Raw genomic sequence first — 115,343 nt, 5'->3', positions numbered from 1 at the left:
CGGTATGCGAAAGCCTTGTTTGAAGTGGCAGAGCAAGAGCAAACCATTATGGAGACCGAGCAAGAGCTGCGTGCCTTTGTAGAAGCTGTCTCCGGGAATGCTGAAATCCGTAAGTTCATCGATTCTCCTAACATTACGGAAGCAGTCAAGCTTCAGGTTCTGGCTAACAGTTTTGAGGGTAAGCTGTCTGCCACGCTGATCAACACAATTAAGCTGTTGATCCTGCGCAGCAGAGCGGATTTGTTCGAATCTCTCCTCGCTGGATACCTCGATATTCAGGAGTATAAGCTAGGACTTGCCCATGCGAAGGTGTATTCCACTTATGCGCTCAGTGAGCAAGAGAAAATAGCGGTAGCCGAGCAATTCGGAGCCCGTGAACATAAAACAATCCGTGTGGAGAACATAGTAGACCCGAGTCTGCTGGGCGGATTGAAAGTGGTTATCGGCGATACGCTGTACGACGGTAGTCTGGCCGGCAAGTTGGATCGTCTTGAGAAATCCTTTAACAGACGAGTATAGAAGATAGGGGTGAACACACTTGAGTATCAAACCTGAAGAAATCAGTTCATTGATTAAAAGTCAGATTGAACAATATAAAAATGATATCGAGGTCGTTGAAGTCGGCACTGTTGTTGAAGTCGGCGATGGTATTGCCCGCGTCTACGGACTGGAAAAAGTCATGTCCGGTGAATTGGTTGAATTCGAAAACGGCGTTTTGGGCTTGGCGCTCAACGTGGAAGAAAGCAATGTCGGTGTTGTTATTCTCGGCCAATTCTCCGATATCCGCGAAGGCGGTCAAGTGAAACGTACAGGTCAGATCATGCAGGTTCCTGTAGGGGAAGCATTGATCGGACGTGTCGTTAATCCGCTGGGACAACCAGTTGACGGTAAAGGTCCGATTGCTACAACGGAATTCCGTCCGGTAGAAAGCCAGGCTCCAGGCGTTATGGCCCGTAAATCGGTACATGAGCCAATGCAGACGGGAATTAAAGCTATTGATGCGATGGTTCCGATTGGCCGCGGTCAACGTGAGCTGATCATCGGTGACCGTCAAACAGGTAAAACCTCTATTGCGATTGACGCAATTTTGAATCAAAAAGGCAGCGGCATGAAATGTATCTATGTTGCCATCGGCCAAAAGCAATCTACGGTAGCTCAAGTCGTTGAAACCTTGCGTCGTCATGGTGCTTTGGAATATACGATTGTCGTTACAGCGGCAGCTTCCGAGCCATCACCATTGCTCTATATCGCACCTTACTCTGGCTGCGCTATGGGCGAGTACTTTATGTATAAAGGCGAGCACGTATTGGTTGTATACGATGACTTGACCAAACAAGCGTCAGCTTACCGGGAACTTTCCCTGTTGCTGCGTCGTCCACCGGGCCGTGAGGCATACCCAGGTGACGTTTTCTATCTGCATTCCCGCTTGCTGGAACGTGCAGCGAAGCTGAATGACGAGTTAGGCGGCGGATCGCTAACTGCGTTGCCATTTATCGAAACACAGGCTTCCGACGTATCTGCCTATATTCCAACGAACGTTATTTCCATTACAGACGGACAAATCTTCCTCGAAGCTGACTTGTTCTATGCAGGACAACGTCCAGCGATTAACGTGGGTATTTCCGTATCCCGTGTAGGTGGTTCGGCTCAGATCAAAGCGATGAAAAAGGTTGCAGGTTCCCTGCGTCTAGATCTCGCCCAATATCGTGAGCTTCAAGCGTTCTCCCAATTCGGTTCTGATTTGGATAAGTCCACCAAAGCTCGTTTGGATCGCGGCGCGCGTATGATGGAGATTTTGAAGCAGGGTGTTAACCAGCCTCTGGCTGTAGAGCAACAGGTTGTGAGCTTGTACACTGCGGTAAAAGGCTTCCTAGATGATATTCCTGTAGCAGACGTGAAACGTTTTGAGAAAGACTTCCTTTCTTATATAGAGTCTGATCATCAAGACATTCTTCAATCTATTCGTGATACAAAAGACTTGGTACCTGATAACGATGCAGCTCTCAAAGCAGCTATCGAGAAATTCAAAAAATCATTTGCCACGTCGGTTTAAACCATTGGAATTTGCCAGTTTATGACGAGAAGTGTCCTAAGGAAGCGTGCCCTCCGGGCTGTGGCTTCCTTGGCATGTTTTATCCTCAAGAACAGGCCCTTTATGATAAGTCCGGCTGGACTTGAATGCTTACGAAGTAGCTTTGGCTTTGCCGAAGCTTGAAGGTGGTGAAATCATGGCAAAAGGTATGCGCGAGATTAAACGTCAGATCAAAAGTGTGCAGAGTACGAAGCAGATTACGAAAGCGATGGAGATGGTAGCTGCATCCAAACTGAGAAAAGCTCAGGAGAAGGCTGAAGCGGCTCGTCCTTATTCGGAAAAGCTTAGGGAAGTTGTGACCAGTATTGCTGCGGGGTCAAACAACGTTAAGCACCCGATGCTGGAATCACGTCCGGTCAAAAAGACGGCATATCTCATCATTACATCTGATCGTGGTCTGGCTGGTGGTTATAATGCCAACATTTTGCGGCAGGTTACTCAAACAATTGCGGAACGTCACCGTTCACAGGATGAATTTACAATTTTCATTATTGGACGAAAAGGACGGGACTATTTCAGACGTCGCGAGTTTCCTATAGCCGAGTCGGTAACAGACCTGTCGGATACACCTGCTTTTGCAGATATCAAGACGATTGCCAACAAAGCTGTGCGGGGGTTTGAGCTCAAAGAATTTGATGAGTTGTATCTATGCTATAACCGCTTTGTTAATGCATTGACTCAGATTCCAACCGTTGACCGTCTGTTGCCTATGGCGACGCCGGATTCGGCTGCTGCTGCATCCTCGATTAACTATGAGTATGAGCCGTCACCGGAAGGGGTGCTGGAAGCGCTGTTGCCGCGATACGCGGAAACACTCATCTATGGTGCTTTGCTGAACGGTAAGGCGAGTGAGTTGGGAGCGAAAATGACAGCAATGGGATCTGCCACTAAAAATGCTACGAAGCTGATTGGTGAGCTGTCGCTGACCTATAACCGTGCTCGTCAAGCGGCTATTACCCAGGAAATTACGGAAATCGTGGCAGGGGCAAGCGCCCAGTCTTAATGGGCTTTTTTTGCGGACTGCTGTATAGCTGGTCCTATACTAATATGATAATTTGCGGGCGCAAAACAAATCGTGTAGTTCGGATTTGCGGCTGTGCAAGCTTGTAGGAGGGAAACCAAAAGATGAACAAAGGACGCGTAGTGAGCATCATGGGTCCGGTTGTCGACGTTGAGTTTGAACGCGGACAACTTCCGGAAATCCTGAATGCCATTCATATTGGGACTGTGCTGGAGAACGGAGTCAAAGTTGATCTGACGCTCGAAGCATCGAAACACCTTGGTGACAACCGTGTGCGTTGTATTGCCATGTCTTCCACAGATGGTCTGGTTCGTGGAGTTGAAGCAATCGATCAAGGAGCACCTATTTCGGTACCTGTCGGTGAAGCAACTCTGGGACGCGTATTTAACGTACTTGGAACGCCAATTGATAATGGTGCAGATTTGAGTGAAGCAGCTAGAAACCCGATTCACCGTCAGGCTCCTTCTTTCGATGAACTGACAACTCAAGCAGAAATGCTTGAAACGGGTATTAAAGTTATTGACCTGCTGGCTCCTTATGCCAAAGGCGGTAAAGTCGGATTGTTTGGTGGTGCCGGTGTAGGTAAGACCGTAACCATTCAGGAATTGATTAACAATATCGCTCAGGAACATGGTGGTATTTCTGTATTTGCGGGTGTTGGTGAACGCACACGTGAAGGAAATGACTTGTACCATGAAATGAGAGATTCCGGCGTTATCAACAAAACAGCGATGGTGTTCGGACAAATGAACGAGCCTCCAGGCGCGCGTTTGCGTGTTGCCCTTACGGGTCTGACGATGGCGGAGTATTTCCGTGATCAAGAAGGCCGTGACGTGTTGCTCTTTATTGATAACATTTTCCGCTTTACCCAAGCTGGTTCTGAGGTTTCCGCGCTGTTGGGACGTATGCCTTCGGCAGTAGGTTACCAGCCTACGCTGGCAACTGAGATGGGTCAATTGCAAGAACGGATTACTTCTACTAAAAAAGGGTCTGTTACTTCCATTCAGGCGATCTATGTGCCTGCGGATGACTACACTGACCCGGCTCCTGCTACAACGTTTGCCCACTTGGATGCAACAACGAACCTGGAGCGTAAAATTTCCGAAATGGGTATTTACCCGGCGGTTGATCCACTCGCGTCAAGCTCCCGGATTTTGGCTCCGGAAGTTGTGGGTGAAGAGCATTATAATGTAGCACAAGGTGTAAAACAAATTTTGGCACGTTATAACGAACTTCAGGATATCATTGCTATCTTGGGTATGGACGAGCTGAGTGAAGAAGATAAAATGCTGGTAGCCCGTGCGCGCAAAATCCAGCGTTTCCTGTCCCAACCTTTCCACGTTGCCGAAACGTTCAACGGCTTCCCGGGTAAATATGTTCCGGTTAAAGAAACTGTACGAAGCTTCAAAGAAATTCTGGAAGGCAAGTATGATCATCTTCCAGAAGCGGCTTTCCTTTTTGTAGGAGCCATCGAAGAAGCGGTAGAAAAGGCCAAAACGCTGTAAGCATATAGGCGAAGAATAGCCGAGCCTTACGAAGTAAGCTGTCTGCGGGCAGCTTTCAGGAGGGATTCAAGTGAGCACGTATTTGTTGGAGATTGTGACGCCGGAGCGCCTGGTCTTTGCAGAACAGGTAAACAGCATCAGTGTTCGCGGCTCGGAAGGCGATCTCGGGATTTTACCCGGACACCTTCCCTTGGTTACTCCCTTGAAGATTGCGCCGGTACGTATTAAAACTGGCGGTCAGACAGAAGTGATTGCGGTCAATGGGGGCTTTGTTGAAGTCCGCAAGGATAAAGTGGTCATTTTGGCTGAAAGTGCGGAGCGTTCCGAGGATATTGACGTGGAGCGTGCCCGTGCGGCAAGGGAGCGGGCAGAGCTGCGGCTCCAGAGCAAGCAGGGGGAAGTAGATCACCATCGGGCGGAGGTAGCCCTGCAACGGGCACTTAACCGTCTGAATGCAACGAGCATCAGAACCAATAAGAATTAATATCAGGTTTTAACTGGATTGTAAAAGGGTTCGGCATGGTATACGGATGGAATGACAGGGAGACCGCTTCATAATTTCTGCCAAATGATGTTCCGGCAGAAGAAGAGGAGGGTAGCCTTTTCCTTCCTTCGATCACTGTGATCGAGCCCTTTTTTAGATATGATTCCCAAAAATACAGTCCTATTTCATGCTTAATAGCTAGGTACATAGTACCTTTTAAATTCACGAAACAGAAGAAAATGTTCGTATTTTGCCGAAAAAATTGTCCTGAAAATAGAATTAGCACTGGCATATTAGGCGTTCGCCGAGTATTATAGAGAAGGCTGTGACGCAGATGGGAGGGATTACGGATGAACGGGAAGCAGCAATTGGCTGAACAGTTAAGCCAATCGGCGAGCATGACCGCGCTGGTCTCCATGATCGTGTCGCTCATTTGTATAGCGCTAGCTTGGTGGGCTTTACAGAGCTTAAAGCTGGATTTGTTCATCAGGTATCCTAAGGGACCACAGGGCAGATTGCTGCACTTGTTTCTTGCTATTATTTTGGGACAGCTGGTGTCCGGGTTTCTGTTAAGCTATATCTCATGGAGCCAGATGCTTTAGAATGTGTTTTAACATGAAGTGGTCGGGTTATATGACTTTATGGCCGCGCATCTGCGGGAATTGTCGAATAACATCTTGCCATATTGTCAACAATGGTAAACAAAAGAACTGTACTTGTATAACTGGCCGTACAGGCCGGAAACGCAATAGTCGTCATGTGTAAAAAACGCTTGTATACTTGATTTAATCAGTGTTATGATGGCAGTTAGGGTATTAGTAAAATCTTGTTTTTTTATGTAATGAAAAAGCAAGGCATGAAAATAGCGGAATATGTTCTTTTTTTCCATGATGAAAAAAGGAAATGACGCGCGGAGGGAACCATAGATGAGCAAATTTATCGTCCGCGGTGGCAACAGATTGACCGGGAGTGTCAAAGTCAGCGGAGCCAAAAACTCAGTTCTGCCGATTATCGCCGCTTCTCTTTTAGGAGAAGAAGGAGAAAGTGTTATTATTGATGCACCTCCTCTAGACGATGTGATGACCATTAACAAAGTGCTGGAGTCCTTAGGAGCAGGCGTTACATACCAAGACGAGGTCATTCGTGTTGACGCGCGGAAGATAATTTCCTGTGAAGCCCCTTACGAGTGGGTTAGGAAAATGCGTGCATCGTTTTTGGTTATGGGGCCGTTGCTTACTCGTTTGGGACACACAAGAATTTCGCTTCCGGGCGGATGTGCAATTGGTACGCGACCGATTGATCAGCATTTGAAGGGTTTTGAAGCATTGGGTGCAGAGATTAGTTTGGGCCAAGGATTTATTGAAGCTAAAAGTAACGGGCGTCTGCGTGGAGCCAAAGTTTATTTGGATGTAGCCAGCGTAGGTGCGACCGAAAATATTATGATGGCCGCTACTCTTGCGGAAGGCATAACAACCATTGAAAATGCCGCCAAGGAGCCTGAGATCGTCGATCTTGCGAATTTCCTGAACGGTATGGGTGCCAAGGTACGCGGGGCAGGTACGGGCGTTATTCGCATCGAAGGCGTGGAAAAGCTTCATGGTGTAAAGCATACGGTCATTCCCGACCGGGTAGAAGCAGGTACTTATATGGTTGCTGCTGCGATCACAGGCGGGAACGTATATGTAGAAGGCGCGATATCGGACCATTTGGGACCGGTTATCTCCAAGATGGAAGAAATGGGTGTAACCATTCAACCGGATGAAAATGGGATTCGCGTGATTTCGGATAAACCGTTAAAGGTCGTTGATGTTAAAACGTTGCCTTATCCTGGTTTCCCTACGGATATGCAGTCTCAGATGATGGCACTTCAACTTGCTGCTGAAGGCACCAGCATTATCACGGAAACCGTATTTGAAAATCGTTTTATGCATGTGGATGAATTTCATCTGATGAATGCGGAGATTAAAGTTGAAGGCCGTTCCGCGATTGTAACCGGCAATGCTAAATTGACAGGTGCAAAAGTGACCTCGACAGATCTGCGTGCAGGTGCTGCCTTGATTCTGACTGGACTGATTGCGGAAGGTACAACGGAGGTATCCGGCGTACACCACATCGACCGTGGTTATGTTCATCTGGCTGAGAAGCTGACCGGATTAGGCGCGGACATTTACAGAGTAACAGTAGAAGAGCCCAAGCTGGATGCTTCCAGTGCAGAGCGCGCCATACCAGAAGCGACATCAGGGAACCTGTTTAAGATTCAGCCTTCCCTGGCCTAAGCTTTAGCGTATATAGCCTCATGCGGCTACATGTTGTAGCATTTACGAACAAGTGAGAAACCAAGTCCATAAGGACTTGGTTTTTTTATGTTTTCATCCTGTCTTTTCATTCTTTCAGTTCTCTTAAAAGGGTTCTATCAAAGTGTACGACCTCATATGATTGAAAATATCTGCTGGAGCATATCGCTGCTTCCAGCCGGACTCTAGCCCTTTGATGGAGGTTTCAGCTTATGAAAGATTCACAGGTTCGCATTCGTATACCGATTCATCATTCCAAGGAACATCGCCGGTTTTCACCTGCGGAAGACAGCCGCGGCTCTATAGCTGTTGCACAGGCAGGGCGTCTGGTGCAACAGAAGATCGTTCCGTCGGGCGCGTCAGCTCCTGACAGAGTGAATCTCACCGCCCGGCGTGCGGCGGCGGTCACTCCCGCGCAGCGTCCTATCCCCGCATCGTCGCCCGCCCCTGGGGCAGCTACGACCCGCGCCGTCCGCAGCAGCCTACCGCCCGCACTGCTGCCGCATCTGCGGCCTGCAGCCGGGCGTGTCCCACGCTGGGGTAGCCGCCGCCCATGGCTGCCCGCCGCAGCTATGGCGGGCCTGCTGGCGCTAGCGCTGGCGTTGCCCGCACTGCTGGCGTGGCCACGCCACACGGAGCAACCGTTGCCGCCTAGCACCCGTACGGGTACGCCTGCGGTTGCGAAGGGCGTGGCGCCTGTTACACGCCTGCCAGGCGTCCCGGCCGTCCCTGCGGTGCCCGCCGCGCCAGCGCGCAGTATACCAGTGGTAGCAGAGCCGGACGTGCGCGTGTACGTCACGTCCAGCGGCCGCACGGAGACGCTGCCGCTGGAGCAATACATTGTCGGCGTAGTAGCCGCCGAAATGCCGCCCAGCTTCGAGGGCGAGGCGCTGAAGGCGCAGGCCATTGCCGCGCGTACCTTCATTGCTCGGCGTTTGCTGGCTGATGACACCAGCGGCGCTCCGGCGGGAGCGGATGTGACCGATACAGTTAAGCACCAAGCCTACATTTCCAAAGCCAAACTTAATAGAGAGTGGGGGCATTCTGGGAAATCCGCAGAACTGGCCAAAATCCAGCAGGCTGTACGCGACACCAAAGATACAATCATGGTATATGAGGGCAAACCCATTACCGCTTCCTTTTTTTCTACCAGTAACGGTTATACTGAAAATTCAGAGGATGTATGGGCCAAGGCTGTGCCCTATTTACGAAGTGTGTCAAGTCCATGGGACAAGCAGTTGGCACCCCGTTATGCAGAAACCGTCACGCTGAGCCGTCAGAATGTGTTTGATAGATTAGGATTGAGCCGTACGGCGATAGCCGCTTCTACTGGAGGAGGAAATATGCCGGAAATTCGGGTACTTTCCAAGACAAAGGGGCATCGGATCAAGCAGATCGAAGTAGGAGGCACTGTTTTTGCAGGACCGGAAATCCGAAACAAGCTGGGGCTGCGTTCTGCTGAATTTATGTGGAAAGCCGAAGGGGATCGGATCGCCATTACAACCTACGGCTACGGACACGGTGTCGGTATGAGTCAATGGGGAGCTAACGGAATGGCCAAGGAGGGTCATTCCGCCACTCAAATTCTCCTTCACTATTATACGGGCGTTTCCTTTGCTCAAGCCTCTCGTATTCTAAGTTAGTAAATTTTTCGAAACTTTGAAGTATAAAAGAGTTGCACCCGGTAACACTGGTTACTGAGGTGATGAGCAAATGAGTGAACAAAATAAAAACCAGGACCAAAAACATGAAGAAACACCCAAAACCTTTCAGGGTGGAAGGGCTTCACGGCCGTCTTCGTGGAAGAAGCTGTTGTCCAAAAGGTGGGCATACCCGGCAGCCTACATTGCCGCAGCAGCCATTATACTAACTTTAGTGTGGGTCTATCAGGATGCCAGCCAGAAGTCTTTCAAACCTGACCCAGCTAATTCATCGGTACAGAATACAACAACGATCAATACCGATGTCACCGGACAACAGCCTGAAAGTATGGAAGTCGTTGCCCAGTCGGAAAATCTCGCATGGCCGGTAGCGGATGCTGCCGCAGTACAGGTCGTAAAGCCATTCTTTGACGAAAACGCGTCAGCCGACGAACAGGCGGCTGCTATGGTAGAGTACGATAAAACCTTCACCGCCAACACCGGGATTGATCTTTCTCGCGCCGATGATCAAACGTTCGAAGTGAGAGCCGCCCTCAGTGGTAAAGTGAGCCGTGTGGAACAACACCCGCTGGTAGGCAACGTTGTGGAAATTACGCATGATAACAATCTCAGAACTGTGTACCAAAGCTTGAACGGTCTGAAAGTAAAAGAAGGTGATCAAGTTAAACAGAACGATATCATCGCTTCGGCGGGTCGTAACGAACTTGAAAAGGATTTGAAAACACATCTGCATTTTGAAGTGTATCAGGATGACAAGCCAGTGAATCCAACCGGCCTGCTTCCTAAAAAATAAATTCAGCAATAGATTTTCGTGCAAAGCGGGGGTTCATCATCCCTCGCTTTTTTTTTTGTGCTTTTGTATCTCATTGAGTAAACATAAGTTGCTTTTGCCAAATAAATAGGCCTTCCGAAGCATGTCTTCCCACCAAACCGCGAATATATAGGCACACTCCTCATATAATGTACCAAACTATCCACAGTAGGGAGGCGGGAGCGTGCACGATTACATCAAGGAACGGACCATCAAAATCGGTCGCTGTATCGTGGAAACAAGGAATACGGTCCGTACGATTGCCAAGGAATTTGGTGTCTCCAAGAGCACGGTGCATAAAGATCTGACCGAACGGCTGCCTGAAATCAACCCGGACCTTGCAGATCAGGTGAAGCACATTCTCGAATACCATAAATCCATCCGCCATCTGCGGGGAGGGGAAGCGACGAAAATCAAGTATAAAAAAACGAGCGGCAAAAGAAGGGAGATCCTCGTTTCAGGCAAGCCCTAAAAATATATAGTGAATTGGCTGGCAAAGCCATTGAATCAACCCCCTGAAGTATGATATGTTAAAAGATGGTACAAGATCGAAAAATGACATGTAATCGTAGGTTTATACATATATTTGCCGCTTCTTGTCGAATCTCAGCTTTTTAAAATATCACTTTGGGGGCCTTTTTAATATGTTCAGTAATGATATCGGTATCGACCTCGGTACGGCCAACGTGCTCATCCACGTCAAAGGGAAGGGGGTTGTTCTTAACGAACCTTCCGTTGTTGCCATAGAAATCGATACAAAAAGAGTTCTGGCTGTTGGGGAGGAAGCGCGTCGTATGGTCGGACGTACTCCCGGTAACATCGTGGCCATACGTCCACTGCGTGACGGTGTCATAGCCGACTTTGAGGTGACGGAAGCGATGCTGAAATACTTTATCAATCGGGTGGGTGGAAAAAGCTGGTACAGCCATCCCCGTATTCTGATTTGCGCGCCGACGAACATTACCTCAGTGGAGCAAAAAGCAATTCGTGAAGCGGCGGAGCGTAGCGGGGCCAGAGAAGTATTTTTGGAGGAAGAGCCGAAAGCGGCTGCCATCGGAGCAGGAATGGATATTTTCCAGCCTAGCGGGAATATGATTGTGGATATAGGTGGCGGAACTACAGACGTTGCAGTCCTGTCCATGGGGGATGTGGTGACAGCTTCCTCCATTAAAATGGCAGGAGACAAGTTTGATTCCGCCATCATGAAATATGTGAAAACAAAGTACAAGCTTTTGATCGGGGAACGTACGGCGGAAGATATTAAAATCGCCATCGGCACCGTGCATCTGAGCGGACGACAGGCAGAGATGGACATCCGGGGACGGGATATGGTATCCGGATTGCCCAAAACATTAAGCATTTCTGCGGCTGAAGTGCAGGATGCGCTCAGAGATCCTGTATCAGCGATTGTTGCTGCGGCCAAGTTTGTATTAGAGCAGACCCCACCGGAACTGTCAGCCGACATTATTGACCGCGGTGTTATTTTGACCGGCGGCGGCGCGTTGCTGAGTGGATTGGACGAGCTGCTTGCCGAGGAACTGCGTGTTCCGGTGCTGGTTGCTGAAGATCCGATGCATTGTGTCGTCAAGGGCACAGGAATTATGCTGGATAATTTGGATCATGTCGTTAAGAAAAGGTTCTAATCTGCCGATAGTGATTATAAGAAACTCGTGTGCGGTCAGGCAGGCTATCTAGGTTTTGGCTTCCATGCCTCCGTACGAGCAGGTGTTTGATCAGGAGAGTTCAAGATTGGGGTGCACGATACATGTTGAGAGGTTTATATACTGCGGCCGCCGGAATGACAACGCAACAACGACGCCATGACACCGTGACGCAAAATATTGCCAATATGAACACGCCGGGATACAAGCAGGAGAACAGTATTCAGCGTTCTTTTCCCGAAATGCTTATTTCGATGACTGGGGGCAATCCGGATAACCCGAACCGTACGGTCGGCAAGCTCAATACTGGCGTTTTTGCTGAGGAAAGCCTCTCCCCTTACATTCAGGGGGCATTGAAGGACAGCGGACAAGCTACGGATTTCGCGATACAGTCCAATATTAACGTGAACGACCCGGCAACCGGTAAGCCTATGGCTTTTGATGAGACGGGGAAATTCATCAATGCTAACGGTGAAGTCACTTATCGTCCGGAAGCGTTTTTTACGGTTCGGGACAGCAACGGTAATGTACGCTATACACGTGATGGACATTTTCAGGTAAATGGAACGGGAGCGTTGCTCTCGTCGACTGGTTCAGCAGTGCTGGATACGAATGGAAACCCGATTCAATTGACGGGGGCTGTTTCAGCGCTTAAAGTAAATGAGCGAGGCGAATTGGTGGACAAAGACTCCAATCAGACGTTGGGAACGACGCTCGGAATCAGTGTCGTTGACCGTCCATACCAGCTTGTTCGTGAAGGTAACGGGAATTTTCGTCTGAATGATACGGACGGTGCTACGGCCAGAACGATGACTGCGAATGATGTGGTATCTGTTCGTCAAGGCTATCTGGAAGTATCCAATGTGGACGCTTCGCAGTCGATGGTGGACATGATGGCTGCGTTAAGAGCGTATGAAGCGAATCAGAAGGTCATTCAATTTTATGATAAAAGCTTGGACAAGGCCGTTAATGAAGTAGGCCGTGTATAACAGGGGGTAAGTGATGAACAACTCCATGATCGGCGCAATGGTATCTATGGCCAGTGTGCAGCAGCGCTTGGATTTGATTGCCGATAATATCGCCAATGTCAATACGGTTGGTTATAAGAGTAAACAGAGTTCTTTTGAAGATGTGCTGGCTAATGTGCAGCAGCAGCCTTCAACGTATCTCCAAAATGGACGGGCTATGCCGCTCGGCTATAACTTGGGCTACGGTGTGAAAGTAGCCTCGGCTATGAAGAATATGGAGCAGGGACCGCTTAAAGAGACGGGGCTTCCTACCGATCTGGCCATCCAGGGCAATGCTATGTTCGAAGTTCAGGGGAATGGACAGAAGGCTTGGACGCGTGACGGAAGCTTTCATTTTGTCCCAGATCCGAATGACGGCGCAACGATGATGCTGACAACTTCCAAAGGCTATCAAGTGCTCGATAACAATGATGTTCCTGTGACCGCTCCGGCTGATTCCAAGGTAGCGATTAACCCGGACGGTGAATTGCTTATTCGACGAAATGGAACGGGAGGCCCGATAGTTGGTCAGCGGATCAAGCTGATGGATGTGCAGCGTCCAGAAGGATTGGAACAGCGGGACGATAACTTGTTCGTGTTAGCGAATGGGGTAACAGAAGCGAATGTATTTGGCGCAGCAGGTGTAGCGGGTACTGTTCCAGCGGACGTGTCTGTACGTTCTGGCTATTTGGAAGAGTCTAATGTGGATTTAGCGGGTGAAATGACGGACATGATGCAAGTTCAGCGGATGTATCAATTGGCGGCACGGGCGCTAACCTCTAGCGACACGATGATGAACCTGGCCAACAATCTGAGGGCATAGGGATTTGGTGATGAAAGAAGAACAACCCAGTTCCCGTCCGGTGCCTGAAAAGGCGAAGTCCCGCTGGCGTACCGCCCGTTATTTCGTAATCCCGTTGCTGCTATTATTCTCGCTATTGGGTGGTTTGATTGCAGGATATGTGATCGTAGGCAAGCAAGGGCTGGCAGGCGTATTTGAATGGAAAACCTGGCAGCATGTCATTGATCTTATATTTGCGCCTTAGTTTGCTTTAAAAGAGTGGGGGCGGGTAGAAGGTCGCTCTGCGAATGATTTGATCTTACGATCGCTGTTGCAACGGGATTTTCTTATTTTATAAGTTATTCAGATGTAAAAATCCCGTTGCAAAGGCGAACGCTCACGCTTCTCCAGATTCAAATCCTTCGCTCCGCTGCTACCCGCCATCGAGCCCACTCTTGTTAAGGTAAATCAACCCACAATTTGTGTGGGTAGTATATAAAAACAACAAAACCCTGTGCCAAGCGGCGCAGGGTTTTGTTATGCCTTTAACGACAGAAGCCTTCAGCGTAGCGTGTATGGATTGCAACCATTGAAGACCATCGCAGAGGCCTTCGGTGTTGTTCCGCCCTTCACGCCAAGCGTGCATTGATTGAGCGATGCTTTCTTTTTGAGGCGATGGTAACTCGGCGGAGGGGATGGAATCGTTCTGAAGAAGCGTCAGCGTCCGCCTTTAACAGCGATCGGAAGAATGATCCATCCACGTAGCCCCTCCCCCTTCGACTCAAAATGAACCCCCGCTTCACCCTTATAATGCGAGTAGCCAATATGGTACTTCCGCGTAATTTTCTTTTTACATCTGATAACTGTATAATGATGGGGAAGTTTAGACACTGCGGGGTAAGACTAAGCACGGGCAAAAGGGCCTCTTCGCGCCTCTGGTTGCATAACCGGCGGAAAAAGCCCCTTATCTCAACCTTCACTTCTGCAGTAGGTGAAGGATATCTAAAATTGTTACCGCTTTGAGCTGTTTTTATGCAGCGCAGGCGGGGTAATATTATGCTTGCAGCAACTCAGGACTGATAAAGAACCGAACCTGCAAGCGGGAGGAGTTATTAAGGTAAATGGACAAATTGCAATTGAATGTTAATCAAATTCAGGAGATTATTCCGCATCGACCGCCATTTTTGTTGGTGGACCGCATTATTGAGCTGGAGGAAGGGAAAAGAGCAGTAGGCATTAAAAATGTAACGATGACTGAGCCTCATTTCATCGGACATTTTCCGGGGTATCCGGTTATGCCTGGTGTGCTGATCACCGAAGCACTGGCTCAGGTAGGGGCATTTGCACTGTTGCATCTGGAAAGTAATCGCGGCAAAATTGGTTTCTTGGCAGGACTGGATGGCTTCCGTTTTCGCGGACAGGTGGTTCCTGGCGATACACTGACGCTTGAAGTGGAAATAACCCGTTCCAAAGGAGCATTCGGCAAAGGGAAGGCTACGGCTAAGGTAGGCGATACGTTAGTAGCTGAGGGCGAGATTATGTTTGCATTGTCCGATCCTCCCCAATAAGCAAGCTCTGCTGACATAAGCACGACGTCTGAACCGAGTGCATGTGTACATAGAGATCCTGTTTTGACCAACCCAAAATGGAGAGGGGAAATTGGTATGACGCAGTTGAGTAAAAAAGCATTGGAAAGCATTGAGAGCTGGCTGCATGACCCTTATATTGATGAAGCAACTAAACAGGAGTTGCGCGCATTGGAAGGCAACGAGCAGGAGTTGGAGGATCGCTTTTACAAAGAGCTGGAATTCGGCACAGGCGGCCTGCGTGGAGTGATCGGGGCGGGTAGCAACCGGATGAATCGTTACGTCATTGGACGTGCGACTCAGGGACTGGCCCGTTATATTTTGGAGCAGCATGCGGGAAAAGAAGGAAAGCCTTCGGTTGTAATCGCGCATGACTCGCGTCATTTCTCGCCAGAGTTTGCTTTGGATGCGGCTTTGGTGCTGGCAGGCAACGGCATCGTTGCTAAGCTGTTCCCTTCCTTGCGTCCAACGCCACAGCTTTCTTTTAGCGTGCGTCATTTGGGAGCCAGTGGTGGGATTGTTGTAACAGCAAGCCATAACCCTCCTGAATATAATGGATACAAGGTATACAACGATGAAGGCGGTCAGCTTGTTCCTGATCAGGCCGAGCAGGTGATTGGTTATATCCATGAGGTTCCTTCTTTTGCTGATATTCACCGTCTGACGCGTGAAGAAGCAGAGGCACAGGGCCTGCTGGTTTGGCTCGGAGAGCAAGAAGATGAAGCGTTTGTGGATACGGTAGCCAGTGTGAGTGTTAATCGTGAGCTGATTGCAGCCGGACCGGGCAAAAACTTCAAAGTTGTGTTTACACCTCTTCATGGCTCAGGCAACGTACCGATTCGTCGCGTGTTGGAGAAAATCGGTTTTGAGCAGGTACATATTGTGCCTGAGCAAGAACAGCCAGATGCTGAATTTTCCACTGTCAAGTCACCCAACCCGGAAGAACGCGATGCCTTCAAACTGGCGATTGCGCTGGGTGAAAAGGTTGGTGCAGACCTGTTGATCGGCACAGACCCGGATGCGGATCGCATGGGAGCGGTTGTGAAGAACCGTGACGGCGAGTATGTGGTACTGTCCGGTAATCAGTCTGGCGCGATCATGGTCTACTACTTGTTGAACCAGCTAAAAGAAACGGGTAAGCTTCCCAATAATGGGGCGGTCATTAAAACCATCGTAACGAGTGAAATGGGCGCAGTGATTGCTGAGCATTTTGGAGCAACTGTATTTAACACGCTTACGGGCTTCAAGTACATTGGTGAGAAAATGAATCAGTTCGACCAAACGGGCGATTATACCTACCTGTTTGGCTATGAGGAGAGCTACGGCTATTTGGCAGGCAGTTATGCCCGTGACAAGGATGCGGTCTTGGCGGCTATGCTGATCGCTGAAGCTGCTGCTTATTACAGTACCCAAGGCAAGACGCTGTATGATGTTTTACAGGAGCTGTACGAGCAGTTTGGTTACTTCCTGGAGAAGCTGGAGTCCCGCACGCTCAAGGGCAAGGATGGAGTGGCGCAGATTCAGGGAAAAATGACGGATTGGCGCACTACTCCGCCTCTGGAAATTGCAGGTGTGAAGGTGGAAAAAGTGTTGGATTACTCACAAGGTTTGGACGGACTTCCGCAAGAGAATGTGCTTAAGTTCTTACTGGAGGACGGTTCGTGGTTCTGCTTGCGCCCTTCCGGTACCGAGCCGAAAATTAAAGTGTACTTTGCGGTACGCGGTTCCTCACTGGCAGATGCTGAGCAAAGAATCAGCCGTCTGGTGGAAGCTGTTATGGCACGCGTAGACGCTTAAGAAAAATCCATTTATAATAGAATAGGGTTAAGGTAATCGGATACGAGTTAAGAAATCGGTGACCTCTCACGGCAAGGGCAGTACGCCGTGGAGGTCATTTCTGTGTTGCAGAATAATCTGGAAGAGGCTTTGGGAAAATAAGCTTATTCCGGCAGCGGAGGATTTCGCAAAATCTAATGAGTAGCCTACCAAGGACTGAGTAAGGGCAAGGTGGGCAGCATTGAATTTTGGGAAATCCCGAATATTAAGGAGGTTCTTTTGGTGTATCAGAAATGGCAGTATTGGAATACGGCTTCTCGAAAATGGTTATGGATTCTGGTTGCACTTGGCTTGCTGGCTTCCATTCCTGTAATTGCCGATCGTGTGAAGACAGAATCATCAAGTAAAAAAGTAGAAATCGTATTCGACTATCGGGATTTGACGGAGGCAGCTTCGTATCAGGCTCACCCACAAGATTACCTGAACGAGCAGCTTGACCGCTTAAAGCAGGCCGGTGTGAACAGTATGGCAATGTATGAAAGCACGCTGGATGATTTCCGTAAAGCAGGCCATGTGGTAACCTATACGACTCAGAACATTGCTGATATGGAAAAACGGGTATCACCCGCAAACGAGAATTTTACGTACGTTGTTTTCACTGATCAGGAAAACGCTGCGGCTTTGAAGCCCTTGATTGAACGTACTTTTACCAGTCTAGGCATTAACGTCAAACCATGGACTTATCAGGGCCATGAAGGGCTCGTTATAGAAACTTCTCCCGAGGATGCATATCTCAAGCCCATGCAGCCTGATCCAATTGCTATGAAACAGCTTCGGAATAAAGGGTTTTTTATTGTTCCGCGGATGAGCGACAGCCTTCCTTACAATCAGGAATTGACGGAAGAGATGTTGGCCTCCTTTCAGGAGAATGGCGTAAAACGCATTTTGTTTGAAGGAGATTCTGTCAAAGGGTTTACAGATAATGAGAAAAAGCATAGCTTGGCAGCATTTGCTGAATTGCTGAACAAATACAATATTGGCCTGGCCGCTATTGAAAATTTGAAAAAACCGCAGGCAGGCTTCAACAAGCTGGCTTACGATATAAAATATAACGTTGTGCGCTTGTACTCACTGAGCGACAAAGATTCAACGCTTGATGTGGAGACGTTGGCTGATCGTTTTGCATTGGCGACCAAGGACCGCAACATTCGCATGTTGTATCTTAATACTGCTCCAACCCGCAGTGTGGCTGAGGCCAAAGTAGAGGATTCTGTAGACAACTTGATTCACAGTTTGGACAACCCGGGCAATGCTGTTCAACGGATGGAGAAAAAGGGATTTGAGCTTGGACAGGCTGAACCATTTCAAGTGGTTGATTCATCCTACCAACGTTACCTGAAATTGGTGGTTGTACTGGGTGCACTGGCTTTCTTCTCTATTATGGTGTCGTATTTTGTCCCAGCGTTGACCTTGTTAGCGTTTGGATTGGGATTGGTTAGCTCAGCAGGTCTTTACGTTCTGAACCCCAGCTTGATGGAGCAAGGTTTGGCACTGCTCGCAGCGATTAGTGGACCCACGGTTGCAATGGTCATGGCTGTGCGTACGATTAGAATCAAACGTGAACAGGAGCCTGAGCTTTCAATAGGCCGTCGTCTCGTTCAAGCACTTGTATTGTACGTTCAGACAGCAGTTTTGTCGCTGTCCGCTGTCCCGTTTGTTATTGCACTGTTGAACAGTATCGCGTACAGTTTAGTGCTGAACCAATTTAGAGGCGTAAGCTTGCTTCACATTCTGCCGATTTTTTTGGCGGCGATATATATTTTCTTTTATCGGGGCGTTTCTATACGCGAAGAAATTCCAAAACTGTTGCGCACGCCGATTACTGTATTATGGGTCATCGCACTGGCTGTGATCGGAGCGGCTGGAATGTACTATTTGAGCCGTACCGGGAATGCAGGTACTGTGTCTAACACAGAGCTGGTTTTCCGAAATTTCCTTGAGAATGCATTTGGTGTACGTCCACGTAATAAGGAATTCTTGATGGCACACCCACTTTTTATTGCAGGTGCGTTCCTGGCGTTGAAATATCGCAAAGCGATCTATGTGCTGATTATAGCTGCTATTGGTCAAGCCTCTATGGTCGATACCTTTGCTCACATTCATTCTCCAGCGGCACTCTCGCTTAGTCGTGGGCTGTTAGGATTGGGATTGGGTCTGATTCTGGGAATTATCGCAATTGTCGTGTGGCAAGTGCTGGAAGGATGTTGGAAGAAATGGTCACCACAGCTCAAACGATAATAATCTCGGGTTATTACGGCTTTCGCAATAGTGGAGACGAGGCAGTGCTCAAGTCGATTTTGACAGCATTAGAAGAGGAAAGCCGTCAGGCAAGTATTACGGTTAAGCCTGTTGTGCTGTCTTCGGACCCCGATTGGACACAGAAGATGTACGGAGTAGAAGCCGTACCACGTATGAGTCTGGGAGAAGTTCGGAGAGCGATTAAAAACAGTGACGGGTTAATCAGCGGCGGCGGAAGTTTGCTTCAGGACGCAACAAGTCCCAAAAGCATTCCTTATTATCTGGCGATTCTCAAACTGGCTCAGTGGGCCGGAAAGCCGACGTTTGTGTATGCTCAAGGCATTGGTCCGGTGCAACGGAAGATATTTTATCCTATGATCCGGTCTGTGTTTCAGCACTGCGAATATGTATCTGTAAGAGATGAACAGTCTGCGGCGCTACTGGGCACCATGAAATTAAAACGCCCTGTTGTTGAGGTCGTTCCCGATCCCGTGATGGGGCTTCCATTGCCCTCCAATTCCGAAGGTTTGAACAGAGCGGCTGCTGAAGGGGAGGATGAACTTCCGATCGTTGGTGTGTCCGTACGTTATTGGGACAAGGAGCGTCGTGAATTAACGGCGATTGCGGATGGTTTGAAGAAATTAGCTGCTGAACGCCGTGTGCACTTGCGCTTTTTCCCTTTTCATCTGCCGGATGATGAGCAGGCTTCAAGGATGGTAATGGATTTGTTGGGGGATATTAGGGAAACGGGCAGCCGTGTCAGCATGTGTGAGCAGGTTACCGATCCTCAACAGATGCTGCTGGAAGTCAGCCGTTGCAGTTTGATGATCGGGATGAGATTACACAGCCTGATTTATGCAGCGTCCCATCAAGTGCCCCCGTTGGGGATATCCTATGACCCTAAAATTGACCATTTTCTCGGCCGCGTCGGTAGCCAGCCTGTAGGCACCACAGAAGCGCTGAATGGTCAAAAGCTCGCTGCTGAGGCTGTACGACTGCTGGATCAGCGAAGTCAATGGATCGAGAGCCAGGGAGCGGCAATTGCTTTGTTAAAAAGCGAGGCTCGCTTACCGGCACAGCATATCGTTAATTACTTGTGTCGCAAAGGATGATGGATACAGTGACAGTTGATAAGGTTACGAATGTGCCTACCGTCCCGATTTTCGGTGTTCCGGTATCAAGGCTTAATATGAAAGATACATTAAATGTATTAATTCAAGCGGTGGAGTCTCGCCGACCCCATCAAGTGATCACTGCTAATCCGATTATGGTTATGGCAGCGTTGGAAGACCCTATGTACATGTCAGTGATGAAGCAGGCGGAGCTCATCGTCCCGGATGGGACTGGCGTGGTTTGGGCAGCAAATTATGTAGGGCATCCAGTACCAGAACGTGTGGCGGGTTTTGACTTGTTACATGAATTACTTGGAGCTGGAGAAAACTATCATTGGAAAGTATATTTGCTCGGATCGACATCTGAGGTGATTCAAGCGACTGCACAACGGGTACATGAGCTTTATCCCGGAATTACGGTTTGCGGCAAGCGTGACGGATTTTTTGGACCGGAAGAGGATGAAGCGGTGATTGCAGCTATTCGTGAAGCAAATCCTGACTTGCTGTTTGTAGCACGTGGAGCTGACACGCAGGAGCCCTGGATTGGTAAATTTAAAGAACAATTGGGTGTTCCTGTGATGATGGGGGTGGGCGGCAGCTTCGATATTATATCCGGTAAAGCCAAACGCGCTCCTAAATTGTTCCAAAAGCTCAGAGCTGAGTGGTTGTATAGGCTATTGAAAGAGCCAAGTCGCTACAAAAGAATGCTTGCGCTGCCGAAATTTGCCGTGAAAGTGATGCGTGAAAAAGAAAACGTCACAAAAGTGTGATAAATAGCTTGAATCTGCCTTCAAAACCCGCTAATTTGCCAGAATATGAAGCTTGGTATTTATTTTCGATCAGAGTATAATTCAATGCGGTTACATCTGAAAAGGGATTGCTTTAAAATTGGGGGTCGAATGATCAAATGTTATTGATCTATATTATTGGTTTCATCATGGCACTGGGACTTGCGCTGTTATTGACACCGCTCGTCAAGAAATTTGCTGTGAAGGTTGGAGCCGTTGATGTGCCGAATGCCCGAAAGGTACATACCCGAATTATGCCGCGTCTTGGCGGTCTGGGGATTTTCCTGGCATTTCTTTTGTCCTTATTGGCGATTTTACCTTTTGTGCCTGAAGGAATGCTGTCCTCACGGGATATTAATTTTATCGCAGCCTTTCTGATTGGCGGAACGCTGATTACACTGATTGGTGCTCTCGATGATCGTTTTGATCTTAATGCAAAATTGAAATTTTTGGCTCAAATTGCCGTTGCGTGTATGGTTGTATTTGCTTTTGATATTCGTGTTGATTTTGTGAATGTGCCTTTTCAGGATGCATACTCTTCTTTGGAAAGCTGGATCTCCATCCCGCTTACGATTTTCTGGATTGTAGGTGTAACGAATGCCATCAATTTGATTGACGGTCTGGATGGACTGGCTGCTGGTGTTTCGGGAATCGCAATCGGAACGATTTTTGTAATGTCTCTTCTGATGGGCAACTATATGGTTGCTATGCTTTGCCTGGTGCTGCTGGGTAGCATTATCGGATTTCTGTTTTTTAACTTTCATCCTGCAAAAATATTTATGGGTGATACAGGATCTCTATTTTTGGGCTTCTGTCTGGCGATGCTGTCGATGCTCGGATTCAAACAGATAGCCATTGTATCGTTTATTACCCCATTGATCATTATCGGCGTGCCTTTGTCAGATACATTTTTTGCAATCATTCGTCGCAAGTTGCAGAAAAAACCGATTTTCTCGCCAGACAAAGGTCATTTACATCACTGCCTGCGCGAATTGGGCTTTAGTCATAGACAGACTGTATTGATTATTTACAGCATAGCCGCATTCTTTGGCATATTAGCTGTTATCCAATCGTCTGCTGCGCTTAATGAAGCGAACTGGGTTACCTTTGTCGTGATATGTATTATGATGTTCTTCTTACAGATCGGTGCTGAGGTTATTGGTCTTGTCGGTAAAACCAAACGCCCGGTGATTAACACCTTGATTCGGTTGCTGGCTAAGCCAGATTCTCAGACTCGTTCGAAATTATAATTTTTTATTTTAAAAGTAAGCCTTCAAGCTTGGCGGTATACCGCGGGTTTGAGGGCTTTTTTGTTCTTCGCTATGTTCCCCCCCCTCTTTTTTTGCGTATTTACTAATTTTTTGTATGTTCGCTACCGATAAAAAAAGTATTGAATGATTACGTGCCCCAAGGTGCGACAGAATCAAAGGAGGACAATGATTTGAAACGATTGCTATCTATGTTGCTGACGGTTGGTCTCATCATTGGCTTGGTGCCGGCAGCCCTGGTAGGTACGGCTCATGCTGCGACGGGAACTTATTTTATTTTTCCAAATGAAAAATATGACGCGGATTCAGCCAGAGTGGTGAACACTGACCGTGTTACAGTTAATGGTACGATTAATGGGGTGAACGGAAGCACCATTTCGTACAGTGTATTCCAGATATCCAAAAATGGAACAAAACTTACTGAGGTTAATAAAAATGAGAGCCAAAAGGGCGGAATTACGGTCACTGGCTCCACACTTCAAGTTACAGACATTAAGCTGTTTCCTGGTTTGAATCGAATTACGTTCCAAAGCAGTCAAAATTCGGCTGATATGAAGGATTCTATTTATATTGAGTATCAGGACGGGCCCAAGCTCTACGATTTGTCTGCTATGTTAAATGGTCAAACAGAGCAATTGGTAGAGAACCAAACAGCTGTATTGACTGATGCGAACAATAGCGGTACGGATGACGTCAAAGTAGTTATTCAAGGTACAGCGCCCAATGCTGACAATGTAACGCTGACGTCTGCAAAAAGTAGTAACACTTATACTGTTAATAGCTACACAGGCTATAAATTAACAGGTAGTGTCGTACTCAGCCCTGGTAAAAACGTAGTGACTATCAAAGTAGGTAATGGCACTCAGGCCCTTACGGTTACACGCGAAATTACAATTTATACAGGAAAACCTGAATTTTCTGATTTGAATTTGAATAAGGATGGCAATGTGTCTACGGATCTGACCACTTCACCAGACTTTACAGTGGCAGACACCAGTGGAATTGTTTTAAAAGGTAAAGTGTTAGTCCCAGGGGGGGCTTCCGATCCGAAGGTGGCTACCATTAATGCACGGTTTATTGATGTAAGCAACAACGGTAAAGCTGTTGGTAGTACCAGCGGTGTAGATGCTACGATTGATACGGCTAATGTGACAACTTCAAATGGCTATAGAGTGTATCCATTTCAGGTGAATGTACCTACAAGTGCTGTCATTGATCATGTAACTGGAGCGTTTCTGGGGTTAACTTTTGATAATAGTAGTACACCTCCAGCAGCATATCCTGTGCAATTTACATTGCGCAGCAGCACACAACCTTACATTGATGATGTTAATTACCTTTCCGATTTTAATGTTCAATTGTTGAACAGAATCAATGGGTCTGGATCAGACCAAACGGCAGCTACAACAGAAGCCCAAAAATTGTCCGGTAATTCTATGAAAAATAAAACCACAGATGCGCCGTCTGTTCCTGTAGGTTTAGAATTTATCGTGGTTAACGGGGCTCCAACTTCGATTAGTGAGCTTTCTGGCGTAACTGTACACACGGTAGGTTCTCAAGATGTGGTTAGAACGATTAATGGTAAGTCAACACAGGTAAAGAAAATTGTTGCTTACATTGACTCCCTGCCTAAAGAGGGCACAAACGTACTGAATTTTTACCTGAATGGAGACTCGACCAAATTGATCAAAGCGACAGTGAATCTGTTGCAGGGTCCATTCATGAAATACGATACGATTTATGACGGACAACAAATTCCGTTGAATACATCTAGCGCAAACTTGAATACCTATAAATTGACCCAATTGGGCTACTTTAAAGGTAAATTGCTCAACGTAAGTAATGCATCAGATATTCATTACACAGGCAGTAACCGAAATGTATTCCTGTATGTAAACAATGTATTAGTTGATCTGGATGGCACAGGAGTGGACTTTAAGCTCGCTTTATCCTCCGAGAATGCGGCAGCTAATGCACTGGCGAATGGGAATAATGAAATCAAGTTTGTATACAAACCGGGTATTGAGTACGCCAATACAGTAAAAGTAAACTTTACACAAACGAATATACCGGTAATTCCTGTTGCAAACACGCAAGGTATTATTCCGTTTACTCCAGTTAGTGGACTGAGCAGTGCACCAAATTATAGTGAAATTGCCCCAAAAACCAAAGATGCTAATTTTACAAAAGTGAATGACACGAATTACACTACACCCCTGAAAAATATCAATGTATTTGGTACCTTTAGCATTGCCGATTTGGGAAATACAAGCCAGGTACCGAGTGCGTTAAGTGACATCACCAATAAAGACCAATATATTCTGGAGATTAAAGGATCTGACGGCAGTGAGGTCAACTGGACTCTGAATAATCAGTTCTACTCAGCCGAAGATGCCAAGACAGTGTACAATTCTGGTTCTACTACGGATAAATTCAACAGCAAAGATTTAAAGGATCTGCTGGTTTATTATCATCCGGACAAGAAGTATTTCAGCTTTGTGCTGAAAAACCAAACGATTCCGCAAGATGGAACAGCGGTAGCTTATAACATTACCTTGTACAACAGTGGTAAAAGCGGACCATCTGCAACGTTCCGTCTGCAAGTATCCGGCCAATCCACATCTTTTGATATTTTGCGTCCACTCCCTGAAAAGAGAATCGTGAATCAAAACTTTGTGCAAGTTGTCGTGAACGCAGGTAATGCAGATAGTGTTATGGTAGGTAAGGAAACAGCGGTTCAAGAGGGATTTGACTCTGACTATGATGGCACCATTGATTATCCTTCAACGTACAAAGCCATCGTTACAGGTCTGAAAGCTAATAAAGACAATAAAATTGATGTAGTGGTTACGAAAGGTAAAGATAAACTGAAGCAAACCATTACTGTAAAATATGTGCCTACGAACATCCCTGGCGAGCAGTACATGGAAGCCATGAAGACATCGCACAAAGTGTTTGATGGTGATCTTACACTTGCTTTTGCTAAGGGAACGAGTCTGATTCGTCGAGATTATGATCAGGCGCAGCAGTTCAAAAACCAGGTCTTCTCCGGACATACTTTGTATTTTGCGATAGCGAACAGCGAAGATGGTGTAGTGGACCGTCATGAGTTTGAAACTGAAAAAGCATTATCGGATATGAAGAGCTTGATCGCAGATGGAAGGAAATATTTTAATAGAGATTTTCCAGATCGTTATGCCAAGTCAAGCCCAGTATTTTGGATTGACCCAGGTGTAGCAGATGATATCAAAACAGATGCGTATGATCCTGTAACTTACGGTGCCGATCCGTACCAACTGGCCAATAAGTCACAAAACGACAGTAGTAAGATCAAAAACTTCTACTGGCGCGATCCATCTAATGAATTGGTGCCTTCCAAGCGTGCTACATTAACGCTGACGTATGATAGCAGTATCGCTCAGGATGCAGGGAAACAAATGACGGTGTTCTATTTTGACCCTGATCTCAAAGACTGGCAGAACATTGGCGGTGTGGTAGATCCGAAGAAACATACCATTAAAGTACCGTTTGATCGTTTCGGCTACTATGTAGTTGCTAAGGTTGGAGAAACGTATACTGATGTCATTAAACACAAATACGCTAGAGACTATATCGAGGCTATTTTAGCTAAGGGCGTCATGAATCCAATGGATCCAATTAACAGTTTTGGACCTGATAGCTACATTAAAAGAGGCGAATTTACTACGATGATGGTCAAAGGCTTGCAAATTCCGCTTAACTACAGTGGTGCGAAGCATTTTGACGACGTGTCAGTTTCAAATACGATATCAGCAGATGCTCTCTATGATTATCGTTATATTGAAACGGCTGCACGCGCCGGTATTGTAAAAGGTTCGCAACCGAGAATCTTTATGCCGGAAGATGTAATCACACGCCAAGATGTAGCAGTCATTATCGCCAAGGCATTAAATTTGAAGCTGGAAACAGATCACGACAAAATTATGAAGAATCTGTCTAAAACCTTTAAAGATGCAGACAAGATTGATTACTACGCACAAGCATCTGTGCTGGCTATTGCCAACAAGGGCTTCATCACAGGTTCACCTATTGATGCTAGTGATCTGAAAAAAGGCTATATGTTTAACCCTACATCTCTGACCTTGCGTGGAGATGCAGCCATTATTATAGCTAAAGTTATGGCTGATAAAAAACTGCTTCCTAAAATCTAATCCTTAAAAAAGCTGAATTTATCGAACATCCCTCCATGTGGAATTGGCAATTTCCTTTCATATACATGAGAGGGATGTTTTTTGTAAATTTGTTATTTGACTGGGATTAAGTGCCTATGCAATAATAGTAAGAGGCAGATCACTAATGGTAAAGTTTATAACTTCTTGAATTATCACGAATACTTTAAAATTGATTACTTTCTTTAAGTATTTATCTCAAAATGCGTTTATTATCTGCTTATATGTTTTTTTGTGCATTTATCTGAAACTTTACGTCTGTTTCATCGTAGTAGAAGATTAATGTGCTTAAATATTACATAGAGAAATGAGTGGGGAGTGATGAGATGTCTCAGTTTTCAATACGCCGTCCTGTAACTGTATTTATGTTAATTATTGCTTTGCTAATCGGGGGCAGTATTTTTGCGTTAAGGCTTCCTGTCGAGCTGTTGCCAGACATGAAGTACCCGATCATCATGGTGAGTACCAACGCTCCGAATTCAACCCCAAAAGAAGTGGAGGAATTGGTTACCAAACCTCTTGAGAAAGGTTTATCTACTCTTCAGGACGTGGATTCGATTGTTTCTACGTCCTCGGCAGGAACGTCTCAGATAATAATTTGGTTTAACTGGGGAGTGGATCTGAATCAGGCATCACTCGACATACGGGATAAGCTTGATGACGTTAGGGGGACACTTCCCAAATCGGTGGAATCACCACGTGTTATGAAATATGATCCCAATTCAAGTCCGGTTATTACCCTTTCATTCATCGGTGATCGGGATGTTAACAAGCTGAAGCCTATTGCAAAAGATATCATTGAGCCACGGCTTAAAAGAATTGCAGGTGTCGCCTCGGTTAATTTGTCGGGGGGACAAGATCGGCTTGTTCGGATTACCGTGGATCAGTCCAAGCTCCAAAGCTATGGAATTACGCTGGATCAGATCAGTGAGGCTTTGGCAAGTAACAACCAATCAGGCTCTGGCGGTTCTGTTGATCGTGGTAATACGGAAATTCAAATCCGTGTTCAGGGTGAATATCAGGCTGTTTCGGAAATGGGGGAAACACCGATCCCTGCAGGCAAGGGGAGTGTGAAATTAAAGGACATTGCAACCATTCAAGATACTTTGAAAGATATCACGTCCATTTCCACATACAATGGTAAGCCTAGTATTAATATTGCAATTACGAAAGCTACAGGAGGTAATACCCTTTCGGTTGGCAATTCCGTTAAGAAAAGTCTAGATTCAATTCGGAAGGATCTGCCTTCGGGAACCCAACTCGAGCTCGTTAATGACTTTTCCGAGCCTGTTAGCGACTCTGTGAACTCGGTGCTGGAGCATGCTGTTATAGGGCTCGTGATTGCGGCCATTGTCTTGCTACTGTTTTTAAACAGTATGCGTTCTACGATCATTGCAGCCATCGTTATTCCCGTTTCTTTCGTAGCGACATTTATGATGTTGTATTTCAGCGGACAAACGATTAACGTTATTTCATTGAGCGGTCTGCTGCTTGGACTGGGTTCCTTTGTAGACTTTGCCGTCGTTATTATCGAAAACATTTTCAGACAACGGCATGAAGGGAAAAGCATGCTGCAAGGGGCTATTGACGGCTCCAAGCAGGTGGGCAACGCGGTTATGGCATCTGCTCTTGCGCAGATTGTGGTATTTTTGCCTGTCGTGTTTGTTAACGGACTCGCGGGCGTAATATTTAAACCGTTGGCGCTGACCGTTATCTTTTCCCATATTGCAGCTTTGTTGGTATCACTTTTGATCGTACCGATGCTTAGTTCGCGCTGGTTGCCTACAGTTCCTGATGAATCGGTATATTCTTCGGGGACCTACAAAGGCATTAATCCTATTATCTGGTTTAATATCGGCTTTGACAAGTTCAAGGGTGGCTACCGCCGTGTGCTGAAATGGGGGATCAATCACAGAAAATCCGTTCTGCTGATTACTTTGCTCATGTTTGTGGCCGCATTGCCTTTGATTAATAGCGTTAAGTCTGCTATGTTTCCGGCTGAGGATCAAGGATCGTTTAATGTTGTAGTGAAGTTGCCTGACGGAACGTTGCTGGAAGAAACCCAGAAGGTCGTTCAGGGTGTCGAAAAAGAAATTTTGAAAGTTCCTGAGCTTGATGAAATGACGGTAGACATCTCTGGCGGTTCGGCAGGGCTTAATGTAAAACTAAAGCGTGGACACACCCGCGCAACTGATGATGTGATCGCTGAGCTTCGGAAGAAGTTTGACAGCATTCCTGATGTTGAAATTACTATGGGCTCTGATCAAAGTGTATCAGCTGGCGCAGCTGTGCAGATTAGATTGAAAGGTGACGATATGGATGTATTGAGAGAACTCTCAGACCAACTCGTTGCAGAAGTGAAGAACATACCAGGGACCGTCAATGTTAAAAGTGACCTGAATCAAGTCCGCGAGGAATTTGAAATTTCCATTAATCGTGAGCTTGCCAGCAAATACGGCTTGTCAGCGTCTCAAGTTCTGTATGCTGTAAACACCTCCTTTAACGGATCGGTGGCTACAAGCTATCGTACCGGAGAAGATCAGATTGATGTGAAAATATCACTGCCTGATCAGTATCGTCATGATTTGTCCTATTTAAAAACCTTGCGAATTACAACCCAGCAGGGCATTGATGTACCGTTGTCTTCGGTAGCCAGCATTGATAAATACGAGGTTCCTGGAACGATTAAACGTGAGAACCAAGTGCGTCAAGTGACGATTACAGCTGGTATTGATGGAGGAGGAGATACTACTAGCGCCAATCGAAGCGTAGGCAATCTTCTGAAAAACACCCACTTTCCAGAGGGCTATAGCGCAGATACAGGTGGTGGATCGGAAGAGAAAATGAGGGAGTCTTTTTTGTATTTGGGAATTGCCTTATTGGTATCTATTATTTTAATTTATATGGTGATGGCAGGCCAGTTTGAGTCGCTGCTTACACCGTTTGTTATTATGTTTTCGATCCCCCCTACTTTAATCGGGGTACTTATCGGTTTGGTCGTAACGGGAACTACTCTTAATTTAATGTCTCTGATTGGTTATATTATGCTCGCCGGTCTGGTAGTTAACAACGCGATTGTTATGATTGATTTCATTATTCAGCTTCGAAAAGCAGGACAGGATCGGGATGAGGCTATTATCTTTGGAGCTTCCGAACGTCTCCGTCCAATTTTGATGACAACGCTGGCAACTGTAATGGCATTGCTTCCTATGGCATTTGCTACGGGAGACGGTACTCAGTTACAGGCGCCGATGGCAGTCGTTGTCGTGTTTGGTTTGTCCTTCGCGGCTCTTGTTACATTGATTCTCATTCCGGTGGTTTATGTTATTTTCGATAACATTATACAGAAGCGTAAGGATCGCAAATTAAAAAGACAAATGAAAAAAGAAGCAAAGCTGCAACGAAAGAGTGTTCATATATAAGGTGAGGTGGAGAGAAATAATGAATAAAAAAAGTGCTTTGATGGCTACGACATTGCTTTTGTCGGTTGCATTGGCAGGCTGTGGGGGGGGGGAGGCTCCCGCTGACGCCCCGACTACGCAGCAGAAGGCGATCCCTGTACAAGTGGCACAGGTGGCCAAAGGCAGTATTAGTGATTCAACCGGTATTGTAGGAAGCTTCGCTCCCAAAGAGACGGCTCAGGTATCTCCAAAAATTAGTGGTAAGATTCAAAGTATTAATCTTACAATGGGGCAAAAAGTAAGCAAAGGCGACACATTGTTTACTATAGATCAAAAGGATTTGCTGGACACGATTAAGCAATCCCAGGAATCTTATCAAGTTACACTGGCTAATTTGAAGCAAGCTGAAAGTGGGGCATTGCAATCTGTACAGCAGGCGAAGTCTGCTGTGGATCAAGCCCAAAGTGCGCTTGTTCAGCAAGACAGTATCATTACCCAAGCACAGGCCGATCTGGTAGATGCTCAGAGTTCTGTGCGTGATGCTCAAAATACGCTCAATCGCAACCAACAGTTGTTTAGTGCGGGTGCTCTTTCTCAATCCGATTTAGAGCAGTCTCTAATAGCGCATAGAAAGGCTCAAACTACGCTGGAGAATGCACAGCTCAAACTTCATAATGCTCAAACGTCCAAGGAGAGTGCTCAAACAACATATAGCAATGCTCAGAAATCATTGCGCCTTGCGCAACAGAAAACGGGTATTGACGTAGCAAGAGCTTCTGTTAATCAGGCTAAGTCCAGTTTAGACACGGCACGTAGTCAGCTAGTGAATACTGTAGTCAAAGCTCCGATCTCAGGCACAATATCGGTAATAACAGGAACACAGGGTCAAATGGTTAGTGCACAGTCTACGGTTGCTACGATTGCGAATACCAATCCTATTATTGCAAAAGTCAACGTTTCTGAAGCAGAGCTTCTTAAGTTTCAGGTGGGCTCCTCTGTAACTGTAGGTGTGGACTCATTAAATAAGCGTATTGAAGCCAAAGTGACGGCCATCAATCCGGTTATGGACAACGACCTCAAGGCATATCCTGTCGAGATTTCAGTTCCTAACGGTTCCGGTGAATTGAAATCAGGTATGGTAGTGAGTGTATATATGAAGTCACAAGCTTCTAAAAACATTTTGGTATCGCAGGATGCCATTACAGATCAGGCGGGGAAGAAGTATGCCTATGTAGTTGAGGGAACTGTTGCAAAGCAAGTGGAAGTACAAACGGGTCAGGAAAGTGCTAAGCAGGTTGAAGTAACCAAGGGGCTTTCTGAGGGGCAAACGGTCGTCGTTAAGGGGGCAAGTCTACTTACGGACGGTGCAAAGGTTAATATAGTGAAGTAATTTGTTTCATTATGTATGATAAATTGCTGCTACTCCGTCATTGGCCTACTACTTATAATAGGTTAGAGGACTAGAACTTAATAAGTGTATCTAATATCTATGGGCTTTATGTACTCTTTATAGTCTATGGCTAATTCTTGACGAATATACTCCATTAAAGGCAGCCTTAAATGAACGAGGATAACCTTGTGCATTTAAGGCTGAACAGGTGAAAGTTGTAGAATTACAGAGGAAAAGGTAAAAGTTGCATGATGACGTAGGAAGAGGTTCAATAGTATAATTATGACTGTACGGAAGCGGAATATAAAATTTTTATTTTTATTTTTTTTTTAAACGGACGCAACTTTTTGAACCCATACTACGTCTAATTGGGTGAGTATAAAACAAGGAGATACAAAAGCGTAAAGACAAAAATCGCTAAAAAAAATCTTTACTGCATTGTTATCACATTGTATAATACTGGAGTACGTCGTGAATGGACGCTTTCTTTTAACTAGATTCCAAGCTTCTGTGATATTGTCACAGATATCATTTTACAGAGTTCTCATAAAGCTCGGAAAGGAGGTGTAACGACTGATGAGTGACAAGATCCGACAAAAAGACAAAAATAATATTTCTGGTTATATTCAAGGAGGAGAAAAAAAGGTTATGACAAAGTTTAATAAAAAAATGATCAACGTGCTGGCAACAGCAACATTGGTTGCTGGTGTTGCAGCTCCAATCGCAGCACTGACTGCACCAACTGCAGTTCATGCAGCTTCTAGCAATACAATTCTAAATACTGCTAGCATTACTTCTAATGCACAATCTAATGCTACATTGGGTAGAGCAAAAATTAGCGTTAGCCAAGCTTCCATCGCAGCTGGTGCTTCTTTTACAGTAACATTGCCAAAAGGCTTTGAATTTTCTGGCGCTTTAAACGGTGTTGGTCGCGTAAGCACTGCTACTGATTCTACTTATGGTTTGGGCGTATATCTTGATGCAAAAGATAACTCTCTCGATAAGAACGTTGGAGCTACTGGTTATAATGATGCCAATGCAGTTGAAGTTACTAAGCTGACTAACAATTCTGCAATAGTAAAATTGAATTTCAGTAACTCTAAAGATGCTGCTGATCTTTACCTGAATTTTGGTAAAGTCAATGTTACTGGACCTAGCAGTGGGCCTGTAAAAGTTTCTATTGATGCTGCTTCCGCAAGTGGTTTTACTAGCGGTGAATTGACAATTGCTAACGTGGTTTCTTCCGGTCAAGTTTCTTTGTCCGCAGCTGATACTGTTTCCAGTGAAGACAACTTCAGTGCAACTTTGAAAATTAAAGAAGAGACTCCTGGTTCTTTGGGTAATAACAACATTAAGTTGAAATTGCCTAGCGGTTTCAAATGGAATTCTGCTCCTAAATCTGCAGCTACTATCCTGTTTGGTAATGACATCAAACCAGGAAATGTAAGATATTCTGCTGACGGCGATACTTTAACTTTGTCTTTGGATAAAGTGAGTACAGACCAAGCATCTTTGCAATTACCTGTAGGATTCTATGTTAATGATGAAAGTAGCGCTAAACAAGGCGACGTTACAGTTAGTATCTCTGGTAATGCAACAACTAATGTTAGCTCCCTCGTAGTTGGTAGCTATGGTAAAATCGGTGGTGGCGTTTCCGTTGCTGCTCCAACAACAATTCTTGCTGGTCATGACGAGCAAAAAATTGGTGATATTACAATTAAAGAAACTGTTGCTAAATCCTTTGTAAAAGGACGTACTGTAACATTGCGTCTGCCTGAAGGTGCTCGTTGGCAGTCTACTTTTGATAGCAACAACCCTGGAAGCAACTTCGCTGGTTCTATGGAGAACTCAAACGGCTTGGGTGGAGCAGAAGTATCTTACACTGACTCCGACAAACGTACTTTGAAACTGACTTTCAGCAATCCTAACAGCACAACTGACGCTGGTACTTTGAAACTGAAAAACGTTGAAGTTGCTACGCAACCAGGTTTCTCTGGCGATTTGAACCTTGAAGTTGCTGGTAGCCAAGGTCTGACTGGTAATGTTAAGGTTGCAACTGTGAAGCAAGCCGTTACTTTGGCTGTTGCATCCAAACCAAACCTGACAATCGGTCTGGGCGACCAACAAATTGGCGATATCACAATTACTGAAGCAGCTAAAGAAGCTTTCGTTAAGAAAGATGGCAGCCGTGAAGTAATCTTGGAATTGCCAACAGGCGTACGCTTTGCTTCTACTCCAGAAGTTAAAGTCACAGCTGGCGACGTTAAAGTGAAGACTGTATCTACTGATACTTACGGCGACAGCAACAAAGGTCGTCTGAGCTTCTACATCGATAGCGAAAGTGCTACTCCAAGTACAATCACAATCTCGGCTCCTAAGCTGTCTATTGACCGTACTGTAGCTCAAGGCGATATCGTTGCTAAACTGAAAGGTAGCGCAATTTCTTACACTGCATACAAAGGCGCATCTGACAGCACTCAAAACTGGAAAAGCAACAACACTTCAGCTGCTGAAGTAGCAATCGCAACTGTTGGAACTCCAGCTCCAGGTGCTACTAAAACTAAAGCTGTCTTCACACTGGGAAGCTCTGCTTACACTGTGAACGGCGAAAGCAAAACAGCTGATGTAGCTGCTTATGCTCAAAATGGACGCACTTACTTGCCAGTACGTTATGCAGCTGAAGCTCTGGGTGTATCCCAACAAAACATCCTGTTTGACAAAGCAACTTCCACAGTTACCTTGATTAAAGGTGACCGCGTTGCTCAGATCAAATTGAACACTAACCTGTTGACTATTAACGGTTCTGTGGTTCGTATGGACGTTAAAGCTGTAACTAACAAAAACCGTACTGTACTGCCTATCTTCTGGGTAAGCAGAGCGCTGGATGCATCCATCAATTATGATGCAACTGCGAAAACAGTAACTGTTGAAAACAACAACTAATTTAAGAGCAACTCTTTTGAGTTAACTGAATTAGATGAGAAGAGGGTTCCTTTTGGAGCCCTTTTCTTTTATTAGCCTTATTGACAAAGGAGAGAAATTATGAAACGTTTTGGAGTAGCAGTACTTTCCACATTGGTTCTTTCTTCTGCATTTGCCAATCTTGCGGGAGCTCAAGTAGGTAATATAAAAGTTATTATTAACGGTGTAACCCAGCAATATACGCAAGCTCCTGTTGTTAGTCAAAATACAACCTTGGTACCTCTTCGTGGAGTTTTCGAAAGCTTGGGAGCGCAAGTGGATTGGAATAGTAAAGCTAAAAAAGTAACAGCATCTAAAAATGAGGATACGTTGACCTTGAATGTGGGTTCTAAGCTTGCTTATAAAAATAGTGCTCCTGTACAACTGGATGTAGCTACTCAAATCCAAAAGGGTCAAGTGTTCGTTCCTTTACGCTTTGTGAGCCAATCATTAGGCGCCAAAGTAAATTGGGATCAGGCTACACGGACAGTTACTATTTCAAATCAAGCAGTTGGAAGTACAAATGGTAAAGCTAATAGCCTGTCCAGTAAGCCTCTGGCGGATTCTGTGACTAAAGTAACTTATGATACCTATTATAATGACACTTTGGGTTATGATGATGCCGTTAAGCTGGCAATCGCTGATAGCACTTCGATCAAAACAGTAGAAAATAGTATTGATCAAGCTGGTAAAATTATGAAAGAAGCGGGTAAGGATATCAATTTTGTTCCTGCCGAGGCAGGTGTTGAAGCTTCTGATAGAGCTTTTAAGGGTTATGCTCAAACCAACCTTAATTATGAGGCTGCAAAGAAGAATTTGGACATGACTAAGGAAAAGATTCAATACAACGTGAAGGACCTTTATAATAAGCTTCTTCAAAAGAAAAATGCGGTTAAGTTGGCTGCTTTAAATATTGAAGATGCAAAGCTTAAGCTTAAAGTTGCACAAATTAAGAGAGATAACCAAATGTCGAGTGACTATGAGGTTACACAGGCAACCAATCTGGTGACTCAAAACCAAGCGTCCTTAGACAAGGCTAAAAAAGATTTGGATAGTGCTTTTGTGGCTTTGAACCAATTGATTGGTTACAAACCTGAGCAGCGTTATGAATTAAAGGATAAGCCTGTTTATTCTGAATTTAAAAGCAATGTAGAGACTACAATAAGCCAAGTACTTACTAGTAGTACTGCTATTTGGTTAAGTGAGCAAAAGGTGGATTTAGCAGAATTGAACTTGAAGCTTTACAATTTTAGTACTCCTGGAAATACACCTTATGAAGCTGAGCAGCTCAATGTAGAGAAAGCTCAACTTGCTACAGAAGGAACAAAGAGACAACTTGAAGAAGCTGTAAGAACTGCTTATAATACTATTAAAGGTTTAGAGAGTCAGTACTCTCAACTTCAAGCTGGTTTGGTTAGTGCGCGCAGCGCAGCAGATATGACAAAAAAACAATTTGATGTGGGGTTGGCTACAGAGCTTCAAGTGTTTGATGCAAATCTGAAGGTAACGAGTACAGAACAGCAAGCCGCAGATTTAGTTATAAGTATTGATACATTGAAGATGGCTTATGATAAACCTTGGGTTTTACAAAGTGCTGCTTCTGGAGTGAGCGAATAATACTAATATATAATTATTTTTACAGATGCATTTACATGCTGTAGGAGGATTTCATGAAATCACGCTACAAAGTATTGCTGGCCGCTGTTTTGCTTGGAGGAGGGATTGTTGCAGGCTCCTTAATGAACAATTCAGTTAAGGGAGCCTCCAGCTCTGGACAACCGGGAACAGCTGACGATCCAGTTGTAACCAAAAGCTATGTTGATCAAAAGATTGCTCAGGCTCTTAAAGGTGAAACGATAACTGGTAGTAAGACGACTAACTCGTCAACTCCTTCCACCACTAATTCTACACCTAATTCAACGACACCGGGAGCCTCTAGCTCAGGAAAAGCCTCCACAGCGGAACAAACAGAGGATTTGAAGGTTGTTGATGTAAAGCCCGGTCAAAAGCTGATTGCCAAGGCTGGATCGGAATTTATTTTGCGTAACGGGAATGCTGTTGTTTATAGCATGGATGCCAGTGGAGCTATTGATATCACTTCCGGCACGGAAATTGTTTATAATCAGGCGGTTGAGAAAAATCATTTACTATCCTTTCCTAAAGAAGGAAGAGGTATTCAGGTAAAAGAAGGCCAGAAGTTTGGCTTGGTCGTCATGGTACGTGGCGGTTATACTCTCCAATAGACGGTATGTTGGAATGTTCGTTTGCGTAAATACTGTTTGGGATAGCAAATTGTTCTTGGCTAAGCTGGCTCCAAACGCTGCACACTAACCTCATGATAGAAAATACAATTGATGGGGTGTGTACGATGGCGTCAAGAGGTCGATTGATTCCCGAAAGCCGTGCCAGATTACATGATTTGAAGTATGAAATTGCTGCTGAGTTTGGGCTTCCAGTTTATAATCCCCAATATGCGCATGTAAATCCTAGTGCAGACAGTGAGTTTGCTGCAGAGTTGGGCGAGTTTAAAGGAAGTGCAAATGTGGAGTGGCGTGACTTGACTTCAAGACAGAATGGCTCTGTGGGCGGCGAAATTACCAAGCGATTGGTACAATCTGCCGAACGAAGCTTGTCTGAATTTGGTACTTTGTAAGCTGCAATAATTTTACTGATTTTGAGGTGCAGTTGTTTGTTTTTAAAATAGGGCTATTCTCGTCTAGATCAAAAATTAGTTCTTGTCCATTTGCCTTGGCTTCGCTTTTTGTAATTGGGCGATTTGAATTGACACCTCGTTTTAAATAGGATATCATGGCATTTGAGGCTTGTACGCAACCTTTTCCTACCGGAAAAGGTTCATTTTTTGTTAATCAGGCATAGAAGTCATTTTCCGTCACATGTTGACGTATGAGTGTCTGCATAATGCCATTGCCATGTCAGGATTTTATATAAATCCTCATGTATTTTAATTGTGGGAGGTTGAAATTCATGTCTGTAAAAGGCCGTCATTTGTTTACGTCTGAGTCTGTAACAGAAGGTCATCCGGATAAAATCTGTGATCAGATTTCTGACGCCGTATTGGACGCCTTTTTGGCTAATGACCCTAATGCAAGGGTAGCGTGTGAAGTATCGGTAGCTACTGGTCTTGTTCTCGTCATTGGTGAAATCAGCTCCAAATCGGAATACGTGGATATTCCATCCATTGTACGCAATACGATTAAGGAAATTGGCTATACACGTGCGAAATATGGTTTTGATTATAATACTTGCGCTGTATTGACTTCTTTGAATGAACAATCGCCGGACATCGCTCAAGGGGTTAACGCTGCCCTGGAAAGCCGTGATCCTTCTGAAGTAGATAAAGAAACGGAAAACATTGGTGCAGGCGATCAAGGGTTGATGTTCGGTTTTGCTACGAACGAAACACCTGAGTTGATGCCATTACCTATCGCCATGTCTCACCGTATTGCACGCCGTTTGGCCGAAGTGCGCAAGGATGGAACATTAAAGTACCTTCGCCCAGATGGTAAAACGCAAGTAACAGTAGAGTATGAAAATGGAAAACCAATTCGTATTGATGCTATTGTAGTTTCTACGCAGCATGCAGAGGATACTACATTAGAGCAAATTCAGGCAGACATCAAGGAAAAGGTTATTTTGCCAGTTGTTCCTGCGGAATTGCTGGACGAGCAAACCAAGTATTACATTAATCCTACAGGACGCTTTGTTATTGGCGGACCTCAAGGGGATGCGGGTCTGACAGGCCGCAAAATTATTGTAGATACGTATGGCGGTTATGCACGTCATGGCGGGGGAGCATTCTCCGGTAAGGATCCGACCAAAGTGGACCGTTCCGCTGCTTACGCTGCCCGTTATGTAGCGAAAAACCTCGTTGCAGCCAGATTGGCAGATAAAGTAGAAATTCAGCTTGCCTATGCTATTGGTGTAGCTACGCCGGTTTCGATTAGCGTTGATACATACGGTACGGGTAAAGTAAGCGACGAGAAAATCGTTGAACTGATTCGTAACAATTTTGATCTTCGCCCAACAGGTATCATTCGAATGCTGAACCTGCGTCGTCCAATCTACAAGCAAACGGCTGCTTACGGTCACTTTGGCCGTACAGATCTGGATGTGCCATGGGAGAACGTAGACAAAGCTGAAGCTCTGAGATCGCAAGCGGGTCTGTAATTTCTCATATGTTATCCAATGCAGCTAATAACCCAAAAAAGACTGTCTCATGATTTACATGAGCAGTCTTTTTTTGTGATGTATTTTACAAGTTGAGTTGAAAATTTCTGTATTGCTAAGCTTTTACTCCGTTGGGGGGGCAAGATTCAACAGCTTTTTAAGCAAATGACAAACTTTTTGCAACTCCTTACACTGCTCCAAATATGAAAACAGAGCTTTTAAAAGACCCATTTGGGGATTTGCCTTCAAAGCTTCTTCCTTTAATAGAGCTGCAATTTGCTGGTACTCCTGCTTCTTCTTCGAACTCCATGAAGACAGCAGAATACTGTCCTCCAGAGAGTGGAGAAGGCCGTTAATCTGGCGTCCTTGATCAAAGGGATTGCTTAGAGTACTTTCAGGTAACCAGCCCTGCTTGTTCCAGAACAAATGAGGGGCGGATTCACCACTATTCAGGTTGGCTACGAAGGAATGGGATAAAAAGATGATGAATTGCGTAAGCTGCTCAATCGTTTCATCATTCATCCGATCCGCAAAGAAGCGAATGTATTCAAATACAACACTCTTGAGCACAAAGGTCATATCCCATGCATGATCTTCAATCTCCGGTCCAAAAACATCAATCAGGCAGTCACGTACCCAATTGTACAGTTTGTATTCATGTTTCTCGAAGGCACCATTGAGTTGCTCATTCTGAAAAATTAGCATGGACGGCTCAGGAAGATCCATCATAAGATACACTTTGTTTTCAACGAGGTTTTTCAAATAGAGTACAGTAAAATCGTGCAGTTTATCTTCTTTAGTAAGGTCAGGCTTGCTGTAAAGTGCCCGGATGTCTTGTTCAATATTATTCTCCAGAATGATACACATTTCCAGAGGAAGCTCTTCTTTCCCTTGAAAATATTTATAAAAGGATGCCTTCGCCATCCTGCTTTCTTTGGCGATCTCTTCAACAGATGTTGAATAGTAGCCTTTTCTGGAGAACAGCCGAATGGCTGCCTGTAAAATATCATTTTTTTTGCTTTCCATTCATACTTCCCCCTAGGGTTCAATCCGACAGTGTGTACTTCACTGCATGTAACTACAAAGGTTGATCGTGTGTGATAACCGTGTGCTGCTGTTTTTTGAGTTGACGGCGCATTTTGTACTTGGCCATGATCATATACAATGACGGCACTACAAACAGGGTTAACAACGTCGAGAATAACAATCCGAAAATGACGGTAAACGCCAGTGGTTTAAAGAGCAGACTACCCAGTAGGGCTAACGGAATCATACCTACAATTGCAGCCAGAGAAGTCAATAAAATGGGTCTGAAACGGGCAGCGGCTGCTTGTATCACAGCTTCTTTCAGCTCCATTCCCTCATGCCGGGCATCCTCGATGAACTCTATTAACACAATTCCGTTCCGCACTACAATTCCCGACAGCGCAATAATTCCCATGATGCTCATAAAACCGATAGGCATACCTGTCAGAAAAATACCGATAATTCCGCCGGCTGCTGCTAGGTATACGGTCGTCATAATGATTATAGGAATGGACAGCGAATAAAACTGCATGGTGATCAAGAGTAAAATGAGCAGGACTACAACGATCGCCAGCTTCCCTAAATCCGCGAATATGGTGGACTGATCAGAGGTTTCTCCGCCCACCTCCCATTTATAGCCGTCAGGGAACTTCATTTGTGCCAATTTGCTTTCTACATCCACCATCGCTTCGCTTGCAGTTCGCCCGTTCAAGTCGGCTTCCACCGTAATCGTTCGCTCCATATTGTAATGCTTGATTTGCTGAATAGCAAATGTTGGCTTAATTTGTACGATCTGGTTTAATGGAATCTGTACGCCAGCTGAATTAACTACGCTTAATTGCTGGAAAAGCGTGCTGGGCTCCTCGTTGCTATGATTCAAATACAATTTAATATCTACCAGATCGTTTCCTGTATCAAATTGGCTAACTTTAGCCCCCTCTTTTAATAGAAGCAGGGTACGGGTCAGATCTGTATAGCTTACCAGGTATTGATCCATGGCTTGCTTGTTGACCTCAAGTTCCAGCGCATATCGCTCAATCCCTATATCATCCACGATACCCGTTGTGCCATCAACTGTGGCGATTTGTTCCTTTGCTTTTTGGGCAAGGGTTTGCAGCTCATTCAGGTCCTGACCTGAAATACGAATAGAGACGGGCTTACCAACAGGAATTCCCAGACCGGGAACATGCATCGTAACTGTAACTCCAGGGTAGGCTTTTTTAACATGTTGTTCCCAGGCAGCGACTGTCGTATTGAGATCAAATACATTCTTTTTGCCCACAACAGCGATCTGACCGACAACCTCGTTGTCGCTACTATCACCGCCGCCGCTGTTAATGTCACTAAATAATTGCGGAGCTGTTCCTCCAGCACCGTAGGTTACGTTAGAGGTTTCGGGTTGTTTTCTTACCCAACCTGCAATGTCTTTAACTACCCGGTCTGTTTCCGCGATTGAAGTGCCCACAGGCATTTTTATATTTAATGCGACATGAGGATCTTCCGATTCTGGAAACAATTCAACCCTTGTGAAAGCGACCAGTCCATAAGCAGCCGTCCCGAGCATAAGTCCAACCATTGCGGTCAGCAAAGGACGCTGAATTACTTTGGGCATTAACTTTTGTGAATAGAGCTTATTTAAAGATTGAATCTGATGACCTAACAAGCCAGGTGGTTTAGGTTTTCCCTGAGAGTGACGAGCCTGTCTGCGTTTCTCATACCATTCTCTAAAAATAGGAATAATAGTAAGCGACATGATCATGGAGACAAGCATGGTCAGGGAAACAATGGCTGGAATCGGTTTAATAAATGCACCTACATTCCCTGGAAGAAATAACAGTGGAGCGAAGGCTGAGATGGTAGCCATCGTGGCAACTAAAATGGAAAGCATCACCTCTTTGGTGCCTTTTACCGCCGCAACGGAGGGAGATTCACCTAATTCCGTAAGTCTGCGTTCGATATTGTCATTTACGACTACGGCGTCATCGACGAGTATACCAAGCACGATAATCAGGCCGACAACGGAAATTTGATTGAGTGTAATGCCGAGCATGGGCAAAAAGATAATGGCAATCGAAACCGAAATAGGAATCGCCAGCGCGACAAAAGCAGAGGTGAGCAGATTCAAGCCCAGCATACAAACGAGAATAACAGCCGCAATAGCAAGAATCGTTTCACGTTTTAAATCGTCGAAGATATGAGTTACCTGATCTTTTTGTGCAAAAATAGCTTCAAAGTGAACGCCTGCGGGGAGTGTCTTCTCCAGCTCTTTCAGCTTGGTATTGACTTTCTCGCTCATAGACGGGATATCGGTGCCTGTTTCTGCTCCAATGCTTAGTGTAATGGCTGGTTTACCATTTATGTAAGCAAAGTAGCCTGCTTTGGAATGTGCCAGCTCAGTCGTACCCACATCTCGTAGGTAAACAGGGTTCCCTTCCTTGGTGCGTGCCAGAATGACCTGACCTAACTCGTTGGCTTTTTCTGTTTCCCGAACAATGAGCTGATAGCTGCGCCCGTTGTATTCAATATCCCCGGTAGGGACCCGGTCAATCTGAGACTGGATCGCCTGCGCAACTTGCCCCCAGGACAGTTGGTATTGCTGAAGCTTCTGATTGTCGATATAGACTCGTACCTCTTGATCAGGAAGACCTCTGAATTTGACACTGGATACGCCAGATATGGTATTGAGCTGGTCTTTCCAGGTTGTCGTCATATCATTTAGTTGATACAGCGGTGCGACAGAGTCAGCGATCAAGGCATAGGAGCCGATAAACGAGCTTGTCAGCTTATCATTCACAACAGGTGTTTCAGCGCCATCAGGGAGATCGGCTTGTGCATCCTGCACCTTTTTACGCATATTATCCCAAACTGTTTGGGGATCAACTCCATTTTTGGATTCGATTAAAATAGAGGAGAATCCGTTACCAGAAGTCGAATTAATCGTTTTAACGCCTTCCACTTCCTTGATGCGTTTCTCCAATTCTTTGGTTACGGTTTGTTCTACTTTTTGTGGTGAAGCACCAGGGTAGACTGTTGTTACCATAGCATTCTGTATTGTGACATCCGGCATCTCCTGCTGCGGTAACTGGAAAAAGCTGAAGGTTCCGACTAAAATCAGCATGACAAAAAACAGCAACGTAATTTTTCGTTTTTTTACGATATACTCAATCATGGGCGTCCGCCTTCCACCGACTGAATCGCATTTCCATTAAACAGAGTTTCCGCCCCTTTAATGACAATACGTTCGCCTTCACGAAGGCCGGATACGATTTGAAGCTGATTTTCTAAGACCTGATTGCCAAGCTCCACTGGAGTTTTAACAGCTTTTCCATGGACATCTTTGAAAATAAAAGGCTTGCTTCCCGTGTTAATGACCGCTTCGGCCGGAATGAGAATGCCGTTCTTGTCTGTTACCTGATGAGCAGCTTTAATGACCTGACCAGGTAACCAGTCTCTTTGCGGATTAGAAATGACAATCTCTACATTAACCCTACCTGTATTGGTACTCGTTGACGGATAAACGTTGGATACTGTGCCTTGGCGGGTTTCCTCGTACAACATGACACTGACCTGTTGCCCCTTCTTCCAATCCCTGATTTCACTGTCCGGTACCGGAAGCAGAACCTTGAGTCGATCAATGGAGCCTATGCGATAGACTGCTTGGCCTGAAGCGACTAAATCACCTGTATTCACGATCTTATCTAAAATGACGCCGTTAACAGGGGAGGTTAAACGGGTACGGGAGAGGGCGAGCTCAGCCTGACCCTTGGCGATAAGCGCCTTTTCGTAATTGGCACTGGCCTGTTTTTTTGAGGCCTCAGCCTGTTCACTGGCTGCAAGGGCTTTGGATCTTCCAGCAAGCGCATCCTGCAAGGAAGCCTGAGCGGATTGGTGGTCTTCTGTGGTTGCTCCTTCCAGCAGGAGGGAAAGGGAGTCTTTGGCTTGTTCCAGATCTTTCAGAGCAGCGGTAGCATTCAGACGGGAACTTTCGTTGTCTGACGCAGTGGCTGCACCTGCTTCAAATAGCTTTTGTGTGCGCTCGCTATCTGTCTTGGCCTTGGTATAGGCGCTTTGGGCCTTATCTACGGTCGCTTGAGCTTGCTGTTTCTCTTGGGCTCGCGCCCCCTTGTTGACCTTGCTGACATTCGCGTCCGCGCTGGCAATACCTGCATCGGCGGATTGGATCGCGGATGCAGCAGCCTGCTGGTTAGCCTGTGCGTTATCTATACCAGCCTGAGCTTCTTGAATTGATGCTGTGGCCTGCTCAACCTGAAGCCTGTAGTCTGCATCATCCAGACGAGCAACGATCGCGCCTTTCTGTACAGGGGTACCGGTAGCTATCTCTGCGCTGGCTACAGTACCTCCATTTTGAAAAGCCAATGTGCGTTCCTCATAAGCCTGAAGCGTGCCTGACAAGTTATAGGCGGTATGAAGCGGTGAGGACTTGACGATTGCGGTACGCACAGCGACTGGCTGTGCAGCAGAGCTTAGAGCGGGATCTTCCTTCCCGGCAGAACATCCAGCAATCGCGATGCTCAGGGATAGGATAAGTATGGTGATTGTTCGTTGTTTATTCATGATTATCAATCCTCTCGGTGGGTGCATAACACTAGATTTGAACTAATTAGTATTATTTGAACTTGTAAGTTCATGTGTATTATAGTGTGCTAATTATGCATTCGTCAATTTATAGTTTGTGTTTTATGAAATAGTTGACGGGATTTTCGTAACTTTTACCTTTATAATAAGTCTATTAACATAAGAAGCTTTTTTTGTTTATTTGATAGAGTTTAAAGTACATGATCGGAAAAGTCCGTTTGAATACAATGAAGATGGGAGAGCTATCATCCATATGTTTTTAGGTAATAGGAAACAAGGCAATGAGAAAGTAGATGGCAGAGGGATCGTTAAAAGATGGGCTGTTTTGACACTGGCGGGAGTATTGTGGGTTGGACCCGTTGCCGGAACAGGCGCTCTAATTCCGTTAAACGGCTGGATATCTGCGCCGATTGCGAGTGCAGCTTCCGGTTCAACTGTAAAGTTGGGGGAAGAAATTATTACTTCCGGTGCAACATTGATGAAATATCGTTTTACAGGCTCCAAAGGAACAGCGTTAGCTGATATCATCCGGGTGGACTTACAAAATCCATACGTCAAGCTGGATGTTATGACCGGGAAAAATGGGCAGTTTACAACCCGTCAAAGCACAGGCGGTATGGCAAAAGAAACTGGAGCAGTCGCAGGTGTGAACGGAGATTATTTTAATACCTCCAGCGAGGGTGCCCCGATTGGTGGACAAGTATCGAAGGGAGTATTGATGTCTACTCCGTCCGATTTAACGGGGATGTATGCTTTTGCAGTAACCAAGGATGGTTCCCCAATGGTGGAGCAGTTCACCTTTGAAGGCACAGTAAAAGCCGGAGATGGATCAACTTTCCCTTTAGCGGGGATGAATAAGGCTTCGTATTCGCCTGAAACGAGCGGAAGCGGCTACAGCCATTCCAATGCTATGTACATTTATACATCTGCCTGGAAAGCAATTGAGCGGCCGAAAAACAGCTCAACAACGCCTACCGAGGTGTTAGTGCAAAATGGTGTGGTTACGCAAATTTCCAACAATGCTACATTGAATATGACTGTGCCGCAGGACGGCTATATTTTACGTACTCACGGCAAAGCGGCTGAATATGTCAAAGCCCATCTGACAGTGGGACAAACGGTAGAAACCAGCTATCATCTTCGTGTCAAATCGACAGGGAGTGAGGTGGACCCTTCCAATCTCCAAATGATGATTGGCGGACACACCATATTGGTGAATGACGGTCAGAAAACTCCGTTTTCCCGCAGTACAACGAGCATAGACGGGACGCGGGCGCGCACGGCCTTGGGATATTCCCGTGACAAGCGTTATGCTTATGTGATTGCCGTTGAGAAGAACGGGAATAGCGTTGGTGTATCCCTGAGCGAATTGCAAACGCTGATGAAAGATATTGGTGTCTGGAAGGGTATGAACCTGGATGGTGGCGGCTCCACCACGATGGTAACTCGTGATTTGGGAGATACGACAGCAGGGCTTACGTTCAATACGGAATACGGTACGGAGCAACGGAGCGTCGTAAACGGTGTGGGTGTATACACCAGTGCGCCTAAAGGGACGCTCAGAGGCTTCACGATTAAAGGCAATAAAACGCTGCTTATCGGTCAGACTGGAAGCTATTCTTTTAAAGGCTATGACACCTACTACAATCCGTTCGATACCTCAAATGTACAAGTGACGTGGAAATCAAGCAGCCCGTCCGTGGTGTCGGTGAGTGGCGGAGTTGTGAAGGGATCGAAACCAGGAACAGCTACGTTGACGGCATCCAGTGGCTCAGCTAGTGCTACGACCAAGGTTACTGTGCTGGGAGCAGATGAAATTTCATCACTTACCGCAGGCAGTGGGACAGGATCGCTTACCGCAGGAGCTAAAATTGCGGTACCAGTAACTGCAAGGACGAAAGACGGCCAGAGCGTCAGCATTTCGTCAGATGAGCTCAAATGGGAATACATCGGCTTTAAGGGAAGTGTTAAGGACAATCAACTTACGGTAAATACGGTGGATGCAGGTGTGAAAACAGGCTATGCTATCGGTCGCTATGATGGTTTCAGCGCAGTCGTTTTCTTGTCTGCTGGCGAGGCTAGCACAAACAACTGGGAGAACTTCGAAAATGTTTCGTATCCGGTTGATTTTACTTCGAACGTGGAAGGCGTTACCGGCACAGCGGCTATTGTACAAGGAGATGGCGACCATGCCAATTCCAAAGTGCTTGAGTTGAATTATGACATGACGAACGGTAGTGGTAAAATGTATGCTTACGCCCAGCTGAACGGTACAACCGGCAAAACGCTTGAACAAGCGGCTACATCCATCTCGATTGATGTTAGAGGAGATAAAAGCTTGAACTGGTTACGTGCGGAGCTGGAAGATGCCCAAGGAAAAACGGCATATATAGACCTGGCCAAAGTAATCGACTGGAACGGCTGGAAAACAATTAACGCAGACATGAGTGGTTTGAATATTTCATATCCGGTGAAGCTCAAGCGCCTGTATGTAGTCAATGTGGCCGAAGGTCAGGATGAGCGCGCTAAAACGGGCAATGTCGCTTTTGATAATATTTCTTTTAATACACCGGGAACGGTCGGAACCGAAGGGCTCAAAAAAGGAACGGCTCAAATGTCAATCGGACAAAAGTTAATGACCGTGGACGGGACGCCAACAACAATTGATGCGGCTCCGATGACTCGCAACGGCTCAACGTATGTGCCGATCAAGTACGTGCTGGACGCTTTTGGCGGGCAAGCCAAGTGGAATGCAGGCGATCAGCGGATTACGATTATGCGTGGCGGTGTGCTAATGGATTTGACGGTGGGTAAAAAGGAAGTCGTCCTGAATGGTAAGCGTCAAAGCACGGATGTAGCACCCATTGTGCTAGGTGGTAGGACTTTAGTCCCGTTAAGACTCGTGTCAGAGCAGCTAGGAATGACTGTGAAATGGGAACAAGAAACGAAGACCATCACCCTCCAGTCATGATATGGTATGATATATACTTGAAATGCTAGGATTGGAGTAGAACATTTGTGGACTTTCAAGCCGATATCATAGACCGAGTCATTAAGAATGCCCTCCAGGTGATGGAGAACAGCAAATATCAGATGTTCGAAATTTTGGACACGTCCCAGACCGAGCTGGTCACGTTAAATCAGGAACTCCAGAGCGTCCTGAAGGAAACGGCGGAAACGATTGAAAAGGTGGACCAGTTGGAAATGAACTATCGGCGGTCCCGTATTCGGCTGACTGAGGTCAGCCGTGACTTTGTCCGCTATTCGGAAGAGGATATCAAGCAGGCTTACGAGAGAGCAACACAGCTTCAACTCGATGTGATGATCTTCCGCGAGAAGGAAATGTATCTCAAGGCCAGAAGAGATGATCTTCAAAAGCGGGCTAAAAGTGTCGAGGATTCAGTAGAGCGGGCCGAAACCATCGGTTCGCAGATGGGCGTCGTGCTGGAATACTTGTCGGGTGAGTTGGGACAAGTGACGCGGATCATCGAATCGGCCAAAAACCGACAGTTTATTGGTCTGAAAATTATTTTAGCCCAGGAAGAGGAGCGCAAGCGGATATCCCGTGAAATTCACGACGGACCTGCACAGCTTCTAGCGCATCTAGTGCTTAGGACGGAAATTGTGGAAAGAATGATCGCCAAGCAGGAGTTTAAGATGGTTCAGGACGAAATAGTAGACTTGAAGAAACAGGTTCGCTCCAGTCTTGAGGAAATGAGAAAGGTCATTTTCAATCTTCGTCCTATGGCTCTGGATGACCTGGGGCTTGTTCCGACGCTACGGAAATATGTACAGGATTTTGAGGAAAAAACGAAGATTAGATCGCTTTTTGAAACAAGGGGCAAGGAACACCGTCTCTCTTCCGCGATGGAAGCAGCCATTTACCGTTTGATCCAAGAAGCTTTGACCAATGTTGCCAAGCATGCTTATCCTACCTATGTGCTTGTTGAGATTACCTATCAGGCGCAGCTTGTGAAAATCGTGGTTCAGGATAATGGTTTGGGCTTTAAGCCGGAGCTTTTTCAGCGAAAGAGCAAAGATCATGGGCATTTTGGTCTGATTGGGATGCGGGAAAGGGTTGAACTGCTCGAGGGGAGAATGGAGATCGAATCAGCTGAGAATCAAGGCACCAAGATAGTGATTCATATCCCAACCAACGTGGAAAAGGGAAAGGAGTAACAACATGGAAAATCAAGAAAATAGTAACGCACCCATTAAAGTTCTCTTGGCGGACGATCATCAGTTGTTCCGTGAAGGGCTTAAACGTATTTTGAATATGGAAGACGACATTGAGGTCATTGGAGAATGTGGTGACGGTATTCAGGTGTTGGAATTCTGTAATGTAGAGAAGCCGGATATCGTCCTGATGGACATTAATATGCCTATTGAAAACGGTGTGGAGGCAACTGAAAAACTGCGTGAGATGTTCCCGGATGTCAAGGTTATCATTCTGTCCATTCATGATGATGAAAGCTATGTATTCGAGACGTTGCGCAAGGGAGCTAATGGCTACCTGTTAAAAGATATGGAGGCCGAGTCCCTCATCAACGCGATTCGCTCCGTGCATGAAGGGTATGCGTTTATTCATCCGAAGGTAACGGGTAAACTCATTCAGCAGCTCCGTCGCATGACGTACCTGAATGAAACCGGGGCTATGGCTGAAGGTCATACCAAGGAAGCTGGCGTGAAGTTCGTCGCAGGCGAAAATAACCCGCTGACCCGTCGTGAGGCTGAAGTGCTGCGCTTAATGGCTGAAGGCAAGAGCAACAAGATGATCGGTGAATATTTATTCATTAGTGAAAAAACGGTCAAAAACCATGTCAGCAGTATTTTGCAAAAAATGGAGGTTGATGATCGGACACAAGCGGTTATTAACTCTATCAAATACGGATGGGTTACGCTGTAAAGTGTAGTCTTTGAAACCCAGTACATAACCGTGACACCTCTTCCTGTTATACGGCATATATTGTCGCTATAGGAGGAGGTGGAACCTTCGTGATGGCTCATTTGGTTTGCATATTGCTTATATATGGTCTGGGAGCCGCAGTTGTACATCTTATGTATATACGGCAGGCGGTTCAAGCCTATCGCAATGGCGACGATGTGCGTGCGTTATCTTCGGATCAACGGCTGACCCGTTATATTGTCATTACTTCTAATGACGGAGAACGTGTGGAGTGGGTGATGCGTTCATTGAGCATACTTGCCTGGTTACGTCGGAGGCCGCTGCATGTGATGGTACTGGATGATGAATCTGTGGACGATACGCTGCCGATTCTTACACGGATGGTGCGTTACAGCCATATGGATGTTTCGGTCGTTTCATATCGTTTTTCACCGGGAAACCCGGTTTTACCGAAGTCAGGCGGTGAAAAGCAGGTTGTTATTGACCTCAGAACAGCCAACCCGTTGGTGGATGCTCCACTTGTTCGTTAATGGAAAAGTATTGTGTACATTACGGTCGAAATCGGATATAAATGTTTATAAGGAATTGCATATGCAAGATAAAAGGGATTTTGCTGAAATCCGAATGATGTGAAGCACACTTCAGGCTATGGGCCATGGAAGTGTGCTTTTTTGCTTTTTTTGTTAGAAAGAGGAAAAATAAGCATATGAGAAGTGGAAGGGTGCCAAATGAAAATTGCGGTATATGTGGTCAGGTATAGGGGGAAATGGGATATTCGCTTATCCGTAGATATTCGAGTAGATATGGCATGGTGGTTGACAGGGAACGAGGAACAGGAGAATGCTGTCGGAAAATGGGTGATATTGGGGCGAGAGCTTCCGTTACCTTGGGGCGTAAAGCTGTGTGAAGTGTTCAAGGGATCAACAGACATGAAGCGATGGACAAGGGAGCAATGGTGGCAATACGTTCTTGCACAACTAAAGGATGAGCTGAATTCAGAGCCTTTTGACGCAGAGCAGAATTTGACTGGAGGAATCAATGCTATATGCATTAGGGATGGGCAGATGTTCCATCCAAACACCAGCACGATGCATGGGGGAGAGAGTGAGGAACGGGAGAGGGCAGGAGTACCGTACCTCAGGCAAACAAGGCATTCCAACAGCGGAATTGAAAAACTGGATATGAAGTGTGTGGCAAGACAAGCGGATGTGCTGGCTGATTTGCTGTCGGGACGCCAATTGCTCGTTCCGGAAGCTGAAGCGCTGCTGGCTGAGGCCGTGCCAGGTTTGGAGCGAGCTTGGCGCTCAGCTGCGCAGCTCACGTACCTGCAAGGCCGGCTCAGCTTTGCTGCTGGCCTTGCGTCACATACGCGCCGGTCCACCGCGCGTGATCTCCGCTGCAACCGTTGCGGCAGCGGGGCGATGTACCGCACGGGCTGCGCATCGTGCGGACGCAAGGCGTGCGCCTACTGCGAGACGTGTCTCGCGCTGGGGCGCAGCCGTGAGTGCTCGCTGCTGCTGCGCGGTGCAGCGAAACCCGCCGTGCCGCGCACGGTGGACACAGCCCCGGCTGCGGAGTTCGACCGCTGGGGGCTGAGCCCTGCGCAACGCGCCGCCGCTGAAGCGGCGCTGCGTTTTTTGGCCGCACCGCCCGGTGGGGTGCGGGGGCTCGCCCGCCCGGAAAGCCTTTGGCTCCGGGCGGGCGAGCTGCTGCGGCGTGGCATGGCTACACGCTGGGGAACAAGCCCTGCTGCTGCGTCGCAGGGCAGTGTCCTTGCCCGCAACAGCAACAGCGGGCATCCTTCGCCAACAACTGCCGATGCCGTGGCAGAGCAGTTTTTGATTTGGGCCGTGACTGGCGCAGGCAAGACGGAAATGATCTTTCCACTCCTGCAACATGTGCTGGAGCATGGAGGGACAGCGCTTGTAGCGACACCACGCCGGGATGTGGTACTGGAATTGGTGCCCCGTTTGGCAAGCGCCTTTCCTCATGTGAGCATGGTAACGCTCTATGGAGGCAGCGATGAACGCTGGCAAAGGGGGCAACTGACACTCGCAACGACTCATCAGCTTCTGCGTTATCGTCAGGCCTTTGATCTGGTTGTCATTGACGAAATTGACGCGTTTCCTTATCACAATGATCCAATGCTCGCCTTTGCCGCACAGGCTGTATGTAAGCCGGAGGGGAAATTCATTTATTTGTCTGCTACTCCACCGCTACTATTGCAAAAAGAGGCTGCACGCGGCCTATTACCGCATGCCAAGGTTCCCGTTCGTTTTCATCGCCATCCACTGCCTGTCCCATTCCGTCTGGAGACTGCCTCAGTGAAGCACTGGCTGCAAAAGGGACGGCTTCCTGCATGCCTGATTCAACGCTTGGTCGCATCCATACATCGCGGCGCTCAGGTCTTCCTGTTTGTGACACGAATCTCACATATTCAATCTCTAGTACAATTGTTGATCAAACGCCTGCCTGATATCCCAATTGCGGGCACTTCATCCCAGGATGAAGAACGAAGCGCTAAGGTACGTTCCTTTCGTGCAACTGAAATACGTGTACTGGTCACAACCACTATTTTGGAGCGTGGTGTGACGGTTCCACGGAGTGATGTGTATGTACTGGACGCGGATAGTAGTCTTTTTGATGAAGCCTCTCTGGTACAAATGGCTGGTCGAGCAGGAAGGTCGAAGGATGACCCGTGTGGAAGTGTCGTTTTCACATCTCCCCAATGGACTCGCGGCCAAAAGAGGGCGATTAAACAAATTAAGCGCATGAATACACTAGCGCGAAAAAAGGGCTATCTACAGGAGGTGAAACATTAAATGCACAAAATAAAAAAAATTTTTTTTGGAAATGTGAAACCTGATACAATGTTGACACGTAAACTACCAAGAAAGGTGCATTCCGTATGAAAATGATGCGCAGAACCCAACTTTTTTTGAATTGGCTACTTCAGCGTCAGTCAGAAACATGTATCGCTTGTGGAACTCATACGGGGAGTTTTTCCAAGTTCGCCGGGATATGTACTTCTTGTTCGGCTCAAATTCCTTGGATTCACAACATTCGGTGTGTTCATTGTGGACGCCCGACATTTTGTCCTGATTGTGTAAGGTCTGACCGGGCAGCGCGCTACTATGTGTGTAATCGGAGTGCGACTAGCTATACGCCTATTATGAGAGAATGGATTGGGCAGTTTAAGTATCGCGGAAATGAAAAGTACGGTCCACCGCTCGGCGAGATGATGTATCGGGCTTATCAGGCGATGAGGCATGAATTTGCTGGTCCGGAATATTTTCGCTTCAATCGGTCTCTGCGGAGCGTGAATTTGGTGACATGTGTTCCGGTAAGCGAGACACGATTGACAGATCGAGGTTTCAATCAGGCTCAAATTTTGGCTGAGGAGCTTGCCAGGCGGAATAAGCTGCCCTTTTTACCTTTACTTGCTCGTCCACAAGATACGGGTAAACAAAGCTTTAAAACAAAAAAAGAACGCACAGACACGATGTATAATGCGTTCTCTGTTGTACCAGGTATGACGGAGTTAATTAAGTATTTTATTTTAAACGCTGAGTCTCAATGTAAAATGGGAAATCAGAAATGTGTTACTGTTTGGCTGGTGGACGATATTTATACAACCGGCAGTACTTTACAAGCGTGTGCGCGTGTCTTAGGTGAAAAGGCATCCGAAGAGGGAATACATATGACCATTTTTTGTCTGACTTTGGCAAGGTCATAAGCCTGAATTTCATGTCCCCATTACGAGAGGTTTGGTTTTGGAACTAAGGAAACAAGGTTCATATCGTTGCGAGAAAAGCCAAAATGCTAGAGCAGAGAAGCCTTTTAAACTGCACAATAAGCAATATTTGACAACGAGATAGAGAGAGGTATATAATAAAAATATAGAGGCGCACAAAAAGTAAGACAGTGAGGAATGAAAACAGAACATTTTAATTTAGAGGTTGATCTTTTTGGAAAAGTGGAGTACAATTTCTAACTGTTGATAGCTAACATGGTTTGGTAATAAATGATTAGCTAACGACAACAGAGCGGACATTGGGAGTGTCTCGCTCAGTAGTAAAGCAGTTAATTAAAATTCAACTTAAAAAGAGGAGAGAAAAATACCATGAAAAACGTAATGAAAAAAGTAGCAGTATCTAGCATGTTGGCAGTTAGTTTAGGTGCAGTATCTTTGGTAGGACCTTTGGCTACAAGTAGCGTATTCGCACAGTCTGGTTCTGATTATGAAAAGCAACAAGCAGAAGACCAACTTGTAAGAGAACAACAAGAAGCAGCACAAAAAGCATTTGAAGATAGAGTTTTTGGAACTAAAACAACTGAAAATGCTACAACAACACCAGCTCAACCAGCTACTGAGAACAAGAATCAAGCAACAACTACAGCACCAACAAATACAACTGTAGCACCAGCTACTGTAAATACAACTACAGTAAGCGTTCAAGTCGGCGACACACTGGCTTCCATTGCTAAAAAATACGGTGTAACTGTTGAAGAACTGGTTAAAATCAACAACTTGATTAAAGTAGGCCAAGAACTGAAAGTTCCGCAAGCCAACACTAATAAATAATTCATTATAAATTCATAATAAAATAATTTTATTAAACCAATTGTTTGACTACAGTATACGGGAACGCCCCTATTAAAACAATGCTTTTCTGAACAATTATTTGTGAAATAGTTTGTTTTTTTGGGCTGCAAATTTCCAATGGTGCGTCTATCCTATCTTCAGATAGATTTTAAGCTGGGATGATGTTATTCGTATTGTTATAGTGAATACCCACACTCCATGTGCGGAGCATTCGTATGGGCGCCGCTCCCCCGGATTTGTAGCAGTTACTTGGCAGTATTCGGGGCACAGGTGAACATGAATTCTTCTGAGGATTGTTTCGCCAGGTTTTTTCCTCATTTTGTTGAATTATTTACGTCCAATTATAACCATATATGGATATTTTAATTATAGAAAAGCGCTATTCCCATAATAACCGGAATGGCGCTTATTTTAATCTAAAAACCTGAGCGCTGTATGACGATAAATATACACATGCAAAAGATTGATGTGGGAGGATCATTTTCCTCTTTAGGTTACATACAATTTGCATATCATTATATAGATGTAAGGAAAGATTTGATGTTAGGTTATGGCCTCGTTAGCTGGTGTGGAATTTTTAAACGTTTGGACTTTTCTTGCACTTCCTAATACAGAGTACGTTAAGCATTTTGTACCCTTATTATGATATCGTACCAAATGTGCAATTGTGTAAAATCTATAAATATTTTTGAAATATTCGCTAGACGAGAGGCTCTCAGGTATAAGATCATGTAAGGATACACTAATACGAGACCGGAAACAGGAAAGGGGCGCTGTAGAGGATGAACTTGGATAACTGTTCTCGCTGTGGAAAGCTGTTTATTATGAATGTCAGGGGAATCTGTCAGAACTGTATTAAAGAAATTGAGATTGAATACGAGTGCTGTGTCAAACACATACGTGAAAATAAGGGAATTCATATGCATGAGCTTTCCGAGGCTACTGGGGTTTCCGTTAGGCAAATCACTACGTTTATACGTGAGGGACGTATTTCCATTGCCAATGCGCCCAATATGACGTATCCTTGCGAGGTATGCGGAATACCGATTCGTGAGGGTCATATGTGCGATTCTTGTCGAACAAGACTGACCAAAGACCTGCATCAGGCCGTCCGAGAAAGTAGTAATCAGGATCGAAGTAATAATGTGGGCTCAGGTACCTACAGTGCGATTGATAAACTTCGGAGAAAGTAGTACAGGGGAATTAAAAACGCATTCAGCTATTCAAAAAGTTTTAAATACCGCCGATAATCTTTATAGAGCTTATCGGTTTTTTTATTTTTAGCAACCATGCACAAAATAAAGAAGTAAGGCATAATACGAACCATGTTCGACGCTATGTCGTCTGATATATTCTGCCCATATCAAATAACTAAGGAAGGTGGAAGTTATGAAAATTAACGAGACCAACCGCATTGGAGCCATTAATCCATACCAGCGAAATATTGAAACAGGGCGCCATGAGGAGCAAAAGAAATCCCGTCGCAAGGACGAGGTTTCCATTTCTCCGGAAGCAATGGAAATGCTGAACCGCAGCAGTGATGCAGACCGCGTTAAAAAGATTCAGGAGCTTAAGCAGCAAGTGGCTTCGGGAACTTACCGTGTGGAAGCAGCCAAAATTGCAGAGAAGCTGTTACCTTACTTCAAGCATTCTTCCGAAAGCTAGGTGAAGGAATATGCCTTTAGAGCGCCTGATTGATGTGCTAGTGCAGCTTGAACAACAACATCTTATCTTGTTGGAACTGGCGCATAGTAAAAAAAAGATTGTCATGGGAAATGATATGGACAGCCTGGTTCAGCATTTGAGCCAAGAGTCCAGACTCCTTAAACAGGTTGAGCAGCTGGAAGAGGCTCGTATGGAGGTTTCATATGAGCTTCTTCGTGAACGTGGAATTAAGTCTCAACTTAATTTGACTATAACCGAGCTGGCACGCCTTGTCTTTGATCCTGAAGATAAGAAGAAACTCCTCAGTGTCCAGAGCCGCTTATCCCAAACTCTTGCAGAATTAAAGGAAATTAATGAAATCAATCAAAAGCTCATCGAGCAATCGTTGGTGTTTATTGATTACTCGTTAGATCTACTTGTAGGTCGCCCTAACCAGGAAATGACTTATATGCACCCGGATCAGAAAAGTAATCAAGTGGCACGACCCGGGTTGTTCGACACGAAGGCTTAAGCCAAGGGGGAAAATAGAGTGGTATCTACATTTCATTCCATAGAAACAGCGAAAAGGAGCCTTTTCACACAAACGGCAGCCTTAAATACAACCGGTCATAATATTGCTAATGCCAACACAGAAGGCTATACACGACAAACGGTTAAAATGAGGGCTTCTATACCGATGGAGGCTTACGGTATTAACCGTTCCAACGTCCCTGGTCAATTGGGAACAGGTGTCGAATTTGATGCTATTGAACGTATACGTGAGAAGTTTTTGGACAGCCAGTATCGTGGAGAAAATACAGAGTTAGGCAGTTGGACCATCCGAAGCAATACGCTTGATAAATTACAACAGATTGTTAATGAGCCATCAGATACGGGTATCCGAAAAGTTTTGGATAACTTTTATAAATCCTGGTCTGATTTGAGCAAAGACCCGGAAAGTGTATCCGCACGTACTATCGTTAAAGAAAATGCACTTGCTTTGACCGATGCAATGAATCATATGAGTAAGCAACTAAGTAATTTATCTGCGGATTTAACCTTAAATGTGGAAGCTAAGTCTAGTGAGCTGCAAAGCTATGTAAACTCCGTAGCGGACCTAAACCAATCAATTACTAAAATTGAAGGCCTGGGGGATAACGCCAACGACCTTCGGGACCAACGTGATTTGATCGTTGATAAAATTTCGAAAATCGTGAATGTGACGGTGACTGATACAGATCAGGGCTACAATGTAAATATGGGAGGCCAAGCTTTAGTTGCTGGGTTTACGCCCACTACTGGAATTAACGGTGCATTTTTGCAAGCGGCTTTTGCCTCCAACGATTTGCAAGGTGGAGAAGTGCATGGCATGATCATTTCCAGAGATCGGTTTGTAGCAGATTATACCGCTCAGCTGAATAATCTGGCGAATACATTAGCCAATGGGGACGTTTCTGTCACACTCCCTAAAGGCTCAGTGCTACCAGAGGGAACGGTACTAAACGGAGTAACTTATACAGGTACCAATCGAACGCTTCAATCGGATTTGACAGTTACCGTTAAAGGGCTTAATGGCTTGCATCAGCTTGGCTACACTCAGGAGAGCAAGGATGCTAATGGTAATATGGCTGCAGGAAAACCTTTTTTTGTGGCATCCGGAACTGGCGGAACGATTACAGCAGGAAACATTACGTTGAATACCGCCATAGCGGATAATCCTAACGCTATTGCAGCATCCCTTCGCGTAAAAGGTACTGCTCCTACCGAGGAATTGGTTAAAGGTAATAATACCTTGGCTTCCCTGATGTCCAATCTGAAATTAAATAATTTCACTTCTGTTTCTACAGGGAATACCGCTACTATTGATAGCTTTTTCAGTTCTATGGTTGGTCAGTTGGGTATAGAGGCTCAAGAGGCATCAAGACAGACGCAAAACTCTACAGCTCTCGTATCTCAGGTAGAAACTATGCGCCAGTCTGTGAGCGGTGTTTCACTGGATGAAGAAATGTCTAATATGATCAAGTTTCAGCATGCCTACAGCGCCGCTGCTCGGTTTATGACCACATTCGATCAATTATTGGATAAATTAATTAATTCCACAGGTGTAGTGGGAAGATAAGAAGGCCATTAAATATCTTGTGCTTTTATATAAAGTGAATATTTAATTACGGGGGGATATAATTATGCGAGTGACTAACAATATGCTAAGCTCACAGCTTTTACTGAATTTAAATCGAAATTCTGAGCGTATGAATAATACGCAGAATCAGCTGGCGACCGGGCGTAAGCTGAACAAGCCCTCTGATGATCCTGTAGGTATTACGTACTCCTTGAGGTACCGGTCTGAATTGTCTTCAAATGAACAATACCAACGGAATGTAGACAGCGCGGTGTCGTGGCTTGATTTCAATGATACGGTGATGGATCAGGCGGGCCAAATTATGCAGAGAGTACGTGAACTAACGGTGCAGGCTTCCACGGGAACCAACCCACAGTCTGCTTTGGATAGCATTAACAAGGAAATTGGTCAGCTTAAGGAACAGATGATTGATGTTGTGAACAGCCAATTAAACGGTAAATATATATTTAATGGTCAAACCTATGACAAGAAACCGTACGATCTTCCTTTGAATGCTGATAATACGCATGATACGTCTGGAGCAGCATCAATTGTTACCGATACAGGGAATGTAAATTTTATCGTGGGTGAAAATGTTGCTTTGCCTATTAATGCTACCGGTAATGAAATCGTAGGAACAAGTACGGATGTCGATAATTTATTTACTATTTTTAATCAGCTATCTGCAGCCTTGGCAAGTGGCGATATTAAAGTGAGTGGGGATCAATTAGCTAATATTGATTCACGTGTGGATAAAATGCTGACGGTCCGGTCGGAAATGGGGGCTAAATCCAATCGGGTGGAGCTAATGCAAAGCCGTTTAAGCGATCTGAAAGTGAACCTAACGGATTTGCAGTCTAAAACGGAAGATGCGGATTACTCCGAGCTTTTAATGAATTCCAAAATTCAAGAGAATATATATAATGCTTCCTTGTCAGCGGGAGCGAAAATAGTATCTCCATCATTAATGGATTTCTTAAGATAGGCTAAGGAGGGGGATGGATGGCTATCATTCCGACGCTTCAGATCCGGCAAACTCCGGCTATCCTGCATATTGACGCAGACCCCGGGCAATATTCGATTCGACAGCCTTCAGCTGATGTGGAATTAACGACACGACGTGCTCAACTGGAAATTCACCAGTACAAGCCACAGCTTACAATAGATCAAAGTGCCGCCTATTCTGCATATAACGGAGGCAACTATCCGGAGATGAATAATCGAATTTATTCAGGGTTGCCGCAAATTTTTTTACAAGCCATTGCCCATAAGGTGGAGCAAGGCAACCGGATGGCGGCGATTCACATTCCAGGGAATACTATAGCCAATGTCTTTGGAACGGATACAGAAACTCATGTTCTTCCTGAATTCAGGGGGGCTGCATCCATGGATAATGTGGATATTCATGTCGAAACGCATGCACCTGATATTACATATACACCTGCAGTATCGGAAATGCATGTGACCGTTAATCGTCCCGAGATTGAGTATACTCCAGGGAAACTGGAGATTTATATGCAGCAGTATCCATCTGTTGCCTATATTCCGCCTGAAATTGATGTTACGATGTGAAATAAGTTAAGGTTATAGAGGATTTGTTCAAGCCGTCTATAGCCTTTTTTTTATAATAAAATGTATATATCTGATTAAATATTGGGGGAATATCTGTGATTATCTCCACATCTATTTGGGGTGACATCGAAGTTGATGAAAAAGAAATATATCGTTTTGAAAAAGGAATTCCTGGGTTTGAAGAGACGACCGAATTTGTGTTGCTTGATCAAGACGAGGCACCCTTGTACTATCTCCAGTCCGTACAGCAGAAAGAACTCACTTTTGTCTTAGTGGACCCTTTTATTTTTTATCCTGAATATGAATTTGAGCTCCCTCATAGTGAAACGGAAGAACTGGAGATTGAATCTAATTTAGTCGTTCGCAGCATACTAACGTTACATGAGCAGATTGAGAACTCAACGATCAATCTATTGGCACCACTGGTGTTCAACCCTGATAATAGACAGGCCAAGCAAGTTGTTTTACATCAGTCGCCGTATCAGACCAAGCATTCACTGCAGCCCATGAAGGAAGACGCAACCATCCGTTCAAAGGAAGGTGAATAATCATGCTGGTACTTTCGCGTAAGAAAGGCGAGTCCATTATCATTCAGGATCACATTGAGGTCACGGTGCTCGGAGTAGAGGGTGACACAGTCCGTATAGGGATTTCAGCGCCCAAACAGATGGACATCTTTCGCAAGGAGATCTATTTATCCATTCAAGAATCCAACCGTGAATCTGCTGCCCATACGCAGTCAAATTTGGATGCTTTGCGCAAGATGATAAATAAAAATAACGAAAAATAAAAAAAATCCTAAAATGCTATTAAAAGATCGACAAGAATGTCGATATATATAGTACAAGCTATTGCGGAGGGGCGGCCGACTTCAACGGATAGCTGTAACAACAATAAACCACATGGATGTGGGACATTTACTTTCAGGGAGGAAATTTAAAATGATTATCAATCACAATATCGCTGCAATGAACACTGCTCGTCAATTGAATGCAAACACTGCTAACACAAACAAAGCCATTGAAAAACTGTCTTCCGGTCTTCGTATTAACCGTGCTGGCGACGATGCTGCTGGTTTGGCAATTTCCGAAAAAATGCGTAATCAAATCCGCGGTTTGGATATGGCTACCAAAAACGCTCAAGATGGTATCTCCTTGATCCAAACAGCTGAGGGTGCAATGAACGAAACACACAGCATTCTGCAACGTGTTCGTGAATTGGCTGTACAATCTGCGAATGATACGAATACTAATGCTGACCGTGCTGAGCTTCAAAAAGAAGTAGTTGAATTGAGAAAAGAAGTAACTCGTATTTCTACAGATACTGAGTTCAATACTAAGAAATTGCTGGATGGTGCTGGAGTCAGTAACGCAGTGTTCCACATTGGTGCTAACCAAGGCCAAGCAATTACATTGTCAATTAGTAACATGGGTGCTACATCATTAGCAATTAGTACAGTTGATATTTCTACTCAAACAGGTGCGAATGCTGCAATTGCGTCTTTGGATACAGCTATTTCCTCAGTATCTTCCGAGCGTTCTAAACTGGGTGCTTACCAAAACCGTTTGGAGCATACAATTAATAACTTGGGAACGACTTCCGAGAACTTGTCTGCTGCTGAATCCCGTGTTCGTGACGTAGACATGGCAAAAGAAATGATGAACCAAACAAAGAACAACATCCTTGCTCAAGCTTCCCAAGCAATGTTGGCTCAAGCTAACCAACAACCGCAAGCTGTACTTCAATTGCTTCGCTAAGATTAATATATTCCTTAAAGTATTAAAAGCCCTCGTCTAAATAGACGAGGGCTTTTTCTTTGTACGCCTCTAGGGTGAAAGTCCTGAACGAGGGCTGGCGAGCGCCTACCATTAGCCAAGAGCAAGGGTGTCCGCCGTGAGGCGGAATCTGAAGGAAGCTGGCGGCAAAATTCCGACCTGAGGAACAGGAACCGCATCAGGCATCCAAAGTGGGATAAGCCTGCAAAGCAAGGCGAAATCCAATAAACTGTCCAGACACTAGGATGTAAATGAGGCGGGTACATGGGATGAAAGTTGCGCGTCTTAACGTGGGAGGTCTCATGGACGTGAAGAGATGGACTTCAAATCGCGGTTGAAACCAGATTCATCATGAGAAGTCAGCAGACGCCATAGTACCTTGGTTTAAGAAAAAAACTGAGGGAAGGGCTGAACCTAAAGAGGTGTAGGTCCATGAAAGTTACCAAAACAGGAGCAAAGGGCAGCCAACTTCCAAAGGAAGGCTTCACGCAGAAAGATAGTGCGGAACACAAAGGATATGCGGGAGTGCACATAAAGATTCTACCGTACATCGAAAAGAAGCTGTTCTTGAAAGTGAATCAAGAGAAAACAGTGGTGGATGATGTGAAGAGGGTTTCATTCCTGGGCTTCGCCTTTTATCAGCAACAAGGGGAAACGAGAATTGAATCCCCGCCAAATCGGTAGCCAAGATGAGAACTCGAATAAAAAAACTCACGGCGAGAAGCAATTGGAATGAGGAATGGGCAAGCAGGCTTCGAAGATACATCAAGGGATGGATAAACTACTTCAAGATCACGGATATGAAGAAGCTGCTGCAAAGACGGATGAGTGGATGAGAAGGCGAATACGCATGATTTACTGGAAACAGTGGAAACGAGTGAGGAGAAGGTATGCGATGTTGCAAAGACTTGGAATCCGAGCCCAACAAGCATGGGAATATGCCAACACAAGAAAAGGCTACTGGAGAATATCCAATAGCCCCATCCTCTCGAAATCCCTCAGAAACAGTAACCTTAAAGACCACGGATGCTTATCCTTTTGGGATTATTACTGACAAGTCAAAACGTAAACTTAGGAACCGCCGTATACCGAACGGTACGTACGGTGGTGTGGGAGGTCGGCTACTCGACTAATGGGTAGCCTCCTACCCGATTTGCCAAATTCCTTATAATTCCTTTTAATTCCTTATAATTCTTCCTTTTAACACTAACTACTCTCTAATATATAACCGATATAAAGAGTAATAGAATTTATTTAGTGGTGAAAGGAAAACCTAAACTTATGGCTAAAACGATAGCATTATGTATGATAGTGAAAAATGAAGAACAATTCTTAAGACGATGCTTGGACAGTGTCAAGAACAAAGTAAACCAAATTATTATCGTAGATACGGGCTCAACTGATAATACTTTAAGTATTGCTAAAGAATATACTAATGATGTGTACAGTTTCAAATGGATTGATGACTTTTCAGCTGCCAGAAATGAATCTATTAAATATGCTACCACTGATTATATTTTGGTAATGGATGCGGATGAGTATTTGGAAGATGATTCGAACCTGCAAGATGATATCTCTACAGAAAAGGATTGGTATTTTTTAAAAATTCATAATATTTTATCACAGGGACGAAAAATAACTCATATTGCTGTACGGCTTTTTGCTAATAATAAAGGGTTATTTTTTCAAAATCGTCTCCACGAGCATTTAAATATATTAGTTGAGGATAAAGTTTTTACAAATGACTTTGGTAGTTCAGCATTGCAACATACGGGTTATACCGATGATATGATGGAAGATCGAGACAAGAAGAAAAGAAATCTTCCCCTTATGTTGCGGGAAGTGCAGGAAAACCCGAATGCTTATAATTTATTTAACATGGGTAGAACTTACAAATGGGTCGAAGAGTATGAAAAGGCTATTCATTACTTTCAAAGTGCATATCCTTTGAGTAAAAATCTAACTATTATGCCTGATCTTTTGATGAATTTAAGTAATTGTTTAGTTAGTTTAAAGCGTGAACATGAAGCTCTAAAGATAATTAATGATGCAGCTATTTTGTTTCCAAATGAAACTGATTTACGGCATACTCAAGCTCTTCTTTTTTTGGAGCTCGGCTATTTCAGAGATGCCATCAAAACTTTTGAAACTTGTCTTAGTCTCGGAGATCAAGGAATAACCATTACTGAAGGTAATGGTGGTTATATGTCACATTTTAGGCTAGCTGAGGTATATGAGAAGAGCTACCGTATATCAGAAAGTTACGAACATATTATAGATGCTGTACGTGATAGTAAAAGCTTTGCCGTAGGAATATCAAAGTACTTTCAAATTGTTACAATGGCCAACATTCCACTTGAGGATGTCTACCAAAATTTTAGTCAGATATATAAAATGTCAAAAGTCGAAGAACTTCAACTTTTAATTGAAATACTTTATATTATGAGACATCCTATCTTAAACAGGTATTTAAATGAATATGAAATTAAGGTTGAAGCAAAAATAAGCGCAGTGGCTACCCAATACGATAAACAATATGAAAAAGCAAAATTATTGTGGATTAAAATGGTAGAAATTACTGATGAAAATGGCGAAGATATCTTGTTACTTGCGTTTATTTTGAAAGACTTAGAGCTATTTGAATTATCACTCTCTTATCTAAACTTAAGCATGAGAGAGACAAAAATGCTCCGAACTATAATTCTAAATGAAGAATTAAAAAAATTGAAATTTTCGAGTCGTATAGAGAATATTTTGGTGAAGATAATTGAGCATTTACTTGTATTAAAAGAATATGAAGTTTTTCAGTGTGTTCTCAATTATGCCGAGCTAGGTTCTATAAATTTTAACTGTAGCGTAATAGAGAAGATAATTAAATACGGTTTTTATGAAGTGGCTATTGACCTACTAATTAAAATATTCAAAACTAACGCTAATAATATAAAGGTAATACAATTGCTGGGGGATATGTGTTATAAGTTGAACTATTTAGAGGATGCACAGCTTTTTTATAGTAAACTATTGGAGCTTTGCCCTGAGTATAGTTCATATGAAAGGTGCTATAGGCTATTTGAGAAATTGGACGATAAAGAAAATCAGTACATTATAAAGGAGAGTATAAAAGAGAGTTTTCCTCTCTGTTTGTGGGTTTTAGAATGAGCTTTAAGAGATTCACTTTTCATGCGACAACGTATTGTAATATGAAGTTCGACACCTTCTGGGAATGAATAACTTCCTAACAGATCTACATGGAACGTCGTACATCTTATGTACCTCTGGGGAAGAGGAACGAAGGAGTTTGCCGCAGACATCGATGAAAAGCTTCATCAAACCTGCTTTCAAATTACGTATAATATGATTTCCTACAAGCGCTTTCTGTACTGGTATCGAAAGTTATTGAGAAGTTTAATATATGGTTGGAATGTTCCCTGGAAGGTAAAATTGAGCAAGCTGATGTTTAGCTTGGCGGGATCATAAGTTGATACTAAACGAGGATGTGAGAAAGATGAAAGTTGTTATTTTAGCTGGGGGCAGGGGAACGCGAATTAGTGAAGAATCGCATTTAAGGCCTAAACCTATGATTGAAATCGGTGATGCACCAATACTGTGGCATATTATGAAAACCTATTCTTACTATGGTTATCATGAGTTTATCATCTGCTTGGGCTACAAAGGTTATATTATTAAAGAGTATTTTGCTAATTATTATCGACACATGTCAGAAGCAATTACCTACGACTTCGCCTCTGGCTCTGGCAACACTGTAGAAGTCCATCAAAATTCAGTGGAGCCATGGAAAGTCACTTTGGTCGAGACTGGACTAAATACAATGACTGGAAGCCGCATAAAGAGAATTGAGCCTTATGTAGGGAACAATCCATTTATGCTCACTTATGGTGATGGTTTAGCGGATATCAATATTGGGAAACTGGTGAAGTGTCACAAAGAAAGTGGCAAATTGGCTACGATTACCGGCGTACAACCAGATGGGAGATTTGGTCGACTTGAATTAGAGGGTGAATCCGTTACAGGGTTTGCTGAAAAAGTAAAAGGGGATGGGGGATGGATTAATGGTGGATTTATGGTTTGCCAGCCTGAAGTTTTCAATTATATTCAAGACACAGAGAAGACAATTTTGGAGCAGGAACCATTGCAGAACTTGGCACTTGATGGAGAACTGAATGTGTACAGACACCACAGCTTCTGGCAGCCTATGGATACGATACGTGAAAGGATTATTCTTGATGAGCTTTGGGAAGAGCAGAAGGCTCCCTGGAAAGTATGGTCAGATTTATAAAACATGTTCTATGGAGAGGAGCAGTATGTTTAAATTAACTTTAACGACGGATGATCTGCAGAATTATGTTCTTCATCAGTTGAATAATTTTTATCCTGACAATGACTTATTGTGTAAAGATATATTATTCAAACATTCGTTTAGTCATGCGCTTGAACGTACTGAGTATTGTTTTCAGCATGTAGCCTTACAAGCGTATCATCATAAAGGGACTACATTTTTCTCTCATCTGCATTCAGATCAATACACGTTATTTTTATGGTTTTTGTCTAACTCGGTATGGAAGAGATTTGAAGATACTGAGCTGTCATCCAAGCTATTTTTTTTAAATAAGGCTTTAAATGGGGTAGTATGCATGTACGATGCAAATATGCCTAACATTTTTCTCATTCTACACGGTGGTGTTGTATTGGGCAAAGCATCCTACAGTGATTTTTTTGTGTGTTATCAAGGATGTACTGTAGGTGCTATTAATGGAATCTATCCCAAGCTGGGAAAAGGAGTTATTTTAGCTCCTCAGTCATCGATTATCGGAAATTGCACTGTGGGGGACCTAGTTACAATTGGAAATCAGGCCTTGCTTAGAAATAGGAACCTGGACAGCAGGTCGCTGTATTATCGCGATATTGATACAGGGCAGCATGCTATTCAAAAGGCTAAAACACCTTGGGCCCAGTCGTTTTTCAATGTCTCAATCATACCGGATGGAGATGATCTCTAAAAGTGAAGACAGTCTTAATCAGCGGTGCAAGTGGTTATATAGGCCTTCACATAGCCCAGTTACTGAGATCCAATAATTATAAAGTTATCACAGCCACACGGGACTCGGATGGGGATATTATGATGGATTTCTCGGTCCCATCGAAGGTATCTCTCTTAAATTGCCCTGGTATTGATACGATGATACACACGGTTTCACCAAATGAAGATCTTTACAGACATGATCCTTATCGTGCCTTATCAGAAAATGCAGCTGGAATACATGCTGCAATCGATTTTTGTAAAAATAATAACATTCGTAATTTTATATATATCTCCAGTTTTCATGTTTTTGGAAAACAAGGTGGACTATTAAGGGAGGATTCTTACGTCACACCTAGTAATGACTACGGACTTGCGCATTATACAGCTGAACAAACAGCTAGAATGTTTGATCGTAACAAACAGATCAATGCCTGGATAATCCGTCCATCTAATCTTTTTGGAGTCCCGGCAAATATAGAAAGGTTCAAGAGATGGAGTTTGATACCTTTTCTATTTTGCAAGGAAGCAGTAGAGCAGCAGAGAATAACTCTTTTAACTTCAGGGAGCCAGCTTCGTAATTTTGTGGGCATTTCTGATGTGTGTAAAAAAATACAATGGATATTGGAGAAACGGCCGGTTAATCGTGTTTTACATGCTTATGGAAAAGAAACTATAAGCGTTTTGCATTACGCACACCTTGTCCAAAAAGTTGCGTTGGACAACTTCAATCTTCCTGTGCAGATCATTCGCCCAGAAGGAGAAGAACAGGTCGTTCAATTTCAGTTTACAAGTTTATATGATAATCCAGAACTTTTACCAATAGATAATATGAAGACGTTTGTGGATGAAATGCTTAAAGTTCTTCTTGCACGTTAATAGAAAGGAAATAGCCAAATATGATATGTTGCATTTGTGGGCAGACATGTACATTTGAAGAGAAATTTAGCCGAGCTCCTCACAGTTTGATGAGCGAGTACAACTCAGGCCAACTTCAACTATGTGATCTCGAGATTTATCATTGTACTTCATGTGGGCACACTCAAATTCCAGCATATATTAATGAAGAGTATTACGAGGATTACTCCATGGGGTCTTTTTGGGGTACGAGTTTTAAACGTGTGCGAGAAAAACAAATTGAGCGTTTAGCAATGCTTGCACCAACACATAAAAGATTCCTCGATATTGGTTGTGGTGTGGGACATTATCTTGATTTGGCACACAAGTATTTTCAAGAACTTTACGGTGTAGAGCCTTCAAAATCCAGTGTTGTGATTGCTCGTCAGAAAGGATTCTCGGTAATTCATGATTTTTTTCACGAAGGAATGAGTTTTAATTCAGGTTTTGATGTAATAACCATAATTGAAGTGTTGGAACACCTTGAAAAACCTTTGGATATGCTTACTAAAGCTGCGCAGCATTTAAACGAAAACGGTATTATTCTGGTAGAGGTTCCTAATGGACAGCGTATTGTTGAAAATAAATTATATTACAATCTTTGTACGGATCATATCCAATACTTTTCCGTAACCAGTCTATCTGCAATGGCTTGTCGAGCTGGTCTGAGCGTTATTTGTGTTCAAGAATCAACAGACCCTAACCTGCTTGAACTCTATATGAGGAAAACTCCAAAGTCCCCCGATAATTTTAGCACTAGGCGGCAAAAATCTCTTGATAAACTTGTTTCACAACTCTCACCGAATGCTAAGATCGCAGCGTGGGGAGCAGGAGCGGAATCAGCATGTTTTCTTGCCATGTTGGAGGAGAAGGTTCAAGTTCATTGCCTGTTTGATAGCGACGAGGCCAAGCATGGTCATTATCTCTCATGTATTCCTATAAAAAAACCGACACCTAACGAAGTTTGTTCATTCGATACTATTATTCTTTTTGCCAATGCACATAAGCTTCAAATACAAGAACAACTTATACAAATTAATTTCACTGGAAAGCTGTTAGCCTTTGAATAAAATGTTGCTAGAATAGCTCACGACAGATTATAAGGAGGATATTAATGATAATTTATCCTACACCGTTGAACAAGGCAGCGGTAATTGAGTTAGAACCTATTAGGGACAGCCGGGGTCATTTTGTTAGAAGTTTCTGCAAAAAAACGATGGATACTCATGGGATTCCATTTGAAATGACCCAATCTAACGTGGCATTTAACCTAAAATCGGGAACTCTTAGAGGTATGCACTTCCAATTGCCTCCTTATTGTGAAGATAAAATTGTTACTTGCTTTAATGGTGCAATCTATGATGTTATTATTGACCTCAATCGTGAAAGCTCTACGTTTGGGAAATGGTACGGTTTAATGCTATCTGATGAAAATTGCTTATCTTTGTATGTACCGAAAGGTTTTGCACATGGCTATCTAACTATAACAGATAATGCAAGCATCCATTATATGGTTAGTGAAAATTATACCCCCTCCCATGAGTCCGGGGTTCGTTGGAATGATCAGGCATTTGGGATAAAGTGGCCTGAGGTCGAGCATTTAATTATTTCAAAGAAGGATGAAAGTTGGGAAGAATTCGATATGATTACCGATGGAGTTTCGTTACAAAAGGGAGAGTAAGATGGATAATTATACAGCTGCGCAACTACTTCAGTCTTTGCAAGTTGGACATGAAGGAATCAGGCATTTGGAAAATTGTATTCAAAGTGGTGAATTAAATATCTCGGATCTTGCAATACTGGATGATCTGTCAGATTTACTGAGTGCGGTGGAGAGTTTCACTGCTACAGTATCTACACCTAACCGTGTGAAGGAAATTAACGCCAATATTATGTTTTATATCAATGAGCTTAAACAAAATGCAATCCATGAAAATGTGGAACTATTTTTGTATGATTTTCGCTTTCATTTTAGTTCATTGTATAGAATATTGCTGTTTGAGATTGCCTATATTGCAGAGAATGTGGTTAGCAAACGAGATTATCCGCGGTTCTATCCGGAAATAGGAGACGTGGATCATGGTGATATTTCTGCAAAAGGTGCGAATTCACTCTGTAAAGTCAGTATTGTTTTATTAGCATACAATAATCTCAGCTATACGCGAGATTGTGTGGAGAGTATCTTAATGAATACTGGTGATGTAGATTATGAGTTGATTCTAGTAGATAACGGATCTACAGATGGTACTAAGGAGTATTTTGATTCAATTCCAGGTGCGAAAGTTATTCATTTAAAATATAATATACACCTTGTTAAGGGGTTCAACATGGGGTTGATGGCAGCAGAAGGGAAATATTCTGCTGCAGTATGTAACGATTTTATTTTCACTCCAAATTGGTTGGAAAACTTAATTATTTGCATTGAATCAGATGATCAAATCGGTTTTGTCTCCCCAGGAGCGACCTCTATTTCTAATTTGCAACAGATTTCTATACCGTTTATATCTAAAGAGGATTTTCAAGAAAAATCCAAAGAGTACAATGTAAGCGATCCTTCTAAATGGGAAGAACGCGTGGTATTACTACCTAACGTTTTATGTTGTCCAACAGCACTTCTAAATAGGATCGGATATTATGATACTCGCTTTTTCCGCGGTGAATTTTTGGATGACGATATAAGTTTTAGAATTAGACGTGCCGGATACAAACTCATATATTGTGGAGATACAGTAACGCACCATTACGGTAGTCTGACCACGGTAACTGACCATCAGACCAACTCTCTTGAAGAAGGTCGGGAAACATTCAAAGGAAAATATGGACTTGACGCTTGGATGGACGCGCGTATGAGTTCGACATATCTGGATATAGAAACACCTCTTCTGTCTGAGGTAAATTCAATTCTAGGGATTGATGTAAAATGCGGAGCTACTTTATTGCAAATAAAAAATCGTATTTGGTCATTACATGGAAATAAACCAAAGTTATCTGTTTGTACAACAGAGCGAAAGTATGACGTGGATGTTTGTAGTATCGCAGAACAAGTATTTCCACTCGACAGTTTAAATCAGCTACCAGAAGTTCTGGAAAAAAAATTTGACTTAGTATACATTGAAAAACCACTGGATTGTTATTCGGATAATCTGGAAACTATCTTTAATGGCCTTTCTCACACAATGAATGCTAATGGTAAGTTGGTCTTCACAGTTAATAATATTATTAGTATTGAGTCATTATATGAAATTTTGAATTCGTCAAATTCAGTTCATAATCGTAAAATCTACATTCGAGATATGGTATGCGCACAGGCAAGAATTAATGGTTTTGAACTTTATTCAATTGTGAATTATGCCCCACAACGTAATCCTGAGAGTGACCAAATGGTTGAGAACATAGCTCAGTTTTTGGGTAATGAAAGGGAAAACGAAGTGAATTACCTGAAGTCCCTATTAAATAGTACGTATCAAATATATCAAATGAGCTATATTGGAAATAATTTATATGAAAGTTGAGAAGCTTGTATGGGGAAATCAGGTATTGTAAATCGTAACTTTTGGTTCGGAAAACGTATATTCCTTACTGGACATACAGGATTCAAAGGAAGTTGGCTTAGCCTTTGGCTTCATAGTATGGGTGCGCATATTACGGGTTATTCTGTGGATATTCCCTCAACCCCATCTTTGTTTAATTTGGGAAATGTAGGGGATTTTTTGGTTGAGTCTGTTATAGATGGTAATGTGACAGACTTTGAAAAACTTAAACAATCCATGCAGAAGGCGAATCCGGAGGTCATTATTCATATGGCAGCACAACCTCTGGTTAGAAAATCATATGAGAGTCCGGTCGAAACATACGCCACAAACGTAATGGGTACCGTTAATGTAATGGAGGCTGCGCGTTGTTGTCCTTCGATACGTGTTATATTAAATGTAACAACGGACAAATGTTATGAGAATCAGGAATGGCAGTGGGGATACCGGGAGATTGATACCCTGGGTGGATATGATCCATATTCTAGTAGCAAAGCTTGTTCAGAGCTGGTTACCTCAGCATATCGTCGATCCTTTTTTCAATCATCCGAGATAAGAGTGGCAACGGCAAGAGCCGGCAATGTGATCGGCGGAGGTGACTGGGCAGAAGATCGACTAATTCCTGATTTGGTTAAGTCATTGAGGAGTGGAAAGCAGATTCAAATACGAAATCCTGAGGCTATCCGCCCTTGGCAACATGTGCTTGAGCCATTATCGGGATATTTACTGCTTTGCCAAAACTTATACTTAGAAGGCGACGATTTTGCTCAAGCCTGGAATTTTGGGCCGCGAGACGGCGATGCTAAGTCAGTTGAATGGATAGTCGAACAGATGCTCAGCAGATGGCCTTATGAGCACCCTGGGTTTCAGGTAATAAGACAGAATCATATGCATGAAGCAAATATGCTCAAGCTGGACTGCTCCAAGGCGTTGAAAGAGCTTAATTGGGCTCCAAGGTGGCAGTTGGATAGAGCATTGGATGCTACTATTCAATGGGTTGTTGGTTATTTGCAAGGCAGAGATATAAAGGAACTGTGTGAGCAGCAGATTGCTGAATATGAAGCAGATTGTTTGGATAGATAAGAGTATTAGTTTTCATACGAAATAAAGGTGAAACCCTCAAGCGGACAGTGTTGAGGGTGTTACCTTTATTTTATATATGTTAGAAATGTAAGATTGCAATTTCAATGGCCCACATGTATAGAGGTCATCAATTTTAACCATTCTATTCAAACTCATGCATTGCGAACCGATAAATATAATAAATAATCCCATCGGAGGTTGTACGATGAACTTGTAGTTCTCTTTTTTGACGAATGCGGTGAGTGGCAGAACAGGCGGTATAAGCCAACATAACGACGCTATAGCCAATCAGGACAGCCAATTAATGCAAGCCGTAAGAAATGGATCAGAATTAAGTAGGCTTGAAAGGCAGGGACTCCCCATTCCTTTGGGAGATGAACAGCTTATTAAAGCGATAGATCGGGCCGTTAAGGCTCTTCAAGGTCCTACTACAACCTTGGAAATGAGTGTGCACGAAAAGACCCATCAGATCTTGGTTAAGGTTTTGAACAAAGATACAGGTGCACTGATTCGAGAAATCCCACCTGAAAAGACTTTGGATTTAGTTGCAAAGATGATGGGAATTACAGGAATTCTCATAGATGGAAAAATATAAGGGGGTATTACAATGCGTATAAACGGCTTCTCAGGAATGGATATAGATAGTATGGTCACATCAATGATGACTGCCAAAAGAGCACCGCTAAACAAGCTGAATCAGCAGAAACAGACATTGGAGTGGACGCGTGATAGCTATCGTGAATTAAACACTAAAATTGTACAATTTAGCCAAAAAATGAAGGATATGAACCAGTCAGTTGCTATGAACACTCAAAAATCAGCAGTAACTGGTAATTTAACGGCTATTAAAGCAGACGCGAATGCTGATGCTAACCCCACACCTATGTCTGTAGTCGTTAACAAGTTAGCAACAAAGTCCAATATGCAAACCTCTACAGGCTTACGTACTGCTGGAAGTAGTGCAGCAGATGCTACTAAAAATACAACATTGGAGCAAATTGCAGGTGGTAGTGCGTCAGATACTTATGAGTTAAATATAAATGACAAAACAATCACTTTTCTTAAAACCGATACAATATCTGCAGTGATTGGCCGTATCAATTCGGAAGGGGCGAACGTAACAGCGACCTTCGATGAAATCAGTGGCAAATTCTCTATTACAGCTAATGACTATGGGGATAGCAATAATATTAAATTAACAGGTGCGGATAAGCAGGTTAAGAGCAGTACACTTATGGATTTATTCCAAATTAGTTCTACAGACGTAAAGATGGCTGAAAAAGGAGAAGTTATAGTAACGAATACTGCGGATTCAAGTTCTAAAACTTATAATCCTGATAAGAGTACTCTCATTGTAAATGGAGTAAAGCTCACTCTGCTAGAGACTACGGGGGCCACGGGACCGGCTAAAATAACAACCCAATCCGATCCTACAAAAGCTGTGGAGACCATTAAATCTTTTGTAGATATTTATAATGACTTATTAAGTACATTTAATAAAAAAGTAAACGAACAAAAGTACCGCGGTTTTCCGCCATTGACAGCAGATCAGAGGAAAGAGATGAAGGAAGATGAAATTAAGCAGTGGGAAGAAAAGGCCAAAAGCGGCCTTCTCAAAAATGATTCCATTTTGAGTTCTGCTGTGTCTTCTATGCGAACGGTTATTTCCAGTAAATTAGGAGATCTGAGTTCGGTTGGTATTACTACAGGCCAATACTATGAGAATGGTAAACTGAAAATTGACGAAGAAAAACTGAAGGCCGCTTTGACGACCAATCCGGATAAGGTTTTGAATATATTCACTGGGTCTTCTGCTGATATAAATAGCAAGCCGGTCTATAGCGAACTAAGAAGTAAGCTTGATACTACGCTAGACATGTTAGTAAAAAAAGTAGGTACGTCAAAATTTGACTCCGATGCAAGTTTGACCTTAAAAGCTGATAGTATAATGGGAAAGCAACTTAAAAGCTTCAACAGCAGTATTACAGAATTGACCAAAAACCTTGCTGATACTGAAAACCGTTATTACAAGCAATTTTCGGCAATGGAAAAAGCTATGAGTAAGTACCAATCGCAGTCGTCCAATTTGGCAAACCTTTTAAAATAGTAAAGAAAAGGGTGATCCGTTTTGATTTCATCTCCTTATGAAAAATATAAACAATCTTCGGTGCAGACATCTACTCCGGTGCAGCTCATCATTATGTTATATGATGGTGCCATTCGCTTTGTAAAGGCCGGTCTTGAGGGAATATCATCAGATAATATTGCTAAAGCCAACATGAACCTGGGCAAGGCACAAACCATCATTAGTGAGCTAATGTCCACGTTAAATCATTCGTATGACATATCCAAAAATTTATACGCTTTATATGAGTATATGAACTATTTATTGATCCAAACCAATATTAAAAAGAAGATTGAGTCAGGTGAAGAAGTTTTGGGTTACCTGCAAGAGTTGCGTGAAACTTGGATTGCAGTGAACAAGCTGACAGCAGGTATGTCATTGTCTTCGGAACAGTGAGCTATGATTAATGAGGCTTTATCCCATTTGGAGGAACTAACCCAACAATTTATACTTCGATTGAATGAGACAAATTACGAGGAAGTTGATATTTTTGTCGAAGTTCGTCAAATGAAGGTAGATCAATTGCTGAGTGCCTTGGAGAATACTCCCATGACAGCGGAGCAAAAACAGAAATTAGAGTATATTCTAAGCCATGATGCAATAATTGATCAGTATATGCAATCGCTAAAGCTGGAAGCCCAAAATTGGCTTGTCCAGCGAAATAAGGCTAAATCGCAACGCAGTGTTTACGAATCTAACTACACGCCCGATAGCTTTCTAATGGATCGTAGGAAATAAGTTAAAAAGCTCTCTCCCAAGCACGCTTTGTGTGGGAGAGAGCTTTTTAAGATTTGTATAGTTCTATTGAATTTAAATGAAAGAAGAAGCGCACAAAAAAATCTATCAATTCCTCGTTTCAGGCACTAAGAAGTAGTTTAATATATAATTAGATAAGTGTTCTTTAGTTTAATTTCTATTAGACCTAGGAATAAAGTTATTGACTATTTATCCATTGTGTTATATATGGAATAACTATACATGAAAACATTATCAATTCCAATTGACAATGGATAACTTTGGGTGGTATAGTCGGAAATGTGGGCGAGAGCTTCACTTCATTTGATGACGAAGGGAATGTTAGTGCATGCAAGGTAAAGTAAAATGGTTTAACGCAGAAAAAGGTTATGGTTTCATTGAAACTGCTGATGGTGGCGACGTATTCGTTCATTTTTCCGCAATTCAAACAGAAGGCTTCAAAACACTTGAAGAAGGACAAGACGTGGAGTTCGACATTGTCGAAGGCGCACGTGGACCACAAGCCGCTAACGTAACCAAACTATAATCATCCCCGGCATAGCCGACCTACATAATTGATAAGATGGTTAGCAATGGATAACGCGCTAGCAACTGCCCTGGAATATATTCCAGGGCTTTTTTATGTTTTCTAGATGAGCAGGTGTACATAAAAACATAAAAAAGCTCCTTACACGATGGTAAGGAGCTAGGTGATACACAGCACGGTGAAAAGTTACTCTACAGAACCGTCGAAGTCAGCCATCTCCACGAAAATGGTGTTGGAGGAGGCAGACTGCTTCTCTACGCGTCCGTTTGGATAGCGGAATTGATAGCGCAGGATGACTTGAGCGATTAGATAAGCACGAAGTGCGGATTCAATGTCCAAGGAAAAGACGATGACGGCCTTATGGTCTGGGTCAAGACGGCCCAACGGGATACCTTGGAGCAATTTAGGATATGGAAGTGGCACAGAGTTCACAGTGACCGTTCGCAGTAAAAGGAAATCTTCGGCTGCGAATGGTGCAGTGAGTACTAGCTCCTCCAGCGGAGTGTTACCGATGTTTTCCACGTTGACGGTAAAGGACAAGGTATCTTCTTGCCCGACACGTAGAGCGCTGGAGCTAAGTGTGAGTTTAGGAATAGCTGCGATGACGGTCACGCCGACGGTGTTGGATTGAGCAGTCTCTTGAACAGTTTCACCTCCGCTACGACGTGAGGTATACGCGACGGTGGCTTGGTTGCTGAAGGTTCCATCCACGGGTGCTTCGCGGATTTGGGCTTGTAGTGTAAGGGTGACAGTCTCACCTGGAGCAATATCCGGGAGATTGGTTCCTGTGCCCGGATTAGCGCCTGACTGAGCTTCCCTCTGGATCGTCAGGCTGTTAGGTACGTAAATCAGTCCTTGCGGCAACGGGTCTGTGAACAATGGATATAGCGCCGGGATACCGCCTTTGTTCGTGATTTGTACGGTAAATGTGAGCGTATCGCCTACGGAGGCATCGGCGGTATTCACATTTTTGACTAATTCAAGCAGTGGATATACGACTGGAGTGTTGATGGCATTTGTGGCCAGAGAGCCTGATACGGATCTTCCTCCAGGTAGTGTGAACGAATAGGTAAGCGTAGCCTGATTGACGATGTAGCCGGATGGAGTTGTTTCGGCCACGGTCACTTGATAAGTCAGCGTTAAGGACTGTCCGGGTTCCGCAGATCCGAGACCAACACCAACAGCAGGATTGGTCCCCAACAAGGATTGACCGTTCAACTGAATGGTGCCAGGCACGAACAGAGTTCCAGCAGGAATAAAGTTTTGCAGGGTAACTTCGGTAGTTACGTTGCCAAAGTTGTTAAGCTGCACTGTGTAGGTAAGGGGTTCTCCTGCTACGGCCTCAGCATTTTCCGTGGAGATACTTACATCAAGCTGCGGGTCAAAGACGGTTACAGTCACGATGTTGCTGGTGACCTCGCTCGTACCGTTGCTATCAGCATACCGGAGCTGCACGCTATTGTTTAGACGGCCTCCGGCAGGCAGTGACTGAACGTTCACGGTGTAGGATACATTCACTTTTTGCCCCGGTTGAAGGCTGCCGATGAATAATGGTTCACCTGGTTTGATCAAGGCAGGTGAATCATTAACTCTTAAGCTGTCTGGATTAATGACGGTTCCAGCAGGTACATAATCGGTTAACACCACATCGGTACTAACCGAGGCCTCGTCGTTCGCAAGAGCTAACTGGTAAGGTACTGTATCACCCAATACGACAGCTGATACGGTTGTGCTTAACACGGCTGATAAGTCTCCTTCTACAGATCGGGTTGCCTTCACTGTGACGGGGGAAGAGACGGTTTCCAAATGTAAACTGCGTCCATCCGGCAATTGGTAGGAGTAGGCCAATGAAGCTTCATTCACGAGTGTGCCTGATTCGGAGACCCGGAGTACGAGAGCAGAGAAGACGACAGTAGCCTTTTCTCCCGGTGCGATTGTACCGAGGGCGATGCTTTGCCCCGGACTGACACCATACTGCGCAACTCCGTTCACTGAGACGGAATCAGGTACAAAAGAGAGCTCCGGCGGCAGTGAGTCACTCAGCAATCCGAAGGCACCGATGTTTCCAGTGTTTTCTGCGGTGATGGTATAAATGATACTCTGTCCTGGCAGCACACTGTCTGTATCGGCAGATTTGGTGAGCTTCAGAACAGGCTGGAGTACGGCAATGGTTACAGCATTGGACAGGATCGCACTCGCTTCTTCTCCCTCCGTAAGCAGCAAGCGGGCCTGATTCGTACGTGGTCCCGGTTTGCCTGTTGCCGCGATATGGGCTTCAAAGGAAACCACTGTCGTCGTTTTCGGCTCTAGCGGCGGCAAAGAAATACCATTCTCGGGATTGCTTCCTGCGACTGTTGTCCCGTTGATTTTAACGGAACTTGTAACAAATTCGATGTCTTCTGGTAAAGCGTCCAGCAAACGAGCGTTCTGCACAGTGTCCCCGTCCTCGTTAAGGATAACGAGCTCATAAGTCAAGGTATCTTCAGCAGTGGCGAAAGGTGAGCTTACGCTTTTACTTAATGTGATGTTCAGCGGTGAAACGGCAACCTGGACGATGTTGGATAAATGGAAGCCTCCCGCCTCCCGTCCGTCTGGAGCACTAAAGCGATAGTCTACCTCGGCCTGATCCACCAGCAGTACAGTTACAGGGATGGAAGATACCAGTACTTGGAAAGTGATGGTCGCCGATTGGCCTGAAAATATGGCTGGAGTCGGGATGCCAGAAACCGGACTTGCGCCGGGAGCGGCAATGCCGTTAATCGACACGGTGTTTGGCAGGAAAACGGAGCCGTCCGGAATATTGTCGGTTACAGTGGTCGAGGCTGCGATGTTCCCGGTGTTGGTTACAACGATGGTATAGGTAATGACGTCTCCTATCGTAGCATTGTTGGTACTACTTGTTTTGGCTGCTGTCAGGATCGGTTGGAACACTGGAATGGTCACGATATTGGATGTAGAGCTGCCAGTGAAAACGCCGCTTGTAAAGCTGACTGAAGCCTGGTTGGATAGTTGTGTCGGCGTGGGCAAGGAATTAACTTGAACCTGGAACGTGACGGTCGTAACGGCCCCAGGAGCGAGTGAACCGATAGCAATACCAAATCCCGGATTTCCACTAGGGAAGGAGGTTCCGCCTACGGTCACACTGCCATTTACAAAGGAGCTTCCTGCTGCAATCATATCTGAAACGACAACGTTATTGGCTGTGCTAATCCCATTATTGGAGACAGCTAGTGTATAGGTGATGATGTCTCCGACAATGGCATTTGTAGCCGCTGTACCTTTGACGATGCTGACATCTGGTGAGGATACGGAGATGCTGAGTGAGTCGGAGACGGCTGATCCAGATATGGTTCTGCCATCCGGCGGCTGAAACGTGAACGATCCAGATGCCTGGTCGATCAACACCTGTGGGTTAGGCAGCGAGTTGATAATGGTTTGGAAAGTCACGGATACAGTTCCGCCTGGCAATATGGAGGCAATTGGAACGCCTGTTTCAATGGATAATCCGGGCTGCGGAATGCCTGCAATACTGACACTGTTGGCAAGAAAAGATGATCCGGCAGGAATGTTATCGCTGATCGTAAGGGCTGCTGCAATGTTTCCGTTATTCACGGCTGTAATCATGTAGGTTAGTGTGTCACCGACGGATGCGCTAAGGGTGCTGGATGTTTTGGTAAGTGCAATCAACGGCTGGAACACAGGCACGATGAGCGGGACGGAAAAGGCAGTTCCGGTGAACGTTCCACTGGTAAACGTGACAGCCGCGATATCTGTAAGTAGGGGTGGCTGCGGCAAGGTTTGGACGGAAGTCTGGAAACTTACGATAGATGTATTTCCAGGCGCGACGTTTCCAATGGCAATTCCTGCAACTGGCGAAGCATTTGGGAAGGCTACTCCGTCGATAAGAACACTACCCGGAACAAAGGAGGTACCAGACGGAATCGTATCGGTTACCACGGTATCTGTGACTGTATCCACACCGCTGTTGTTGATGCTCAGTGTATACCTGATCGTATCTCCGACTACAGCGGCTGTGAGACTGGACGTTTTGGCTACCTGAATATTAGGAGCGGATACAGTGACATTGACCGTATTGGATGTGACGGAACCACTTAGAACTCTGCCATCAGGCGGTGAGTAAGTAAAGTTCGCTTGCCCTTGATCGGTCAGTACCGGCGGGTTAGGTAGGGACGAAACGACAGTTTGGAAGCTCACCACGATACTGCCCGAAGGAGCAAGGGAACCAAGTGTGATTCCTGCAACTGGTGAGGCTCCTGGTACAAGGACGCCATTAACGACGACACTGTTAGGAAGCAGCTCTGAGCCTGCGGGAATGTTATCCGACAGTACAGGAATAACAGCGATATTTCCCGTATTGGCAAGCGTCAGCGTGTAGACCAGCGTCGATCCGATTTGCGTGTTGACTGTATTAACGGTCTTGGTCAGGCTGATGATCGGCTGATAAACTGGCAAGGTAACAGGATCGGACTGCGAAGACGAGGTCAGAGCGCCTGAAGTGAAGCTGACGGTCGCCTGATTGGTAATTTGCGGCGGCTGAGGCAGACTGACGACAGAAACCTGGAAAGTGACTGCTGCTGAGCCGCCTACCGCAATGGTGCCTACAGGGATACCTGAGCTTGGTGAGGCAGCAGGCACAGGTGCTCCATTCACGATTACGCTACCAGAGACAAAGCTGGTCCCGGGCGGCAGTGGATCAGATACGACGGCATTGACGACTGTGCTGATCCCGTTATTTGTAGCAATCACGGTATACGTAATCGTATCCCCCACCACGGCATCTGTAGCGGAGGCCGTTTTGACCACATCCACATCTGGCGAAGAGACGGAGACAGTCACAGATGGAGATGCCGCACTTCCGCTCAGCACACGACCATCCGGTGGTTGGTAGCTGAAAGCAGCGGTTGCCTGATTGACTAATGTACCTGATGCGGGTAGCGAGGTAATGACTACCTGAAATGTCAGGGTAACGGTTGTGTTCCCTCCTATAATACCCAGTGCAACTCCGACCGTTGGGTCAGAGCCAGGGGCTGCTGTGCCATTGATAACCACGCTGTTGGGAATAAAGGCTGATCCGGCTGGAATCGGATCACTAAGCACGGTATCTACACCGATATTTCCACCGTTAGTAACTGAAAGCGTGTAGGTTATGGTATCCCCAACCGTCGCTTTTCCCTTTTCTGCGCTTTTGGCTACCGTGACGATCGGTTGATACACAGGGATAGTAACGGGACTAGATACGGAAAATCCATTAAAGACACCTGAGGTGAAGCTGACGGTTGCTTCATTGGTAATGACAGCAGGTGTCGGCAAAGACTGTACATTCAGCAAAAAGCGAATGGTAGCGCCTCCGCTAGGACCGAGGGTCCCTACAGGAATGCCGTTTTGCGGATTTGCGGAAACAACAGGTACACCATTGATTGTAATGCTGCCAGGCACAAACGCAGTTCCGACAGGGATTGTATCGGTAGCGATGACGCTAGTAACGGGATCAAGCCCATTATTGAAGACAGTAATGACGTAAGGAACCGAATCACCCACGACAGCGTCGGCAACATTAGCCGCCTTGGTGACGGTAACGTTAGGTGACGAGATCGGAATGGACACGGGTAAGGCCGAGCTGCTTCCGGTCAACGTTCGTCCATCCGGCAATTGGAATGTATAGTTCACACTTGCCTGATTGGTCAGTATAGAACCGGGCGGTACAGATATAACCACGGCGCTAAACGAGACCGTTACCGTAGCGCCAGGTCCAACGCTCCCGATATTCACCCCCGTAATCGGGTCTGCTCCGGGGAGGGGCGAGCCGTTAACCAATACGCTGTTTTGATTCAGGCTGAGCGAGTTGGACAACAGATCCAGCACAACCGTTTGTGCAGGGGCGTTTCCCGTGTTGGTTACAGTAATGACAAAAGCCAGTGTATTCCCAACGGTTGCACGGTCCGCGCTAATGGTATTGGTCACGTTCAAAATCGGCTGCAAGACAGGCAAATTGACCTGATTAGAGACAGATTGCCCTGCGAATGCCCCGGAGTTGAAGGAGACGATCGCCTGATCTGTTGACACGCCTGAGGCAGGCAGTGACGTTACGGTAGACTGGAAGGTGACGGTTACAGAGCTGGATGCAGGGATCGAGCCTACAGAGACTCCTGAAGCGATGTTGGCCCCCGGTATCGTTACACCGCCTACCTGTACGGAGTTAGGTATAAAAGTAGTGCCGTCGGCAATCGGGTCGATAAAAACGGTCCCTGTCACGGGTGTAATGTCGTTGTTCGTTGCGGTAATCGTATACGTAATAGTATCGCCGAAAGCGACGGAGGTTTGGTTGGCCGTTTTGGTCACGGCGACATTCGGATTGGATACCGGAATAAACACCGCATTCGATTGAACACTTCCGTTTAGTGTCCGACCGTCAGGCGGTTGGAAGGTAAATGTAGCCGAGCCTTGATTTAACAAGCCTAAGCTGCCAGGAACAGAGTTAATGACAACCTGGAAAGTAAGGGAGACAGATGCACCCGCAGCAATGCTTCCGACCGCTACACCCGCTTGGGGCGCAGCTCCGGCAACGGGCAGACCGTTTACAGTGACGCTGTTGGGTACAAATGAGGAGCCTGACGGTATGACGTCGGTGAAGGTGGCAGTTGCCGCTAAATTGCCTGTATTTTGCGCAGTCAAAGTATAAACCACCGTATCGCCCACAGTCGCTTGACTCGTACCAGAGGTTTTAACAAGGCTGATAATCGGTTGATAAACGGGAACGGTGACTGTGTTGGAGAGTGATGTGAAATTCAGTGTGCCGCTGGTAAAAGAAGCGGAAGCCTGATCGCTCAGTTGCGGCGGTTGAGGCAGACTGTTGACAGATACGGAAAAGGTGACAGTCGTAGATACTCCGGCAGCCAGTGAACCGATCGGAATTCCTGTTAGGGGACTGGCTGAAGCTAGTGTCGTTCCATTGACGGTTACGGAGCCAGAAATAAAAGTAGAGCCTGCTGAGATCGTATCTGTTACGCGAACATCAGTGACCGTTTCAATTCCGCTATTCGTAGCTGTAATGGAGTAGGTTATCGTATCACCGGGAACAGCATCAGCCGCCGAGGTGCTTTTGGTAACCTGTACATTCGGCGACGATACGGGAATCGTGACAATATTGGACGAAACGTTGCCGTTGATAATCCGGCCATCCGGCGGTTGAAAGGAGAAGCTGATATTCGCCTGGTCGGTGAGTTGGGGAGGCAAAGGCACGGAAGTAATCACCACCTGAAAAGTTGTTTGAACCACGGCTCCGGGTGCGATGGAGCCAATAGATAGACCTGTTGCGGGACTGGCACCCGGAACAGGAGCACCATTGACGACTACGCTGTTCGGTACCAGTGTTGAGCCTGCGGGAATATTGTCTGTCAAAGTGGCAGCAGCAGCAATATTACCGCTGTTTTCTACTGCCACGGAATACGTTACGATATCACCAACCGTTGCCCGTACAGGCCCGGCGGTTTTGCTCACGGTTAGCACTGGAGCATTTGCGGTCACCGTCACCGCATTGGACACAGATACACCTGAAAAAGCACCGCTGGTGTAGCTGACACGCGCTTGATTGGTGAGCTGCGGTGGACTCGGCAATGGAGAGGATACCACCACTCTGAAGGTGATCGTAGCGCCTCCTCCTGGGGCAATGCTGCCGATTGCAATGCCCAGAGATGGATCACCAGCGGTTATCGGTGAACCATTGAGCGTTACACTGCCTGCTGTAAACGAAGAGCCCACAGGGATGGGATCGGAAACTACTATATTGTTCACTGCCTCGATTCCGTTGTTGAGTACGGTCAGGGTGTACAGCACCGAATCACCCGGAATGGCAGTGGAACGGTTTGCAGTCTTTGATATGGATACATTTGGCGCAGACACAGGGATGGATAACACGTTGGACGATGCACTATCTGTTCGTACCCGGCCGTCGGGCAAAGTGAAAGAAATAGCGGCGGTCGCCTGATTTGTTAGCTGGGACGGTGACGGAAGAGAGGTGACCACCGTTTGAAATGTCAGTGTGATAGGACTTTGCGGCGACACGGTTCCGATGAAAATACCAGCTGCCGGACTGGCTCCAGGATGGCTGACGCCATTGATAACCACACTGTTTTCCATAAATGTCGAATCGGCGGGAATAGCATCTGTCAGCGTCACCGAAGCGTTATAGTTGCCGCTGTTCGTGACTAATAGCGTATAGAGAATCGTATCGCCTATCGTAGCGGCCGTTGTGTTTGCGGACTTGACCACACTGATGCGGGGCTGATAGACCGGCACAGAGACGGTATTCGTCTGGGATGTTCCAATAAAAGCGCCGCTCGTAAAGCTGACCCTGGCTGTATTTTGCAGCGGCTGTACAGCCGGGACGGCATTGACCAGCACAGCGTAGGCTACCTGAACAGATGCACCTGCCCCAATCGTGCCGACTGGAATGCCATTTCTGGGGTCAGCAGCACTCACAGGCGAGCCGCTAACCGTCACGCTGCCGGGGACAAAGGACACGCTGCCGGGAAGTGGATCGGTAATCACGGTGCTGGTGATCGGGTCAATTCCGTTGTTTGTAGCGGTCACGCTGTAGGTCAGCGTTTCACCTACACTAACGGATGTGAATCCGGAAGATTTTGTCACCGCTACGCTGGGCAAGGAGATGGATACGGAGACGATATTGGATAGCAGCGAGCCGGACAAGGTTCTTCCGTCTTGCAACTGATACGTGTATTGGAGCAGCCCCTGATCGTTCAATCCCCCTCCGGATGGTATGGAGTCAACAGTAGTACGGAACGAGACGGTGATTTGTGCACCGGGATTTACAGTACCCACCGAAATTCCCGTATTGGGATTGGCCCCCGGCACTGAGGACCCTCCGACAATGACACTTCCCGGAATAAAGGTAGAGCCTGCTGGAACAGTTTCCGTCAAGGTTGTGGTTAATACAGCAGTCCCTGTATTGGCAATCAGAAATGAGTAAGTGATTGTGCCGCCTACGCTGGCACGGTTGGAGCTTGCGCTTTTGGTAATCGTCGGAGCTGCAATAACGACAGGAATGGTCACCAGATTAGACAGGGATGATCCTGTAAAGGCACCGGAAGTGAAACTGACGATTGCACGGTTGTTGATCTGTGCAGGAGACGGTAATGAGTTAATAGCTGCCCGAAACACTACGGTAACCGATGCACCCGGAGCCAAAGTGCCAATCGGAATGCCGCTGACGGGCGTAGCAGACGCCGATGCTGTACTGTTCACGGTGACGCTGCCAGTTACGAAGGCAACTCCGGTAGGTAACGGATCAGTAACCACTACATTGGTCACATTAGCTTTTCCGTTGTTCGTAGCGGTTATCGTAAACTGAACGGTTTCACCGACTGCGGCAGCCGCCAGTAAAGAAGCTTTTGTCACAGTTACATTCGGTGAGGATACGGGTATGATGAGGGTGTTGGATGTACCGCTTCCGTTCAATACACGCCCGTCAGGCGGTGTAAAGGTATACGTGTACGTTGCCTGATCAGTCAAGCTTCCGGAGGCGGGAACGGAATTGACGAGGGTCTGGAAGGTGACCGGTATAGTAGCACTCGTATTGATCGTTCCTACCGAGAAGCCTGTGGCGGGATTGGCGGCAGGTACGGAAGAACCGCCAATGGTCACGCTGCCAGGTATGAAGGATGATCCGGCGGGAATGCTCTCCAAAAAGCTGAGATTTGCAGCAATGCTGCCCGTGTTGGAGACTTGGAATGTATACGTAATCGTATCTCCAACCGTAGCGGCCGTTGTATTGGCACTTTTAACAATCCCGATAACAGGCTGGTAGATCGATGTGCTCGCTGTGTTGGACGGGACGCTACCGGAAATGACAGGCCCGCCAGGCACGGTCTGGAAGGAGAAGGCTGCCGATGCCTGATTGCCCAGTTGAGTGTTTGCTGGCAATGAAGTGACCGTTGCTCGGAACGTAATGGTCACGGTCGAAGCAGGAGCCACCGTACCTACGGTAATCCCTGTTGCGGGATTGGCTGTCGGCTGGGCCGTACCTGCGACGACAACGCTGCCGGCTACGAAGGTAGCCCCGACCGGGATGGTATCGGTGAGCACTGTGCTGGAGGCGCTAACCAGGCCAGTATTCGATATGTTGATTGTATACGTAAGTGTATCGCCGATAACCGAGCCTGTAGCGCTGGCTGTTTTGGTCAGGGTTACCAGCGGGGCGTTGATATCAATCTGAATTGCATTGGCATTCACTGTGTAAATATCGCCATTTGTTGTCAGTTGGAGGACACCGCTGGTTTGGCTGTTAAGCAGTGTGGAGGAAATATCTACGTTAGTAATGTCCCAACCCTGCCGTCCACCCGTGACCTGCGTTCCGGGTGCCCCATTCAGGGCATTGGTTGTACCGAATGTCCCCGTCGTGACCAATGTGCCGTCATCCCCGTTAATTTGGGAAGCGAAAAAGTTAGTTGAAAAATTGTTGGGCCCCGACAGCGCCGTCAAACTGGCTGTGGTAGGTCCAAACAGCGCACGGTCTCCAGTGATGTCTACATCACCCTCTTGGGCGCTAATCAGTGCCCTGCCGCGCAAGGTCCCCTGTACAGGCGTGGCAAAGCCGCTCACCACAACGTTAACGGCGCCTGTGGCGCTACTCACCCCTTCACCACCTACGCGCAGCGACAGGTTGCGGAAGGGCAGAGACGGGTTATTGTACACCACAGCCAGCGTCCAGCCCGCATGGTTCGTGTTGGTCGAATCTGGAACCGTGATGGTGCCTGTTACATTTCCGACCGTATATGCCCCTGCGCCGCCTTGAATGACCAGATTGGTCACATTCGCCGTTCTCACATAGGTGCTGAGGCTGGTTACATTGACTGAGGTTGCAGATTCAGGGCTGACGGTAGTGGACAAGGCGGGGGTTTGAAATGTGACCGGATTGCTGGCGCTGGACAACACATTGGTGCTGCCGTTGGCATAACTTCCTCCCCAAATAAGCTCAGCATACAGCACCATACTGCCCGCAGGAAGCACAAGAAATGCTGTCGATGAGTTACTTGTAATTGCAGAGGTTGTGCCCAATGGATACGTGCCAAAGCGAGAGGCTGTATTGGTTGTGATGAAAGCGCCAATGCTGGTTACAGTTCCCGGTACTCCTACCGAAGTGGAACGGGCCAATCCGAGCGTATTCCCTATAAAGGTAACAGCCCCCGTCTGGTTCGTTTCATAACGCTGAATAAAAGCCATGGATAGCTTCCTACTTTCTATCTGTACAATATTTAGCTTTTTTTAGGATCGTCGTTTAGGAAGAGCCAGCTAGGCTGAACGTAATAATCCTTTCATATAAAATCGTCACGCAGGGTAACTAAGTCGTGCAAGCACCACAGGCTTGCACCGGATTCAGTGTGAAAAGGCCTCCCTCCTTTTTCGTTAAAGTAGCTGAGCGTAAAGCTGGGAATACATAAAATGTCACGATGCAGCAGATCAACTATGTTTATATGCGTTCATTACTCACATGTGTATGCAGGTCTCTTTGAAACATGATCTTTTTCAAAAGATGAGATTTCTGAAGGCGCTTTATCGAAAAAAGCAGATTTTTGTAAAATACCTCCGAAATGTTGGTTGTTTTTTTACTTGGCGTTAACATATGTGTTATACTGAAGGGGCAAAGGAGGCGTGCCCTATGAACTTAACAGTACGAGGTCAACAGATCGAGGTTACCGACGCTTTGAAGGACTACGTTGATAAGAAATTCAGCAGACTTGTGAAGTATTTCGATGCCCCCCCGACGTCTGACGGAAGTGTAACGTTAAGCACAACCAGAGATTTGCACACTGTAGAAGTAACCATTCCTTTGCCGGGGCTTGTACTCCGTGCCGAAGACGAAAGCGACGACATGTATGCATCCATTGATGCCGTGGTGGACAAGCTTGAGCGGCAGATTCGCAAGCATAAAACCAAGCTGAACCGTAAATTCCGTCAGGAAGGCAGTTTGAAAACCCTTTTTGTAGAAGAGACGGCAGGTGGCGTGGCTGTTGCTGAAGACGCGGAATTGGATGAGCTGGAAGTCGTCCGCACCAAGCGTTTCTTATTGAAACCGATGGATGTGGAAGAGGCCATTCTTCAAATGAACATGGTTGGACATAATTTTTTCGTATTTGCCAATATTGATAACGAAGAAGTTAGCGTGGTTTACAAGCGCAATGACGGCACATATGGCCTGATCGAACGTGAATAATCTGTAAGAACAGGAACTTATCATGTTTTAAAGTGAATAGAGGGTTCCCAATTGAAAGCATGCTTCATTGGATTGGGAAGAATGAAAATAACGACGAGCCTTATCCTTGCGAACCTGGCGGGGTAAGGCTCTTTTATATGTTTTTCTGAAAATGAAATGTGAATTTCGATGCAAATAAGCGTAACCAAATGTGTATTTCATACGTCAACTGGTTTGGTATCTTTAACCGGATGCAAATCTAGGGAGCGCTTGTGTTGCGGCATGTCCTACAAACTGTTACAATTTATGCAAAGAACATCGCACGATAGGCTGGTATAGCCGGGCCTGTCAAACATATCGGAATCAATTTCATCATGGACCCTTTCTTATTGTGAAATTGATTCAATTAATTGTTTTGCGTGAAAGGGGTAAACCATGTTAGGGATTGTAAAGAAAATTTTTGGAGATACAAATGAACGTGACGTCAAGCGTTTAATGAAGACGGTTGAGCTGATCAATAAGATAGAGCCGGATTTTGAGAAGCTCTCAGATGAGGAGCTACAAGCGAAAACGGCGGAGTTTAAAGCCCGGATCGAGCAGGGAACTACGGCGGAAGAGATTTTGCCGGATGCTTTTGCAACCGTCCGTGAGGCGTCCAAGCGGGTGCTGGGCAAACGTCATTATGACGTACAGTTGCTTGGTGGTATTGCGCTGCATGAAGGTAAAATTGCCGAAATGAAAACCGGCGAAGGTAAAACACTGGTGGGAACACTGCCGGTTTATTTGAATGCACTGTTGGGTAAAGGCGTGCACGTGGTTACGGTCAATGACTATTTGGCGCAACGTGACAGCGGGGAAATGGGGCAAATCTATAACTTCCTGGGCATGTCGGTCGGGCTGAATTTGTCCGGTCTGGGTCATGGGGAAAAGCAAGCTGCATATGCTTGCGACATCACGTACGGCACGAATAACGAATTCGGGTTCGACTATCTGCGCGACAACATGGTGCTTTACAAAGAACAGATGGTACAGCGTCCGCTGTACTTCTGTATCATTGATGAAGTGGACTCCATTCTCGTCGATGAAGCCCGTACACCATTGATTATTTCAGGACAAGCTCAGAAATCGACGGAGCTGTATTTTGCGGCTGACCGTTTTGTGAAGAGCCTGGATGTCGAAGAAGATTACACACTGGATATTAAAGTGAAGTCGGTTGCTTTAACTGAGAATGGTGTATCCAAAGCTGAGAATTTCTTTGGACTGGAGAACCTGTACGACCAGGAAAGTGTTACAATCAACCACCACATTGTACAGGCATTGAAGGCTAACGCCATTATGCGTCTGGATGTGGATTATGTCGTAGCTGACGGCGAAGTCCTGATTGTCGATGAGTTCACAGGACGTCTGATGGCCGGACGCCGCTACAGCGATGGTTTGCATCAGGCGATTGAAGCGAAGGAAAACATCGATGTACAGAACGAGAGCATGACGCTGGCGACGATTACCTTCCAAAACTATTTCCGTATGTATCGCAAATTGGCGGGTATGACGGGTACAGCTAAAACAGAAGAAGAAGAATTCAAAAAAATATATGGTCTGGAAGTTCTCCAGATTCCTACGAACCGGGCGAATCAGCGTGTGGATATGCCTGACGTAGTGTACAAGAGCGTAAAAGGTAAATTCCATGCGGTAGTGGATGGAATTGTGGAGCGCCACAAAAACAACCAGCCGATATTGGTAGGTACGATTTCCATTGAAAATTCGGAGCTTCTTTCCGAAATGCTGAAACGCAAGGGCGTCCGGCATAAAGTGCTTAACGCCAAGTATCATGCCGAAGAAGCTGAAATCATTTCTCGTGCAGGTGAAGCGGGTTCGGTAACCATTGCCACGAACATGGCGGGACGTGGTACAGACATCGTGTTGGGCGAAGGTGTATCGAGTATTGGCGGTTTACACATCATCGGTACAGAGCGTCACGAATCTCGCCGTATTGATAATCAGCTTCGCGGACGTGCAGGACGTCAGGGTGATCCGGGCTCCACACAATTTTACTTATCGCTGGGCGATGAGTTAATGAAGCGCTTTGGTGCAGACAACGTGCTGAATATGATGGAACGCTTGGGCTTCGAGGAAGACCAACCGATTGAAAGCCGCATGATTACACGTGCTATCGAATCGGCGCAAAAACGCGTTGAGGGCAACAACTTTGACCAACGTAAAGTCGTTCTCCAGTATGATGACGTGATGAATCAGCAACGTACTATTATTTACAAACAGCGTCGTGAAGTGCTGGAATCCGAGAACATTAAAGAAGTTGTGTTCGACATGATCAAGCCTGTCATTGATCGTGTAGTGGAAGCTCATTGCGGCGATGACATTCCTGAAAACTGGGAACTTGAAGAAGTAGCAGAATATGTGAACAGCAATCTGCTTGATGAAAATGCAATCAGCCGTGATGACCTGTGGGGTAAAGAAAAAGAAGAGATCGTTGAAATGATCTTCGATAAAGTTACGGAAAGATACCACAGACGTGAAGAAACCATTGGCGAAGATATGGTACGCGAGTTTGAGAAAGTTATCGTACTGCGTGCAGTGGATAGCAAATGGATGGATCATATCGATGCTATGGATCAGCTGCGTCAAGGTATTCACTTGCGTGCTTATGGCGGTACCGATCCATTGCGTGAATACCAGTTTGAAGGTTTTGAAATGTTCCATGCTATGATCGCCAGCATCCAGGAGGAAGTAGCGACTTACATCATGAAGGCGCAAATTGAATCCAACCAAGAGCGTCAGGCCGTTATCGACGAAGACAAAATTTCGACGAGTGGCGAACCTGCTGCTCCTAAAAAGAAATCTGCCCCTTCGCGTCCGCGCAGAAGATAACGGATTGAAGGACGGATTTAGGGAAGCATTCATTTCCTGTAATGCATATAATGGCAGGCGGCAGTTTACCCAACTGACCGTCGGCCATTTTGTGCCATACAGGGGATCAAGCTGAATTTCAGTTCTTGATCCGGCTCACCTACCAGAACCGATTATGTAAAAGCTGTTTGGCCTTACGGCGGTCGGCAGCGAAGCGAAGGATTTGAATCTGGAGAAGCGTCAGCGTTCGCCTTTGCAGTGAGATGCCCACCTTTGAATGTTCTATTTCAATCAGAGGCATCTCACTGCAACAGCGATCATAAGATCAAATCATTTGCGTAGCGTCTGCTCACCCAGCCGTAACTCACAACGCATTTATACCTCATACCCAAAGGAGAATAACATAATGATTGATCCAAATGTAAAGCATGATTTAAGAGAAATAGGCAAGAAACTAACAAACCTTAGGGGGTCTCTTTGACTTAGATCTCAAGCAGGAAATGATCGCGAACTTTGAAGAAAAGATGGCTGCACCTGATTTTTGGGATGATAACGATAAGGCCCAAGCCGTGATCGCAGAAATGAACGCGGTTAAGTCTTCTGTAGACAGCTATGAACAGCTCCGTCAGGAATATGAGGATGCGGGGATGATGGCTGAGTTGGCTGATGAGGAAGGCGACGAAACACTGGCTGGAGAAATTGAAAACAGTATTAGATCCTTGCTGAGCAAGCTTCAGGAGTTCGAACTGCAATTGCTTTTGAATCAGCCATATGACAAGCTTAATGCCATTTTGGAGTTGCATCCGGGGGCAGGCGGAACCGAGTCGCAGGACTGGGGTCAAATGCTGCTACGGATGTATACACGCTGGGCAGAAAAACGCGGCTTTAAGGTAGAAACGCTGGATTACCTGGCGGGTGATGAAGCAGGGATCAAAAGTGTAACGCTGCTGATCAAGGGCTATAATGCTTACGGCTACCTCAAAGCAGAAAAAGGCGTGCATCGTCTCGTTCGCATTTCTCCATTTGATTCCTCGGGTCGTCGGCATACGTCGTTCGTATCCTGCGATGTCGTGCCGGAAATTGCGGATGATGTGGACGTGGAAATCCGGACAGAGGATCTTAAAATTGATACGTACCGGGCCAGCGGTGCAGGCGGTCAGCATATTAATACGACCGATTCAGCAGTTCGGATTACGCATCTTCCTTCCGGCATTGTTGTAACTTGTCAAAATGAGCGCTCCCAGATCAAGAACCGTGAGCAGGCTATGACAATGCTTCGTTCCAAGCTCTACGAGCGCAAAATTGAAGAGCAACGGCAACAATTGGACGAAATCCGTGGGGAACAGTCCGATATTGCATGGGGCAGCCAAATTCGTTCTTACGTGTTCCACCCATACAGCATGGTGAAGGATCATCGTACCAGTGTAGAAACAGGCAACGTAGGGGCTGTCATGGATGGCGATCTGGACCCGTTCATCGACGGTTACCTGCGCAGTCAGATCAAACTGGACGTAGAATAATAGCCTGTATGTTTTCCTACAGACCCGTAGGCCATGTGCCTATGGACTGTAGGAGTTTTTGTGTACACGGTATTTTTAAAATAAAGGAGAATACGAAAGATGTCCCCAATGAATCTCCCCACTGCTCGGCGAAGGCGCCGTAAGCCTTTGATTGCCGCCAGTGGCCCCGCTCGCAATGTGATGGATATTCTGCTCATTGTGCTCGGCTCTTTCATTACGGCGCTGACCTTCAATATGTTCCTGCTTCCCAACCGAATTGCATCCGGGGGTGTGTCGGGTTTATCTATTTTGGGCGAGGACCTGTTTGGTCTGGAACCAGCTTATACGCAGTGGGGAATGAATATTCCGTTATTTTTAGCGGGGGTGCTGTTGTTAGGAAAGAAATACGGTTTGCGTTCCCTGCTGGGGAGTATCATGCTGCCGTTATTTGTGTACGTAACTAAGGATTGGGCAGTTCCGACAACGAATCCGCTGTTGGCTTCGCTGTATGGTGGAATTGGAGTAGGATTGGGATTGGGCACTGTGTTCCGGGGCAGAGGCTCGACGGGTGGGCTGGCTATTTTGGCGCAGATCATTCAAAAATATTCCGGCCTCAGCCTATCACTCTGCGTCATGCTCATGGATGGCACGGTCATCACACTGGCTGGTTTTGCTCTATCGCCGGAACGGGCGCTGTATGCACTGATTGGTTTGTTTGTAACTGGCAAGGTCATTGATGCTGTGGAAATGGGGTTAAGCTACTCCAAAGTGGCCTATATCATATCCAATCAGAAGGAAAAGATCGCACAGGCTATTTTACAGGACTTGGATCGGGGATTGACGGAGCTGGCAGGACGAGGCGGTTATACGAACGAAGAACGCCCTGTACTAATGGTTGTCGTAGGCCAAAATGAGGTGACCCGTCTCAAAACGCTTGTTCGCTTGGTAGATCCGGATGCTTTTGTGATTATTAGTAATACGCGTGAAGTATTGGGTGAAGGGTTTAAGAAAGAAGGCTAAAAACAGGATGACTTGTCGGGAGGCAGGGGTTTAGCTAATAAATAGGGGGAACTCCGTTTTTGCAAAACGAGGTCTCCCTTTTTGTATTTATACAGGTTCTGATAGGAACTTCGACATCAAGTACAGCAAATGGATAATCTAAATGAATATCCATGCATGAGACAATCATTTCAAATTTGGGTGAATAACTTTACATGAGTATGTTGTATTTATATTAATAATATCGTATAATAATACATATTTCATAGGAACGGAATGGAGGAAGGTCTGTGAGCAGCAAGCTAAAAGTGGCAATTGTCGGTTCCACCGGGTATGGCGGGGTGGAGCTCATTCGGTTTTTGGTTCATCATCCGCAGGTGGAGATCGTATCTGTTATTTCTTCGTCCAACGCGGGTGTTCCGATCAGTGACGGGTTTCCACATCTGACGGACATTGTGGTTCAGGATTTGGACGGTGTCGATATTCAAGAGATTGCTGCCAAGGCTGATCTGGTTTTCACAGCTACACCTTCTGGTGTCAGTACCAAGCTGGTGCCGCAGCTGCTGGATGCCGGATTGAAGGTCATTGACCTCTCCGGGGATTTCAGACTGCGAAGCGGGGAAACGTATGAAGCATGGTATAAAAAGCCTGCGGCTTCACCCGAATATCTCAAGCAAGCCGTATACGGACTCAGCGAGGTGCATGCAGAAAAGCTTGCTGGCGTCTCTTTTATTTCTAATCCGGGTTGCTACGCAACGGCTACCTTGCTGGGAATTATCCCTGCGTTGAAGGCGGATTGGGTCGACCATCGGACGCTGATTGTAGATGCCAAATCCGGGGTATCCGGCTCTGGCCGGGGAACAAGTCTCGTTTCGCATTATGCGGAGATGAACGAGAATTTTAAAGCCTACAAGATTAACAAGCACCAGCATATCCCTGAGATCGAACAGGTATTGGGCGATATTGCGGGTGAGGATGTTATGGTTACGTTTACGACGCAATTGGTTCCGATGACCCGAGGAATTATGAGTACGATCTATGTCACATTAAAGGGTAAACATACAGATCAGGATCTCATTGGGTTATACCGGGATTATTATAAAGACCATCCTTTTGTCCGTGTGCGCGGTGAAGGTATATGGCCAGCAACGAAGGAAGTATTTGGCTCCAATTACTGTGATATCGGCTTTGCAGCAGATGCACGGACCGGGCGCCTTACGATTATTTCGGTCATTGATAATGTCGTGAAGGGTGCCGCCGGACAGGCGATTCAGAACTTAAACTTGATGATGGGATGGGAGGAGAACCTCGGACTGGGCTTCATACCGGTATATCCGTAAGCAGCAAGTAGCCGCAATATGGAAACGGGAAACGTAAGCGGGCGGGAATGGATTCGCAAATGGAAACCGTTACTTATAGAAAGCGTCGCAGACGAGGGCACACAATTATGGGCAAATCAGGGTTTACAGTAGTAAATGGGGGCAATATCGTAACTCCGCGCGGCTTTACAGCCGGAGGATTGCACTGCGGACTTAAAAATACGGACCGCAACGATCTCGGCGCGATTCGCTGTGAGGTAGAGGCGACGGCTGCTGCGGTATACACCACCAATGTATTTCAGGCTGCACCACTCAAAGTGACTCGCGAAAGTCTCGTGGATGGTCGACTGCAAGCGGTCGTGGTGAACAGCGGGAACGCCAATGCCTGCACCGGACAGCAAGGAGAGCAGGATGCTTACGCTATGCGCTCGGCTGCTGCTCGTGAGTTGGGTGTTGCGGAGAGCAATGTAGCCGTTGCATCGACGGGCGTGATTGGCGAGCATTTAAAAATGGACCGTGTGCTTGGCGGCATATCCGCATTACTTGGCCGTGTGAACGGGGAAAGCGACGGAGCGGAGCAATTTACCCAAGCCATTCTGACGACGGACTTGGTTAAGAAGGAAGTATGCGTGGCGATTGAAGTGGATGGTATGACCGTACACATCGCCGGGGCAGCAAAGGGCTCAGGCATGATTCATCCGAACATGGCGACGATGCTGGCTTTTATGACCTGTGATGCCGTGATTGAGCAGACTGCACTTCATCAGTTATTGAAGCAGGCAACGGATACCAGCTTTAATATGATAACAGTAGATGGGGATACGAGCACGAACGATATGCTGATCGCGATGGCAAGCGGGCTGGCGGGTAACCGTGAGCTGCACGCAGGACATCCCGATTGGGCTGCTTTTGCCGAGGCGTTCACCTATATCTGCCGTGAGCTGGCGAAGGCGATTGCCCGCGATGGGGAAGGCGCTACGAAGTTGGTAGAGGTGTCCGTGAGCGGCGCGGTAAGCGATGCATCTGCTCAAGCGATAGCGAAGACAGTGATTGGGTCCAGTTTGGTGAAGTCGGCCGTTTTTGGTGCTGATGCGAACTGGGGCCGGATTATTGCCGCTGTCGGACGGGCCGGAGAGCCGATCAATCCAGATACGGTAGACATCCGCTTGGGTGATATTGTTGTGCTGAGCGCGTCCAGTCCGGTCGCTTTTGATGAAGACGAGGCGCTCTCCTATCTACGGGGAGATACGGTGCGGATTATTGTGGATTTGCATCACGGGAACGGAACCGCCACAGCATGGGGCTGTGACTTAACCTACGATTATGTGCGGATTAACGCTGCGTATCGGACATAGATAGCGGAATAAACACGGATGTGAATCTAGCATTATTGTAAAATGGCATGGACTGCGCAGAGGAGAAAAGGGGAGATTATATGCAATCGGCAGTGGAAAACGCGGATCAAGCAAATCATGCGGGATTGGCGCGTCGTAATTTTGTGATGAAATGCGGAGGAAGTACGCTGGCTGCGTTGCCTGATTCCTTCTTTGGCGATCTGGCCCGCTTACAGTCGGAAGGCCTTCAACCTGTTATTGTACATGGCGGCGGCCCTGCGATCTCCGACAATTTGGCGAAGTTGGGCATCGAAACGGAATTCATCAATGGATTGCGTAAAACGACCGAGCCTGTGCTGGATGTCGTGGAAATGGTGCTGGCGGGCAGCATTAACAAGCAGATTGTACGCAGGATCGGAATGCATGGAGGTCGAGCGCTCGGATTGTCGGGCAGTGATGGCTATTTAATCGAGGCAAAGCCTGTGTCGAATGCCGCAGAGATCGGCTGGGTCGGAGAAGTAACGTCCGTTCAGGCTTCGATTATTACAGGTGTGCTGGATATGAACTATATGCCTGTTATTGCGCCTATCGGGATTGATAGATCCGGTCAGCGCTACAATATTAACGCAGATACAGCGGCGGGTGCGGTGGCCTCTCATCTTGGAGTCAGCTGGATGATCGTCGTTACGGATGTACCGGGCATATTGAAGAAGATCGGCGGAGAGAAGAAGGTACTGGAATCCATCACCGTGCAGGAGATTGAGGACATGATCAGCACAGGTGAAATATACGGCGGCATGATCCCTAAGGTGAGAGCGGCTATAGCCTGCATCCACGACAAAGTGAAGGAAGTCGTCATTGTGAACGGCAGCGAACCGCAGGTACTGAGCCGGGTGCTAGGTGGGGAAGCCATTGGAACGCGCATCGTGCGCATGCAGTAATCATCCTATACAAACCAATCTATAAAACAAAGCGAAAAAGGAGCGTGAACATAATGAGCAAGGAGCCAAATACGCTGGTGAGCATCGAAACGCCGGGTACGGACGGAGCCGTTGCCGGGGCACAAACCGAAAAGGCAGCAGCACAGACAGAAAGCTCTCTTTTTCCAACCTACGCAAGATACCCGCTTACACTGGTCAAAGGACAAGGAAGCTGGCTGTGGGATGATCAGGGCAAGCGTTATCTCGATTTCATGTCAGGCATAGCGGTTACCAATCTTGGACATGCGCCACAGGCTGTAGCCGAACGCTTGAAAAAGCAGATTGATGAACTATGGCATGTATCCAATCTGTTTCATATTCCGGGGCAGGAACGGGCCGCCGCTCTACTGACTGCCAATAGCAGCGCAGATGCCGTGTTCTTCTGCAACAGCGGCGCAGAAGCGAATGAAGCTGCGATCAAGCTGGCGCGTCGTTATCACCAGAAGGTGAAGCAGACCGGACGCTACGAGATCATTACGTTCACGCAATCCTTCCACGGACGGACGCTGGCTACCTTGACTGCTACGGGTCAGGATAAAGTAAAAGAAGGCTTTTTACCGCTTCCAGTCGGATTCAAAAGCGTTCCTCTCCATGATCAAGCTGCGCTCGAAGCGGCGATTAGCGAGAATACGGCTGCAATCATGCTGGAAATGGTGCAGGCAGAAGGCGGAATGTATCCGGTCGAACCTGCTTTTGTAGACGTGATTACAAAGCTTTGCAACGAGCATGGATTGCTTTTGATCATTGATGAGGTACAGACGGGCATGGGGCGCACAGGCAAGCTGTTTTCCTTTGAGCATTACGGCATAGAGCCAGATATCTTTACGTTGGCGAAGGGGTTAGGAAGTGGTTTTTCCGTTGGTGCGATGCTGGGCAAAGGATATTTGCGTGAAGCGTTCACAGCGGGTAGCCACGGCTCTACCTTTGGAGGTACTCCGCTTGCTATGGCAGCGGTTCAGGCGACCATTGAAACAATTATTGATGAAAAACTTCCAGAGCGTGCGGCTGAGCTGGGCGAGTATTTGTTCCAAAGTCTGCAAAAGCAGCTTGGAGAGATTCCTTTTGTAAAGGATATCCGTGGAAAAGGTCTGATGGTCGGCGTTGAGTGTGCTGAGCCTGTGACGGAACTTGTTTTGGCAGGCCAAAAGAAGGGCATTCTGTTCATTACCGCAGGACCGAACGTGGTTCGCCTGTTGCCTAACCTATATGTAACGAAGGATGAAATAGATCAGGCTGTAGCACTTATTACTGAGTTGATTCAGGAGCATATTGCTTAGGTGGTTAAACTACCTAGATTAGAGGGTAAAAGGAGACGATAGCATGAGCCAGGGCGGGGCATTGCAGCAAATGAACTTGAAGGGGCGGGACTTCCTTGAGTTGGACGACTACTCGACCGAAGAAATTCAATATTTAATTGATCTCGCCATCGAAATCAAGCGCAAGCACAAAAATGGAGAAACCTATCAGCCGCTGAAGGGGAAAACGATCGGACTGATTTTCGAAAAATCCTCTACACGTACGCGAGTATCTTTTGAAGTCGGCATGTTTCAATTGGGCGGGCATGCCCTTTTTCTCAGTAAAAACGACATTCAACTAGGACGCGGTGAGCCTATTAGTGATATGGCACAGGTGATGTCTCGTTATCTGGATGGCATTATGATCCGCACCTTCGGACACGATAATGTGGTAGAGTTGGCGCGTTATGCATCTGTTCCTGTGATCAACGGTTTGAGCGATTTGGCGCATCCGTGTCAGGTGCTGGCTGATTATCAGACATTGTATGAGCAGAAGGGCAAGCTTAAAGGGCTTAAATTGGCCTACATCGGGGACGGCAACAATATGGCGCATTCCCTGTTGATTGGTGGAGCAAAGCTTGGCGTGCATGTATCGATTGCAAGTCCTGCTGGATATGAGCCTGATCCGAGTGTTGTGGCAGCTTCCCATGAGATTGCCAAGCAAACTGGCAGTGAGATTGTGATTACCCAAAGTCCGCAAGAAGCTGTAAAGGATGCAGATGCGATCTACACAGATGTATGGGCGAGCATGGGCTTTGAGGAAGAGCAGAAGGAGCGGGAGCTTGCTTTTGCCGACTTCCAAGTGAATGAGGAGCTGGTTAAGCTGGCGAAGCCGGATTATCTGTTCCTGCACTGTCTACCTGCGCATCGTGGCGAAGAAGTGAGCGCAGGTGTAATCGACGGACCGAATTCAGTGATTTTTGATGAGGCTGAGAACCGTCTGCATGCACAAAAAGCATTGATGGTTGCTTTGATGGGATAAAGAAGGTATGTTTTATGGTTAGAAAGATTGCATTTGTAGAAGATGATCTGTAGATTAGATGCAGATGTGAATGAACGATAGTGGCTAGAAGCATTCGGGGAGGACTTCAATCATGGCAAAGGAAAAAATCGTACTCGCATATTCCGGCGGTCTGGATACGTCGGTCATTTTGAAATGGCTTAAAGAAACCTATGACGCTGAAATTATAGCGTTTACCGCAGATATCGGACAGAAGGAAGAGCTGGACGGTTTGGAGGAAAAAGCGCTCGCTACCGGAGCCTCCAAAGTGTATATTGATGATCTGCGTGATGAATTCGCCAAGGATTTTATTTATCCGATGTTTCAGGCAGGTGCTTTGTATGAAGGACAATATTTGCTCGGAACGAGTATTGCACGTCCATTGATCGCTAAACGGATGGTGGATATTGCGATTGCAGAGGGTGCAACAGCTATCGCTCACGGTGCGACAGGCAAAGGCAACGATCAGGTCCGCTTCGAGCTGAACGCGGCAGCGTTGACGCCGGATATCAAGGTGATCGCACCTTGGCGGCTGGAAGAGTTCCGCAGTCAATTCCCGGGCCGGGCAGAAATGATTGCCTATGCGGAGAAACACGACATTCCGGTAACCGCTTCTGCGGCCAAACCATACTCCATGGACCGTAATCTGCTGCATATCAGTTATGAAAGCGGCGTACTGGAGGACCCTTGGTTTGATCCGAGCGCTCCTGAAAATAAGGAAATGTTCTTGCTCAGCAATGCGCCTGAGGATGCTCCTGATGAAGCGGAATATTTGGAGCTGGAGTTTGAAGCAGGAAACTGTGTTGCATTGAACGGAGAGCAGTTAAACCCGTTGCAGGTTATGGAAAAGCTGAATGAGCTGGGCGGCAAGCATGGTATCGGACGTGTGGACATGGTGGAGAACCGTTTTGTCGGCATGAAGAGCCGTGGAGTGTATGAGACGCCGGGCGGTACGATCCTGTTCACAGCTCATCGTAAAATGGAGTCCATCACGATGGATCGCGAGGTCATGAATCTGCGCGATAGTCTGATTACCCGTTATGCTACGCTGGTCTACAACGGTTTCTGGTTCGCGCCGGAGCGTGTGGCTTTGCAGGCACTGGTTCATGAGAGCCAGAAGAATGTCAGCGGTACCGTGCGCGTGAAGCTGTACAAAGGCAACATTATTGGCGCAGGTGTCAAAAGTCCGGTCAGCTTGTACAACCCGGATATTGCGACAATGGAAGCCGATCCGACACAAGCCTATGACCAAGGGGATGCAACAGGCTTTATTCGCTTGAATGCTCTGCGCTTGAAGGTCAATGCGGGAGTAGCCAAAAATAATAAATAAATGAGTTAACCTAAAAATGTACGGGATGCGGGCCGTCCTTGTCCAAGCGACGAGGGCGGCTTGTATTGCAGAGAGGGGATCTTGCAAAAATGAGTAAGCTATGGGGCGGACGTTTTACGAAGCAGACCAACAAGCTGGTAGAGGAATATACGGCTTCTATCGGATTTGATCAGGCGTTGGCGGAAGAAGATATTCAGGGTAGTTTAGCTCATGTGGCTATGCTGGGCAAATGCGGGATTATTCCGCAGGCCGATGCAGATACGATCAAGGAAGGACTTCACACGGTATTGGAGCGTATCCGCCGTGGGGAGATTGAATTTTCGGTTTCGGACGAGGATATTCACATGAATATCGAAAAGAATCTGATCGAAGCGATTGGTCCGGTTGGTGGAAAGTTGCACACCGGGCGTAGCCGTAATGACCAAGTGGCAACGGATATGCACTTGTATTTGCGCGGACGTGTGGTGGCATTGGTCGGTATGCTGCATGATGTACAAGCCGCACTGATCGGGCAGGCGAAGGATAATCTGGGTACGATTGTACCCGGATATACGCACTTGCAGCGGGCGCAGCCTATTTTGTTCGCACATCATTTGCTGGCTTATGTGTCAATGCTGGAGCGTGACATTGACCGTCTCAAAGACAGCTACAAGCGGATTAACGTGTTGCCGCTCGGTGCTGGCGCTTTGGCCGGAACCACTTTTCCGATAGACCGTCATTTTGTAGCAGAGCAATTGGGTTTTGACGGAGTTTATGAAAATAGTCTGGATGCCGTTAGCGACCGGGACTTTATCGTAGAGTTTCTGGCCGGAGCTTCGCTGATCATGACGCATTTGTCGCGTCTAAGCGAAGAACTGGTGCTGTGGAGCAGCACGGAGTTTGGCTTCGTTGAGCTGGATGATGCCTTTTGCACAGGCAGCAGCATTATGCCGCAGAAGAAAAACCCTGACGTACCGGAGCTGGTACGCGGTAAAACCGGACGCGTCTATGGCAATCTCGTTGGACTGCTGACCGTATTGAAATCCTTGCCGCTGGCGTACAACAAGGATATGCAGGAGGATAAGGAAGGCATGTTCGATACTGTTGCAACGCTGGAAGGAGCTTTGCAGTTGTTCGCACCGATGATCGCGACGATGAAGGTGAACAAGGATCGCATGCGCCAAGCGGTCAATCAGGACTTCTCCAATGCGACGGATATTGCAGACTTCCTCGTGGAAAAAGGATTGCCGTTCCGTCAGGCGCATGAGGTTATTGGCAAAACGGTGCTGTATTGCATCCAGCATGGCAAGTATTTGCTTGATCTGACACTGGAGGAATTCCAGCAGTTTTCCGATTTGTTTGACGACCGCATCTATGAAGTGCTTCAACCGGAAACGGTGGTTAACGCCCGGAATGTATACGGTGGAACTGCAACCGGGCAGGTACAGGCAGCCATCGGACGCAGTGAACAGCTACTGAGCAGCACATCTACATGGTTTGAAGGGCACAAACGGAGTAACTAATCAACCCAAAGAAACATTATTCTCTGCATAGCAGCGGGACGTTGTGTAGAATTTGATCGTTTAGCACATATAGTAGGATATCAAGATAGTAAGGGCACCGTTCGCGGTGCTTTTTGGCTTTTCAAGGTATTCGGAGGATATTTGGCTTTAATAGTGATCTGAACAATGATAGATTGCGTAAGATTTCCTGGACAGGTGCAACCACGAGAATTATAAAATAGTTCTATACACCTATGTATGCATTAGTGTGAAAGTTTCTAGAATTTACATTATTGTATACCTACTCCTACTACGAATATGCTAAAATAGCACTAAGTTTTTAATTGAATTTCCAATTCATCAGGACAGAACTGGTATCAAATGAATAAATGTCAGGTTTTGAGGAGTCTCTTTTGATCAGAAAATGTTCATATGTGTAAATTAAGGGTTTAAATGAGAATAGGAGAATGACCTACTTTTCAGGAAAACGTAAGACTATAGATGCAGGGACAGATCAAGAGGCAGAGTCCGGACGGTTCAGGGAGGTATTATGAGAAGTAAAAGAATGGCGCGGCAGTTAAAGAGCGCATGGATCGGTTATCACGCTTCTGACGCCGATCAACTGGTGTCTTCGTTGCACGAGGAGCGGATACAGGTGGAGAAGTTGCTGCGCGAGGAACGGGAGCTTTTCCACGCGGCGCTGGAACGGAAGAAGCAGCGGGACGCGGAGTTGAAGCAGCTGCTTGCGGATGCGCTCGCAGAAGAGCGGCGTTGGATTGAAAGGGCGGGAATCCATGGGTGACAGGCTAAGGTGGCAGGTTGGGGGAGTTTCAATTCCCCAAACGAAGAAAAGAATAAAAGAAGAGCGTCAGCAGATCGCTCGACTGGAGCAGCAGATGGAGGCCCAGCGGACGGAGCAGGCCCCAGTGCTGTACAAGCTGGATTTTCATATTGAGGAACTGGAACGGCGGCTTCAGGATACGGAACTGCGCATCCAGGCATTACAGAGCGCAGCGGCTACGGCAGCCGCGGTGGAGCAATTGCTGGATGAGAGTGCGCAGGATGAACAAGCACAGGAGGCGCAAGTCCAATATGCTAGCGCTCAACAGGAACAGGCTGCGGCAGAAGCCGCCTTGGGAGCGGTCTCCGGCGTTTCTGGTTCGGCAGATGGAGAGGCCGCCACGGGAATACAGAACGTACGGAACGGCAAGGCCCGCCTGGGAGACCAATTGGTGGACAACGGCATAATTACCCGCGCTCAGCTTACCGACGCGATCCGAAACCAGAAGCGTTATGGTGGCAGACTGGGAGACATTTTGGTAGAGATGGGCTTCATTACCGCCGATCAGCTACATGAGCAGGTGGACGGTGATGAATCCAAAGAGCGACTGGGCGACATGCTGGTACGTTCCGGCTATATTTCACCAGAGCAACTAGAGCGCGTACTGGAGTTCCAAGCGAAGAGCGGTGGGCTGCTCGGCGACATTTTGCTGTCATTGCAAATGCTGGAGCCTGCGGATTTGTACCGTGCCATTGCCACACAAAACCGGATTGGACGGATTGGTGAGGAATTGGCGCTGGATGCAGCCTACAAGCTGCCGGAGCAGGTGGCGATGGCTTATGGCGTGGTCGTCATTCACCAATATATGAACCGTTATATTGTGGCGGTCAGCGACCCGTTGCCGGAAGAGCGGCGCTTGAAGCTAGAGGAAATCCTCGGCATGCCAGTGGAGCAGGTGCTGGCGACCAAGGAAGAGATGGAGCAGCTCTGGGGTAAGATCTACGGTGAAGAAATGATGCAGGAGAGCACGACCGGATTGCTGGAAAAAGAGCCGCATAATTCGGCGCGTACGACCTTTACGAAGGGGCAGCTGTGGGTGTTCGCGGCGATGGGCGTGATTACGCTGCTCGGTCTTTTCTGGAACAGCTGGAATACGGTGCTGATCATCAATATGCTGATTCAGCTGTTTTATTTTGCCATGACGCTATTTAAATTCGGTATTATTTATCTCGGTTCCCGGCGTGAGGCGCAGCTTCGCTTCACGAAGGAAGAGGTCGACGCCATGGATGAGAAAAAGCTGCCGATCTATACGATTCTCGTACCGATGTACAAGGAGGCGAGCGTGCTTCCGATGCTGTTGCGGAATTTGGAGCAGCTTGATTATCCAAAATCCAAGCTGGATGTGCGGCTGCTGATTGAAGAGGACGATATGGAGACGATTGAGCTACTTCGTGAAATGAAGCTGCCTGCCTATTACACGACCCTGGTCGTCCCTGATGGCTTGCCGAAAACCAAGCCGAAGGCGTGCAACTACGGACTCATCCGGGCGCGCGGCGAGTTTGTCGTCATTTATGATGCCGAGGATCGTCCCGACTCCGACCAGCTTAAAAAGGTCATCGCGGCGTTTGACTCGCTCCCTGAGCATTATGCGTGCATTCAGGCGAAGCTTAACTATTTTAACAGTACGCAAAATTTGCTGACCCGCTGGTTCACGCAGGAATACAGTATGTGGTTCGAACTGTTGCTGCCGGGTATTATGCAGTTAGATACGCCCATTCCTTTGGGCGGAACATCCAATCATTTTCGGGTATCCATACTCAAAGATATCAATGCGTGGGACCCCTACAATGTAACCGAGGATGCCGATCTGGGTATACGTCTGTATAAAGGCGGTTACAAAACCGCCATTGTCGATTCCCGTACATGGGAGGAAGCGAACAGCCGCGTAGGGAACTGGATTCGTCAGCGGTCACGCTGGATCAAGGGATATATGCAGACATGGCTGGTTCATATGCGTAATCCAGTGAAGCTGGTGCGTGAGGTGGGCTGGAAAGGCTTTTTTGGCTTTCAGGTAATGATTTTGGCGACACCGATGCTGCCTTTGCTGAATCCGATTTTTTGGGGATTGCTGATTTTATGGTTTGGTTGGGAAATGGCCTTTATTCCCAAGCTGTTCCCGGGTTATGTGTATTACCTGGCCAGCGCGGAATTTTATATCGGAAACTTTTTGTTCGTATTCAGTAACGTGGCCGGAATGTACTGGGTCATCGGGGAACTAGAAGAGCGTGGTGAACGTACATTCTCATATGCGATGGTCAAATACGGGCTGCTCTCGCCGCTGTATTGGGTACTTATGAGTATTGCCGCGGTGAAGGCTGCTTGGCAGCTCATTACCAAACCGTTCTATTGGGAGAAGACGACGCATGGTCTGACCGATATGCATGACTTGGATGATGCTCCCGCACAGTCCTCCTGAATATGAAGAAAGAAGGAGCAAGAATGGAGACAAAAACACCTTTTTTATCCGTTGTCATTCCCATGTATAATGAAAGCTCTCATCTAGAGCGTTCACTCAAGGTGATTGATGGGGTGTTGTCAGTGGTCACTTCACACTATGAGCTGATTGTCATAGATGACGGTTCCAGAGACGACACGTGGCTTAAGCTATCCGAATTGTCCCGCCGTATGCCTTCTTTGCTCGCACTTCGGCTTAGCCGGAACTTCGGCAAGGAGCTGGCGTTGTGTGCAGGTCTAGAAAACGCCTCCGGTGATGCCATCATCGTCATGGACGGAGATTTGCAGCATCCTCCTGAGATGATCGGGGAAATGGTGCGTTTATGGCAGGATGAGGGTTACGATCTGGTCGAATGTGTGAAGGAATTCCGGGGAGAAGAGTCAATGAGCAAAAAGCTCGGGGCTTCATTGTTCTACGCGACCTTGAACCGTTTGACGGGCTTTAACCTCAAAGATGCCTCGGATTATAAACTGCTGGATCGCCGGGTAGTGGATGCCTGGATGGCGATGCCTGAGCGGATTCCGTTTTTTCGCGGAATGACGGCATGGCTTGGTTTCCGTAAAACCCAGATTTCGTTCCGGGTGGCTCCACGGGAGAAGGGCCCCAGCCGCTGGAGTCCGTTTGGGCTGATCCGGCTGGCAGCGGAAGCAATTGTTTCGTTTTCAACCGTGCCGTTGCGGCTAGTAAGTTTAATGGGACTCATTTTTATGCTGATTTCAGTTATATTGGGAATTCAAACCTTGGCGCACAAATTAACGGGTACCGCTGTGACTGGTTTTACAACTGTTATTTTGCTGCTCCTGATTATCGGCAGTATATTGATGCTGTCCATCGGAGTGGTAGGAGAATATATCGCCGCCATATATCACGAAGTCAAAGCCAGACCCCGTTATCTGATTGCAGACAAACGGGAGAACGCTGACCGATTGTGGGTGGACAGGGAGTTTAATCAATATGATCAGACGTTCATATCTAAAGTATCCAATCATTAAATATGGTATTGTGGGGATGCTGGGTACAGGTATCCATGTCGGTGTACTTGTACTGCTGGTGGAAATGTTCAGGGTGCCTGCGGTAATGGCTACTACGATAGGATTCGTAGTCACGCTGCTGGTATCGTATGTGCTGAACCGGAACTGGACATTCGAGCCTACCGGGGAGGGAAGCCGCACCCAATTTCTTAAATATTTGTTGGTCTGCTCCTGTGGTCTGCTCTTGAATGCAGGTCTCATGTACGCAACCATTCACTGGATCGGCTGGCCGTATCTGATCGGTGAGGTATTGACCACCATCATCGTGCCCGTTCATAATTATCTCTGGAATCGCTATTGGATCTTCTCCGTTCCACAACAGCTTCAGAAAGAGACTTCATGATTTTGAGAAAAAACATGATAAAGAGCTGCGATAATTGTATTTCTGGCAGCAGAGTAGTCGCGGTTGGGTTGATCCGGCTGTATGATGGAAAGTACGGCTACAGCCGCATCGCCGCAACAAGTTTGAGGGGGAACGAGAGGAATGTCCTTTCACAAATGGTCTGCAAGCAGATGGATGGTTATAGGTCTGTTTGTGTTTATACTTGCGCTGGAGCTGTCCGCAGGCATGTATTTCAGCTACGTTCTGGGATACATGCATACGGACGCGCTCAGTCGCGTAGCCAATGCATTTTATGTGCTGTATAGCCGTGATCCGCATTTGGGTGCCATCGGATTCATCTGGAATCCGTTGCCCAGTCTTTTGGAATTGGTGATATTACTGCTATATCCATTATTTCCAGCGTTAGCATCTTACGGATTGGCGGCTGTCATTCTGAGTGCTACCTTTGCCGCTTTGACAGCTGTGTTGCTGTATCGGGCGGGTGTAAGAACAGGGCTTAGCTCGGGAATGAGCTGGATGCTGGCGCTGCTCTATGCGCTGAACCCGTTTATTTTATTGTTCGGTGCCAACGGGCTGAGCGATTCGCTATACATATATTTTATTATGATGACGGTGATTGAATTTGCGCTGTGGCTCAAGGACCGCATGACGGCGAGGCTGATCGTATCCGGATTAGCGCTTGCCATGGCGTTCTGGACTCGGTATGAGGCAATACCCCTCGGTCTGGCGATAGCAGGCGGTGTGGTTGTGGCCGTTCTGTTTTTTCACCGGAACATGGGCAGACGTGAACTGCCTTTACGGGAAAAGCTACATAAGGTCGAGGCGACTTGGATGCTTCTCCTGCTGCCCGTTGTCTTTTCCGGTCTGCTGTGGATTTTCTTTAACTACCTCATTATGGGAAATGCCTTTTATTTCCTCAATTCGGAGTATTCCAACACGGCGCAATCGGCAGAGCTGCTAAATGATGATAAATTTGTGGAAATCTTTAACCATCCGTTAGTTGCCTTGAAATTTATTGCTTCCAAAACCCTCTGGTATTCCGTGCCGCTGTTCGCTATCCTGTTCATTCGGCTGTTAAGCGGGCGGCTGTTGCGGTGGGGAACGCTGATTATTTTGCTGTTGTTCCTGTCTGTGCCGGGTTTACAATTTTTACTCATGATGAAGCAATCCTCATATGGATGGTTCCGCTATTTTATGTACGTGTTTCCGATTACGGTCGCCTGGCTGCCGTATGAGCTGAGTCAGCTCCAGGGTAGAGCGCGGCGGGCGGCCTTTGGACTGGTGTCCGTCAGTCTGGTGCTTACGGCCGGATTACTCTCCTATGCACTGACTCGTCCGGATATCGCGCCGGATGAGAACAGCTTCCTCACACGAACAGGTAATGTGAATTATGTGAGACAGGAAGCGGACCGGAAAATTGCGGTCTGGCTGGATGAACATTTGCCAAAGTCAACCATTATGACCGATTCGGCCTCAGCCTACACCATGATCGTGTACAGCCAGTACCCGAAGCGTTTCCTGATTACGAGTGATTATACGTTTAATAGGGCATTAAGCTATCCGCAGGAAAGCCACGTGGATTATATCCTTGTACCCCAGATCAAGTCGGGCATGCCACTGAGTAAGATCAACATGGTGTATCCGAATTTGTATGAAAAAGGAGCGCCCTGGGTTCAGCTGGAACGCGAGTTTAACGGGGAATGGCGCTTGTACAAAGTGCTACCCAAGTCACAATCCGAATCTCCATCTACGGCTACGACGACAGCTCCTTGATGTGTGGCAGGACCCTAAATATGGGTTGGCATATTGCTTCATAACCAATACCCGCAGCTTACCCACTTCGCCAGGATACGGCGAGGGAAGCTGCGGGTATTTTTTACACCTATTTCCCGCCCCTTGTGCGGCAGCCGAGCGAGTACATCCTGAATTTTCGCGTCCCAGTATCTCCATTCATGAGTCCCTGGACCCTCTTCGTAGGTCAGTGGAATCCCGGTAGTATTGCACGCTTTACGAAAGGTCTGGTTTCCCTCGTACAGAAAATCCTCCGTACCACAGCATTGGTAGAGCCGGGGGAGTGAAGTTCCCAAGGTTGCATAACGTTGTAGCAGCTCCAGCAAGTCATGATCGGTTCCGCGTATTTCATCTGGACCGAAAATGTAGCTCCATTCCGCCGAACTCATCACTCTATGAATAGGATCGATGCGTGCCGCATGTAAATCCATCACCCCCGAGAGACTGGCCGCGGCTGCAAAGCGCTCTGGATGCTGGAGTGCTAGTTTGAAGGCACCGTACCCGCCCATGGAAAGACCCGCCACAAAATTGTCTTCCCGCTTGGCGGATAAGGGAAAGAAGGAACGTACATATCCAAGCAAATGACTGGTCATTAAGTCCTGATTCCCATTTATCCTACATAAGGACGGGTTGTGGTTATATGGGGCGATTTTTTTAATTTGGGGGTTTATTTAAATTTGATTTCTGGTAAAGTGTTTAAAAAAGAATGGTGAAGCCAATCAAAGGAGGAACTCAGAGTATGGGGAATAAGTTCAGAAATACAGTTACTGGTGTATTGAGTACAGGTCTTATGCTTAGCGCATTCAGTGCAGCAGCAGCGGCTCCTCAGAATACAAGCGGTCATTGGGCAGGAGACCAAGTACAACGTTGGTCGGCTACAGGACAATTAGACGGTGCGTTGAAACCGGATGCGGCCATCACACGTGCAGAATTTATCGTTCTCTTGAACCGTAGTCTCGGTACGTTCACGCAGCATACTCCAGCCGTGACGGATGTAACGTATGCGGACAGTGTTCAGGTAAACGGTAATGGAAGCCGAACATTCACAGATGTACCAGCTTCGCACTGGGCATACAATGAACTGACAAATGCGGTGAATGCAGGTTACATAAACGGCTATGCAGATAACAAACTCAAACCGAATGGAAAAGTAACGCGTCAGGAAGCTACCGCTATTGTAGGCAAAGCCATTGGACTGACAGCAGATAATGCGGCAGATGTCACCAAGTTCATAGACTCCGACAAAATCGGATCATGGGCGAAGAAAAGTGTAGCAGCTGCTGCGGAACAAAAAATCATCAATGGTTATCCTGATGGTAAATTCCAGCCATTAAAATCGTTGACACGTGCAGAAGCGGTTGCCATTCTGGATGCAGCTTCCGGTTACAACCTGAGTGCGATTGATAATCTTACAACGACTCCTGGCGGAACGGTAACAGATTCCACTTACAGTAATGTTACGAATTCAACGTATGGTAACACGTCTACTACTTCTGGAAGCGAAACAGAAGATAGCAGTACCAGTACAGACAGCACGACAACGAAAGTACGTCTGTAGAAATTTCTGTTTCAGGCAAACGCAGTGAGTAAAACCATCCCGTCATGCTAAAATCCCTCTTTAACTCTGCTGGTACCCATCCAGGCGGTAGTCGAAGGGGGATTTTTTGTTATGCTGCTACGCATACGTTATTCACTTATGCCGTCTTCTACAATGGTCTCCTGCTGTTCGCGTGTCTGCGGCTCGGGCGATGCGCCTTCGCCGCGAACAGCCACAATGCGCTGCTGCGCACGATAAGTATCACGGCTGATTCGGGTGCGTTCCACGGTCTTGCCATCCACGATCTTCATTCGGTACGTTTCCACCACGTATCCTGCCTTGCCCTGCCGAAGCACCTGATAGAAGCCGGGGGAAAGTGAGTCATTACGGATTGTCTTCTCTGGGATGGGTAATACACGAACCGTACGCGATTCCAACTCATAGGACACATTGGACGGGAATGTGCCGAAAAATTTGATGGTAAGCGTCCGGTTTTGGACAGCGGCATGAAGGAGCAAATGCTTACCTGTATTGTTTTTGAAGCGGAAATTGATGGACTCTGTAGCAAAAGTCGCATCTTGCCCTTTGGGCAAATAACTGACCGGCAAGGAATGGTTGCGGCGCTCAACAATGTCAAGACCGACTCGCAGCACTGCATTGTAGACGGTGCTGGATACCTGACAAATCCCGCCGCCGATGCCCGGTTCCAACTGCCCGTTCACGATCACGGGGGCTTCACGAAAGCCGTGTGTGCGCTCAGCCTTGGCAATGATTTGGCCGTAATCGAATATCTCGTCAGGCTTGAGAATCAAACCGTCAACGGTGCTTGCCGCCGAATTGACGTTGTACACACGTCCTTCCGAGCTGTTGCCGAGGCTGGTGGAAAACTGGACGATTTTGCGCTCAATCCCTTCGCTCCGCAGAGAGTCCACCGTAATGTCCGGCTCCAACTGACGGAATGGCAACTCTACCCGCACCGGCTCCCCGGAAGCAGTAAAATCCTTGGGCAGCGCCTTATCCAGCGCTTCGCCCAGTTTGGGCCAATCCAGGCGACTGGCAGAGCGGCCCGGAATATAGCGAACCTGATCGTCCCTGTCGATCTGGCGCGTGGCATTGACAGGTTTGCCGTATTGCTGTTCCTCCCAATCGGCTCCGAACCTGGTCTGCAAGACCGACTCCTGCCGGGAAGGTGTGATGATCCATTCTCTTCCAAAGGAAAACCGCGCCAGTGCGCGAGTCCAAAGATGCTCCGAGCCGAGCGCGTTCACGGCATCACGGAATGCCTTCGCTTCATAGTGGATACCCGCTTCCCCGAGCGTAAGCTTGATATCTTGCGCGCTACTGTCGCTGTCCGTCAGGATCAGGGGGCGTTGCTTCAATGCATTCAGCTTCGTGTCCAGTAGTCGGAGCGCGGCTGTTTTATTCATGTTTCCCACATTGACTCCTCCGACTGTGACGCCCTTCGGCAGCGTTTGCCTGTCGGCGTACAGTTGCAGTCCTCCCCACAACATAGTCAACGCCAGAATTACAGTCCATATCCAGATGAAGGATAAATGAATTTTTTTCATAATGCGGCTGTCTCCTGTCTCGTAAGCTTGATAGCGTATTCATGTGCCGTAATATTCATATATATGTGCCAAAAGCAGAAAACTTTCGGTACTATTCAGGTAACAAATTTGTTACAATGATAAATGGTGTGATGAAATACAGGATTTTTTAAAGGAAATGCATGGAATATGTCGAATGGATATTAAGTTATACGTAATATGATTAAGCAGCGGGAAGTGATCGAGTGATTGAAATGCAGGATGTGTGGAAGACCTATGCTAATGGAACCCACGCACTTCAGGGAGTATCGGTCAAAATTGACCATAATGAATTCGTATATGTAGTCGGCCCGTCGGGGGCGGGTAAATCGACTTTTATGAAGCTTATTTATAGAGAAGAAGTACCGACCAAGGGGCAAATTTCAGTTAATGGATTTAATATTGGGAAGCTCAAACAGCGTAAAATTCCCTACGTTCGTCGCAACATCGGAGTCATTTTTCAGGATTTCCGGCTTTTGCCGCGTTTGACGGCCTATGAGAATGTCGCTTTTGCGATGGAAGTCATTGAGGCTCCCAAGAAGCTGATTCGCAAACGGGTGCCGGAAGTGCTCGAATTGGTTGGCTTGAAAACGAAAATGAATCGCGAGCCTGCCCAGCTTTCTGGTGGGGAGCAGCAGCGCGTAGCTATTGCACGAGCTATCGTCAACAATCCGTCCGTGATCATTGCCGATGAACCCACAGGTAATTTGGACCCCGAAACATCTTGGGAGATCATGCAGTTACTGGATGAAATTAATTTTCGCGGCACGACCATTGTTATGGCGACACACAATAAGGACATCGTAAACTCCATGCGTAAACGCGTCATTGCCATCGAAAATGGCAACATCGTAAGGGATCAGATGAGAGGGGAGTACGGATATGACTTTTAATACCTTCTTGCGTCATCTGCGGGAAGGCTTCAAAAACATATTCCGCAATGGCTGGATGTCCGTGGCATCCGTCACCTCGATTGTTGTGTCACTGCTTATACTGGGCGTGTTTATTTTGCTGGTACTCAACGTCAACTCCTTGGCTGACCAGGCGGATAGCCAGGTGGAGGTTAACGTATTTTTGGAGCTGAATGTAGAGCAAAACATGCGTGAAACGCTGCAAAAGGAAATCGCGGCGATGCCGGAAATTAGCAAAACCACCTTTATCACCAAAGCTCAAGGCTTGGAGGATCTGCGAAAAGATTTGGGAGACAGCGGCAAGGAGCTGTTGGAAGGTTTTGATAAGGACAGCAATCCGCTTCCAGACAAAATCGTTGTAGAGGTCATTGAACCGACGACGGTCCCATTTGTGGCTGAGAAGATTGAGAAGCTGAACACGATACATCCGGAGAAGCCGATTTTAAAGGTCCGTTACGGAAAAGGTACCGTGGAGACACTCTTCACTATTACCAAACTCATCCGTAATGTGGGGTTTGTATTCGTAGCTGGATTGGGACTTATGTCCATGTTCCTGATTTCAAATACGATCCGCGTGACTATTTTAGCAAGACGCAGAGAGATTGGCATTATGAAACTGGTTGGTGCGACCAACTTTTTTATACGATGGCCGTTTTTTATTGAAGGTGCGCTTATTGGCCTGATGGGTTCCATGATTACTGTAGGTATTTTGTTTGTTGGTTATCAGCGTTTGCTTACAGCCATTCAAGGCGATATTGCACTGAACATGTTGAAGCTTATGCCGCTTCAGGGCGTTTGGTTTCAATTGAGTGCCTTGCTAATCATTTTGGGAATGCTCGTCGGGATTGTAGGCAGTACCCTATCCATGCGCAAGTTCTTGAAAGTATAAAGATTCATGGGTGGACGTCACAGTCGGTATTCTTTAGAACGGGGGAGCCGGTGTTATTTTGCGATAAAGGATGGGGAGTGCAAGTTGAAAAAAACAGGATCTGTGTTGGCCGCTACCCTGGTAGCCGCATTGCTAATCCAGCCTTCTGACGGATATGCCAAAAGCGTGCATGAAATCAATTCGCAACTGAATCAATTGGAAAAGCAGGCCCAATCTGCCAAGCAACAGCAGGAAAAGGCGGCTCAAAATAAACAGTATGCCCAACATTACAAAAATAAAACCGTGCAAAACCTGAAAATGGTACTCGACCAGATTAACAGCGTCAGCGACCAGTTGACTCGTGTAGCGGTTCAAATTGATCAAACCGAAGATAATTTGCGTGCAACCAAAAAAGATTTATCTGAAGCCATTGACCGCATTCAGGCACGTGAAAAGATGCTGGAAACTCGTGTGCGGTTGATGTATACGGACGGAACTGTTTCGTATATGGACGTGCTTATGTCTTCGGCCAGCTTTAGTGATTTTCTCAGCCGGGTGGATTCCCTGAAAACGATCGTGGAGCAGGACCAAATCCTGCTGGACGAGCATAAAAGGGACAAGGCTCTGGTCGTCAGCAAGAAGAAGCAACTGGACACGGAATATAAAAATGCAAAGAAGCTGTATGCTCTCAAACAGGGTGCCAAAGCTGAGCTGAATTCGAAGGAGAAGGAAAAGCAGCGTCTGATTGCCAATTATGATCATGATATTGCTTTGTCAGATGAAATCAGCGAAGAGCAAAATGATATGCTGATAGCCCTCGCTAACAAACGCGTGGGTCTGTTGCAGGAAAAAAACAAGCTCAGAGCGGAGCAGGCTGCTAAAGCAGCACGCGCTAGAGCGGCTGCACGTGCAGCTGAAGCCAAGCGATATGCTTCTGGTTCTTCAGGGGCCAGCTCAAATTCCAGCCATGAGACAGCCAGCACGTATACGGGCGGATCTGGGACATTGGCTTTACCTGTATCCCATTACCGACTCTCATCTACTTTTGGCATGCGGGTACATCCGATTACTGGCAAGCTTAAAGGCCACACAGGCATTGATATGGCGGCTCCACAGGGAACCGATATTCATGCAGCAGAAGACGGAGTTGTCATTGTTGCGGAATGGTGGAGTGGGTATGGAAACACGGTTGTGATTGACCATGGAGACGGGTTATGGACCCTGTACGGACATATTCGCAATGGCGGTACGGTGGTACATACAGGACAGACTGTAAAACGTGGTCAAAAAATCGCAGAAATTGGTTCGACGGGCAATTCCACAGGACCTCACTGTCATTTTGAGGTGCGCGAGAATAACAAACCCGTAAATCCGATGAATTATTTATAGTAGATAAGGTAAACCCTATTTGTAACCAATGCGGTTGCAGATAGGGTTTTGCTGTAATGGTTAAATCCGATGAAGAACATGTGCACTGAGACACGGAGTAGGATACAATTAACATATTCCGTACAAGCTAGACGTATACTGCTTGGATGGATATGCGTTGTAAGGCAATAGTATACAAGATAAATAGAAGGCGGTGGGCGATTAGATGTTGAAAAAAAGTACAGCGGTACTCTTGATGGTGATCGGGCTGCTAGGCGGCAGTCTGCTCACGTTTGCTTATACTGGAGCGACGACAGTGGGAAATAGCGCTCTGGGCGAAGGACTGCTGGCGAGTGTGACAGGTAGCAGTTCCACCTCCAGAAGTGATATCCGCAAAATCGAGACAGCGATGGATCTGATCCAGGGGCGATATTATCAGAACGTCGACCGTACCAAGCTGGTGGACGGAGCCATCAACGGTATGATGGAATCGCTCGGCGACCCATATTCCTCTTATATGGGCAAAGAAACAGCACAGCAGTTTGAACAGTCCATTGAAGGCTCCTTTACCGGAATCGGGGCGGAGGTAGCGGCAGAAAACGGAAAAGTGGTCGTGGTAACGCCAATTAAAGGCTCACCGGCCGAGAAGGCGGGACTGCGCTCCAAGGACATTATTTTGTCCGTTAACGGTGAAACGCTGGATGGATTGAATCTGAACAAGGCCGTTTCCAAAATACGTGGACCTAAAGGCAGTCAGGCCAAGGTCAAAATCCAGCGCAGCGGCTCTCCTGATCCGATGGAATACACCATTACCCGTGACAGCATTGATATGGAAACCGTGACGGCTCATATGGAAAGCGGCGGTGTAGGCGTCATTACGATTACCCAGTTCTCCTTGAATACAGCAGATCGTTTCAAAGAAGAACTCGCGAAGCTGGAAAAACAGGGACTTAAAGGGCTCGTCATCGACGTGCGTAATAACCCGGGCGGCGTGCTTTCCGTCGTGATTGATATTGCACAGCAATTTGTACCTGCTGGCAAAACGATCGTACAGGTGGAAGACAAAAATCAGAAGCGCGAAGAAGAGAAATCCAAAGGATCAAGCAAGAAATATCCGGTGACACTGCTCATGAATAAAGGTAGCGCAAGCGCGTCCGAAATTCTGGCAGGAGCTCTCCAGCAATCGGCTGGCGCAGTATTGATCGGGGAAAATTCCTTTGGTAAAGGTACTGTACAAACCAGCTATGACAAGCAAATGGGCGACGGTAGCCTGCTCAAAATCACGATTGCCAAATGGCTGACGCCAAATGGAACGTGGATTCACAAAAAAGGCATTAAACCGGATATTGCGGTGGATCAGCCTGAATTCTTCACAGCAGCGCCACTCAACAAGGAAAAGCCGTTGAAATACAATATGAATAGCGGCGATGTGAAAAATGCGCAAATCATTCTGCAAGGCTTGGGCTACAAGCCGGGTCGCGAAGACGGCTACTTTGACAAAGTGACGGAAAGCTCTGTTCTTGCTTTTCAGAAACAGGCGAAGCTGACGGCTAACGGTGTGATTGATGCGAAGACAGCGGCGGCGATGGAAACCAAGCTGATCGAAAAAATCCGTGATCCGAAAAACGACAATCAACTCAAGCAGGGGATTGAAGAGATCCGGAAGGAAATGAAGACCAGCGCAGCGAAATAATAATAAGGCTACAACAAAGGGGGCTGGAAACAGCCTCCTTTTATTGTGGGATTTATTTGCAGTCTGCCGGATTGTCTTCCCTACGTTGGCAATTTC

84 protein-coding genes and 2 pseudogenes (1 of these 86 only partly in view) are annotated in these 115,343 nt (G+C 46.2%); 80 read left to right on the top strand and 6 right to left on the bottom strand.

Annotated features, from left to right (window positions below):
- The 28 genes from ACWGOO_RS12335 to metK all read left to right on the top strand — a co-directional run.
- A protein-coding gene (locus ACWGOO_RS12335; RefSeq protein ID WP_452483743.1) for a F0F1 ATP synthase subunit delta crosses the window boundary here: on the top strand, positions 1 to 519 show its 3' portion. 27 nt of this gene lie to the left of the window's left edge; the window shows 519 of its 546 coding nt (coding positions 28–546); its start codon lies beyond the left edge, outside the window; the stop codon is at positions 517 to 519.
- Between the two features lie 19 nt (positions 520 to 538).
- Positions 539 to 2,053, top strand: a complete 1,515-nt coding sequence (gene atpA, locus ACWGOO_RS12330; RefSeq protein ID WP_452483741.1) for a F0F1 ATP synthase subunit alpha — start codon at positions 539 to 541, stop codon at positions 2,051 to 2,053.
- A 175-nt stretch (positions 2,054 to 2,228) separates the two neighbouring features.
- Complete coding sequence (gene atpG, locus ACWGOO_RS12325) at positions 2,229 to 3,095, top strand: ATP synthase F1 subunit gamma (RefSeq protein WP_452483739.1); 867 nt, start codon at positions 2,229 to 2,231, stop codon at positions 3,093 to 3,095.
- Positions 3,096 to 3,217: 122 nt separating this feature from the next.
- Positions 3,218 to 4,618 (top strand): F0F1 ATP synthase subunit beta, encoded by a 1,401-nt coding sequence (atpD, locus tag ACWGOO_RS12320; protein ID WP_354450025.1) that lies wholly within the window; start codon positions 3,218 to 3,220, stop codon positions 4,616 to 4,618.
- 70 nt (positions 4,619 to 4,688) lie between these two features.
- Positions 4,689 to 5,102 (top strand): F0F1 ATP synthase subunit epsilon, encoded by a 414-nt coding sequence (locus ACWGOO_RS12315; RefSeq protein WP_452483738.1) that lies wholly within the window; start codon positions 4,689 to 4,691, stop codon positions 5,100 to 5,102.
- Between the two features lie 350 nt (positions 5,103 to 5,452).
- Positions 5,453 to 5,704 carry a DUF1146 family protein gene (locus ACWGOO_RS12310; RefSeq protein ID WP_452483737.1) on the top strand — a complete coding sequence of 84 codons (252 nt, stop codon included), beginning with the start codon at positions 5,453 to 5,455 and terminating at the stop codon, positions 5,702 to 5,704.
- A gap of 324 nt (positions 5,705 to 6,028) precedes the next feature.
- Positions 6,029 to 7,378 carry a UDP-N-acetylglucosamine 1-carboxyvinyltransferase gene (murA, locus tag ACWGOO_RS12305; protein WP_452483735.1) on the top strand — a complete coding sequence of 450 codons (1,350 nt, stop codon included), beginning with the start codon at positions 6,029 to 6,031 and terminating at the stop codon, positions 7,376 to 7,378.
- A gap of 230 nt (positions 7,379 to 7,608) precedes the next feature.
- Positions 7,609 to 9,039: a stage II sporulation protein D gene (spoIID, locus tag ACWGOO_RS12300; RefSeq protein WP_452483733.1), complete on the top strand. Its 1,431-nt coding sequence runs from the start codon at positions 7,609 to 7,611 to the stop codon at positions 9,037 to 9,039.
- A 70-nt stretch (positions 9,040 to 9,109) separates the two neighbouring features.
- A complete protein-coding gene (locus ACWGOO_RS12295; RefSeq protein WP_452483731.1) occupies positions 9,110 to 9,850 on the top strand; it encodes a peptidoglycan DD-metalloendopeptidase family protein in 741 nt (246 codons plus the stop codon).
- A gap of 202 nt (positions 9,851 to 10,052) precedes the next feature.
- Positions 10,053 to 10,340, top strand: coding sequence for a sporulation transcriptional regulator SpoIIID (spoIIID, locus tag ACWGOO_RS12290; protein WP_452483729.1), 288 nt, complete (start codon positions 10,053 to 10,055; stop codon positions 10,338 to 10,340).
- A gap of 172 nt (positions 10,341 to 10,512) precedes the next feature.
- A complete protein-coding gene (gene mreB / locus ACWGOO_RS12285; RefSeq protein WP_452483727.1) occupies positions 10,513 to 11,511 on the top strand; it encodes a rod shape-determining protein MreB in 999 nt (332 codons plus the stop codon).
- 122 nt (positions 11,512 to 11,633) lie between these two features.
- Positions 11,634 to 12,518 (top strand): flagellar hook-basal body protein, encoded by an 885-nt coding sequence (locus ACWGOO_RS12280; protein ID WP_452483725.1) that lies wholly within the window; start codon positions 11,634 to 11,636, stop codon positions 12,516 to 12,518.
- 13 nt (positions 12,519 to 12,531) lie between these two features.
- Positions 12,532 to 13,359, top strand: coding sequence for a flagellar hook-basal body protein (locus ACWGOO_RS12275; RefSeq protein ID WP_452483723.1), 828 nt, complete (start codon positions 12,532 to 12,534; stop codon positions 13,357 to 13,359).
- Positions 13,360 to 13,369: 10 nt separating this feature from the next.
- Positions 13,370 to 13,582 (top strand): DNA-directed RNA polymerase subunit beta, encoded by a 213-nt coding sequence (locus ACWGOO_RS12270; RefSeq protein ID WP_452483721.1) that lies wholly within the window; start codon positions 13,370 to 13,372, stop codon positions 13,580 to 13,582.
- Between the two features lie 856 nt (positions 13,583 to 14,438).
- Complete coding sequence (fabZ, locus tag ACWGOO_RS12265; RefSeq protein WP_452483719.1) at positions 14,439 to 14,885, top strand: 3-hydroxyacyl-ACP dehydratase FabZ; 447 nt, start codon at positions 14,439 to 14,441, stop codon at positions 14,883 to 14,885.
- Positions 14,886 to 14,981: 96 nt separating this feature from the next.
- Complete coding sequence (locus ACWGOO_RS12260) at positions 14,982 to 16,700, top strand: phospho-sugar mutase (protein ID WP_452483717.1); 1,719 nt, start codon at positions 14,982 to 14,984, stop codon at positions 16,698 to 16,700.
- A gap of 261 nt (positions 16,701 to 16,961) precedes the next feature.
- Complete coding sequence (locus ACWGOO_RS12255) at positions 16,962 to 18,977, top strand: DUF5693 family protein (protein ID WP_452483716.1); 2,016 nt, start codon at positions 16,962 to 16,964, stop codon at positions 18,975 to 18,977.
- A complete protein-coding gene (gene csaB, locus ACWGOO_RS12250) occupies positions 18,953 to 20,089 on the top strand; it encodes a polysaccharide pyruvyl transferase CsaB (RefSeq protein ID WP_452483714.1) in 1,137 nt (378 codons plus the stop codon). The genes ACWGOO_RS12255 and csaB overlap by 25 nt, the downstream gene beginning before the upstream one ends.
- 8 nt (positions 20,090 to 20,097) lie before the next feature.
- Complete coding sequence (locus ACWGOO_RS12245; protein WP_342415776.1) at positions 20,098 to 20,859, top strand: WecB/TagA/CpsF family glycosyltransferase; 762 nt, start codon at positions 20,098 to 20,100, stop codon at positions 20,857 to 20,859.
- 137 nt (positions 20,860 to 20,996) lie between these two features.
- On the top strand, positions 20,997 to 22,127 hold the full coding sequence (locus ACWGOO_RS12240; protein ID WP_452483712.1) for a glycosyltransferase family 4 protein: 1,131 nt from the start codon (positions 20,997 to 20,999) through the stop codon (positions 22,125 to 22,127).
- A 191-nt stretch (positions 22,128 to 22,318) separates the two neighbouring features.
- Complete coding sequence (locus ACWGOO_RS12235) at positions 22,319 to 26,335, top strand: S-layer homology domain-containing protein (protein ID WP_452483711.1); 4,017 nt, start codon at positions 22,319 to 22,321, stop codon at positions 26,333 to 26,335.
- 344 nt (positions 26,336 to 26,679) lie between these two features.
- A complete protein-coding gene (locus ACWGOO_RS12230; RefSeq protein ID WP_452483709.1) occupies positions 26,680 to 29,775 on the top strand; it encodes an efflux RND transporter permease subunit in 3,096 nt (1,031 codons plus the stop codon).
- A 19-nt stretch (positions 29,776 to 29,794) separates the two neighbouring features.
- Positions 29,795 to 31,144, top strand: a complete 1,350-nt coding sequence (locus ACWGOO_RS12225) for an efflux RND transporter periplasmic adaptor subunit (RefSeq protein WP_452483708.1) — start codon at positions 29,795 to 29,797, stop codon at positions 31,142 to 31,144.
- Positions 31,145 to 31,720: 576 nt separating this feature from the next.
- A complete protein-coding gene (locus ACWGOO_RS12220) occupies positions 31,721 to 34,087 on the top strand; it encodes a copper amine oxidase N-terminal domain-containing protein (RefSeq protein ID WP_452483706.1) in 2,367 nt (788 codons plus the stop codon).
- A gap of 99 nt (positions 34,088 to 34,186) precedes the next feature.
- Entirely contained in the window at positions 34,187 to 35,722 is a 1,536-nt protein-coding gene (locus ACWGOO_RS12215) for a stalk domain-containing protein (RefSeq protein ID WP_452483704.1), read from the top strand.
- Between the two features lie 53 nt (positions 35,723 to 35,775).
- Complete coding sequence (locus ACWGOO_RS12210; RefSeq protein WP_452483702.1) at positions 35,776 to 36,348, top strand: hypothetical protein; 573 nt, start codon at positions 35,776 to 35,778, stop codon at positions 36,346 to 36,348.
- Between the two features lie 125 nt (positions 36,349 to 36,473).
- Positions 36,474 to 36,758 carry a small, acid-soluble spore protein, alpha/beta type gene (locus tag ACWGOO_RS12205; RefSeq protein ID WP_452484011.1) on the top strand — a complete coding sequence of 95 codons (285 nt, stop codon included), beginning with the start codon at positions 36,474 to 36,476 and terminating at the stop codon, positions 36,756 to 36,758.
- Between the two features lie 332 nt (positions 36,759 to 37,090).
- Positions 37,091 to 38,293: a methionine adenosyltransferase gene (metK, locus tag ACWGOO_RS12200; RefSeq protein ID WP_452483700.1), complete on the top strand. Its 1,203-nt coding sequence runs from the start codon at positions 37,091 to 37,093 to the stop codon at positions 38,291 to 38,293.
- A gap of 123 nt (positions 38,294 to 38,416) precedes the next feature.
- Here metK and ACWGOO_RS12195 read toward each other — a convergent pair whose 3' ends face one another.
- Genes ACWGOO_RS12195 through ACWGOO_RS12185 form a run of 3 tightly spaced genes read right to left on the bottom strand, consistent with a single transcriptional unit; the run spans position 38,417 to position 43,894 of the window.
- Positions 38,417 to 39,319 (bottom strand): TetR/AcrR family transcriptional regulator, encoded by a 903-nt coding sequence (locus ACWGOO_RS12195; protein WP_452483699.1) that lies wholly within the window; start codon positions 39,317 to 39,319, stop codon positions 38,417 to 38,419.
- A 52-nt stretch (positions 39,320 to 39,371) separates the two neighbouring features.
- Positions 39,372 to 42,488: an efflux RND transporter permease subunit gene (locus ACWGOO_RS12190; RefSeq protein ID WP_452483697.1), complete on the bottom strand. Its 3,117-nt coding sequence runs from the start codon at positions 42,486 to 42,488 to the stop codon at positions 39,372 to 39,374.
- Positions 42,485 to 43,894, bottom strand: coding sequence for an efflux RND transporter periplasmic adaptor subunit (locus tag ACWGOO_RS12185; protein WP_452483695.1), 1,410 nt, complete (start codon positions 43,892 to 43,894; stop codon positions 42,485 to 42,487). The genes ACWGOO_RS12190 and ACWGOO_RS12185 overlap by 4 nt, the downstream gene beginning before the upstream one ends.
- 274 nt (positions 43,895 to 44,168) lie before the next feature.
- Here ACWGOO_RS12185 and ACWGOO_RS12180 point away from each other — a divergent pair, with 274 nt between their 5' ends.
- The 31 genes from ACWGOO_RS12180 (at position 44,169) to ACWGOO_RS12030 (ending at position 74,492) form a co-directional block, all read left to right on the top strand.
- Positions 44,169 to 46,886, top strand: a complete 2,718-nt coding sequence (locus ACWGOO_RS12180; RefSeq protein WP_452483693.1) for a stalk domain-containing protein — start codon at positions 44,169 to 44,171, stop codon at positions 46,884 to 46,886.
- Positions 46,887 to 46,933: 47 nt separating this feature from the next.
- Complete coding sequence (locus tag ACWGOO_RS12175; protein ID WP_452483691.1) at positions 46,934 to 48,094, top strand: sensor histidine kinase; 1,161 nt, start codon at positions 46,934 to 46,936, stop codon at positions 48,092 to 48,094.
- A gap of 4 nt (positions 48,095 to 48,098) precedes the next feature.
- Entirely contained in the window at positions 48,099 to 48,821 is a 723-nt protein-coding gene (locus tag ACWGOO_RS12170) for a response regulator (protein WP_044648607.1), read from the top strand.
- A 92-nt stretch (positions 48,822 to 48,913) separates the two neighbouring features.
- A complete protein-coding gene (locus ACWGOO_RS12165) occupies positions 48,914 to 49,351 on the top strand; it encodes a hypothetical protein (RefSeq protein ID WP_452484009.1) in 438 nt (145 codons plus the stop codon).
- A gap of 198 nt (positions 49,352 to 49,549) precedes the next feature.
- Positions 49,550 to 51,643, top strand: coding sequence for a DEAD/DEAH box helicase (locus ACWGOO_RS12160; protein WP_452483689.1), 2,094 nt, complete (start codon positions 49,550 to 49,552; stop codon positions 51,641 to 51,643).
- 350 nt (positions 51,644 to 51,993) lie between these two features.
- The gene (locus tag ACWGOO_RS12155) at positions 51,994 to 52,557 is read left to right on the top strand and encodes a ComF family protein (RefSeq protein WP_452483688.1); all 564 of its coding nucleotides are present in this window, start codon (positions 51,994 to 51,996) and stop codon (positions 52,555 to 52,557) included.
- Positions 52,558 to 52,944: 387 nt separating this feature from the next.
- Entirely contained in the window at positions 52,945 to 53,406 is a 462-nt protein-coding gene (locus ACWGOO_RS12150; protein WP_452483686.1) for a LysM peptidoglycan-binding domain-containing protein, read from the top strand.
- An 803-nt stretch (positions 53,407 to 54,209) separates the two neighbouring features.
- Positions 54,210 to 54,620: a flagellar protein gene (locus ACWGOO_RS12145; protein WP_452483684.1), complete on the top strand. Its 411-nt coding sequence runs from the start codon at positions 54,210 to 54,212 to the stop codon at positions 54,618 to 54,620.
- 196 nt (positions 54,621 to 54,816) lie between these two features.
- Positions 54,817 to 55,092 carry a flagellar biosynthesis anti-sigma factor FlgM gene (flgM, locus tag ACWGOO_RS12140; protein WP_452483683.1) on the top strand — a complete coding sequence of 92 codons (276 nt, stop codon included), beginning with the start codon at positions 54,817 to 54,819 and terminating at the stop codon, positions 55,090 to 55,092.
- A 10-nt stretch (positions 55,093 to 55,102) separates the two neighbouring features.
- Positions 55,103 to 55,603 carry a flagellar protein FlgN gene (locus ACWGOO_RS12135; protein WP_452483681.1) on the top strand — a complete coding sequence of 167 codons (501 nt, stop codon included), beginning with the start codon at positions 55,103 to 55,105 and terminating at the stop codon, positions 55,601 to 55,603.
- Positions 55,604 to 55,621: 18 nt separating this feature from the next.
- Positions 55,622 to 57,190 carry a flagellar hook-associated protein FlgK gene (gene flgK / locus ACWGOO_RS12130; protein WP_452483679.1) on the top strand — a complete coding sequence of 523 codons (1,569 nt, stop codon included), beginning with the start codon at positions 55,622 to 55,624 and terminating at the stop codon, positions 57,188 to 57,190.
- Between the two features lie 64 nt (positions 57,191 to 57,254).
- A complete protein-coding gene (flgL, locus tag ACWGOO_RS12125) occupies positions 57,255 to 58,175 on the top strand; it encodes a flagellar hook-associated protein FlgL (RefSeq protein WP_452483677.1) in 921 nt (306 codons plus the stop codon).
- A gap of 17 nt (positions 58,176 to 58,192) precedes the next feature.
- Positions 58,193 to 58,762 (top strand): DUF6470 family protein, encoded by a 570-nt coding sequence (locus ACWGOO_RS12120; protein ID WP_452483675.1) that lies wholly within the window; start codon positions 58,193 to 58,195, stop codon positions 58,760 to 58,762.
- 95 nt (positions 58,763 to 58,857) lie between these two features.
- A complete protein-coding gene (gene fliW, locus ACWGOO_RS12115) occupies positions 58,858 to 59,310 on the top strand; it encodes a flagellar assembly protein FliW (protein ID WP_452483673.1) in 453 nt (150 codons plus the stop codon).
- A 2-nt stretch (positions 59,311 to 59,312) separates the two neighbouring features.
- Positions 59,313 to 59,552, top strand: coding sequence for a carbon storage regulator CsrA (csrA, locus tag ACWGOO_RS12110; RefSeq protein ID WP_029514583.1), 240 nt, complete (start codon positions 59,313 to 59,315; stop codon positions 59,550 to 59,552).
- A 151-nt stretch (positions 59,553 to 59,703) separates the two neighbouring features.
- Positions 59,704 to 60,519, top strand: a complete 816-nt coding sequence (locus ACWGOO_RS12105; protein ID WP_452483671.1) for a flagellin N-terminal helical domain-containing protein — start codon at positions 59,704 to 59,706, stop codon at positions 60,517 to 60,519.
- 450 nt (positions 60,520 to 60,969) lie between these two features.
- On the top strand, positions 60,970 to 61,221 hold the full coding sequence (locus ACWGOO_RS12100) for a hypothetical protein (protein WP_452483670.1): 252 nt from the start codon (positions 60,970 to 60,972) through the stop codon (positions 61,219 to 61,221).
- A 5-nt stretch (positions 61,222 to 61,226) separates the two neighbouring features.
- Positions 61,227 to 61,373, top strand: coding sequence for a group II intron maturase-specific domain-containing protein (locus tag ACWGOO_RS12095; protein ID WP_452483668.1), 147 nt, complete (start codon positions 61,227 to 61,229; stop codon positions 61,371 to 61,373).
- Positions 61,374 to 61,818: 445 nt separating this feature from the next.
- Positions 61,819 to 63,696: a glycosyltransferase gene (locus ACWGOO_RS12090; protein WP_452483666.1), complete on the top strand. Its 1,878-nt coding sequence runs from the start codon at positions 61,819 to 61,821 to the stop codon at positions 63,694 to 63,696.
- 346 nt (positions 63,697 to 64,042) lie between these two features.
- Complete coding sequence (gene rfbF, locus ACWGOO_RS12085) at positions 64,043 to 64,834, top strand: glucose-1-phosphate cytidylyltransferase (RefSeq protein WP_452483664.1); 792 nt, start codon at positions 64,043 to 64,045, stop codon at positions 64,832 to 64,834.
- A gap of 25 nt (positions 64,835 to 64,859) precedes the next feature.
- Positions 64,860 to 65,555, top strand: coding sequence for a hypothetical protein (locus ACWGOO_RS12080; protein ID WP_452483662.1), 696 nt, complete (start codon positions 64,860 to 64,862; stop codon positions 65,553 to 65,555).
- Positions 65,556 to 65,557: 2 nt separating this feature from the next.
- Positions 65,558 to 66,454, top strand: a complete 897-nt coding sequence (locus ACWGOO_RS12075; protein ID WP_452483660.1) for an NAD-dependent epimerase/dehydratase family protein — start codon at positions 65,558 to 65,560, stop codon at positions 66,452 to 66,454.
- A gap of 209 nt (positions 66,455 to 66,663) precedes the next feature.
- Positions 66,664 to 67,542, top strand: coding sequence for a class I SAM-dependent methyltransferase (locus ACWGOO_RS12070; protein WP_452483658.1), 879 nt, complete (start codon positions 66,664 to 66,666; stop codon positions 67,540 to 67,542).
- 44 nt (positions 67,543 to 67,586) lie between these two features.
- On the top strand, positions 67,587 to 68,153 hold the full coding sequence (gene rfbC, locus ACWGOO_RS12065) for a dTDP-4-dehydrorhamnose 3,5-epimerase (protein ID WP_452483656.1): 567 nt from the start codon (positions 67,587 to 67,589) through the stop codon (positions 68,151 to 68,153).
- Between the two features lies 1 nt (position 68,154).
- Positions 68,155 to 69,984 carry a glycosyltransferase family 2 protein gene (locus tag ACWGOO_RS12060; protein WP_452483654.1) on the top strand — a complete coding sequence of 610 codons (1,830 nt, stop codon included), beginning with the start codon at positions 68,155 to 68,157 and terminating at the stop codon, positions 69,982 to 69,984.
- 9 nt (positions 69,985 to 69,993) lie between these two features.
- The gene (rfbG, locus tag ACWGOO_RS12055; RefSeq protein WP_452483653.1) at positions 69,994 to 71,085 is read left to right on the top strand and encodes a CDP-glucose 4,6-dehydratase; all 1,092 of its coding nucleotides are present in this window, start codon (positions 69,994 to 69,996) and stop codon (positions 71,083 to 71,085) included.
- 226 nt (positions 71,086 to 71,311) lie between these two features.
- A complete protein-coding gene (locus tag ACWGOO_RS12050) occupies positions 71,312 to 71,680 on the top strand; it encodes a flagellar protein FlaG (protein ID WP_452483651.1) in 369 nt (122 codons plus the stop codon).
- Positions 71,681 to 71,692: 12 nt separating this feature from the next.
- Positions 71,693 to 73,192, top strand: coding sequence for a flagellar filament capping protein FliD (gene fliD, locus ACWGOO_RS12045; protein ID WP_452483649.1), 1,500 nt, complete (start codon positions 71,693 to 71,695; stop codon positions 73,190 to 73,192).
- Positions 73,193 to 73,213: 21 nt separating this feature from the next.
- Positions 73,214 to 73,606: a flagellar export chaperone FliS gene (gene fliS / locus ACWGOO_RS12040; protein ID WP_452483647.1), complete on the top strand. Its 393-nt coding sequence runs from the start codon at positions 73,214 to 73,216 to the stop codon at positions 73,604 to 73,606.
- 3 nt (positions 73,607 to 73,609) lie between these two features.
- Complete coding sequence (locus ACWGOO_RS12035) at positions 73,610 to 73,948, top strand: hypothetical protein (RefSeq protein ID WP_452483645.1); 339 nt, start codon at positions 73,610 to 73,612, stop codon at positions 73,946 to 73,948.
- A gap of 346 nt (positions 73,949 to 74,294) precedes the next feature.
- Positions 74,295 to 74,492 carry a cold shock domain-containing protein gene (locus tag ACWGOO_RS12030; RefSeq protein ID WP_013373372.1) on the top strand — a complete coding sequence of 66 codons (198 nt, stop codon included), beginning with the start codon at positions 74,295 to 74,297 and terminating at the stop codon, positions 74,490 to 74,492.
- A gap of 186 nt (positions 74,493 to 74,678) precedes the next feature.
- Here ACWGOO_RS12030 and ACWGOO_RS12025 read toward each other — a convergent pair whose 3' ends face one another.
- Positions 74,679 to 85,751, bottom strand: coding sequence for a DUF7507 domain-containing protein (locus ACWGOO_RS12025; protein ID WP_452483642.1), 11,073 nt, complete (start codon positions 85,749 to 85,751; stop codon positions 74,679 to 74,681).
- 436 nt (positions 85,752 to 86,187) lie between these two features.
- Between ACWGOO_RS12025 and hpf the strand changes: the two genes are divergently transcribed.
- The 16 genes from hpf to ACWGOO_RS11945 all read left to right on the top strand — a co-directional run bounded on the left by hpf (position 86,188) and on the right by ACWGOO_RS11945 (position 107,266).
- On the top strand, positions 86,188 to 86,742 hold the full coding sequence (gene hpf / locus ACWGOO_RS12020) for a ribosome hibernation-promoting factor, HPF/YfiA family (RefSeq protein ID WP_452483640.1): 555 nt from the start codon (positions 86,188 to 86,190) through the stop codon (positions 86,740 to 86,742).
- A gap of 414 nt (positions 86,743 to 87,156) precedes the next feature.
- Entirely contained in the window at positions 87,157 to 89,607 is a 2,451-nt protein-coding gene (gene secA, locus ACWGOO_RS12015; RefSeq protein ID WP_452483638.1) for a preprotein translocase subunit SecA, read from the top strand.
- A 385-nt stretch (positions 89,608 to 89,992) separates the two neighbouring features.
- Positions 89,993 to 91,106 (top strand): peptide chain release factor 2 gene (gene prfB / locus ACWGOO_RS12010; RefSeq protein WP_452483636.1). Its coding sequence is split into 2 segments (ribosomal slippage): positions 89,993 to 90,064 and positions 90,066 to 91,106, totalling 1,113 coding nucleotides; the frame shifts between segments, so codons are not numbered across the junction.
- Between the two features lie 99 nt (positions 91,107 to 91,205).
- Entirely contained in the window at positions 91,206 to 92,105 is a 900-nt protein-coding gene (locus tag ACWGOO_RS12005) for a YitT family protein (protein ID WP_452483634.1), read from the top strand.
- A 269-nt stretch (positions 92,106 to 92,374) separates the two neighbouring features.
- Complete coding sequence (argC, locus tag ACWGOO_RS12000; RefSeq protein ID WP_452483632.1) at positions 92,375 to 93,424, top strand: N-acetyl-gamma-glutamyl-phosphate reductase; 1,050 nt, start codon at positions 92,375 to 92,377, stop codon at positions 93,422 to 93,424.
- A 107-nt stretch (positions 93,425 to 93,531) separates the two neighbouring features.
- Positions 93,532 to 94,758: a bifunctional glutamate N-acetyltransferase/amino-acid acetyltransferase ArgJ gene (argJ, locus tag ACWGOO_RS11995; protein WP_452483630.1), complete on the top strand. Its 1,227-nt coding sequence runs from the start codon at positions 93,532 to 93,534 to the stop codon at positions 94,756 to 94,758.
- 80 nt (positions 94,759 to 94,838) lie between these two features.
- Positions 94,839 to 95,678, top strand: a complete 840-nt coding sequence (argB, locus tag ACWGOO_RS11990; protein ID WP_452483629.1) for an acetylglutamate kinase — start codon at positions 94,839 to 94,841, stop codon at positions 95,676 to 95,678.
- A gap of 53 nt (positions 95,679 to 95,731) precedes the next feature.
- Positions 95,732 to 96,994 carry an acetylornithine transaminase gene (locus ACWGOO_RS11985; RefSeq protein WP_452483627.1) on the top strand — a complete coding sequence of 421 codons (1,263 nt, stop codon included), beginning with the start codon at positions 95,732 to 95,734 and terminating at the stop codon, positions 96,992 to 96,994.
- A gap of 43 nt (positions 96,995 to 97,037) precedes the next feature.
- A complete protein-coding gene (gene argF, locus ACWGOO_RS11980) occupies positions 97,038 to 97,994 on the top strand; it encodes an ornithine carbamoyltransferase (protein ID WP_452483626.1) in 957 nt (318 codons plus the stop codon).
- Between the two features lie 112 nt (positions 97,995 to 98,106).
- Entirely contained in the window at positions 98,107 to 99,342 is a 1,236-nt protein-coding gene (locus ACWGOO_RS11975; RefSeq protein WP_452483625.1) for an argininosuccinate synthase, read from the top strand.
- Positions 99,343 to 99,431: 89 nt separating this feature from the next.
- Positions 99,432 to 100,844: an argininosuccinate lyase gene (argH, locus tag ACWGOO_RS11970; protein ID WP_452483623.1), complete on the top strand. Its 1,413-nt coding sequence runs from the start codon at positions 99,432 to 99,434 to the stop codon at positions 100,842 to 100,844.
- 529 nt (positions 100,845 to 101,373) lie between these two features.
- A complete protein-coding gene (locus tag ACWGOO_RS11965) occupies positions 101,374 to 101,625 on the top strand; it encodes a hypothetical protein (RefSeq protein WP_452483621.1) in 252 nt (83 codons plus the stop codon).
- Positions 101,618 to 104,080 carry a glycosyltransferase family 2 protein gene (locus ACWGOO_RS11960; protein WP_452483619.1) on the top strand — a complete coding sequence of 821 codons (2,463 nt, stop codon included), beginning with the start codon at positions 101,618 to 101,620 and terminating at the stop codon, positions 104,078 to 104,080. Before ACWGOO_RS11965 ends, ACWGOO_RS11960 begins: the two co-directional genes overlap by 8 nt.
- Before the next feature lie 23 nt (positions 104,081 to 104,103).
- Entirely contained in the window at positions 104,104 to 105,111 is a 1,008-nt protein-coding gene (locus ACWGOO_RS11955) for a glycosyltransferase family 2 protein (RefSeq protein ID WP_452483617.1), read from the top strand.
- On the top strand, positions 105,074 to 105,493 hold the full coding sequence (locus tag ACWGOO_RS11950) for a GtrA family protein (protein WP_452483615.1): 420 nt from the start codon (positions 105,074 to 105,076) through the stop codon (positions 105,491 to 105,493). Before ACWGOO_RS11955 ends, ACWGOO_RS11950 begins: the two co-directional genes overlap by 38 nt.
- 141 nt (positions 105,494 to 105,634) lie before the next feature.
- Complete coding sequence (locus ACWGOO_RS11945; RefSeq protein WP_452483613.1) at positions 105,635 to 107,266, top strand: ArnT family glycosyltransferase; 1,632 nt, start codon at positions 105,635 to 105,637, stop codon at positions 107,264 to 107,266.
- A 119-nt stretch (positions 107,267 to 107,385) separates the two neighbouring features.
- Here the strand turns inward: ACWGOO_RS11945 and ACWGOO_RS11940 are convergent.
- A pseudogene (locus ACWGOO_RS11940) lies at positions 107,386 to 107,856 on the bottom strand (alpha/beta hydrolase); the annotation flags it as partial.
- 167 nt (positions 107,857 to 108,023) lie between these two features.
- On the opposite strand from ACWGOO_RS11940, the pseudogene ACWGOO_RS11935 reads away from it, so the two are divergent.
- Positions 108,024 to 108,827 (top strand): annotated as a pseudogene (locus ACWGOO_RS11935) (S-layer homology domain-containing protein); the annotation flags it as partial.
- A 143-nt stretch (positions 108,828 to 108,970) separates the two neighbouring features.
- On the opposite strand, the gene ACWGOO_RS11930 reads toward ACWGOO_RS11935, so the two are convergent.
- Entirely contained in the window at positions 108,971 to 110,389 is a 1,419-nt protein-coding gene (locus ACWGOO_RS11930) for a VanW family protein (protein ID WP_452483612.1), read from the bottom strand.
- Between the two features lie 224 nt (positions 110,390 to 110,613).
- Here ACWGOO_RS11930 and ftsE point away from each other — a divergent pair, with 224 nt between their 5' ends.
- The 4 genes from ftsE (at position 110,614) to ACWGOO_RS11910 (ending at position 115,247) form a co-directional block, all read left to right on the top strand.
- Complete coding sequence (gene ftsE / locus ACWGOO_RS11925) at positions 110,614 to 111,300, top strand: cell division ATP-binding protein FtsE (protein ID WP_452483610.1); 687 nt, start codon at positions 110,614 to 110,616, stop codon at positions 111,298 to 111,300.
- Positions 111,290 to 112,207 carry a permease-like cell division protein FtsX gene (gene ftsX / locus ACWGOO_RS11920; RefSeq protein WP_452483608.1) on the top strand — a complete coding sequence of 306 codons (918 nt, stop codon included), beginning with the start codon at positions 111,290 to 111,292 and terminating at the stop codon, positions 112,205 to 112,207. Before ftsE ends, ftsX begins: the two co-directional genes overlap by 11 nt.
- A gap of 84 nt (positions 112,208 to 112,291) precedes the next feature.
- Positions 112,292 to 113,575: a murein hydrolase activator EnvC family protein gene (locus tag ACWGOO_RS11915; RefSeq protein WP_452483606.1), complete on the top strand. Its 1,284-nt coding sequence runs from the start codon at positions 112,292 to 112,294 to the stop codon at positions 113,573 to 113,575.
- 205 nt (positions 113,576 to 113,780) lie between these two features.
- Positions 113,781 to 115,247, top strand: a complete 1,467-nt coding sequence (locus tag ACWGOO_RS11910; protein WP_452483604.1) for a S41 family peptidase — start codon at positions 113,781 to 113,783, stop codon at positions 115,245 to 115,247.
- The last annotated feature ends 96 nt before the right edge of the window (positions 115,248 to 115,343 follow it).

The sequence above is a fragment of the Paenibacillus sp. NPDC055715 genome (genome assembly GCF_053617595.1).
The sequence above is the reverse complement of the archived record's forward strand: the minus strand, read 5'-3'. Positions and strand labels throughout refer to the sequence as shown.

Bases quoted from the DNA above. Each gene is read 5' to 3' on its own strand.
- atpG (WP_452483739.1), top strand. From the start codon at position 2,229: ATGGCAAAAGGTATGCGCGAGATTAAACGTCAGATCAAAAGTGTGCAG.
- atpD (WP_354450025.1), top strand. From the start codon at position 3,218: ATGAACAAAGGACGCGTAGTGAGCATCATGGGTCCGGTTGTCGACGTT.
- ACWGOO_RS12310 (WP_452483737.1), top strand. From the start codon at position 5,453: ATGAACGGGAAGCAGCAATTGGCTGAACAGTTAAGCCAATCGGCGAGC.
- murA (WP_452483735.1), top strand. From the start codon at position 6,029: ATGAGCAAATTTATCGTCCGCGGTGGCAACAGATTGACCGGGAGTGTC.
- spoIID (WP_452483733.1), top strand. From the start codon at position 7,609: ATGAAAGATTCACAGGTTCGCATTCGTATACCGATTCATCATTCCAAG.
- ACWGOO_RS12295 (WP_452483731.1), top strand. From the start codon at position 9,110: ATGAGTGAACAAAATAAAAACCAGGACCAAAAACATGAAGAAACACCC.
- mreB (WP_452483727.1), top strand. From the start codon at position 10,513: ATGTTCAGTAATGATATCGGTATCGACCTCGGTACGGCCAACGTGCTC.
- ACWGOO_RS12280 (WP_452483725.1), top strand. From the start codon at position 11,634: ATGTTGAGAGGTTTATATACTGCGGCCGCCGGAATGACAACGCAACAA.
- ACWGOO_RS12275 (WP_452483723.1), top strand. From the start codon at position 12,532: ATGAACAACTCCATGATCGGCGCAATGGTATCTATGGCCAGTGTGCAG.
- ACWGOO_RS12270 (WP_452483721.1), top strand. From the start codon at position 13,370: ATGAAAGAAGAACAACCCAGTTCCCGTCCGGTGCCTGAAAAGGCGAAG.
- fabZ (WP_452483719.1), top strand. From the start codon at position 14,439: ATGGACAAATTGCAATTGAATGTTAATCAAATTCAGGAGATTATTCCG.
- ACWGOO_RS12260 (WP_452483717.1), top strand. From the start codon at position 14,982: ATGACGCAGTTGAGTAAAAAAGCATTGGAAAGCATTGAGAGCTGGCTG.
- csaB (WP_452483714.1), top strand. From the start codon at position 18,953: ATGGTCACCACAGCTCAAACGATAATAATCTCGGGTTATTACGGCTTT.
- ACWGOO_RS12240 (WP_452483712.1), top strand. From the start codon at position 20,997: ATGTTATTGATCTATATTATTGGTTTCATCATGGCACTGGGACTTGCG.
- ACWGOO_RS12230 (WP_452483709.1), top strand. From the start codon at position 26,680: ATGTCTCAGTTTTCAATACGCCGTCCTGTAACTGTATTTATGTTAATT.
- ACWGOO_RS12225 (WP_452483708.1), top strand. From the start codon at position 29,795: ATGAATAAAAAAAGTGCTTTGATGGCTACGACATTGCTTTTGTCGGTT.
- ACWGOO_RS12220 (WP_452483706.1), top strand. From the start codon at position 31,721: ATGAGTGACAAGATCCGACAAAAAGACAAAAATAATATTTCTGGTTAT.
- ACWGOO_RS12215 (WP_452483704.1), top strand. From the start codon at position 34,187: ATGAAACGTTTTGGAGTAGCAGTACTTTCCACATTGGTTCTTTCTTCT.
- ACWGOO_RS12210 (WP_452483702.1), top strand. From the start codon at position 35,776: ATGAAATCACGCTACAAAGTATTGCTGGCCGCTGTTTTGCTTGGAGGA.
- ACWGOO_RS12205 (WP_452484011.1), top strand. From the start codon at position 36,474: ATGGCGTCAAGAGGTCGATTGATTCCCGAAAGCCGTGCCAGATTACAT.
- metK (WP_452483700.1), top strand. From the start codon at position 37,091: ATGTCTGTAAAAGGCCGTCATTTGTTTACGTCTGAGTCTGTAACAGAA.
- ACWGOO_RS12195 (WP_452483699.1), bottom strand. From the start codon at position 39,319: ATGGAAAGCAAAAAAAATGATATTTTACAGGCAGCCATTCGGCTGTTC.
- ACWGOO_RS12190 (WP_452483697.1), bottom strand. From the start codon at position 42,488: ATGATTGAGTATATCGTAAAAAAACGAAAAATTACGTTGCTGTTTTTT.
- ACWGOO_RS12185 (WP_452483695.1), bottom strand. From the start codon at position 43,894: ATGAATAAACAACGAACAATCACCATACTTATCCTATCCCTGAGCATC.
- ACWGOO_RS12180 (WP_452483693.1), top strand. From the start codon at position 44,169: ATGTTTTTAGGTAATAGGAAACAAGGCAATGAGAAAGTAGATGGCAGA.
- ACWGOO_RS12170 (WP_044648607.1), top strand. From the start codon at position 48,099: ATGGAAAATCAAGAAAATAGTAACGCACCCATTAAAGTTCTCTTGGCG.
- ACWGOO_RS12165 (WP_452484009.1), top strand. From the start codon at position 48,914: ATGGCTCATTTGGTTTGCATATTGCTTATATATGGTCTGGGAGCCGCA.
- ACWGOO_RS12160 (WP_452483689.1), top strand. From the start codon at position 49,550: ATGAAAATTGCGGTATATGTGGTCAGGTATAGGGGGAAATGGGATATT.
- ACWGOO_RS12155 (WP_452483688.1), top strand. From the start codon at position 51,994: ATGAGAGAATGGATTGGGCAGTTTAAGTATCGCGGAAATGAAAAGTAC.
- ACWGOO_RS12150 (WP_452483686.1), top strand. From the start codon at position 52,945: ATGAAAAACGTAATGAAAAAAGTAGCAGTATCTAGCATGTTGGCAGTT.
- ACWGOO_RS12145 (WP_452483684.1), top strand. From the start codon at position 54,210: ATGAACTTGGATAACTGTTCTCGCTGTGGAAAGCTGTTTATTATGAAT.
- flgM (WP_452483683.1), top strand. From the start codon at position 54,817: ATGAAAATTAACGAGACCAACCGCATTGGAGCCATTAATCCATACCAG.
- ACWGOO_RS12135 (WP_452483681.1), top strand. From the start codon at position 55,103: ATGCCTTTAGAGCGCCTGATTGATGTGCTAGTGCAGCTTGAACAACAA.
- flgL (WP_452483677.1), top strand. From the start codon at position 57,255: ATGCGAGTGACTAACAATATGCTAAGCTCACAGCTTTTACTGAATTTA.
- ACWGOO_RS12120 (WP_452483675.1), top strand. From the start codon at position 58,193: ATGGCTATCATTCCGACGCTTCAGATCCGGCAAACTCCGGCTATCCTG.
- csrA (WP_029514583.1), top strand. From the start codon at position 59,313: ATGCTGGTACTTTCGCGTAAGAAAGGCGAGTCCATTATCATTCAGGAT.
- ACWGOO_RS12105 (WP_452483671.1), top strand. From the start codon at position 59,704: ATGATTATCAATCACAATATCGCTGCAATGAACACTGCTCGTCAATTG.
- ACWGOO_RS12100 (WP_452483670.1), top strand. From the start codon at position 60,970: ATGAAAGTTACCAAAACAGGAGCAAAGGGCAGCCAACTTCCAAAGGAA.
- ACWGOO_RS12095 (WP_452483668.1), top strand. From the start codon at position 61,227: ATGAGAACTCGAATAAAAAAACTCACGGCGAGAAGCAATTGGAATGAG.
- ACWGOO_RS12090 (WP_452483666.1), top strand. From the start codon at position 61,819: ATGGCTAAAACGATAGCATTATGTATGATAGTGAAAAATGAAGAACAA.
- rfbF (WP_452483664.1), top strand. From the start codon at position 64,043: ATGAAAGTTGTTATTTTAGCTGGGGGCAGGGGAACGCGAATTAGTGAA.
- ACWGOO_RS12080 (WP_452483662.1), top strand. From the start codon at position 64,860: ATGTTTAAATTAACTTTAACGACGGATGATCTGCAGAATTATGTTCTT.
- ACWGOO_RS12070 (WP_452483658.1), top strand. From the start codon at position 66,664: ATGGGGTCTTTTTGGGGTACGAGTTTTAAACGTGTGCGAGAAAAACAA.
- rfbC (WP_452483656.1), top strand. From the start codon at position 67,587: ATGATAATTTATCCTACACCGTTGAACAAGGCAGCGGTAATTGAGTTA.
- ACWGOO_RS12060 (WP_452483654.1), top strand. From the start codon at position 68,155: ATGGATAATTATACAGCTGCGCAACTACTTCAGTCTTTGCAAGTTGGA.
- rfbG (WP_452483653.1), top strand. From the start codon at position 69,994: ATGGGGAAATCAGGTATTGTAAATCGTAACTTTTGGTTCGGAAAACGT.
- fliD (WP_452483649.1), top strand. From the start codon at position 71,693: ATGCGTATAAACGGCTTCTCAGGAATGGATATAGATAGTATGGTCACA.
- ACWGOO_RS12035 (WP_452483645.1), top strand. From the start codon at position 73,610: ATGATTAATGAGGCTTTATCCCATTTGGAGGAACTAACCCAACAATTT.
- ACWGOO_RS12030 (WP_013373372.1), top strand. From the start codon at position 74,295: ATGCAAGGTAAAGTAAAATGGTTTAACGCAGAAAAAGGTTATGGTTTC.
- ACWGOO_RS12025 (WP_452483642.1), bottom strand. From the start codon at position 85,751: ATGGCTTTTATTCAGCGTTATGAAACGAACCAGACGGGGGCTGTTACC.
- hpf (WP_452483640.1), top strand. From the start codon at position 86,188: ATGAACTTAACAGTACGAGGTCAACAGATCGAGGTTACCGACGCTTTG.
- secA (WP_452483638.1), top strand. From the start codon at position 87,157: ATGTTAGGGATTGTAAAGAAAATTTTTGGAGATACAAATGAACGTGAC.
- ACWGOO_RS12005 (WP_452483634.1), top strand. From the start codon at position 91,206: ATGTCCCCAATGAATCTCCCCACTGCTCGGCGAAGGCGCCGTAAGCCT.
- argJ (WP_452483630.1), top strand. From the start codon at position 93,532: ATGGGCAAATCAGGGTTTACAGTAGTAAATGGGGGCAATATCGTAACT.
- argB (WP_452483629.1), top strand. From the start codon at position 94,839: ATGCAATCGGCAGTGGAAAACGCGGATCAAGCAAATCATGCGGGATTG.
- ACWGOO_RS11985 (WP_452483627.1), top strand. From the start codon at position 95,732: ATGAGCAAGGAGCCAAATACGCTGGTGAGCATCGAAACGCCGGGTACG.
- argF (WP_452483626.1), top strand. From the start codon at position 97,038: ATGAGCCAGGGCGGGGCATTGCAGCAAATGAACTTGAAGGGGCGGGAC.
- ACWGOO_RS11975 (WP_452483625.1), top strand. From the start codon at position 98,107: ATGGCAAAGGAAAAAATCGTACTCGCATATTCCGGCGGTCTGGATACG.
- argH (WP_452483623.1), top strand. From the start codon at position 99,432: ATGAGTAAGCTATGGGGCGGACGTTTTACGAAGCAGACCAACAAGCTG.
- ACWGOO_RS11965 (WP_452483621.1), top strand. From the start codon at position 101,374: ATGAGAAGTAAAAGAATGGCGCGGCAGTTAAAGAGCGCATGGATCGGT.
- ACWGOO_RS11960 (WP_452483619.1), top strand. From the start codon at position 101,618: ATGGGTGACAGGCTAAGGTGGCAGGTTGGGGGAGTTTCAATTCCCCAA.
- ACWGOO_RS11955 (WP_452483617.1), top strand. From the start codon at position 104,104: ATGGAGACAAAAACACCTTTTTTATCCGTTGTCATTCCCATGTATAAT.
- ACWGOO_RS11950 (WP_452483615.1), top strand. From the start codon at position 105,074: ATGATCAGACGTTCATATCTAAAGTATCCAATCATTAAATATGGTATT.
- ACWGOO_RS11945 (WP_452483613.1), top strand. From the start codon at position 105,635: ATGTCCTTTCACAAATGGTCTGCAAGCAGATGGATGGTTATAGGTCTG.
- ACWGOO_RS11930 (WP_452483612.1), bottom strand. From the start codon at position 110,389: ATGAAAAAAATTCATTTATCCTTCATCTGGATATGGACTGTAATTCTG.
- ftsX (WP_452483608.1), top strand. From the start codon at position 111,290: ATGACTTTTAATACCTTCTTGCGTCATCTGCGGGAAGGCTTCAAAAAC.
- ACWGOO_RS11910 (WP_452483604.1), top strand. From the start codon at position 113,781: ATGTTGAAAAAAAGTACAGCGGTACTCTTGATGGTGATCGGGCTGCTA.